General features: G+C 60.6%; 97 protein-coding genes and 3 pseudogenes (2 of these 100 only partly in view). 28 read left to right on the top strand and 72 right to left on the bottom strand.

Annotation, left to right across the window (positions count from 1 at the left end; genetic code table 11):
* Both GE073_RS05780 and GE073_RS05775 read right to left on the bottom strand, forming a co-directional pair.
* Positions 1–1,143, bottom strand: partial view of an MFS transporter gene (locus tag GE073_RS05780; protein WP_028597867.1) — the 5' portion only. Its footprint begins 93 nt before the window's first position; only the first 1,143 of its 1,236 coding nucleotides appear in the window; its start codon is at positions 1,141–1,143; its stop codon lies off the left edge, out of view.
* A 39-nt stretch (positions 1,144–1,182) separates the two neighbouring features.
* Positions 1,183–2,256 (bottom strand): lactonase family protein, encoded by a 1,074-nt coding sequence (locus tag GE073_RS05775; RefSeq protein WP_194843286.1) that lies wholly within the window; start codon positions 2,254–2,256, stop codon positions 1,183–1,185.
* A gap of 264 nt (positions 2,257–2,520) precedes the next feature.
* Here GE073_RS05775 and GE073_RS05770 point away from each other — a divergent pair, with 264 nt between their 5' ends.
* Both GE073_RS05770 and GE073_RS05765 read left to right on the top strand, forming a co-directional pair.
* Positions 2,521–3,024, top strand: a complete 504-nt coding sequence (locus GE073_RS05770) for an SH3 domain-containing protein (RefSeq protein WP_153783003.1) — start codon at positions 2,521–2,523, stop codon at positions 3,022–3,024.
* A complete protein-coding gene (locus tag GE073_RS05765) occupies positions 3,021–3,710 on the top strand; it encodes an AIM24 family protein (RefSeq protein WP_153783002.1) in 690 nt (229 codons plus the stop codon). The genes GE073_RS05770 and GE073_RS05765 overlap by 4 nt, the downstream gene beginning before the upstream one ends.
* A gap of 62 nt (positions 3,711–3,772) precedes the next feature.
* Here the strand turns inward: GE073_RS05765 and GE073_RS05760 are convergent, their stop codons facing one another.
* On the bottom strand, positions 3,773–4,681 hold the full coding sequence (locus tag GE073_RS05760; RefSeq protein WP_052333014.1) for an AraC family transcriptional regulator: 909 nt from the start codon (positions 4,679–4,681) through the stop codon (positions 3,773–3,775).
* Between the two features lie 146 nt (positions 4,682–4,827).
* Between GE073_RS05760 and GE073_RS05755 the strand changes: the two genes are divergently transcribed.
* Both GE073_RS05755 and GE073_RS05750 read left to right on the top strand, forming a co-directional pair.
* Positions 4,828–5,886: a Gfo/Idh/MocA family protein gene (locus GE073_RS05755; protein ID WP_028597863.1), complete on the top strand. Its 1,059-nt coding sequence runs from the start codon at positions 4,828–4,830 to the stop codon at positions 5,884–5,886.
* Positions 5,883–6,740 (top strand): sugar phosphate isomerase/epimerase family protein, encoded by an 858-nt coding sequence (locus GE073_RS05750; RefSeq protein WP_153783001.1) that lies wholly within the window; start codon positions 5,883–5,885, stop codon positions 6,738–6,740. Before GE073_RS05755 ends, GE073_RS05750 begins: the two co-directional genes overlap by 4 nt.
* Positions 6,741–6,831: 91 nt before the next feature.
* On the opposite strand, the gene GE073_RS05745 is transcribed toward GE073_RS05750, so the two are convergent.
* The gene (locus GE073_RS05745; protein WP_153783000.1) at positions 6,832–8,508 is read right to left on the bottom strand and encodes an ATP-binding protein; all 1,677 of its coding nucleotides are present in this window, start codon (positions 8,506–8,508) and stop codon (positions 6,832–6,834) included.
* Positions 8,509–8,679: 171 nt separating this feature from the next.
* On the opposite strand from GE073_RS05745, the gene GE073_RS05740 reads away from it, so the two are divergent.
* Complete coding sequence (locus GE073_RS05740) at positions 8,680–9,027, top strand: hypothetical protein (RefSeq protein WP_028597861.1); 348 nt, start codon at positions 8,680–8,682, stop codon at positions 9,025–9,027.
* 77 nt (positions 9,028–9,104) lie between these two features.
* On the opposite strand, the gene GE073_RS05735 is transcribed toward GE073_RS05740, so the two are convergent.
* Positions 9,105–10,307 carry an AI-2E family transporter gene (locus GE073_RS05735; RefSeq protein WP_323744190.1) on the bottom strand — a complete coding sequence of 401 codons (1,203 nt, stop codon included), beginning with the start codon at positions 10,305–10,307 and terminating at the stop codon, positions 9,105–9,107.
* 369 nt (positions 10,308–10,676) lie between these two features.
* Between GE073_RS05735 and acnA the strand changes: the two genes are divergently transcribed.
* Entirely contained in the window at positions 10,677–13,391 is a 2,715-nt protein-coding gene (gene acnA / locus GE073_RS05730; protein ID WP_153782999.1) for an aconitate hydratase AcnA, read from the top strand.
* Positions 13,392–13,508: 117 nt separating this feature from the next.
* On the opposite strand, the gene GE073_RS05725 is transcribed toward acnA, so the two are convergent.
* Entirely contained in the window at positions 13,509–14,189 is a 681-nt protein-coding gene (locus GE073_RS05725) for an SAM-dependent methyltransferase (RefSeq protein WP_228551304.1), read from the bottom strand.
* A 540-nt stretch (positions 14,190–14,729) separates the two neighbouring features.
* On the opposite strand from GE073_RS05725, the gene GE073_RS05720 reads away from it, so the two are divergent.
* Both GE073_RS05720 and GE073_RS05715 read left to right on the top strand, forming a co-directional pair.
* Positions 14,730–16,238 carry a M4 family metallopeptidase gene (locus GE073_RS05720; RefSeq protein WP_416362085.1) on the top strand — a complete coding sequence of 503 codons (1,509 nt, stop codon included), beginning with the start codon at positions 14,730–14,732 and terminating at the stop codon, positions 16,236–16,238.
* A gap of 172 nt (positions 16,239–16,410) precedes the next feature.
* Entirely contained in the window at positions 16,411–17,358 is a 948-nt protein-coding gene (locus tag GE073_RS05715) for a catalase (RefSeq protein WP_153782997.1), read from the top strand.
* Between the two features lie 126 nt (positions 17,359–17,484).
* On the opposite strand, the gene GE073_RS05710 is transcribed toward GE073_RS05715, so the two are convergent.
* The 7 genes from GE073_RS05710 to GE073_RS05680 form a co-directional block, all read right to left on the bottom strand.
* Positions 17,485–18,465 (bottom strand): Gfo/Idh/MocA family protein, encoded by a 981-nt coding sequence (locus tag GE073_RS05710; RefSeq protein ID WP_153782996.1) that lies wholly within the window; start codon positions 18,463–18,465, stop codon positions 17,485–17,487.
* Positions 18,466–18,510: 45 nt separating this feature from the next.
* Entirely contained in the window at positions 18,511–19,221 is a 711-nt protein-coding gene (locus GE073_RS05705; RefSeq protein WP_153782995.1) for a FadR/GntR family transcriptional regulator, read from the bottom strand.
* Positions 19,222–19,248: 27 nt separating this feature from the next.
* Positions 19,249–19,962 carry a LutC/YkgG family protein gene (locus GE073_RS05700; RefSeq protein WP_228551814.1) on the bottom strand — a complete coding sequence of 238 codons (714 nt, stop codon included), beginning with the start codon at positions 19,960–19,962 and terminating at the stop codon, positions 19,249–19,251.
* A gap of 220 nt (positions 19,963–20,182) precedes the next feature.
* Positions 20,183–21,709, bottom strand: a complete 1,527-nt coding sequence (locus tag GE073_RS05695) for a LutB/LldF family L-lactate oxidation iron-sulfur protein (RefSeq protein ID WP_153782994.1) — start codon at positions 21,707–21,709, stop codon at positions 20,183–20,185.
* A complete protein-coding gene (locus tag GE073_RS05690; protein ID WP_028597852.1) occupies positions 21,706–22,434 on the bottom strand; it encodes a (Fe-S)-binding protein in 729 nt (242 codons plus the stop codon). The genes GE073_RS05695 and GE073_RS05690 overlap by 4 nt, the downstream gene beginning before the upstream one ends.
* A gap of 888 nt (positions 22,435–23,322) precedes the next feature.
* Positions 23,323–24,573 (bottom strand): MFS transporter, encoded by a 1,251-nt coding sequence (locus tag GE073_RS05685; protein WP_153782993.1) that lies wholly within the window; start codon positions 24,571–24,573, stop codon positions 23,323–23,325.
* Positions 24,563–25,072, bottom strand: a complete 510-nt coding sequence (locus GE073_RS05680) for a MarR family winged helix-turn-helix transcriptional regulator (RefSeq protein WP_153782992.1) — start codon at positions 25,070–25,072, stop codon at positions 24,563–24,565. The genes GE073_RS05685 and GE073_RS05680 overlap by 11 nt, the downstream gene beginning before the upstream one ends.
* A 133-nt stretch (positions 25,073–25,205) precedes the next feature.
* Between GE073_RS05680 and GE073_RS05675 the strand changes: the two genes are divergently transcribed.
* The 7 genes from GE073_RS05675 to GE073_RS05645 all read left to right on the top strand — a co-directional run bounded on the left by GE073_RS05675 (position 25,206) and on the right by GE073_RS05645 (position 32,882).
* Positions 25,206–25,856: a DUF2306 domain-containing protein gene (locus GE073_RS05675; RefSeq protein ID WP_153782991.1), complete on the top strand. Its 651-nt coding sequence runs from the start codon at positions 25,206–25,208 to the stop codon at positions 25,854–25,856.
* A gap of 585 nt (positions 25,857–26,441) precedes the next feature.
* Positions 26,442–27,431: an ABC transporter ATP-binding protein gene (locus GE073_RS05670; RefSeq protein ID WP_153782990.1), complete on the top strand. Its 990-nt coding sequence runs from the start codon at positions 26,442–26,444 to the stop codon at positions 27,429–27,431.
* Entirely contained in the window at positions 27,428–28,429 is a 1,002-nt protein-coding gene (locus tag GE073_RS05665) for an ABC transporter ATP-binding protein (RefSeq protein WP_228551303.1), read from the top strand. Before GE073_RS05670 ends, GE073_RS05665 begins: the two co-directional genes overlap by 4 nt.
* Before the next feature lie 126 nt (positions 28,430–28,555).
* Complete coding sequence (locus GE073_RS05660) at positions 28,556–30,196, top strand: ABC transporter substrate-binding protein (RefSeq protein WP_101809427.1); 1,641 nt, start codon at positions 28,556–28,558, stop codon at positions 30,194–30,196.
* A gap of 6 nt (positions 30,197–30,202) precedes the next feature.
* Positions 30,203–31,207 (top strand): ABC transporter permease, encoded by a 1,005-nt coding sequence (locus GE073_RS05655; RefSeq protein WP_153782989.1) that lies wholly within the window; start codon positions 30,203–30,205, stop codon positions 31,205–31,207.
* 11 nt (positions 31,208–31,218) lie between these two features.
* Positions 31,219–32,112, top strand: a complete 894-nt coding sequence (locus GE073_RS05650) for an ABC transporter permease (protein ID WP_153782988.1) — start codon at positions 31,219–31,221, stop codon at positions 32,110–32,112.
* A gap of 389 nt (positions 32,113–32,501) precedes the next feature.
* Positions 32,502–32,882, top strand: a complete 381-nt coding sequence (locus GE073_RS05645) for a helix-turn-helix domain-containing protein (RefSeq protein WP_153782987.1) — start codon at positions 32,502–32,504, stop codon at positions 32,880–32,882.
* Between the two features lie 110 nt (positions 32,883–32,992).
* Here the strand turns inward: GE073_RS05645 and GE073_RS05640 are convergent, their stop codons facing one another.
* From GE073_RS05640 to GE073_RS05555, 18 genes are all read right to left on the bottom strand, one after another.
* Positions 32,993–33,700, bottom strand: a complete 708-nt coding sequence (locus tag GE073_RS05640; protein WP_153782986.1) for a hypothetical protein — start codon at positions 33,698–33,700, stop codon at positions 32,993–32,995.
* A 5-nt stretch (positions 33,701–33,705) separates the two neighbouring features.
* Entirely contained in the window at positions 33,706–34,233 is a 528-nt protein-coding gene (locus GE073_RS05635) for a hypothetical protein (protein ID WP_101808650.1), read from the bottom strand.
* A 385-nt stretch (positions 34,234–34,618) separates the two neighbouring features.
* Positions 34,619–35,278, bottom strand: coding sequence for a ThuA domain-containing protein (locus GE073_RS05630; RefSeq protein WP_153782985.1), 660 nt, complete (start codon positions 35,276–35,278; stop codon positions 34,619–34,621).
* 85 nt (positions 35,279–35,363) lie between these two features.
* Entirely contained in the window at positions 35,364–36,089 is a 726-nt protein-coding gene (locus GE073_RS05625; RefSeq protein WP_194843285.1) for an SDR family NAD(P)-dependent oxidoreductase, read from the bottom strand.
* Positions 36,090–36,279: 190 nt separating this feature from the next.
* On the bottom strand, positions 36,280–37,098 hold the full coding sequence (locus GE073_RS05620; protein ID WP_153782983.1) for an NAD-dependent epimerase/dehydratase family protein: 819 nt from the start codon (positions 37,096–37,098) through the stop codon (positions 36,280–36,282).
* Between the two features lie 85 nt (positions 37,099–37,183).
* Positions 37,184–38,218: a mannonate dehydratase gene (locus tag GE073_RS05615; RefSeq protein WP_153782982.1), complete on the bottom strand. Its 1,035-nt coding sequence runs from the start codon at positions 38,216–38,218 to the stop codon at positions 37,184–37,186.
* Complete coding sequence (locus GE073_RS05610) at positions 38,215–40,719, bottom strand: discoidin domain-containing protein (RefSeq protein WP_153782981.1); 2,505 nt, start codon at positions 40,717–40,719, stop codon at positions 38,215–38,217. The genes GE073_RS05615 and GE073_RS05610 overlap by 4 nt, the downstream gene beginning before the upstream one ends.
* Positions 40,716–41,558: an alpha/beta hydrolase gene (locus GE073_RS05605; RefSeq protein WP_153782980.1), complete on the bottom strand. Its 843-nt coding sequence runs from the start codon at positions 41,556–41,558 to the stop codon at positions 40,716–40,718. Before GE073_RS05605 ends, GE073_RS05610 begins: the two co-directional genes overlap by 4 nt.
* Before the next feature lie 74 nt (positions 41,559–41,632).
* Positions 41,633–42,508 carry a carbohydrate ABC transporter permease gene (locus GE073_RS05600; protein WP_101808645.1) on the bottom strand — a complete coding sequence of 292 codons (876 nt, stop codon included), beginning with the start codon at positions 42,506–42,508 and terminating at the stop codon, positions 41,633–41,635.
* Positions 42,509–42,524: 16 nt separating this feature from the next.
* Positions 42,525–43,481 carry an ABC transporter permease gene (locus GE073_RS05595; RefSeq protein ID WP_228551300.1) on the bottom strand — a complete coding sequence of 319 codons (957 nt, stop codon included), beginning with the start codon at positions 43,479–43,481 and terminating at the stop codon, positions 42,525–42,527.
* 24 nt (positions 43,482–43,505) lie between these two features.
* On the bottom strand, positions 43,506–45,149 hold the full coding sequence (locus GE073_RS05590) for a type 2 periplasmic-binding domain-containing protein (protein WP_101808644.1): 1,644 nt from the start codon (positions 45,147–45,149) through the stop codon (positions 43,506–43,508).
* Between the two features lie 1,190 nt (positions 45,150–46,339).
* Complete coding sequence (locus tag GE073_RS05585; RefSeq protein ID WP_153782979.1) at positions 46,340–46,897, bottom strand: hypothetical protein; 558 nt, start codon at positions 46,895–46,897, stop codon at positions 46,340–46,342.
* Between the two features lie 108 nt (positions 46,898–47,005).
* On the bottom strand, positions 47,006–47,335 hold the full coding sequence (locus GE073_RS05580; RefSeq protein ID WP_228551298.1) for a GNAT family N-acetyltransferase: 330 nt from the start codon (positions 47,333–47,335) through the stop codon (positions 47,006–47,008).
* A gap of 151 nt (positions 47,336–47,486) precedes the next feature.
* Positions 47,487–48,245, bottom strand: a complete 759-nt coding sequence (locus GE073_RS05575) for a DeoR/GlpR family DNA-binding transcription regulator (protein ID WP_153782977.1) — start codon at positions 48,243–48,245, stop codon at positions 47,487–47,489.
* Positions 48,246–48,409: 164 nt separating this feature from the next.
* Positions 48,410–49,912 carry a rhamnulokinase gene (locus GE073_RS05570; RefSeq protein ID WP_153782976.1) on the bottom strand — a complete coding sequence of 501 codons (1,503 nt, stop codon included), beginning with the start codon at positions 49,910–49,912 and terminating at the stop codon, positions 48,410–48,412.
* The gene (gene rhaA, locus GE073_RS05565) at positions 49,909–51,183 is read right to left on the bottom strand and encodes an L-rhamnose isomerase (RefSeq protein WP_153782975.1); all 1,275 of its coding nucleotides are present in this window, start codon (positions 51,181–51,183) and stop codon (positions 49,909–49,911) included. The genes GE073_RS05570 and rhaA overlap by 4 nt, the downstream gene beginning before the upstream one ends.
* 29 nt (positions 51,184–51,212) lie before the next feature.
* Entirely contained in the window at positions 51,213–53,309 is a 2,097-nt protein-coding gene (locus GE073_RS05560; protein WP_153782974.1) for a bifunctional aldolase/short-chain dehydrogenase, read from the bottom strand.
* Between the two features lie 150 nt (positions 53,310–53,459).
* Positions 53,460–53,873: a hypothetical protein gene (locus GE073_RS05555; protein ID WP_153782973.1), complete on the bottom strand. Its 414-nt coding sequence runs from the start codon at positions 53,871–53,873 to the stop codon at positions 53,460–53,462.
* Between the two features lie 734 nt (positions 53,874–54,607).
* Between GE073_RS05555 and GE073_RS05550 the strand changes: the two genes are divergently transcribed.
* Both GE073_RS05550 and GE073_RS05545 read left to right on the top strand, forming a co-directional pair.
* On the top strand, positions 54,608–55,183 hold the full coding sequence (locus tag GE073_RS05550; protein WP_101808642.1) for a dihydrofolate reductase family protein: 576 nt from the start codon (positions 54,608–54,610) through the stop codon (positions 55,181–55,183).
* A 729-nt stretch (positions 55,184–55,912) separates the two neighbouring features.
* Positions 55,913–57,171 (top strand): annotated as a pseudogene (locus GE073_RS05545) (IS256 family transposase).
* Between the two features lie 329 nt (positions 57,172–57,500).
* On the opposite strand, the gene GE073_RS05540 reads toward GE073_RS05545, so the two are convergent.
* Positions 57,501–58,460, bottom strand: a complete 960-nt coding sequence (locus tag GE073_RS05540; protein ID WP_028600378.1) for an acetylxylan esterase — start codon at positions 58,458–58,460, stop codon at positions 57,501–57,503.
* 174 nt (positions 58,461–58,634) lie between these two features.
* Between GE073_RS05540 and GE073_RS05535 the strand changes: the two genes are divergently transcribed.
* Complete coding sequence (locus GE073_RS05535; RefSeq protein ID WP_101808641.1) at positions 58,635–59,831, top strand: chromate transporter; 1,197 nt, start codon at positions 58,635–58,637, stop codon at positions 59,829–59,831.
* An 86-nt stretch (positions 59,832–59,917) separates the two neighbouring features.
* The gene (locus tag GE073_RS05530) at positions 59,918–60,643 is read left to right on the top strand and encodes a Crp/Fnr family transcriptional regulator (RefSeq protein ID WP_101808640.1); all 726 of its coding nucleotides are present in this window, start codon (positions 59,918–59,920) and stop codon (positions 60,641–60,643) included.
* 144 nt (positions 60,644–60,787) lie between these two features.
* On the opposite strand, the gene GE073_RS05525 is transcribed toward GE073_RS05530, so the two are convergent.
* The 16 genes and pseudogenes from GE073_RS05525 to GE073_RS05450 form a co-directional block, all read right to left on the bottom strand.
* A complete protein-coding gene (locus GE073_RS05525; RefSeq protein ID WP_101808639.1) occupies positions 60,788–61,438 on the bottom strand; it encodes a pentapeptide repeat-containing protein in 651 nt (216 codons plus the stop codon).
* Positions 61,439–61,774: 336 nt separating this feature from the next.
* The gene (locus GE073_RS05520; RefSeq protein ID WP_101808638.1) at positions 61,775–62,668 is read right to left on the bottom strand and encodes a LysR substrate-binding domain-containing protein; all 894 of its coding nucleotides are present in this window, start codon (positions 62,666–62,668) and stop codon (positions 61,775–61,777) included.
* Positions 62,655–63,389 (bottom strand): metallophosphoesterase, encoded by a 735-nt coding sequence (locus GE073_RS05515; protein ID WP_101808637.1) that lies wholly within the window; start codon positions 63,387–63,389, stop codon positions 62,655–62,657. Before GE073_RS05515 ends, GE073_RS05520 begins: the two co-directional genes overlap by 14 nt.
* Before the next feature lie 5 nt (positions 63,390–63,394).
* Positions 63,395–64,522: an ABC transporter ATP-binding protein gene (locus tag GE073_RS05510; protein ID WP_101808636.1), complete on the bottom strand. Its 1,128-nt coding sequence runs from the start codon at positions 64,520–64,522 to the stop codon at positions 63,395–63,397.
* Entirely contained in the window at positions 64,519–66,210 is a 1,692-nt protein-coding gene (locus tag GE073_RS05505; RefSeq protein ID WP_101808635.1) for an ABC transporter permease, read from the bottom strand. Before GE073_RS05505 ends, GE073_RS05510 begins: the two co-directional genes overlap by 4 nt.
* Before the next feature lie 4 nt (positions 66,211–66,214).
* The gene (locus GE073_RS05500) at positions 66,215–67,330 is read right to left on the bottom strand and encodes an extracellular solute-binding protein (protein ID WP_228551296.1); all 1,116 of its coding nucleotides are present in this window, start codon (positions 67,328–67,330) and stop codon (positions 66,215–66,217) included.
* 121 nt (positions 67,331–67,451) lie between these two features.
* Positions 67,452–68,366, bottom strand: coding sequence for a M15 family metallopeptidase (locus GE073_RS05495; RefSeq protein ID WP_219623322.1), 915 nt, complete (start codon positions 68,364–68,366; stop codon positions 67,452–67,454).
* 655 nt (positions 68,367–69,021) lie between these two features.
* Positions 69,022–69,744 (bottom strand): annotated as a pseudogene (pflA, locus tag GE073_RS05490) (pyruvate formate-lyase-activating protein); the annotation flags it as partial.
* A 15-nt stretch (positions 69,745–69,759) separates the two neighbouring features.
* A complete protein-coding gene (locus GE073_RS05485; RefSeq protein ID WP_153782972.1) occupies positions 69,760–70,434 on the bottom strand; it encodes a hypothetical protein in 675 nt (224 codons plus the stop codon).
* Positions 70,435–70,907: 473 nt separating this feature from the next.
* Positions 70,908–73,175 (bottom strand): formate C-acetyltransferase, encoded by a 2,268-nt coding sequence (gene pflB, locus GE073_RS05480; protein WP_153782971.1) that lies wholly within the window; start codon positions 73,173–73,175, stop codon positions 70,908–70,910.
* Positions 73,176–73,245: 70 nt separating this feature from the next.
* Positions 73,246–75,852: a bifunctional acetaldehyde-CoA/alcohol dehydrogenase gene (gene adhE / locus GE073_RS05475; RefSeq protein WP_153782970.1), complete on the bottom strand. Its 2,607-nt coding sequence runs from the start codon at positions 75,850–75,852 to the stop codon at positions 73,246–73,248.
* A 190-nt stretch (positions 75,853–76,042) separates the two neighbouring features.
* Positions 76,043–76,588 carry a DoxX family protein gene (locus GE073_RS05470; protein ID WP_028600365.1) on the bottom strand — a complete coding sequence of 182 codons (546 nt, stop codon included), beginning with the start codon at positions 76,586–76,588 and terminating at the stop codon, positions 76,043–76,045.
* A gap of 311 nt (positions 76,589–76,899) precedes the next feature.
* A complete protein-coding gene (locus GE073_RS05465; protein ID WP_153782969.1) occupies positions 76,900–77,412 on the bottom strand; it encodes a hypothetical protein in 513 nt (170 codons plus the stop codon).
* A 1,178-nt stretch (positions 77,413–78,590) separates the two neighbouring features.
* Positions 78,591–79,631, bottom strand: coding sequence for a PAS domain-containing sensor histidine kinase (locus GE073_RS05460; protein ID WP_084137553.1), 1,041 nt, complete (start codon positions 79,629–79,631; stop codon positions 78,591–78,593).
* Positions 79,632–79,887: 256 nt separating this feature from the next.
* The gene (locus GE073_RS05455; protein ID WP_028600362.1) at positions 79,888–80,541 is read right to left on the bottom strand and encodes a response regulator; all 654 of its coding nucleotides are present in this window, start codon (positions 80,539–80,541) and stop codon (positions 79,888–79,890) included.
* A 40-nt stretch (positions 80,542–80,581) separates the two neighbouring features.
* Positions 80,582–81,148, bottom strand: coding sequence for a GAF domain-containing protein (locus GE073_RS05450; RefSeq protein ID WP_153782968.1), 567 nt, complete (start codon positions 81,146–81,148; stop codon positions 80,582–80,584).
* A 283-nt stretch (positions 81,149–81,431) separates the two neighbouring features.
* Between GE073_RS05450 and GE073_RS05445 the strand changes: the two genes are divergently transcribed.
* Positions 81,432–82,190 (top strand): Crp/Fnr family transcriptional regulator, encoded by a 759-nt coding sequence (locus tag GE073_RS05445; protein WP_153782967.1) that lies wholly within the window; start codon positions 81,432–81,434, stop codon positions 82,188–82,190.
* A gap of 92 nt (positions 82,191–82,282) precedes the next feature.
* Here GE073_RS05445 and GE073_RS05440 read toward each other — a convergent pair.
* Positions 82,283–82,549 (bottom strand): annotated as a pseudogene (locus GE073_RS05440) (lysostaphin resistance A-like protein); the annotation flags it as partial.
* On the opposite strand from GE073_RS05440, the gene GE073_RS05435 reads away from it, so the two are divergent.
* Positions 82,548–83,060 carry a hypothetical protein gene (locus tag GE073_RS05435; RefSeq protein ID WP_228551294.1) on the top strand — a complete coding sequence of 171 codons (513 nt, stop codon included), beginning with the start codon at positions 82,548–82,550 and terminating at the stop codon, positions 83,058–83,060. The pseudogene GE073_RS05440 and the gene GE073_RS05435 sit on opposite strands and share 2 nt — an antisense overlap.
* 36 nt (positions 83,061–83,096) lie before the next feature.
* Here the strand turns inward: GE073_RS05435 and GE073_RS05430 are convergent, their stop codons facing one another.
* The 6 genes from GE073_RS05430 to GE073_RS05405 all read right to left on the bottom strand — a co-directional run bounded on the left by GE073_RS05430 (position 83,097) and on the right by GE073_RS05405 (position 88,401).
* Positions 83,097–83,717: a polysaccharide deacetylase family protein gene (locus tag GE073_RS05430; RefSeq protein WP_052333563.1), complete on the bottom strand. Its 621-nt coding sequence runs from the start codon at positions 83,715–83,717 to the stop codon at positions 83,097–83,099.
* Positions 83,718–83,782: 65 nt separating this feature from the next.
* On the bottom strand, positions 83,783–84,772 hold the full coding sequence (locus GE073_RS05425) for a ketoacyl-ACP synthase III (protein WP_153782966.1): 990 nt from the start codon (positions 84,770–84,772) through the stop codon (positions 83,783–83,785).
* Positions 84,773–84,795: 23 nt separating this feature from the next.
* The gene (locus tag GE073_RS05420) at positions 84,796–85,140 is read right to left on the bottom strand and encodes a hypothetical protein (protein ID WP_228551292.1); all 345 of its coding nucleotides are present in this window, start codon (positions 85,138–85,140) and stop codon (positions 84,796–84,798) included.
* A 41-nt stretch (positions 85,141–85,181) separates the two neighbouring features.
* Complete coding sequence (locus tag GE073_RS05415; RefSeq protein ID WP_153782965.1) at positions 85,182–86,813, bottom strand: thiamine pyrophosphate-binding protein; 1,632 nt, start codon at positions 86,811–86,813, stop codon at positions 85,182–85,184.
* A gap of 59 nt (positions 86,814–86,872) precedes the next feature.
* Entirely contained in the window at positions 86,873–87,307 is a 435-nt protein-coding gene (locus tag GE073_RS05410; protein ID WP_228551290.1) for a GAF domain-containing protein, read from the bottom strand.
* Positions 87,304–88,401, bottom strand: a complete 1,098-nt coding sequence (locus GE073_RS05405; RefSeq protein WP_101808629.1) for a methyl-accepting chemotaxis protein — start codon at positions 88,399–88,401, stop codon at positions 87,304–87,306. Before GE073_RS05405 ends, GE073_RS05410 begins: the two co-directional genes overlap by 4 nt.
* Before the next feature lie 245 nt (positions 88,402–88,646).
* On the opposite strand from GE073_RS05405, the gene GE073_RS05400 reads away from it, so the two are divergent.
* Positions 88,647–89,081, top strand: coding sequence for a helix-turn-helix domain-containing protein (locus GE073_RS05400; RefSeq protein ID WP_153782964.1), 435 nt, complete (start codon positions 88,647–88,649; stop codon positions 89,079–89,081).
* A gap of 48 nt (positions 89,082–89,129) precedes the next feature.
* On the opposite strand, the gene GE073_RS05395 is transcribed toward GE073_RS05400, so the two are convergent.
* The 6 genes from GE073_RS05395 to GE073_RS05370 form a co-directional block, all read right to left on the bottom strand.
* A complete protein-coding gene (locus GE073_RS05395) occupies positions 89,130–91,016 on the bottom strand; it encodes a rhamnogalacturonan lyase (RefSeq protein ID WP_194843284.1) in 1,887 nt (628 codons plus the stop codon).
* Positions 91,017–91,343: 327 nt separating this feature from the next.
* The gene (locus GE073_RS05390) at positions 91,344–92,180 is read right to left on the bottom strand and encodes a sugar phosphate isomerase/epimerase family protein (protein ID WP_028600351.1); all 837 of its coding nucleotides are present in this window, start codon (positions 92,178–92,180) and stop codon (positions 91,344–91,346) included.
* A gap of 190 nt (positions 92,181–92,370) precedes the next feature.
* Positions 92,371–93,780, bottom strand: coding sequence for a family 43 glycosylhydrolase (locus tag GE073_RS25320; protein ID WP_228551288.1), 1,410 nt, complete (start codon positions 93,778–93,780; stop codon positions 92,371–92,373).
* A 23-nt stretch (positions 93,781–93,803) separates the two neighbouring features.
* Entirely contained in the window at positions 93,804–95,480 is a 1,677-nt protein-coding gene (locus tag GE073_RS05380; protein WP_153782963.1) for a type 2 periplasmic-binding domain-containing protein, read from the bottom strand.
* Between the two features lie 53 nt (positions 95,481–95,533).
* On the bottom strand, positions 95,534–96,403 hold the full coding sequence (locus tag GE073_RS05375; RefSeq protein ID WP_101808626.1) for a carbohydrate ABC transporter permease: 870 nt from the start codon (positions 96,401–96,403) through the stop codon (positions 95,534–95,536).
* Positions 96,404–96,418: 15 nt separating this feature from the next.
* Positions 96,419–97,276, bottom strand: a complete 858-nt coding sequence (locus GE073_RS05370) for an ABC transporter permease (protein ID WP_416362101.1) — start codon at positions 97,274–97,276, stop codon at positions 96,419–96,421.
* A 326-nt stretch (positions 97,277–97,602) separates the two neighbouring features.
* On the opposite strand from GE073_RS05370, the gene GE073_RS05365 reads away from it, so the two are divergent.
* The gene (locus GE073_RS05365) at positions 97,603–99,333 is read left to right on the top strand and encodes a sensor histidine kinase (RefSeq protein WP_153782961.1); all 1,731 of its coding nucleotides are present in this window, start codon (positions 97,603–97,605) and stop codon (positions 99,331–99,333) included.
* A gap of 1 nt (position 99,334) precedes the next feature.
* Positions 99,335–100,681 carry a response regulator gene (locus GE073_RS05360; protein WP_153782960.1) on the top strand — a complete coding sequence of 449 codons (1,347 nt, stop codon included), beginning with the start codon at positions 99,335–99,337 and terminating at the stop codon, positions 100,679–100,681.
* Between the two features lie 78 nt (positions 100,682–100,759).
* Here GE073_RS05360 and GE073_RS05355 read toward each other — a convergent pair whose 3' ends face one another.
* The 6 genes from GE073_RS05355 to GE073_RS05330 form a co-directional block, all read right to left on the bottom strand.
* A complete protein-coding gene (locus GE073_RS05355; RefSeq protein WP_153782959.1) occupies positions 100,760–100,933 on the bottom strand; it encodes a hypothetical protein in 174 nt (57 codons plus the stop codon).
* Between the two features lie 43 nt (positions 100,934–100,976).
* On the bottom strand, positions 100,977–101,468 hold the full coding sequence (locus tag GE073_RS05350) for a small multi-drug export protein (protein ID WP_028600346.1): 492 nt from the start codon (positions 101,466–101,468) through the stop codon (positions 100,977–100,979).
* An 84-nt stretch (positions 101,469–101,552) separates the two neighbouring features.
* Positions 101,553–103,454: a TniQ family protein gene (locus tag GE073_RS05345; protein WP_153782958.1), complete on the bottom strand. Its 1,902-nt coding sequence runs from the start codon at positions 103,452–103,454 to the stop codon at positions 101,553–101,555.
* An 88-nt stretch (positions 103,455–103,542) separates the two neighbouring features.
* Positions 103,543–105,324 carry a TniQ family protein gene (locus tag GE073_RS05340; protein ID WP_153782957.1) on the bottom strand — a complete coding sequence of 594 codons (1,782 nt, stop codon included), beginning with the start codon at positions 105,322–105,324 and terminating at the stop codon, positions 103,543–103,545.
* A 39-nt stretch (positions 105,325–105,363) separates the two neighbouring features.
* A complete protein-coding gene (locus tag GE073_RS05335; protein WP_153782956.1) occupies positions 105,364–106,356 on the bottom strand; it encodes a DGQHR domain-containing protein in 993 nt (330 codons plus the stop codon).
* Between the two features lie 40 nt (positions 106,357–106,396).
* The gene (locus GE073_RS05330) at positions 106,397–106,783 is read right to left on the bottom strand and encodes a hypothetical protein (protein WP_153782955.1); all 387 of its coding nucleotides are present in this window, start codon (positions 106,781–106,783) and stop codon (positions 106,397–106,399) included.
* A gap of 125 nt (positions 106,784–106,908) precedes the next feature.
* Here GE073_RS05330 and GE073_RS05325 point away from each other — a divergent pair, with 125 nt between their 5' ends.
* The gene (locus GE073_RS05325) at positions 106,909–107,235 is read left to right on the top strand and encodes a helix-turn-helix transcriptional regulator (RefSeq protein WP_153782954.1); all 327 of its coding nucleotides are present in this window, start codon (positions 106,909–106,911) and stop codon (positions 107,233–107,235) included.
* Between the two features lie 41 nt (positions 107,236–107,276).
* Here GE073_RS05325 and GE073_RS05320 read toward each other — a convergent pair whose 3' ends face one another.
* The 3 genes from GE073_RS05320 to GE073_RS05310 are packed head-to-tail and all read right to left on the bottom strand — an operon-like array spanning position 107,277 to position 111,056.
* On the bottom strand, positions 107,277–108,200 hold the full coding sequence (locus GE073_RS05320; protein ID WP_194843282.1) for a TniB family NTP-binding protein: 924 nt from the start codon (positions 108,198–108,200) through the stop codon (positions 107,277–107,279).
* A gap of 1 nt (position 108,201) precedes the next feature.
* Positions 108,202–110,298, bottom strand: coding sequence for a Mu transposase C-terminal domain-containing protein (locus tag GE073_RS05315; protein WP_153782952.1), 2,097 nt, complete (start codon positions 110,296–110,298; stop codon positions 108,202–108,204).
* Positions 110,295–111,056: a TnsA endonuclease N-terminal domain-containing protein gene (locus tag GE073_RS05310; protein WP_153782951.1), complete on the bottom strand. Its 762-nt coding sequence runs from the start codon at positions 111,054–111,056 to the stop codon at positions 110,295–110,297. The genes GE073_RS05315 and GE073_RS05310 overlap by 4 nt, the downstream gene beginning before the upstream one ends.
* Positions 111,057–111,367: 311 nt before the next feature.
* Between GE073_RS05310 and GE073_RS05305 the strand changes: the two genes are divergently transcribed.
* Together GE073_RS05305 and GE073_RS05300 are read left to right on the top strand one after the other, a co-directional pair.
* The gene (locus GE073_RS05305) at positions 111,368–111,859 is read left to right on the top strand and encodes a helix-turn-helix domain-containing protein (RefSeq protein WP_228551812.1); all 492 of its coding nucleotides are present in this window, start codon (positions 111,368–111,370) and stop codon (positions 111,857–111,859) included.
* A 137-nt stretch (positions 111,860–111,996) separates the two neighbouring features.
* A complete protein-coding gene (locus GE073_RS05300; RefSeq protein ID WP_153782949.1) occupies positions 111,997–113,745 on the top strand; it encodes an SIR2 family protein in 1,749 nt (582 codons plus the stop codon).
* Between the two features lie 229 nt (positions 113,746–113,974).
* Here GE073_RS05300 and GE073_RS05295 read toward each other — a convergent pair whose 3' ends face one another.
* Positions 113,975–114,355 (bottom strand): hypothetical protein, encoded by a 381-nt coding sequence (locus tag GE073_RS05295; RefSeq protein ID WP_153782948.1) that lies wholly within the window; start codon positions 114,353–114,355, stop codon positions 113,975–113,977.
* A 293-nt stretch (positions 114,356–114,648) separates the two neighbouring features.
* Between GE073_RS05295 and GE073_RS05290 the strand changes: the two genes are divergently transcribed.
* Positions 114,649–115,128, top strand: coding sequence for a PCYCGC motif-containing (lipo)protein (locus tag GE073_RS05290; RefSeq protein ID WP_153782947.1), 480 nt, complete (start codon positions 114,649–114,651; stop codon positions 115,126–115,128).
* A gap of 74 nt (positions 115,129–115,202) precedes the next feature.
* Here the strand turns inward: GE073_RS05290 and GE073_RS05285 are convergent, their stop codons facing one another.
* Positions 115,203–115,343, bottom strand: partial view of a copper resistance D family protein gene (locus tag GE073_RS05285; RefSeq protein WP_153782946.1) — the 3' portion only. The gene runs 969 nt beyond the window's last position; only the last 141 of its 1,110 coding nucleotides appear in the window; the start codon falls outside the window, past its right edge — the gene reads right to left on this strand; it ends in the stop codon at positions 115,203–115,205.

The following is a 115,343-nucleotide window of genomic DNA, read 5'->3' as shown; positions in this document are numbered from 1 at the left end:
CAAGCCGTACAGGTCGCCCAGCCGGCCGAGCACGACGGCGCCGAGCGCGCCCATGCCGAAGGCGAGTCCCGTGATCAGGCCCGAAGCCATGCCGACGCGTCCCGGCAGAAGCTCCTGCGCATACACGACGCTGACGGAAAAGCCGGACTGCAGCACGAGGCCGAGCAGCGCGGCGAACGGATACATCGCGATCAGCGGCAGATGCGGCAGCAGCAGCGCGAACGGGGCCGCTCCGAGCAGCGACAGCAGCATCATGCGCTTCGCTCCGATTTTATCCGAGACGATCCCGCCGAAAAAGGTGCCGACGACGCCGAAGATCATGAACAGGAACACCGGCACCTGCGCCGCCTGCTTGGTGAGGCCGTAGTCGTGGATGAGGTAGAATTGATAAAACGTGCCGATCGCCGCCCCGTACCACGAGCGCGCGAAAACGAGCGTAATGAGCAGCGCCAGCGCCAGCGCGACGAGCTTTTTCCGCTTGCGCGCGTCAGCCGACAGCTCGCCGCGCGGCACGGCGGCTTTCTTGACCGGCTTGCCGTGCTCCGCCAGCTGGCGGCTGTACCACGGCACGACCTTGAGCAGGACGAGGATGCCCGCCACGGCGAGCAGCGTGCCCCAGATCGCGCCTTGCTGGCCGAGCGGGATGAAGATCAAAATCGTCATGAGCGGCGCGAGCGACTGGCCGAAGTTGCCGCCGACCTGGTAGATCGACTGGGCGAAGCCGCGGCGGCTGCCGGCCGCGAAGTAGACGACCCGCGAGCCCTCCGGGTGGAACACGGCCGAGCCGAGCCCGACGAACAGGATGAAGAACACGAGCCACCCGAAGCTCGGCGCGTAGGCCAGCCCGGCGATGCCGATCATGCTCATGATCATGCCTCCGACGAGCAGCCAAGGGGACGGCCGGCGGTCCGAGAACAGGCCGACGACGGGCTGCATGACCGAGGAGGTCATCTGCAGCGTGAAGGTCAGCCACCCGATCTGGGTGTAGCTGATGTGCAGCGTATCCTGGAAGATCGGGAACAGCGCGGGGATGACCGACTGCATCGAGTCGTTGAGCATATGGACCACGCTGATGGCGATGAGGATCGCATAGACGGTTCCGGTGCGCGCCGCGCCGATCCGGGCCGTTTGCGAAGCGGACATGGACAGGACTTCCTTTCGGTTGAACTTGAAAATGAATGGCTACAGGAAACGGATGCAGACCGGAGAGGGCAGGCTCAGAACGGAATCCGTCCCTTGCAGCAGGCCCGTCTGCGGATCGCGGCGCAGCACGTTCACGCTGCCGCTGTTCTGATTGGCGGCAAGCAGCCAGCCCCCGTCCGGCGAAAGCGCGAAGTTCCGCGGGTAGCTGCCGCCGGTCGATTCATGCTGGATCAGCCGCAGCGTGCCGTCCGCCGCATCCGCCTCGAACACGGCGATGCTGTCATGGCCGCGGTTGGACACGTACAGGAAGCGGCCGTCCGCCGACAGATGGATGTCGGCCGCCCAGCTTTCCCCGGCGAAGCCTTCCGGCAGGGCGGACAGGCGCTGCACCGGCTCCAGCGAGCCGTCCTCGCCGAGCCTCGCGACGGTCACATGGGAGTCCAGCTCGCCGATGATGTACATGTAGGGTGAGCCTTCGCGAGCCGCCGCATGGCGCGGTCCGGAGCCCGGCTCGACGCGCAGCGCCGATGTCCGCAGCAGCGAGCGTCCGTCGACCGAGCGCCGGTGGATGTAGACCGTATCCGTGCCCAGATCGGCGACATAAACGAACGGCGTGCCCGGAATCGGTCCGATGCTGTGCGCATGGGCCTTGTTCTGGCGGCTCGTCATCGGGCCGAGCTCGCCCGGATTCTCGATGACGGCCGATGCCGGCTCCTCCAGCCGCCCGGCTGACGAGAGCGGGAACACAGCCGCGTTGCCGCCGCTGTAGTTGGCCGCATAGAGCGAGGCTCCCTCCGGAGAGACGCTGACATAGCAAGGATGCTCGCCGTGCGTCAGCTGGCTGCCGAGCGCCTCGAGCTCGCCGGTGGCGCCGTCGATCGCGAGCTCATGCACGGAGCCGCCCGGCTTGCCGCGCGTCTTGCCGACCTCGCTGCAGGCGTACAGGATGCTTCCATTCGGATGCGCCGCCAGAAAGGAGGCCTGCTCGACGCCGGCCAGCCGCTGGAATACAGCCAGCCTGCCGCTCTCTTCGTCGAGCCGGCAGCCGTAGATGGTCGGCTCCGCCGCCTCTCCATAGGCGCCGATATAAAAGATGCCGCTGTTGTTAGCCAAACGAGTCGCCTCTTTTCCCCCGTCCCGGGGTCTATTTTTTGTGACCATACCATAATCTACCCATTCCTACAATTCGTCCAGCGACCGTTTTCGGAGGCCAGGGCCGGGCTTCCCCCCGCATCCGCGGCCAAGCTCGCCCGCAGCGCGCGCGTCTCTGCCGCAGGCGACCATTCGACTTGCTGCGCCAATCTCTTACAGAAAGGGTACACAATTGATATACTTGTAGAGCAGGTATTTCCCGGGGAATAGGAGGGGAGGCGAAGCATGAGGAATCGTGTCGACATCATCCGGACATGCCGCCGCGCGGCGCTGACGGCGGCCGCGGCCGCCATCGTCGTCCTGGCCGCGCCGCTGCCGCAGGCGCACGCCGGCATCTGGAGCAACATCAAGGAGATCTACGACACTCCGGCCAAGGTCGAGGAGCTGCAGAAGCAGTATAGCGAATCGGTCGCGCGCCTGGAGGAGCAGCAGCGGAAGCTGCAGGAGGACTACTCGCGGAAGCAAGCCGAGCTCGAGCAGCGCCAGCAGGAGCTGATGCGGCAGAACGAAGCCTACCAGGAGCAGAACGGGCAGCTGCAGGAGCGGAATGCCGCGCTCGAGGCGGAGCTCCATCAGGCCGCGGAGCGAAGCGCCGCCATCAAGAGAGGCATCGCCTGGACCGTGCTCGTCCTCTCCTCGGCGTTTCTCGGCTACATCGCGGCCGTCCGCATCTGGCGCTACCGGGCTTATCGCGCGCAGAGCCGCAGCGGCGGAGGGGCCGCTTCATGAAGACGACCGCGCCGCCTCCCCAAGGCTATGTGCGGGTCGAGCTGGAGGCCGGCGAAGCGCTGCATGTGCTGCATCCAAATGCGATCCTCGCGTATCGGGGAGCGGGGCGCGGCCGCGAGGACCGCATCATGGACGCGGGCGGCATCTACCGCAAGCGCAAATGGATCCGCTCCCTGCTGCGCGGGCCAAGCGAGCTGCTGCTCGGCCTGCCTCCCGGATTCGGCCTGGAGACGGTCGCCATCCCGGCCGGCAGCGATCTGCTGTTCGACTTCCGGCATGTGATGTTCTACAGCGACGGCATGGCGCTGAAGCCGCGCATCCAGAAGCTCAAGACCGCCTGGATCACGAAGGAGCTGACCCGCATGCGCTTCAGCGGTCCCGGCTCCATCGGCATCCTGACCGCAGGCGGCCTCGCCCGAATCGATCTCGACGAGGAGCAGCCGCTGTTCATCGACGCCTCCGCGCTTGTCGCCTTTCCCGAGTCCGCGAGCATCCGGCTCTCCGTCTACGGCAATCCGCTGGCCTCTCAGCACATGAACGTGCAGTGGGAGCTGCGCGGGACCGGCTCCGCGCTCATCCAGACCGGCTCGTTCGACCGCGCGCTGCCCGAGCTGCTGGACAAAGGCGGCTTCATCCGCCGCACGCTGCGCGAGCTGCTGCCGTTCGGCGGCGTCTACATCAAATAACGAGAAAAACCCCCGTACGGGGGTTTTTCCTTTTCAACACCTCGTCCGCATCCTCCCCGGCTCTAGCGGGCCAGCGGATCCAAGTCTGCCGGCGCCTCCGCCGCGCCGCGGCTTCTCGCCTCCGACGGAGCGTAGCCCCGGTAGCGCCGGAAGATGCGGCTGAAGTAGCTCAAGTCGTTGTAGCCGGCGGCCATCGCGATTTCGGCGATCGTCTTTTCGCTGCTGCGCAGCAGATACTCGGACTTGTTGATGCGGATCCGGTTCACGTAGTCCGTCACCGTCCGTCCCGTCAGCTGGCGGAACAGCCGGCTGAAATGATAGCGGCTGAGCGAAGCTCTGGCAGCCAGCTCCTCCACTGTGATGTCTTCTGTATAGTGCGTCTCGATATAGTCGAAGATCGGCTCGAACCGCGCGAGATTGCGCAGCCGGGCCGACGACTCCTGCTCGCTCAGGCGCAGCTCCACATAGCCGCGCAGCAGCAGCGTCAGCATGGCGTACAGCTGCGACTTGACCGACAGCTCGAAGCCGGGCTGGCGCTCGCGGAACTCCTCCGCCAGCCGGTCCAGAATCGCGGCCAGGCCCGCGTCGCCGCTGATCCGGTTGCAGAACAGGATGCGGTTCTGCGCCATCGGCGTAATGTACTTCGTCTCCGCGGCGTCCGGGGACTGGCTCTGCAGCAGCGCAAGATCGGCGATGAGGATGTCGTACTCCACCGCATCCGAGCTCAGCAGTCCCATATGGATGTCGTTGCTGTTGAACACCATCACATCGCCGGGGCCGGCGTCGAACGGCACATGGTTGACCTCCACCCGCGCGTGCCCGGAGAGGAAATGCAGCACCTCGATATGGTTGTGCCAATGGGCCGGAAACAAGGTCGCTCCCTTCCCGGCCGCCTTCATCTTGCCGAGCTTGACCGGAAAGCGGGGATCCGGCATGCTCATCGGCTCCAACAGGGACAGCGGACGTTCCATATTCTTCAACCGGCTCCTTCCCGTTGCTCCCGCGCCGCCGCACATTTGTCCAAATAGTCCGCATGATCGCCCATGCCGAACCGCCGCGCGCGCCGCTATACTTTCCGTATATCAAGGTTACCAAGCAAACGAGGAGTGAGGCAAGCATGAGCATCCGAATCGGCGTCATCGGGGCAGGATCGATATCCGAGTTCCACCTCAAATCGTACGCGGCCAATCCGAGCTGCGAGCTTGTCGCCGTATGCGACCTGAATCGCGAGCGCGCCCAGGCGGCGGCGGACAAGTACGGCGCAGCCAAAGCGTTCTCCGACTACAAGGAGCTGCTCGCCGATCCCGAGATCGACGCGGTCAGCATCTGCACCTGGAACGACACGCATGCGGAGATCAGCATCGCGGCGCTTGAGGCCGGCAAGCATGTGCTCGTCGAAAAGCCGCTTTCCCGCAAGCTCGAGGAAGCCTATGCCGTGCAGGAAGCCGTCCGCAAGTCGGGCAAGACGCTGATGGTCGGCTTCGTGCGGCGCTACGATCCGAACGCGCTCATGCTCCGCTCGTTCGTCGACGGCGGCGAGTTCGGCGAGCTGTACTTCGCCAAGGCGTCCTACATCCGCCGCATGGGCAACCCGGGCGGATGGTTCTCCGACCGTTCCCGCTCCGGCGGCGGGCCCGTCATCGACATCGGCGTGCATGTCATCGACCTGTGCTGGTACATGATGGGCCGCCCCAAGGTGCGATCCGTCAGCGCCAATGCCTACAGCAAGCTCGGCAACCGCGACAGCGTCAAATATTTGTCGCGCTACAAGGCGGCGGACTACAACGCCGAGCTGAACGACGTCGAGGACATGGCGAACGCGCTCATCCGCTTCGACAACGGCGCCTCGCTGCTCGTCGACGTCAGCTTCTCGCTGCACGCCTCCAAGGACGAGGGCATCGTCAAGCTGTTCGGCACGAAAGGCGGCTTCGAGATCGATCCCGAGGTCGTGATGGTGACCGAGAAGCATGATACGATCCTCAACGCCTATCCGCAGACCGACAGCAAGGGCATGCAGATGAACCTCGCGTTCCAGAGCGAGATCGACCACTTCGTCGACAGCGTCATGACCGGCCGGGCTCCGATCAGTCCGATCGAGGACGGCGTCGAGGTCATGAAGATTCTGGACGCGATCTACGAGTCCGCCGCCAAGGGAGCCGAGGTGACGTTCCCATGAAGCTCGGCCTCAGCACCTACAGCCTGTACGCCGCCTTGCAAAAGGGCGAGATGACCGTGCTGGACGCGATCGACTTCATCGCCGACAACGGCGGCGAGCATGTCGAGATCGTGCCGCTCGGCTACGATCTGGCCGGCAGCCCGGAGCTCGTCCGGCAAATCGCCCGGCATGCGGCCGCGCGCGGGCTCGACATATCCAACTATGCGGTCGGCGCGAACTTCCAGGGGCTGGCCGACGAGGCGCTGCGCGCCGAGATCGACCGCGTCAAGCGCGAGGTCGACATCGCCCATGCGCTCGGCGCGCGCTTCATGCGGCATGACGTGGCGAGCGACGACGACCGCTCGATCCAGAACTTCAACCGCTCGCTGCCGCGCCTGGCGGACGCCTGCCGCGAGATCGCCGACTACGCTGCGGCCGCCGGCATCACGACGAGCGTCGAGAACCACGGCTACTTCATCCAGGCGAGCGACCGCGTGCAGGCGCTCGTCTCGGCGGTGGACCGGCCGAACTTCCGCACGACGCTCGATGTCGGCAACTTCATGTGCGCCGACGAGGATTCCGTCTCGGCCGTCCGGAAAAACCTGCCGATCGCCTCGGTCGTGCATGTGAAGGATTTCTATTTTCGTCCTTCCCATCGTCCTCCGGGCGAGGGCTGGTTCCCGACCGCCTCCGGCAATTTCCTGCGCGGCGCGATCGTCGGCCAGGGCGACATCGACATGCCCGAGGCGATCCGCGCCATCAAGGCCTCCGGCTTCGACGGCTACATCTCCGTCGAGTTCGAAGGGCTGGAGGACTGCCGCTTCGGCTCCCGGGTCGGCATGGCGAACGTGCGCCGGCTCTGGGACGCCTGCTGAAGCGGCGAGGCCGCCCGTCCGATCGTCAAAAAGGCTTTCCCCAATCCGGCTGGAGACGCCGGATGCGGGAAAGCCTTTTTTGGAGGAAAAATCAGGTCGAGCGCGCAGCGGCGCCTTCTTCGAAGGCAGTCGTAAGCGCATGGATCAGAAAGAAGCGCCGGATCGGCTTGACCAGCATCGTGCGCGGCTCCAGTCCCGACGCCGCCGGCCTAGCTCCGCCGAGCGGCGCCATCAGCACGAGCGGAAGGCCGCAATCCGAGGCCCGCTCCACGAGGCTCGTCATCGCCTGCGACGAGGCGAAGCTCTCGTCAGCCAGCAGCACGTCGAAGCGTCCCTCCGCGGCCAGCGCCCGCATCGCTTCCTCCGGCTCGGCGCAGCCGGTTACGGCTACGCCCCATTGCTCCAGCTGCTTGCCGACGATTCTCCGCAGCTCCTCGCTGCCGTCGAGCAGCAGCGCCCTCTTCCCTGCGACAGGCGCATGGTTCAGCTGGACGAGCGGCGTCGGCTCCGCGCGGAGCATCATCTCGAACGTGAAGACGCTGCCTCGGCCCGGTACGCTCGACGCGCGCAGGCTGCCCTCCATCCGCTCCGCAAGCTGCCGGGAGATGTACAGGCCGAGCCCGGTGCCGACCTCCTGCTTCCGCTTGCCCTCATGCGGACGGCTGTACTTGTGGAACAGCTGCTCCAGCTCCTCCTCCGTCATGCCGCTGCCCGTGTCCGAGACGGACAGGCTTACGCGCAGCCGGCCCGGCTGCTGAGGAAGGCGCTGCGACCGGATCTGGACCGTGATGCTGCCCGTCTCCGTGAACTTGACCGCGTTGCTGAGCAGATTGAGGAGCACCTGGCGGATCTTGCCCGCGTCTCCGTACAGGAGAGGCAGCTCCTCCTCCGCGTCGATCAGCAGCTCGAGCCGCTTCGCGAGCGCCTGGGAAGCGAACAGGAAGACGCTGTCCTCGACGACCGACAGCAGATCGATCGGAAACGCCTCCAGGCTCACCTCGCCTTCGTTCAGCTTGCTGTAGTCGAGGATGTTGTCGAGCAGCTGCAGCAGATTGCGGTTGCTGTCCTCCATGAAGCGGAGGTAGACGTCCTGCTCCTCGGTCGTGCCGCTCTGCTGCATGAGATCGGTCATGCCGATCGTGCCGTTGAGCGAATTGCGGATCTCGTGGCTGAGCATGGCCAGCAGATCGGAGCTCTGAGCCAGCTTGGCCTGGGCTGTGCGATGCCGCTCCCTCAGCCGCTTGAGCCGCAGCTCCGCCTGCTGCCTGCGCAGCTTCTGCCGCTCGCCGCGACGCCGCTCGCGCTCATGCTCGCGCTCGAGATCGATCGTATAGGATAAAAAGACGGACATCGAATTCAGCGTGCGAAGCTCCCAGCTGCTGACCGGGTAGCCCGGTTCGTCCATCGCGCAGAGGGTTCCGTAGAGCGTGCCGTCGGCGAGCCGGATCGGCACGCCGACGAACGAACGGTCGCCGAGCGCGTCCGTGACCGCCATGGCGGAGGCGGACGCATGGCTGCGCGTGCTCGGGATGACGACGAGTCCGCCGCGGCGGTTGGGAACGAGGCTGCAGTAGGCTTCGGGGAGCGGCAGCAGGCTGCCGGCCTCGACGAGCCGCTCGCCGCGGTTGAACGCCCGGATAATATGGTTCGTGCTGCCGTCGTTGACGGCGATAAACAGCGTATTCAGCTGAAGAAGCCGTGACAGCAGATCGAGAATGTGATCGGCGGCCTCATTGAACGTCTCGATCGCTAGATGCTCTCTGCTCATTCTTCACCGGCTTTCTTTAGAACGTTAAGGATTAGTCCATTATACCAGAGCCGGGCGCGAAATCCTACGGCGGACGCGAAAGGAGCCGTTCTCCCGCTTCCCAAAAAAGCCGCGCTGTGCTATGATATGTAAGCGTTATCAATAAATCAGCATTTGCAAGGGGGAAACGGAATGGAAAACGTGCCATTAAAGGACCGCAACGTTTACGAGGACTTTGATGTCGAAACGGACATTCTGTACTACAGGCTCGGCAGCTCGGGCCTCGTCAGCTTCCACGGCAGCAACTACAACATAAAAAAGAAACTGTCTGCCGACCAGATCGGCCGCCTTCGGAGCGGCTCCTTTTACCCGCTCAGCTCTGACTGCTACGTCAATACCTCCCTCATCAGCGACATCGTCGACAACACGATCTACTTCGGCAGCAAGGGCCCTGAGGCGAAGCGGGTGCCGATCTCGCGCTGGAAAGCCTACCTGCTGCGCAGCCATTTGAGCCGCCTGCATAGCCCTACCGCGCAATAGCGGCCTCGCCGCCGCTGGCCGCGCGAATGAGAAAAAGACGTTCCGCCTTTTCAGGCGGAGCGTCTTTTTTCATGCCGTCACGGCAGCAGGTCGCTATCGCGCTTGACGCCTAGAATCTTGTACTCCGGCTCGGGTCCGTACAGTTTGGAGTTGACCATGAACCAGCGGAACAGATGCGTGACGAACACCTTGAGCACGGCATAGCCGGGCACGGCCAGGATGATGCCGAGGAAGCCGAACAGCTTGCCTGACGTCAGGATGACGAAGATGATCGTGATCGGATGGATCTTGAGCGACTTGCCCATCACCTGCGGCGAGATGAACTTGCCCTCGATCAGCTGCACGATCGTCCAGACGGCGATCATCTTGAGCAGCATGATCGGCGAGGTGAACGCCGCTACGACGAGCGCAGGCGTGATCGCGATCGCCGGCCCGATGTACGGCACGACCGCCGTGCACGCGGCGACGATGGCGAGGATGAGCGAGTACTCGAGCCCGATGACGAGATAGCCGACGTACAGCAGGCAGCCGATGCAGATGCTGACGATGATCTGGCCGCGGATGTACGAGCTGATCTGGTCATTGGACTCGCTCAGCACGCGGCGCGTTTCCGGACGCAGCCCCGTCGGCAGCAGCTTGAGGATGAACTCCGGCAGCCTGCGGCCGTCCCTCAGCATGTAAAACAGGATGAACGGCAGCGTCACGAGCGCGAGCACGAACTCCGTCACGGTGCCGAGGAAGCCGCCGATGTTGGTCAGCGTCGTCTGCACGATCGAGCCGGCGCGCTGGGACACCTCCCGGGCGAGCTGCTGCGGATCGAAGTTGAACTCCCGTTGAAGCTCCGTCACGGTATCGTTGCCGAGATAGCGCGCGAACGTGTCCTGCACGTACTTCGTATAGGCAGGCACGTTGTCGATCAGTCCCTGGATCTGCTCCCGGACGACGGGAACGACGATCGTGACGAGCAGCGTCAGCAGGCCGAGGATGATGACGTAGAGCGCCGCGATGATCCAGCCTCGCTTCATGCCTCTCTTTTCCATCCAGTCGACGAGCGGATTGAGCAGATAATAGGCGACTCCGGCCAGCAGGAGCGGCAGCAGCACCGTCTTCACCAGGACGATCAGCGGAGCGAAGATGAACGTGATATGCGCCAGGACGTAGACGTTGACGCTGACCAGAAGCAGGACGAGCAGAAACAGGACGAACTTGTTGTTGATGAAAAAGGTGCGGAATCGGTTGAAGCGCGCTTCTTCCTGGCGCTCCTGCTGGATTTGGTCCAAAAGGCTTCCCTCCAATTATGCCAAGTATTGCTGTTCCCCACATCATAATCATCCGGCCCTGCGACTGCAAATACTAAGCGGGCCATGACGCTCTTATACGGGTGGGAAAGCCTTCTGGATTCAGCTTTCATCCCTTTACGAATCCGCACCGTTCCGTTTATAATAAGGTTAAAGCGGTTTTTGAAATGAAGTTTTACTGTGTGAAACCATGCCTGACCGATGCCTGTTTGCCGGAAGTTCCGCCCCCCGGCGCTTCGTCATGTCCGGCCGGCCGCGTTTCACGCCTGCCTGGAGTCGCCCACCCGACGCTCCCGCAGCCACACTTTCGTTTCATCAATTGCAAATCCGCCTGAGGGGAGCATAAGCCTGATGCCATTGCAGAACCAGTATTCTGTCCGTTCCACGCTGGAAGTCGGCGGCAAGTCGTACACGTACTACCGCCTGGAAGGCCTGGAAGAGAAGGGACACGGATTCATCTCCAAGCTGCCTGTCTCCATTAAAGTCCTGCTCGAGGGCGCCATCCGCCAGTTCGACGGACGCGGCATTACCGCCGACCACGTCTCGCAGCTCATGAACTGGGCTCAGAAGCGCGAGGACAAGGAAATCCCGTTCATCCCCGCCCGCATCGTGCTGCAGGATCTGACCGGCGTGCCGGTCGTCGTCGACCTGGCCGCCATGCGCGAGACCGTCAAGAAAAACGGCGGAGATCCGAAAAAGATCAATCCGCTCGTGCCGGTCGACCTCGTCATCGACCACTCCGTCATGGTCGACGCGTTCGGCTCGCCGGACGCGCTTGAGATCAACCAGCGCATCGAGTTCGAGCGCAACGCCGAGCGCTACAAGTTCTTCCGCTGGGCGCAGACCGCGTTCGACAACTTCCGGGCCGTGCCGCCGGATACGGGCATCGTCCACCAGGTCAACCTGGAGTATCTCGCCTCTGTAGCCGCGACCAAGGTCATCGACGGCGAGACCGTCGTCTTCCCGGACTCCCTCGTCGGCACCGACTCCCACACGACGATGATCAACGGCCTTGGCGTCGTCGGCTGGGGCGTCGGCGGCATCGAGGCGGAAGCCGGCATGCTCGGCCAGCCGCTCTACTTCGTCGCGCCTGAAGTCATCGGCTTCAAGCTGACGGGCATGCTCGCCGAGGGCGCGACCGCGACCGACCTGGCGCTGACCGTCACCGAGATTCTCCGCAAGCGCGGCGTCGTCGGCAAGTTCGTCGAGTTCTTCGGCCCCGGCCTGTCCAACATCAGCCTGCCGGACCGCGCGACGGTCGCCAACATGGCTCCGGAGTACGGCGCGACGGTCGGCTTCTTCCCGGTCGATGCGATCACGCTGAACTTCCTCCGCCAGACGGGCCGCACCGAGGAGCAGATCGAGCTCGTCGAAGCGTACTACAAGGCGCAAGGCATGTTCCGCACCGACGATACGCCGGACCCGACGTTCACCGACGTCATCGAGCTTGACCTGTCCACGATCGTGCCTTCCCTGGCCGGTCCGAAGCGTCCGCAGGACCGCATCGAGCTGACCGCCATGAAGGAAGCTTGGAACAGCACCGTGCGCACGCCGGTCGACAAGGGCGGCTACGGCCTGTCCGACGCCAAGATCGAGGAAGTCGTCGAGATCAAGCATGCGAACGGCAAAGTGAGCAAGATGGGAACGGGCGCCGTCGTGCTCGCCGCCATCACGAGCTGCACGAACACGTCCAACCCGAGCGTCATGCTCGGCGCCGGCCTCGTCGCCAAAAAGGCCGTCGAGAAAGGCCTCGTGAAGCCGGAGTACGTAAAAAGCTCGCTGACGCCAGGCTCGCTCGTCGTCACCGACTACCTCGTGAAGGCTGGACTGCTGCCGTACCTCGAGCAGCTCGGATTCCATGTGGCCGGCTACGGCTGCGCGACGTGCATCGGCAACTCCGGTCCGCTGCCGGAGGATGTCAGCCAGGCGATCGCCGACAACGACATGACCGTCGCGGCCGTCCTGTCCGGCAACCGGAACTTCGAGGGCCGCATCCATGCCCAGATCAAGGCGAACTACCTGGCGTCCCCGCCGCTCGTCGTCGCCTATGCTCTGGCCGGCACGGTCAACATCGACTTCGCGAACGAGCCGATCGGCCACGATCAGCAAGGCGAGCCGGTCTACCTGCGCGACATCTGGCCTTCCTCCGAGGAGATCGCCAATGCCGCCAGCTCGGCGATCACGCCGCAGATGTTCCGCGACAAGTACGACAACGTCTACACGCATAACGAGCGCTGGAACCAGATTCCGGTGCCGGAAGGCGAGCTGTACGAGTGGGATGAGAATTCCACCTACATCGCCAACCCGCCGTTCTTCGAGAACCTGGCGGACGGCATCCGCGACGTCGCGGACATCAAGCATGCCAAGACGCTGCTCCTGATGGGCGATTCCGTCACGACGGACCACATCTCCCCGGCCGGCAGCATCCGCGCCGACTATCCGGGCGGCAAGTACCTCCTGGAGCACGGCGTCGAGAAGAAGGACTTCAACTCCTACGGCTCCCGTCGCGGCCATCATGAGGTCATGGTGCGCGGTACGTTCGCGAACATCCGCATCCGCAACCAGGTCGCTCCGGGCACCGAGGGCAGCTTCACGACCTACCTGCCGACCGACGAAGTGACGTCCGTCTACGAAGCCTCGATGAAGTACCAGGCCGACAAGACGAACCTGATCGTCATCGGCGGCAAGGAATACGGCACCGGCAGCTCCCGCGACTGGGCCGCCAAGGGCACGTTCCTGCTCGGCGTGAAGGCCGTCATCACCGAGAGCTTCGAGCGGATCCACCGCGCGAACCTCGTCGGCATGGGCGTCCTGCCGCTCTGCTTCCAAGAAGGCCAAGGCTGGAAGACGCTCGGCATCACCGGCCGCGAGACCTTCGACATCGAAGGCCTCACGAACGACGTGAAGCCTGGCGACCAAGTGACCGTCACCGCGACCCGCGAAGACGGCAGCAGCTTCCAGTTCCAGGTTACGGTACGTCTGGACTCCCTCGTGGAGGTCGACTACTACCGCAACGGCGGCATCCTGCAGACCGTTCTGCGCCAGATGCTGAGCGAGCAGAAGTAAGATTTTTCCCTTTCCGCGCCGGAAGCATCCGCTTCCGGCGCTTTTTTTGTATTCGGAGGAGGATTGAAATCATGAAGGGACCGCGACGATCGGAGCTCGCGAGCGCAGCGAACGGGGTCAGCCAGATCCTTGTGGCTTGCGGAACCAGGCCGCCAGCAGCTCGGAGGAGCCGAAGCAGCCGCTTTCGGGTCCGCAGTCCTTCATTTCCCGGCATTCAATTCGCTCATAGTCCGGGAAATGACGGCCTAGCTTCGATGCGGTGAAGCCGATTCCTCCGCCAAGGCTCATCTGACGATAAACTTCCCAGTCGCTCCTCGCCGATCCCCCGAGAGCTCCGTTTTCCTTGAAGCAGGTCAGCGCGAAGCAGCCTCCAGGGCGCAGCGCTTCATCGACGATGCGGCAATAATCCATCCGCCGATGTGGGGCGATATGATGGAAGCACCCGCTGTCGTAAACAAGATCGCAATCTCGCCCTTGCTCGCTCAGCTCGAGCAGATTCAGCCGCTCGAAGCGAACCTGAACGCCTCGCTCCAATGCACGCTGCTTGGCCCAGGCGATCGCTTCCTCGGATAAATCGACCGCATGCACGTCGAAGCCATTCTCCGCCAGATACAGCGCATTGCGCCCGGGCCCGCATCCGAGCTCCAGCACCTTTCCAGGCTTGATCCATCCGCTCTCCACCGCTTGCACGAGACTTTCATCGGGCAGGTCGATGAAAAACGGCACCTTCCGCTCCCGATCCGAGTAGAAACGGTCCCAGCTGAACGACGAGCGCTCCTGCAGCAGAGCGTCCAGCATCGCCAAGACATCTTCCTTCGATCGAATTTCCTCTGCTCCCATTGAACTTCACCCTTTCTCAGCTCTACCTATCCCGCTTCCATTCGACAGCATTCGACTCCATAAAAACGCTTGGCAAGCATCCAAAGAAGCAGATTTAGCGCTTCAACCGAAAAAAGCAATTCCTTCCTAATTCTACCTGAAGTCCTATTCCGGCACATCCTCCCCGGGACTTAATGATGAGATGCCGTGAGCTTTCCTTGAGCTTTCACTTCTAAAGAATCAATTGTTACTTTTTAGAATTTTCTGTATTTACGAACGATTTCTCCCGTGATAGATTTATTCACACGGCTGTAATCTGGAAATATCAGATCGGTTATTGCCGAATAATTTAATGGAGGTGCATAAATAATCTCTTTTCATGCGGTTTAGCTTTGTTTAATCTGCACTTACTAAAAAAACGAATTGGAGTGAATTGATTTCATGAAAAGATCCGTTTCGGCCCTGCTGGGAAGCATTTTGCTGCTTTCTTCCGTTTCTTTGGTTAACGCGGCCCCTTCAATGAGCGTCATTCCCGAGGATTCGCTCGCGCCTCAATTCATCGGCGGCGATACGAATGCGGCTGCCGCTGGCGGCACATCCGAGGATAAGGTGTGGGCTTTCCTGCGCAGCCAGCAGACGAAGCTCGGCCTGACGACGTCCGATCTCAAGACCGCCTTCCAAATCAAGGACAAGCAGCTGGACGCGGGGTCCGGCATCGAGCATTTCCGCCTCCAGCAGGTCGTGAACGGCGTCCCGGTCTACGGCGCCGATCAGACGATCCATGTCGACAACAAAACCGGAAAAGTGACCTCCTTCCTCGGCGCCGTCATTCCTTCCAAAAAGCAGGAGCAGTTCGCCGCTAAGGCGCTCCAGCCGCAGCTCAGCCCGACCGACGCCATCGCCGTCGCGACCGCGGAAGCCGCCTCGCGGATCGGCAGCCTCGGAGCCTCGGAAAAGGCGCCTTCCGCTCAGCTGTTCGTCTACGCCGAAAACGGAGCGAACAATCTGGTGTACGAGACGGAAGTGAACGTGCTGGAGCCTGAAGCGCTCCGCACCCGCTATCTGATCGATGCCGTCGACGGCCATATCGTGCTGCAATACGACCTGCTGCAGCATGCGACCGGCACCGGCACCGGCGTCGCTGGCGATACGAAGACGTTCCAGACGACGCTGTCCGGAAGCACGTATCAGCTCAAGGACACGACGCGCGGCAACGGCATCTCGACGTATACGGCTTCGAACCGCACCTCCTTGCCGGGCACGCTGCTGACCGACAGCGACAACGTCTGGTCGGACCGCGCGGCGGTCGACGCGCATGCGTACGCCGGCCAGGTGTACGACTTCTTCAAGAACAAGTTCGGCCGCAACAGCCTCGACGGCAACGGCTTCGCGATCCGCTCTACGGTCCACTACAGCTCGAGGTACAACAACGCTTTCTGGAACGGCTCGCAGATCGTATTCGGCGACGGCGACGGAACGACGTTCACCTATCTGTCCGGGGACCTGGACGTCATCGGCCACGAGCTGTCCCACGGCGTCATCGAATACACGTCGAACCTGCGCTACCTGAATGAATCCGGCGCCCTCAACGAATCCTATGCGGACGTGCTCGGCAATTCCATCCAGGCGAAAAACTGGCTGATCGGCGACGACATCTACACGCCTGGAGTCGCCGGCGACGCGCTGCGCTCGATGTCCAACCCGACGCTGTACGGCCAGCCGGACCATTACGCCAACCGCTACACCGGCACGGCCGACAACGGCGGCGTCCATACGAACAGCGGCATCACGAACAAAGCGTTCTACCTGCTCGCCCAAGGCGGCACCCATAACGGCGTGACCGTCGCCGGCATCGGCCGCGACGCCGCCGTGAACATCTTCTACAACACGGTCGCCTACTACCTGACGTCCACGTCGACGTTCGCTTCCGCCAAAAACGCCTCCATCCAGGCGGCGAAGGACCTGTACGGCACGAGCTCTCCGTATGTGACGTCTGTGACTAATGCGTTCCGCGCCGTCGGCCTGTAGCTCCGCTACGGATTGACGAACGCGTTCCGCGCCGTCGGCCTTTAGCTCCGCTACGGGTTGACGAACGCGTTCCGCGCCGTCGGCCTGTAGAAACCGGCGAGGCGATTGGACTATGCGGCGAAGCGGGTAGAAGGAGAAGATCCGACCATCCCGTCCGCAAAGGAGAATCGCCATGACCGCACCGAAAGAACCGATGCCCTCTCCCGCCGAGCTGCCGGCCCGCTCGATCGACGCCATCGAGGAGCTGGCCGGCAGCCACCCCGGCCAGCGCCGCGCGCATGCCCGCGGCATCTGCGCCCGCGGCGTGTTCACGCCAAGCGGCGAGGCCGCCCGCCTGACCGGCGCCGCGCATCTGCAGCGGGAGCCGAGCGACGTCGTAGTGCGCTTTTCCAATAGCGCCTCCGACCCGGCGACGAGGGACCTGCTCTCTCCCGCCAAAGGAATGGCCGTGCAGTTCCAGCGCCCCGACTCCGCCGGCGTAAAGCCGGTCATCGTGGCGGTGACCGCGTCCGTGTTCGTCGCCCGTACGCCGGAGTCGTTCCTCGAGATGATGCTCGCCGCTCGCGATCTGGCCCGCGACGGCTTGTCCGTCAAGGAGCGGCTGAAGTCGCTGCTCGGCAGCTTTCCCCATGCCGGCGAGGCGCTGACGATCCTCTCCGAGCTGAAGCCGCCCGCGAGCTTCGCCTCCGTGCCGTACCATTCGATCCATGCGTTCTACCTCGTCGACGGCGAGGGGCGCAAGCAGCCGGTCAAGTACGAGTGGATCCCGGATGCCGAGGTGGCCTATCTGCCTCTGCTGAAGACGGCGGTAGCAAGCAAGGACTACCTGGAGGACGAGCTGCGCGAGCGGCTGGAGAAGCTGCCGGCCGGCTTCACGCTGCGGATCGCGCTTGGCGAGCCGTGGGATCCGGTGGACGACTCCAGCGCGCGCTGGCCGGCCGATCGGCCGACGCTCGATATCGGCCATCTGTCGATTACGGAGCTGACGGACGAGCCGGCAGGGCTGCTCATGGACCCGACCGCGACCGGGCAAGGGATCGAGATTACCCCCGATCCGATCCTGAGCTTCCGCCGCGAGGCGTACGCGGTCAGCCATGAGCGCCGCATGCAGGGCATTTAGCCGGAGCACATGTCAAAAAACAGCCTGCGGACCGATCGGTCCGCAGGCTGTTTGGTTTTGGCATGCCGATATTTTGGAATGAATGGCAAAAGCTGCTCTCGGCGTCCGAAACCCGCTCCTCTGCCGTTAGTAGGTCAGTCCCCACTGGGCGCGGATCCGATCCATCGTCTCCAGGATTCGGACGCTCTCGGCGATCGGCATGATTTCACTGGACGTCCGGCCCTCGCGCAGGGCGTCCATCGCCTCCTCCGCCTCGAACGCATAGCCGTTGCAGACGCGGCCGTCCTCGAACACGACCGGCTCCTCGCCCTTCACGCGCAGCTCCGCCCCGCGGCTCCAGAGGAAGCCGGGGATGCGGATGCGGCCCTTGGTGCCGTAGATCCAGGCGTCGTTCTCCATCTCCAGCCGGATCGAGCCGTGCAGCGAGGCCGCGCGGCCGTCGCCGTAACCGAGCAGCAGCGAGAACTGCTCGTCGACGCCCGTCTCGCCGATGCGCGCGACGCTCTCGATCCGCTCCGGCTGCTCGCCGAAGACGAACGAGGCGAACGACACGGGATAGATGCCGGCATCGAGCAGCGTGCCGCCGCCGAGGTCCTTGTTCAGCAGCCGCCCGTCCGGATTCCATCCGGCGTCGAAGCCGAACTCGGCCTTGAGCAGCCGCACCTCGCCGATCGCTCCCTCGTCCAGCCAACGCCGCGCCTGGCGGATCGCCGGCAGGAAGCGCGTCCACATCGCCTCCATCACGAACACGCCCTTGGACTCGGCCAGGCCGGCGATCTCCCGCGCCTCGGCCGCGTTCATCGCCAGCGGCTTCTCGCACAGCACCGGCTTGCCCGCCGCCAGAGCGGCGAGCGCATGCTCCTTGTGCACGGGATGGACCGTGCCGATGTAGACGATGTCGACCTCGGGATCGGCGGCCAGCTCCTCGATGCTGCCGTGCGTCTTTGCGATGCCGAACTTGCCGGCGAACGCCGCCGTCTTGTCCGGATCGCGTCCGGCTACGGCCGCGAGCTCCGCTCCTTGCGCGTGCGCCAGGTCCTTGGCGAAGCCTTCCGATATGCCGCCCGGCCCCATGATGCCCCAGCGGATCGTCTTTTTGCCTTCCATGCGCTCAGCTCCTGTCGGATAGTGGTTGCCTTTCCTTACCCGAAATCAAAGATGCTTCATCACGATCCGCTCCACATGCTCCAGATGGGCCTGCATCTCGGCGGCGGCGAGCGCTTCGTCGCCCGCCTCCACCGCCAGCAGGATGCGCACATGCGCGTCGGCGAGCCTTCCTGCGACCTCGCGGCTCGCATACAGCTCCGTCCGGCGCACGGCGCGGATCGCCCGCTCGATCGGCGCCATCAGCGACTCGTACAGCCGCGCCATCATGCGGTTGCCGGTCGCATGGGCCAGCGCCAGATGGAACTCCATGTCGTAGCGCTCGCCCTCGAGGTCGTCGCCGAGCGTGCCGCTCATGCCCTCGGCCAGCTCGCGCAGCCGGGCGACGTCGTCCGCGCTGCGCTTGCGGGCCGCGAGCGCGACGTTCGCCAGCTCCAGCGAGCGCCTCGCCTCCAGCAGCTCCAGCAGCTCCTCGCGCGTCGCGCCGGCGGCCGCGAGCAGCGGCGGTAGGCCGCCCGCCCGCTCCTCCGGCGGACGCACGACGCTGCCGCCTCCCTGGCGGATGTCGATATAGCCCATCGCCTTGAGCGCGCTCAGCGCCTCCCGCATCGTCGACCGCCCGACGCCGAAGCGCTCCGACAGCTCGCGGGCCGAGGGCAGCTTGTCGCCCGGCTTGACGCTGCCGTCGTCGATCAGCCGGCGCAGCTGCCCGGCGATCGCTTCATAGTGATTTTGCTTGTTCAGCGGCTTTACCTCCACGGCTGCCGTCCCCCTTTGCCCTCCATGCTACCCGATGAGCAGGATCGTGACAATGCCGGGGCCGTGCACGCCGATCGTCAGGTCGTTCTCGATGTCGGCCGAGCGGCTCGGTCCGGAGATGAAATGCACGCCCGCCGGCATCGCCTCCCGTCCCGCCTCGTCGAGCGGCAGCAGCAGCTCGCCGAGTCGGGTGGCGAGCCGCTCGCGCGGCAGCACGACGAACAGCGCCGTCGGCAGCAGGCTGACGCTGCGCCCCTTATGGGGAGCGGAGCGGACGCACACCGAGCCGGTGTACGCCGCCGCTCCGTCGGCGAGCACGACGCCGAAGTCGGCTTCCGCCGCCCGCGGCAGCCAGCTCTCGCGGCCTCCGCCGTCCTCGTTCCAGACGCGCACCTCGCAGCCTTCGGGCTCGAGCGCGGGCTCCAGGCCGAGCCGCGCGAGCTCCGCCTCATCCTGCCGCAGGATGCGCCGCGCCTTCATCTCCCGCGCCTGCTCGGCGATGAAGCGGCCCGCCGCCTCCAGGTCCGGCAGCTCCGCGAGCTTGCCTCCCGCCGCCTCGAAATGCTCGCGCAGCTTGGCCGCCCGTTCTTCCGGGCTCCACTGGAACTCGCGCCAGAACGCCGGCGCGCCGCGCCGCGGCTGCACCGGCCGCTCCAGTTGCCGCGGCCGGCCGAGCTTGGCCGCGATGCCGTCCATGAACGCCTGCTGGCGCCGCTTGGACTGCTCCTCCAGCTGTCGCAGCCATTCGCGCCGGCTCGCGGCCGCCTCCGACGGCGTGCCGCCGGGCGGCTCGGCTTGCGCCGACTCGCTCTGGCCAGCCGATGCGGCCGCTTGAGTTGCCGCTTCCGGCGGCGCCGCGCTTTCGCGAGTCGACGCAGCAGATTGAGCGGCCGCCTCCACCGCCCGGCCGGCTCCGACGCTCGCGCCGCCTGCGGCGCTAGCTTGCTGCCGCTTCATGTCCTCACCCATGCGAGTCTCCTCCTTTGCGCCCGCCCCGGCGCGCGAGCTCCTCCAGCCGTTTTTTCACCGCCGGGTCCATCTCCCGCAGCTCTCCCGTCAGCTCCTGCTCCAGCGTGCTCCACCGCTTGCGGAAAGGCTGCTTCGCCAGCGTCGGCGTCACGCGATACTTGTTCCAGCCCTTGAGCGGCCCGAGCCGCAGCCGAATCTCCCCGCCGCGGGCGACGAGCCGCTGGCCGAGCCGTCCCGCTCCAAGCGCCGCGCCCATGAGGCCGGCGCGGCCGGCGACCGCTCCGAAGCCTTTCATGCCCAGCGTCTCAAGCGCATCGGCGCGGCCGGCCTCGACCTTGCGCCGCCGCAGCGACACGAGCATGTCATGCAGCGGGATCTTGACCGGACACGCCTCATAGCAGGCGCCGCACAGGCTCGATGCGCTCGCGATGTCGTCCCACTCGGCGACGTTGCTCTTGAGCGCCGGCGTCAGCACCGCTCCGATCGGTCCGCTGTACGTGCCGCCGTAGGCATGGCCGCCGATGTGGCGGTACACCGGGCAAGCGTTCAGGCAAGCCCCGCAGCGGATGCAGTTGAGCAGCTCCTGGAATTCCGGGTCGCCGAGCTGGTTGGAGCGCCCGTTGTCGAGGATGATGAGGTGCATCTCCTCCGGACCGTCGGCGTCGTCCGCGCGCTTCGGCCCCGTGATGCCCGACATGTAGACGGTCAGCCGCTGGCCGGTGGCCGAGCGCGGCAGCAGCGTCGCCATCGTTTCGAGATCCTCCCAGGAGGGGATGATCCGCTCCATGCCCATGAGGGTGATCTGCGTTTTCGGCACGGTCGACACCATGCGGGCGTTGCCTTCATTTTCAAAAAGCACCATCGACCCCGTCTCCGCAATCGCGAAGTTGCAGCCGGTCATGCCGATGTCCGCCTCGAGGAACTTCTCGCGCAGCTTGCGCCGCACGAAGCCCGCGAGGATCGTCGTATCCGGCGGCAGCGTCTCGCCCGCCTCGGCCGACAGCAGCTCGGCGATCTGGTAGCGGTTCTTGTGGATCGCCGGGATGATGATATGCGACGGCGTCTCGCCCGCCAGCTGGATGATGTACTCGCCGAGGTCCGTCTCCACCGCCTCGACGCCGATCGACTCCAGCGCATGGTTCAGATGGAGCTCCTCGGTGACCATCGACTTGGACTTGACGACCGAGCGCGCTCCGGCCGACTCCGCGATCGCGAGCGACAGCGACACCGCCTCCTCGGCGGTCGACGCGAAATGCACATGGACTCCGTTCGCCCGCGCGTTGTCCGCGAACAGGTTCAAGTAGTAGTCCAGATGCGCGATCGTATGCAGCCGGATCTGCCGCCCTTGCTCGCGCCATTCGTCCCAATGGCCATGCGCCTCGGACGCCGCCTTTTTGCCCGAGCGCAGCCGCTCGGTCGTGAACTTGACCGCCTGGCGCAGGAACTCGTCGTTCAGCGCCAGTCCAGCCCGCTCGCGCACCGTGTCCGGCTGCGCGGGCTTGGCCTGCTCCTTGATCATCCGACTCTCGCTCCTTCCTCCAGCAGCTCCGCCAGATGCAGCACGCGAACCGGCTCGCCCCGGCGGCGCAGGTTGCCGGCGATGTTCATCAGGCAGGCCATGTCGAGGCCGACGAGCACCTCGGCTTCCGTCTCTTTCACATGGTCGGCCTTTTCCGTCACCATCGCGCCGGAGATATCCGCCATCTTGACCGCGAACGTGCCGCCGAACCCGCAGCAATCCTCGGCGAAAGGCAGCGGCACGAGCTGCAGCCCATCGACGCCGCGCAGCAGCTCGAGCGGCTCCTCCTTGACGCCGAGCAGACGGCTGCCGTGGCAGGACGGATGGTAGGTCACCTTATGCGGGAAGCGCGCCCCGATGTCGGTCACGCCGAGCACCTGCACGAGGAACTGAGTGAACTCGTATGTTTTGGAGCGGAGCTCCCGCGCCTCGCGCAGCGCCTCCGGCTCGTCCTTGAACAGCTCCTCGTAGTGATGGACCATGTACGTGCAGGAGCCGGACGGCGAGACGACGAAGTCGCTGTCCCGGAACGCGGCGAGGATCGTGCGGGCGGTCTTGCGCGCCTCGTCCCAATAGCCGCTGTTGTACGCCGGCTGCCCGCAGCAGGTCTGGACTTTGGGAAAGTCCAGCTTGACGCCTTGCCGCGCCAGAATGCGCGCCATCGCTTCGCCGACCCGGGGATAGATCGCATCGCTCAGGCAGGTGATGAACAGGGAAACTTTCATGAGTGCACCTCTCCGTTAATTGGTCAGGTTGTCAGACAAGTTGAGTTGATGCCATTATACGCCAGCCTGCTTCTCCGCGCTAGAGCGAATTCTGCCGTGGGGCCTCTTCGGGAGAGCTCTCGTCCGCGTCCGCTCTCGCTGGCGGCGCTGCGGATCGAGCTTCCTTCGGGCGACTGCAACCCGATTTTTTTCGGGTTGCAGCCTCTGATCCGCTCTCTCGGATGCCTGCAACCCGACTTTTTCGGGTTGCAGCCTTAGATTCGCCCTCTCGCACGCCTGGAACCCGACTTTTTCGGGTTGCAGCCTTAGATTCGCTCTCTCAGGTGCCTGCAACCCGATTTTTTCGGGCTATCGCCGACGGAACGCTCACCTCGGTGCCCAGTAACCCGATTCTTTCGACTTATTGCCCACTGGTCGCTCACTTCGGAGCCCAGTTACTCGGTCTTTCCGCGCAACTCCCCTGCTCCGCACCCTCTTCGAGCCCAGTTACTCGGTTTTTCCGCGTTACTCCTACGTCCGGTCACCTGTTCGAGTCCAGTTACTCGGTTTTTCCGCGCAACTTACAGGAAAAGAAAAAGGGACGAAGCCGAGCATAGCTCAGCTCATCCCTTCCCTTCTAGAACACCACGCTGCGCCGCCGCCACTCAGTGGCACACCCAGCGGAGCAGCGCATCTCCTAGCATCGCCTACTCAGGATCCGTGCCTCCGTCGGCTCATCCAGCACCGGCTGCCGCGTGCCTCCGTCGGCTCATTCGGCTCCGCCTTTCCGCCTCCCTACGACCGGATCATCCAGCTCCACCTGACGCGTACCTCCGTCGGCTCATCCAGCACCGGCTGCCGCGTGCCTCCGTCGGCTCACCCAGCCCCGCCTTCCGCCGGCTCCTCCTGCTAAGCGCGGCGCGCCCGGCGGCGGCCCAAGGCCAGCCCCGCGCCATAAACGGCGAGGAGCAGCGCCATCGACAGCGCCGCCCAGCGGTACATGACCGCATAACCGGTCGCGGCCGCGACGGCGCCGAGCAGCATCGAGCCGACCGCGACGCCGAGGTCGGTCGAGTTGTAGAACAAGCTGTTCGCCGACGCCTGGCGGGCAACCGGCATGCTGCGCAGCATCCACGCCTGCGCGGTCGGCTGAATCGAGCCGAAGCCGAGTCCGTACAGCAGCGCCGAGAGCAGCAGCAGCCCGGTCGTATCGGACCAGCTGAGCAGCAGCAGGCCGCCCATCAGCAGCAGCGAGGCCGCGGGCAGCACCGCGAGATGCCCGAAGCGGTCGAACAGCCGGCCGGCGATCGGCCGCACGAGCAGGATGGCGACGGCGTTCAGCAGAAAGAAAAGGCCGATATTCGGCAAGCCCATTTCCCGTCCGAACAGCACCAGGTAGCTCAGCAGGCCGCCATAGGTAACCGCCATCAGCGTATTCAGCAGCGCGGGCAGCCAAGCTGGCCCCGCCTCGCTGCGCCCGAGCTCCTCGCGCGCTCCTGCCGCTGCCGAGCCGACGCTCGCCCTCTCCGCGGCCGTGCCTCCGATTGCCGCAGCAGGCACTCTGACCCGGACCGGCGGGATGGCTCGAAAAACGAGCAGCAGCGGAATGATGACGAGCGAGGACGCCGCTCCCGCAAGCGACAGCGCGCGGAAGCCGAGGCCGTCCATGATCGACAGGCCGATCATCGGACCGAGCGACATGGCCATGCTGCTGGAAAGGCCGAAGTAGCCGACCCCCTCCCCCATCCGCCGCGGCGGAATGATGCCGGTCACCAGCGTCGGCAGCACGGTGCTGGCCATGCCGAAGCCGATGCCGAACAGCACGCGCAGCGCCAATAGCGCTTCGATGCCCGAAACGGCGGAAAAGCCGAGCGTCGCCAGCGCGGATACAGCCAAGCCCGCGAACAGCACGATGTTGCGCGAGATGCGGCCGAGCATCCACGCCGTCGCGAAGCGGGCGGCGATTGCCGCGAGCGCGAACAGGCTCGTCACGAGGCTGATGACGAACGGTCCCGGCGCGAAGCGCTCTTCGACATACGAGGGGAGCGGCGACATGAGCATTTGCAGGCAAAGGAACATGAGGAACGCTCCGAGCGTCAGCACGATGAACGAGCGTGTCCATAACGGCTCCTTGCGCAGCGTCAGCGGCTCAGCGCTCATCGGCTTCCTCCTGCGCCTCGGCCAAGGACGATGCCGGCGGCTGCACGATGCGCTGCAGCAGCTGCCGCAGCTGCGCCCGATCTTCCTCCGTCAGCGCGCGGAGGCCGATGTCGAGCGCCTTACGCTCGACCGGCCTGGTCTCCGCCAGCAATCGCTCGCCCTGAGCCGTCGCATGGATCCGCTGCGAGCGCCGATCCTTCGGATCGGGCTGCTTGACGATCAGTCCCTTTGCCTCAAGCAGCTCCAGAATGCGCGTCGTCGTCGGCTTGTCTTTTCCGGTCAGCTCGCCAAGCTCCCTCTGGATCCGGCCTCCGCGCTCGCAGATTCGAGCGAGCATCGACCACTGTTCCGGCGTAATATCCCAGTCGCGCAGCTGCTGCAGCAGCGTCAGGCTCACCTTTCGGTAAGCCGCTCCAAGCAAAAATCCGATCGAATCGTCCAGACCGGCGCCGGACGCCGGACCAGATCGAGGATGAGTCAAGTCTTCCGATGCATGCATGGTGGCTTTCCTTCTTTCTGTCCTGTTCATTAGTTGTCACAACAACTATACGCCTGTGAACGAAAAGGGTCAACCTGCGGGCATGGCGCCATGATACAATGGCCATCATAACGACAAGAAAGCGAGTCCTTCCATGTCCTCGAAAGCCGCTCTCCGGTGGCTGGCTGCAGCCGCTGCCGCCGCCGTCGCCTATGTGCTCTACAAATCCTATCTGGCCGACCCGCAGGCGGCCGGCTTTCTGGCGCTCAAGCCGCCCGGACAAGGGCCGGACAAGCTCGGCTCATGGCTGGCCGTGCTGCAGGTCCACATCGCCGCCGCCTGCGCGGCGACCGCTTGCGGCCTGCTCGGCTTCGCTCCGGCCGGCCGCCGCACGCCGCGCCGCCTGAACCTGCACCGCTGGAACGGCTATCTCTATTTCATCTGCGTCTTCCTCGTCTGCTTAACTTCAGGCTACATGGCGCCGTATGCGACCGGAGGCAAATGGGCCAGCGTCCCGTTCAACCTGCTCAACATGCTGTGGCCGGCGATCACGCTGCTCGCCATCCTTCGCGCCCGCAAGCGGCGGCTGGCCGCCCACAAGCGGCTGATGATCCGCAGCTATGCCTTTTGCTTCAACAACATGACGCTGCATCTGTTCACCGGCTTGTTTACGGGCTTGCTTGAACTGCCCTATGCCGCCGGCTATGCGGCCGCGCTTTACGCCAACATCGCCTTCCTGCTGCTCGCAGGCGAGCTCGCTATCCGAATGCTGCGGGTGCCCCGAGATGAAGGAGGCCGCGCTTGAGGAAAAGGATGCCGCAAGCGCGGCCCTTTTTCGGACCGGGAAATTACGACCGGGAATAGAATTGGAACTTGGCCGCCCCGCTCCGAATCCGCTTCAGCTTCAGCGAAAGCTGAAGCTTATTCCCGTTTCAACCGGTAGTCCAGGATCGGCCAACCTCTTTTGCATCGAAAATAGGATTCATTTTGCATAAGAAAATAACCTTTTTAACGTAAACTCGATCTTTCATCCGCAAATCCGACTGAATAGTTTGAATATTTTACCCTTTTAAACTACGTCAATAAACCTAACTCCATCTAGCATTGGCATCCATAAATGGGACTAAAGCCTCTTCCTCTTGCTCAAATGAAGCGCTTCCATATCAATTAAAACAAATAAATATCTGTAATAATGAGTATTTATTCACTATTTACGAACACACAGCTTTTGATTTACAATCAGTGTCACGAAATATGACGTATTTTCTTGCAGCTTTGCCGTTGTCCTCCTTTATTTCTCAAAAAAAGAAATTAAATCAACGCATTGCTTTCATGATGCATCAACGCATTAAAGTAAATAACATCCAAAACGTCATGAGGGAGAGATGGCATGGCACCGAGCCTGCTGGAATTGACAGACCTGCATACGCACTTCGCCACCGATCGCGGAGAGCTGCCGGCCGTGGACGGGATCGACCTGACGATCCGCTCCGGCGAGATTGTCGGCATCGTCGGAGAATCCGGCTGCGGCAAAAGCGTCACCTCCCTGTCGATCATGCGGCTGCTGCCCGAGCCGCTTGCCCGCTATGCGGGCGGATCGATCCGCTTCAAGGGCGAGGATCTGCTCCGCGCCAAGGAAAAGCGCATGAAGCAGGTGCGCGGCAACGAAATCTCGATGATTTTCCAGGAGCCGATGACCTCGCTCAACCCGCTGCTGACGATCGGCGAGCAGATCGGCGAGACGCTGCGCGTCCACCGTCCGGTAGGGCGCAAGGATGCCGCAGCGAAGGCGGTCGAGATGCTGCGCAAGGTCGGCATCCCCCGCGCCGAGGGCGTCGCCAAAGCTTATCCGCATCAGCTGTCCGGCGGCATGCGCCAGCGCGTCATGATCGCCATCGCGCTTTGCTGCGAGCCGGAGCTGCTCATTGCCGACGAGCCGACGACAGCGCTCGACGTGACGATCCAGGCCCAGATCCTCGACCTGATGAAAACGCTCAATCGCGAGACGGGCACGGCGATCATGATGATCACCCACGATCTCGGCGTCGTCGCCGAGCTATGCGAGCGGGTCGTCGTCATGTACGCCGGCAAGATCGTCGAGGAAGGCTCCGTCCACGATATTCTGACGGACCCGCGCCATCCGTACACGCAAGGACTGATCCGCTCCATCCCGCGTCTGGACGAGGAGCGCGAACGGCTGTACTCGATCCCCGGCCAGGTTCCGCGGCCCGGCGCGATCGCCCAGGGCTGCCGCTTCGCCCCGCGCTGCGAGCATGCGATGCCGATCTGCGGCGAGCAGCTGCCGGAGCTGATCGCGGGCGCCCGGCCGGCCCATCGCTCGCGCTGCTGGCTGAACACGGCCCAGGAGGTGGCGAATTGAACGCGGCGTCGAAGATCGAAACAACCCCGCAGGCCGAAGCGCTGCTCGAAGTCGAGGAGCTCCGCACCCATTTCCCGATCCGCAGCGGCCTGTTGCAGCGGGTATCCGGCCATGTGAAGGCCGTCGACGGCGTGAGCTTCCAGGTCCGGCGCGGCGAATCGTTCGGCATCGTCGGGGAGAGCGGCTGCGGCAAGTCGACGACCGGCCGCTCGCTGCTGCGGCTGCTGGAGCCGACGAGCGGACGGGTCCGTTTCGACGGCGAAGACTTCCTTGCCTTGAAGGACGAGGCGCTGCGGCGCAAGCGCCGGGACATGCAGATGATTTTCCAGGATCCGTTCGCCTCGCTCAACCCGCGGCACCGCATCGGCAAGATCCTCGAGGAGCCGCTGATCGTGCACGGCATCGGCAGCGCGGCGGAGCGCCGCGAGCGGGTCGCCCGTACGATGGAGACGGTCGGCCTCAGCGCCTGGCAGCTCGACCGGTATCCGCATCAGTTCTCGGGCGGCCAGCGGCAGCGCGTCGCGATCGCGCGGGCGCTCATGCTGGAGCCCAAGCTGATCGTCGCCGACGAGCCGGTATCCGCGCTCGACGTGTCGATCCAGTCGCAGATCCTCAACCTGATGCAGGACCTGCGGGAGCAGATGGGGCTGACGTACGTGTTCATCGCCCATGACCTGAGCGTCGTGAAGCATTTTTGCGACCGGGTCGCGGTCATGTACCTCGGCCGGGTCGTGGAGATCGCGGACAAGCGCGGCCTGTACCGGGAGCCCCGGCATCCGTACACCAAGGCGCTGCTGTCCGCGGCTCCCAGCCCGGTGCCCGGCGCGGCCGCCGAGCGGATCGTGCTGCAGGGCGACGTGCCCAGCCCCGCGAACGTGCCGGAGGGCTGCGTGTTCCACACGCGCTGCCCGGTCGCGATGGACGTCTGCCGCTCGCAGCGGCCTCCGCTGAAGATCGACGGCGAGGGACATGGAACGGCTTGTCATCTCTATCCTTGAGGCTCGAAGGCAGAGATTTCAACATCATACAGCAAGGCATAGACCACACTCGGCATCAACCAACGACAAGGGGAGGAATCGATCTTGACCATCATCAAAGGCACCAAATGGACTTCCACCACGGCGATGCTGCTCGCCGCGACGCTCGCCTTCGCCGGCTGCAGCGGCAACAGCAATGCGCCTGCGGCACAAAACGGCGGCGCGACCGGCAGCCCGGCGCCGACCACGAGCACGGCTCCGTCCGATGGAGCGGCCAGCTCCCAGGACACGCTCATCGTCGCTCGCGGCGGAGACTCCGCCGCGCTCGATCCGGCCATCGTCACCGACGGCGAATCGACCAAGGTGACGGAGCAGATTTTCGAAGGGCTGCTGTCCTACAAACCGGGCACGACCGAGGTCCAGCCTGCGCTCGCCGAGAGCTATGAGGTGTCGGACGACGGCCTCACCTACACGTTCAAGCTGCGCCAAGGCGTCAAGTTCCATGACGGCACCGACTTCAACGCCGACGCCGTCGTCTTCAACTTCAACCGCTGGAGCGATCCGAACAGCCCGAACAAGTACGAGGGCGACTCGTTCTACTATTACGACTCGATGTTCGGTCCGGAAGGGTCGCGCGTCATCAAGGAAGTGAAGGCGATCGATCCGGCCACCGTGCAGTTCACGCTGAACAAGCCGCAGGCGCCGTTCCTGCAGAACATCGCCATGCCGTCGTTCGGCATCGCGTCGCCCAAGGCGGTCGAGGAGAAGAAGGACAAGTTCAAGAGCGAGCCGGTCGGCACCGGGCCGTTCGTCTTCAAGGAGTGGAAGCGCAGCGAGTCGATCACGGTCGAGAAGAATCCGAACTACTGGCAGTCCGGCCTGCCGAAGCTGGCGCGCGTCATCATCACCGTCATCCCGGACAACTCGGCTCGCCTGACGGCGCTGCAGAACGGCGAGATCGACCTGATGGAGGGCGTCAACCCGGACGACCTCGGCACGCTGGAGAGCAACGCCGAGCTGCAGAGGATCGAGCGTCCGTCGTTCAACGTCGGCTACGTCGGCTTCAACCTGAAGAAAAAGCCGTTCGACGATCCGAAGGTGCGCGTCGCCCTCAGCCACGCCGTCAACAAGGAAGGCATCATCAGCGCCTTCTACGCCGGCCTCGCTGAAGCGGCGGTCAACCCGATGCCGCCGAGCACGCTCGGCTGGAACGCGGACGTCAAGGATTATCCGTACGATCTCGAAAAGGCGAAGCAGCTGCTCGCCGACGCCGGCTACCCGAACGGCCTGCCGGAGGAGATGGTGTTCTACGCCATGCCGGTCGCGCGCCCGTACATGCCGGACGGCAAGAAGGTGGCCGAAGCGATCCAGGCCGACTTCGCCAAGATCGGCGTCAAGACGCGCATCGAATCGCCGGAGTGGGCGACCTATCTCGACGACGCGAAGGATGGCGAGAAGGACGACCTGTTCATGCTCGGCTGGAACGGCGACAACGGCGATCCGGACAACTTCCTGTTCACGCTGCTGCACAAGGATACGATCGGCAGCAACAACTACAGCTTCTATTCCAATGAAGAAGTGAACAAGCTGCTGAGCGAAGGCCAGGCCGAGACGGATCCGGCCAAGCGCGAGGAGCTGTACAAGCAGGCGCAGGTGCTGATCAAGCAGGACGCGCCGTGGATTCCGCTCGTGCACTCGACGCCGCTGCTGGCGGGCAAGGCGAATCTCAAGGGCTACGTGCCGTCGCCGACCGGCGGGGAGCCGTACAGCGAAGTCTATTTCGAGTAGGCCGATATGCTGAACTATGCGATTCGCCGCCTGCTGATGCTCGTCCCCGTGCTGCTCGGCATGACGGTCATCGTGTTCATGATCATCCGGGCCATCCCCGGCGATCCGGCTGAGGTCATCCTCGGGGAAAAGGCCAGCCCGCAATCGAAGGAAGCGCTCCGTCAGGAGCTGAAGCTCGACGAGCCGCTGTACGTCCAGTACGGCGACTATCTCGGCAAGCTGCTGAGCGGCGACCTCGGCAAGTCAATCCGCAGCAAGGAGCCGATCGCCACCGAGATCGGGCCGTACCTGGCGGCGACGCTGGAGCTGACGGCGTTCGCGATGCTGTTCGCGATTGTCGTTGGCGTCAACGCCGGCATCGTCAGCGCCTGGCGGCAGAACTCCTGGTTCGACTATGCCAGCATGCTGATCGCCCTCGTCGGCGTGTCGATGCCGATCTTCTGGCTCGGCCTGATGGAGCAGTGGATCTTCGCGCTGGAGCTCAAATGGCTGCCGTCGATCGGCCGCGCGAATCCGCGCGACCCGGTCGACGCCGTCACCGGCCTGTACCTGATCGACACGCTCGTCGCCGGACGGTTCGACCAGTTCGGCACCGTGCTCAAGCATCTGGTCCTGCCGGGCGTCGCGCTCGGCACGATCCCGATGGCGATCATTGCGCGCATGACGCGCTCGAGCATGCTGGAGGTGATGCGCTCCGACTACATCCGCACCGCCAAGGCCAAAGGACTGTCGCAGCTCGCGCTCATCTACAAGCATGCGCTGCGCAACGCCTTCATCCCGGTGCTGACCGTCATCGGCCTGCAGTTCGGCCTGCTGCTCGGCGGCGCGGTGCTGACCGAGACGATCTTCGCCTGGCCGGGCATCGGGCGTTACATCTTCGACGCGATCAGCTCGCGCGACTATCCGGTCATCCAGTCCGGCATCCTGATCATCGCGTTCCTCTTCGTCCTCATCAATCTGCTGGTCGACCTGCTCTACGCGGCAGTCGATCCGCGCATCAGCTACAAGTAGGAGGGGTATCCGTGTCGCAACCGGCTGTGCGCCTGCCCGTCCCGCTGCCCAAGCCGGAAGAGGCGTCGTCCCCGTGGCGGGACGCCTGGCGCAGCTTCCGCCGCAATCGCATGGCGATGGCGGGGCTCGGCATCATTGTCTTTTTCATCCTCGTGGCCGCGCTCGCTCCGGTGATCGCCCCCTACGACTACAAGGAGCAGGAGCTGATGAACCGGCTCCAGCCTCCGGGCGGGGAGCACTGGCTCGGCACCGACGACCTGGGGCGGGACATCCTCTCCCGGCTCATCCACGGCGCCCGCATTTCCCTGTGGGTCGGCGTCTCGTCAGTGGCCGGCTCGATCGTCGCCGGCACGATGCTCGGCATCCTCGCCGGGTACTACGGCCGCTGGTGGGACGCGATCATCTCGCGCCTGTTCGACATCCTGCTCGCGTTCCCCGGCATCCTGCTGGCGATCGCCATCGTCGCCGCGCTCGGGCCGTCGCTGCAGAACGCGCTGCTCGCGATCGCCATCGTCAACGTGCCGGTGTTCGGCCGGCTCGTGCGGGCGAAGGTGCTCAGCCTGCGCGAGGAGGAGTACATCGTCGCCGCGCGCTCGCTCGGCATGAAGAGCTCGCGCATCCTGCTGCAGCATATCCTGCCCAACAGCCTCGGGCCGATCATCGTGCAGGGCACGCTCGGCATCGCGACCGCGATCATCGAGGCCGCGGCGCTCGGCTTCCTCGGCCTCGGCGCGCAGCCGCCGGATCCGGAGTGGGGCAAGATGCTGTCCGACTCGCGCCAGCTCATCCAAAAGGCGCCGTGGACGGTGCTCTTCCCCGGCCTTGCGATCATGCTCACCGTGCTCGGCTTCAACCTGATCGGCGACGGCCTGCGCGACGTGCTCGACCCGCGCATGAAGCGCTGATCGGGGCGCGGGGCGGGGCGCGTTCCCGCCCATCCAAGGCACATTTGTGCCTTGGATTTCCCATACAGGCGCCGCTCTCGCCCATCCAAGGCACATTTGTGCCTTGGATTTCCTTTTCCGACGCCTCTCCCGCCCATCCAAGGCACATTTGTGCCTTGGATTTCTCATTCCGGCGCGTTCCCGCCCATCCAAGGCACATTTGTGCCTTGGATTTCCCATTCCGGCGCCGCTCTCGCTCATCCAAGGCACATTTGTGCCTTGGATTGCCCATTCCGGCGCGCTCCCGTCCATCCAAGGCACATTTGTGCCTTGGATTTTAATTTCTATCATCCCAGGTTGGCAGTCCCCTAGCCGAATCAGGTACACTAGCAGCAAAGAGGTGACAAGTCATGAAACAACATCGCTCTACATCCGGCGAGGTTAGGACCCAAGTAGTTCGAGAGTCGCTCGACGGCGTTCCCACGGCTGAGCTGGCCCGCAAGTACGCGGTTTCCCAAAGGTCGGTTCGCGCCTGGATGCGGGAGTATCAGGAGAAGGCTGCCCTTGCGAATAAATCGACAGCATCGACAGCATCGACAGGAGCTAGGCCCGACAACGCTCAGCGGCTGGCGGAGATGGAGGCGAAATACGAGCAAGTGCAGAAGCTTCTTGCGGAAAAGGAGCTCGAGTCGGAAATTCTGCGTGCCTTGATCAACACGAAAACGAATAGCCCTGCCTCGATGAACGACTCGAAGTCTCGAAATCATTCATCGGGCAGGGGAAATCGATAGCCCGCTTGCGCGGGCAGCATGAGCTGACGATCAGCAAGTAGAAGTTGCTTCGCTTCTGCCAAGAACTGATCTTGCTGAACTCTCGCAACAGAAAACCTGGCTATGCGCCGCTACGCCAAATTCGGACGAAGGCGATAGCGGCACACTTTTCCTCCGGCCGCAACAGACTCGAACAAGCCTTTTTCCGCCAACCGCTTCAAATGGATCGCCGCCGTCCGCCGATGGACGCCGATCGCTTCCGCAGCCTTGAACGGATAGATGTCTCCTCCATGAACGCGAGCGTAGCGCAGCAAAGCAGCATCGACTCGATTCATGCCTTCCCCTGCTCCATCCCCCTTGATGCCGACCGAGAAGTCCGAGCCGCTGCGGGCGATTTGCGCGATCAGATCCCGGACTTGATCCGGCTCCTCCTTCAGGGAGTCGTACGCGACGGTCAAGGTGCGGAACCCATGCGAGTGGAGAAACATTTCCCGCATCGCCTCTCTCCTGTAGCCGCTCCGGTCCATCTGCTGCACATGAGGGCCGAATCCTTTGACATCGATGTTGAAGCGCACGCCTTCGGCGAACCAGGCGAAGTCCAGATAACAGGCGGCTCCTCTCCAGTCCTTGACCTCATATTCGGGATGAAGATCGTCAAAGTGACCGAACAGCGGCCACCATACCGCTCGCAGGAAAAGGATCTCTCCGTGAGCATGTCCGCGCCTGAGCCGGTCCTTCCGCTCTCCCGTCCGGGCATCGACATGCCGCTGAAGCCACGCCGCATGCGCCGAATCGAAAGACTGCCCTCGCCGATGCCCGGCGTGACGGGAAAAATCCATGCGGCTCAACGCCGCCTCCAGCCTTGGGGCAATTCGATATAACGGTAGACTCTCCGCTCTGACGGGAACAAGCCGAACTTCCCTTGATCCGCCTTTTCCTTAAACGAAGCCATCAGCGAACGAATCTCCGCTGGATCTTCCACCAGCGCATCATAAGCGATCGGCAGCATCCGGTATCCGCAGATCGTCATGTAGGCGTTGAACATCATCTCCCGGTTGCGCTCCTCTTCCGTCTGCCTGGCATACGTCTCGAATTCCTTGACCGCAATATGGAAATATTGATTGCCCTGCAGCCAGGCGAAATCAAGAAAAACCGGCGCTCCCTTCTCGTCCTGGACTTCATATTGCGGATGCAGATCGTCCAATCGACCGAACACCGGCCACCAGATCTCTTTCAGGAAAAGCATATCCTTCTCTTTCTGCCCCTGCTCCAGCCGCCGCCTCCGCTCCTTCGTGCTGCTTCGCAGATGGCGCTGAATCCAAGCCAGGCGCGCTTCCTCGAATCGCTGCTCTTGCTCTTGCCGATCCTCCATGCTCGTACAGCCTCCTCTTGAAAAAATGGATGCAAAAAAGCCCTGTACCGCCTCCCTGCCAGCCGGACGGTCTCAGAATTACGAGAGCTGTCGCTGACAGAAAAGATGGAACAGGGCGTTCTTCGCCACGAAACCAATCGGTCGGCACTCTTACATCCGTGCCGCTACAAGCCTATTCTAGCCAAGCGGCCGTCTGCTGGCAAGCCCCTTCTTCCGCTCGACGCTGCGGCCTCGCGTAGCTTGATCTTGCCACGCCTTGCCACGCCTTGCCATGCCTTGCCACGCCTTGCCATGCCTTGCCATGCCCTGCCACGCCTTGCCACGCCTTGCCATGCCTTGCCACGCCTTGCCTTGTCATGCCATGCCATTTCTGCGCGAAAACTCCTCACAGCGCCCCAAGCGCCCACAGCCCGGCCTGGCGGACGAGCTTGCGGTACTCCGGATGCTGGAACGATTCGCGGCGATGGCCCGGCGACAGGTAGGCGACGCGTCCGAGACCAAACGCATGAGCCCAAGCAGCCGGCCAGCGGCTGCCTTCATGCTCGTACTCCAGCAGCACGGACGCCGTCGTTACGGTCGCTGGATCGAACCGGTAGGGCTCCTCTTCCATCCGGAAAGGCTCCACGCCGTCCAGCATCGGATGCGCGCAGCCCGCCTCGGTCGGCGAGTAGGCCAGCTCCGTCCAGTCCGGATGCCCGGTGAAAAAGCCCCCGATCAGCTTCGCGAGCTCCGGATCCGTCTGCAGGGAGATGCCGTTGTGCAGGACGAGCAGAGCTCCGCCCGCCTGTACGAACGACAGCAGCCCTTCGATCTCCTCCGGCTGCTTGCCGGTGCGCCAGTTGTCCGAGTAGGAAACGACGAGGCGATAAGGAGCCAGCGCCTCCGCGCGCAGCCGGCTGTAATCCTCCGTCGGCTCCAGCTCCAAGGCGCCGGCGAAAATCGTCTCCAGCTCCGGATAAGCCGCGTCCAGCGGATGATACGGCGCCCGCTCCCCTTTGTCTCCGATTACGAGCGCTCGCGGCAGATGTCCATGGGATGTTGTCATGGGATGATTCCTCCTTGGAAAAAAATGCGTCATCGTCCGATGACGGAACGCAGCGAAGCGGGAGGCCCCGCTCGCTGACGGCTCCCTACGTCCAGCTCATCTCCGCGCCGGTGTTGTCGATGAACGCCGGGTGATCCCGAGGCGTCCGATCCGCCCGATGCCCGTCGATGACGGTCGCGATGCCGGCGGCCGACTCTGCGGCCGTGTAGGTGCCCTCTTCGCTCAGCTTGCCGCTCATGTAGCTGCGCACCCAGCCGGGGTGGATGACGAGCACGCGGCCGCCGCGCGGCTTCAGCTCGTTGTGCAGGATGTTCGACTCGATGTTGAGCGCGGCCTTGGACATGCAGTAGCCGTACCAGCTTTCCCGCCACGTCTGATTGATCTGTCCCGCCTCGGACGAAATGTTCACGACCAGCTTGTCCTCGCCGGCGAGCAGCAGGCCGCTCAGCGCCTGCACGACCCGCAGCGGTCCGACCGCATTGACGGCGAACTGCCGGAACATCGCGTCATAGTCGATCTCGCCCAAGGCGCTTCCTTCCTTGTCGCCGACGACGCCGGCGTTGTTGACGATCAGCTCGAGACGGTCCGTCCGGCGCGCGACCTCCTCCGCTGCGGCGCGCACGCTGTCCCCGTCGGCGACGTCGATGGCGAGCGGCACGAGCCGCTCCTTCCATTCCTCCGGCACCGGCTGCGGCTCCTGCCACTCCGGCATGTAGCGGCCGGCGAACACCGTATAGCCGCGCTGCAGCAGCTCCAGCGCCAGCGCGTAGCCGACGCCGCGGTCGGCTCCTGTTACAAAGGCATGTTTCATGCCCTTCCCTCCTCTATCGGTTCTGTTGAAAAGGCGACGGACGCTCGGCATGATCCTTCAAGCCGAACGGCCTGAAGCCGCGCCTGTCAAAACGCAGCCCCTGCTTATGAATGCGCTTCCCTCTCATTCTACCTGCAGAAGCCTGCCGGCGCCAACGCCCGAATCGGGCAGCGCGCAGCCTGCCTCCCGCTCACCGCCAGCTCCGCGTCGGCTGCCAGCCGAGCAGCCTCTTCGCCTTGGCGTTGCTCGACCAGGCCGCATGCGGCGGGCCGGAGCGGGCGAACTCCAGCAGCGACGGGTAAAAGCGAGCGGCCAGCTGCTCGTTCGGCACGAGCGAGCAGGTGTCGTCCGCCGTCACGTTCACCGCCTCGAAGCCGAGGCCGTCCGCTTCCACCGCGAGCCGGCAGGCGGCGGCCGCGTCGCGCGAGTCGACGTGGCTCCACAGGAAGCGCTCCGCGCCTTCGTAGCGGCTCAGCCACTCGTATTCCTCGGGGAGCGGCACATGCCCGAACCGCAGCGCGACCGCCTGCATGCCCGTCCGCCGATGGAACATCGCCATCGCCTGCTCGCCGGCGATCTTGGACAAGCCGTAGCTTTCCTGCGGCAGCAGCGGATGCGACTCGTCGACCGGCGCATGCTGCGGGGCGAAGCGATGGCGGGCGAAGCACCAGCCGTAGATCGACTCGCTCGAAGCGGCGGCGACGCGAGAGATGCCGAGCCCGGCGGCCGCTTCCAGCACATGGTACGTCGACAGCGAGTTCAGGCGGAAAAGCTTCTCCGGCGACAGCTTGCCCGGCGCGTTGACGCCGGCCAGATGAAGGACGGCGTCCGCACCCTGGAGCGCGCCGTACACCTCTCCAAGATCGGTCAGGTCGGCGATCGCCGTCCGGCAGATCCGCTCCGCCGGCGCGGCGAGGTCGACGTTCACCGGCTCGTGGCCGTGCTCCAGCAGCTCGCGCAGCACGAAGCGTCCGATCCGTCCGCTGCCTCCGGTGACGGCGATCTTCATCGTCTCTCCTCCTTTTTCAGCCGGGCTGACGGACGGTTCCAGCAGAGAGGGAACGGGGCACAACCCCCTTGAGTCCAGCGCCGCTTCATCGCCCCGCCTCCTCGTCGAGCGCCCTCAGCATCGTCAGCGCCGCCCGCATGTAGCCGAGCGCATACGCCATGCCGGCATGCCACGGCGCCGCGCAGGCGACCGAAGGCGTATGGTCGGGAATGAGCACGCCGCCGAAGCCGCCGTCCCGCAGCAGCCGCAGCGCCTCCACCATGTCGATATCCCCCTCGTCGAGGAACACTTCGTCGTAATGCGGCACCTTGCCCCGCACGTTGCGGAAATGCACGTAGCCGATCTCGCCGGCATGCGCTCGGATCGTCTCGTACACGTCGCCGTCCGTCATCTCCGCCGTCGTCCCGAGGCACAGCTCCAGCCGGCTGTTCGGACTCGGCACGAGATCGAGCAGCCGCCGGTAATAGTCCGTCCGGTAGACGAGCCGCGCCGTGTCGCGGACGACCGGCAGCGGCGGATCGTCGGGATGCGCCGCGAGCACGACGCCCGCCTCCTCCGCCACCGGCACGAGCTCTTCGAGGAAGCGCCGCACGCGATCCCACAGCTCCGCCTCCGAGACCGGCGCGATGACGCCCGGACCGGCATCCGGATCATAGATGAAGTTCCATACCGAGCCGCTCGGCATCGGCGACTGCGGCGGATCGTGGAACACCGCCGTGCGCGCCCCTCCGCGCGCGGCTTCGACGTAGCTCAGCCCCCATACGCCGGCCAGGCTGAAGTTGTAGCCGAGCATGCGGATGCCCGCGCGGCCCGCGTCGCGCACGATCCGCTTCAGCCGGTCCATCTGCTGCGCTCGCTTCGGTCCGTCCAGCAGCACGTCATGCCAGTGCGCCGGGCAGAAGTTCTCGATCGCATGCAGCTCCACGCCCTCCGCGTTCATCTGCGCCTTGAGGCGCAGCATCGTATCGAGCGAGTACATCTCGTCGTGGCGCGCGAGATCGAGGACCGGCTCCGTATAGTCGGTCAGATGCGCGACGATGTCGGTGCAGCCCATCTGCCGGGCAAAACGGAAGTTGTCCCGCGTCAACGCGCGCTGGCCAAGTCCGAGTCCGAGCCTCATCGGCGGCCGCCTCCCTTCGGCGCGCCGGCCGCAGAGGCTGCGTCGGTCGAATCCGGCGCATCGGCCGGATCAGACGAATCGGACGCATCACGCGGATCGGACGCCTCGCGCGGACTGGCCGCAACGCCTCCGCCGCCTGCCCCGGCCTCTGCGGCCGGAACGTCCGCAGAGGCTGCGTCCGGGCCGTACACGGACAGCCTTCGCAGCTCCAGCCCGAGCGTGCCCGCAGGCCGGATGGCCGCGAGCCGGACATGAGCCGCTTCGATCGTCGGAAAGGCCAGCTCCTCCGCGCCTGCCCCGCCAGAAGCGCTCGTGTCGGACGCGAGATGATTCAGCCGCATGTTCGCCTCCTCACCGTTCCGCTCCAGCACGGCCGTCCAATTCGCGCCGTCCGCCGAGGCTTCGAGCCGGTAGCGGGACGGACAGCCCTCTCCCCACTCCAGCTTGACGCGCCCGATGCGGCGCAGGCCGTCCAGACGGACGGCGATCTCATGCTCGCCGCGGACGCGGGTCCGCCACGCCGTATGGCGCAGGCCGTCGACGGCGCATTCCGGCCCTGAGCCGCGATGATGCAGGCTGATGCTACCGCTTGCAGGACGGCCGCGCGCCAGGTCGCCTTCACCGGCGAATGGCTGGACGCCCCAGCTCAAGCCGAAGGCTTCCGGCCGCTGCGGCTCCCGCCCGGCTGCCGCCAAAGTCGTCTGCCGGCTTGCCGTCTGCCGACCGTGCGGACCGTCCTCCGGCATCGCCGTCGTGACGAACAGCACGCCCGGACCGTACAGCTCCAGCTCGATGCCGCGCGCCGCATCGGCGCCGGACAGCGTCAGCGCCGGCGCGGGATAGCCGTCCGCATCCGCCGAACGCTCCCGCTCGCTGCAGCGGTAGACGGCCAGGTCCGCGCCGCCGGACGCCTGCGGCAGCACGAGCCGCAGCGACTGCCGCCCCTGCCGGTGGCTGACGATGGCGGCGCTCCAACCGCGGCCGCCGCCGTCCAGCGGCACGAGCGCGGCGACGCCCCGGACGCCTGCCAAGACGGGCTCGCGCCAGCTGCCCGGCCCGGCTCCACCTGCGCCTTCGACGCCTCCGGCTCCCGGCTCGCCTACGCTCACGCTGCCGCTGCCCCCGGTCTCCGGCCCGGCTCCACCTGCGCCTCCGACGCCTCCGGCTCCCGGCTCCCCTACGCTCACGCCGCCGCTGCCTCCGGTCCCCGGCCCGGCTCCACCTGTGCCTTCGTCGTCCCACACCGAAGCCGCCACGATCCGGCTGCCGCGCGGGAACAGCCGCGACAGCAGCGCCATCGGATCGTACCACGGCCGCAGCGCGCGCTCCTGCGCGTCGCCGGACGAATTCCAGAACCCCCACGTCTTCCACTCGCCGGAGCTCCACGGATAGCCCTTGGCATGGTGCATGACGTCGTCGAGCATCCAGGCGATCAGCCCCGACTGGCCGCCGCGCATCGCCTGCAGCGCGAAGTCCGCCATGAGCACGCCGTACTCGAACGTCCGCACGCGCGGCTGCTGGTCATGCGCCTCGTTCTTGCCTTCGACAATGCCCGCCTCGGTCATCAGATACGGCTTCGCCGCGCCATCCGGATCGTTGCGGTCGATGAAGCGCCGCTTCTCGCGCACCTGCCGCTCCAGCCGGCCCGAGATCAGGTCGGCGTCCTGCACGTAGCGGTGGATGTCATAGGCGGACAGCAGGCCGCCGACGCCGTACACCGCAAGCTCGACCCACTCGTCCTCGTTGGACGAGTCCGGGCCGATCAGCCCGATCCGCCCCGCCAGGCCGCGCCGCTCCAGCACCTGCGCGAGCTGCAGCATCCCCCGCCGCCACAGCGCGAAGCGGTCGCCGTCCTCCGTCGCCCAGTCGCCGTTCGGCTCGTTGATGAAGTTGTACCAGCGCGCGCAGCGGTAGCCGCGCACGTCCAACAGCTGATGCAGGAACTCGCCGATCAGCTCCGCCCACGCCGGATCGTCGGAAGCCGTCAGCCCGAGCTCCGGGCTGCGGCTCCATTCGCCGACGATGGCGTCGATGCCGCGCCGCTCGCAGTGGTCGAGGATGCGCCACAGCCTCCGCATCATCGGCGTCTCCCAGTCGTAGACCGGCTCGCCGCGCCCGTCCCAGCCCGCCGTATAGGCATTGGCCCGCAGCATGACGCGCACGAGCGGCGTCCGCGTGAAGTCCACTCGCTCCAGCAGCGTCTCCCACTGCTCGTCCGTATGCTCGTACGTATCGCAGGGGTCCCACTCGAAGCCGATGCCGTCGAAATCACCCACGAGCACGTCGTCCGCATCGATGCGGACCGTCCAGGCGGCTGCCGCAGCGTCCAGCCTTCCGACGACTGGCGCCGCTTCGGCAACCAACCCGGAGTACTCCGCTCCGACGGCCGCCGGCCCTTCATGTCCGGCCGCTGTCTCCACGGCGGCTCGATCCAGCGCAGCGGCCATGCGCTCGCCGTCCAAGCCGCCAGCTCCATCCAGCCTTTCCTCTACCGCCTTCATCCTCCTTGCCCCTTTCCATCCGCTTCCCGTTGGTCCTCCGCCTCGCCGCCGCGCAGCGGCAGCCAGTCCAGCACGTCCCGGATCGCCGCGTCCCAGTAGCTCCATTCATGGCCGGCTCCCGGCGTCTCGACATAGGTCAGGCCGATGCGCCCCTCGAACTGCCGGCGGAAGTCCAGGTTCAGGCCATAGTTGAAGTCCGCCGTCCCGCAGCCCTGGTAGAAGCGCGGCAGCTCCGTGCCCGCCGCCAGATGCCCCTCCAGCACATGCGCCAGATCGTCGGGACTGCCGTCGTACGCCTCCGCCGAGCCGAACGTCAGCTTGGCCATGCGCAGCATCGCCTCGTTCGCGATCGGCGACTCGCCGGTCAGCCGCGTCCGCTGGCTGAGGCTGCCGGACAGGCTCGCCACGGCGGCGAACCGCTGCGGACAGCGGATGCCGAGCTTGAACGCGCCGTAGCCGCCCATCGACAGCCCGGCCGCGAACGTATCCTCGCGCCGGTCCGACAGCCGGAACATCGCCCCTGCGACGGCCGGCAGCTCCTCGCTCAGGAACGTGAAGTAGTCCAGTCCCTGCTTCTGATCGGAATAAAAGCTCAAGTGGACCGACGGCATGAGCACGGCGATGCCCTTCTCCTGCGCGTAGCGCTCGATCGAGCTGTAGCGCAGCCAGCTCATATGGTTGTCCGTCGCCCCGTGCAGCAGGTACAGCACCGGCCAAGGCGGCCCGCCTGCGGACGGCCCGGCCGCTCCGATCGCCGCCCCGCGCTGCGGGATGACGGCGGCGAGCGAGCTCGACAGGCTCAGCGTTTCCGAGAAAAATTCGACTTGCGCCAGCGGCATGGTTCATGAAGCTCCCTTCCGGATGAAAAATGAAAAGCAGCCCCCGGACGCCAAGATCCGGGAGCTGCTTCGCGTCAGCCTTTGACGGAGCCGATGAGGGCTCCTTTCACGAAATGCTTTTGCAGGAACGGATAGACGGCCAGGATCGGGGCGCTCGAGACGAGGATGGACGCCATTTTCACCGTGAACGGGTTGACCTGCTGCTGCACCGCCACCGAGATCCCCGCCTGGGAGATCGCCTGCGACGTGTTGCTGATGAGGTCCTTGAGCACCATCTGCAGCTGCCACATATCCTTCTCCGTCGCATACAGCACCGAGGAGAAGAAGTCGTTCCAGTAGCCGACCGCGATGAACAGGCCGACCGTCGCCAGCACCGGCTTGGACAGGGGCAGCACGATGCGGAAGAACACGGTCAGGTCGTTCGCGCCGTCGATCTTGGCCGCCTCCTCCAGCTCGTCGGGGATGCCCCGGAAAAAGCTGATCATGACGAAGATGTTCCACGCGCCGATCGCGCCGGGCAGGATGAACGCGCCGTAGCTGTCGATCAGGCCGAGCATCTTGACGAGCAGGTACGACGGCACGAGGCCGCCGCTGAACAGCATCGTGAACAGGATGAGCAGCGAGAACAGCTTGCCGCCGCGCAGCCTTTTCTTGGAGACGGCATACGCCATCCCCGCCGAGAGGAACGTGCCGATCAGCGTGCCGGCCACGGTCGTGATGATCGTCACCTTGAAGCCCGACAGGATCGAGACGTTCTGGAACACCGCCTGGTACGCCGTGATCGAGAAGCCGGCCGGCACGAGGAACAGCCCGCCGCTCGCCGTCAGGTCGGGGTCGCTGAACGACGCCATGATCATGTACCAGAACGGGTAGATCATGAGCGCCATCAGCAGGATGAAGAACAGGATGTTCGCTACATTAAAGACGCGTTCGCCACGGGACAATGCCATCTTGCCCTCGCCTCCCTTACCACAGGCCTTCCTGGCCGCTTTTTTTGACGATCGTGTTCACGGTCAGGATGAGCGTCATCGCGACCGCCGACTTGAACAGTCCCGCCGCCGTCGCATAGCTGTAGTTGGCTTCCTGGATGCCGACGCGGTAGACGTACGTGTCGATGATGTCGGCGACGTCGTAGACGAGCGGATTGTACAGCAGGAAGATCTGCTGGAAGCCGGCCTCGAGGATGTTCGCCAGGCTGAGGATGACGAGGATGAGGATGACCGGCCGGATCGCCGGCAGCGTCACATGCCAGGTCTGCTTCAGCTTGTTCGCGCCGTCGATGCGGGCCGCCTCGTACAGGTCGGCGCTCACGCCGGCGATCGCCGCCAGATAGATGATCGTGCCCCAGCCGACTTCCTTGTAGATGTCGCTGATGACGAGGATCGAGCGGAAGTACCGCACGTCCCCGAGGAAGTCGATCGGCATGACGCCGAACCGCTGCAGGATCAGGTTGACGAGGCCGTCGACCGGATTGAGGAACGTGATCAGGATGCCCGAGAAGATGACCCAGGAAATGAAGTGCGGCAAATAGACGACCGACTGCGCGAAGCGCTTGAACAGCTTGCTGCGCAGCTCGTTGAGCAGCAGCGCGAGGATGATCGGCAGCGTGAACGACGCGATCAGCTTGTAGACGCTGATGATGATCGTATTGCCGAGAATCTCCGTGAAGTCCGGCGAGTTGAACAGGCGGGTGAACTGGTCGAACCCGACCCATTCGCTGCCGGTGATGCCTTTGTAGATGTTGTACTCCTGGAACGCGATGATGACGCCGTACATGGGCATGTACTTGAACACCAGCACCAGAAGCAGGCCGGGCAGCAGCAGCAGGTACAGATAGCGGTCCCGCAAGATGTCCTTCAGCAGCGATCCGCGGGCCTCCCGCGTCCGCTTGCCGGCCATGACGGCCGGCTTCGTTGCAGCCATGTGGCGCTCCTCCTTCAGGCGGGCTTATTTGTACGGCGTGATGTTCTCCTCATACCACTTGTCGTACTCGACATGCTCGGCCTGCTGCTTCTCGAACAGCCCGGCCGCTTCCTCGTCGATCTTCTTGCCGCCGAGCTTCTCGTACTGGGCCGGCCACTTGTCGAACGCGTCGAGCGGCGTCTTGCCCGTGATGATGCCCCAGAACAGCTCGTCGCGCACCTTCTTGACGTCGGCGGAGTAGCGGTCCCACTCGGGACGGTCGATCGCCTTGAACACGACGATCTTGTCGCGCATCGGCTGGCTGGTGGCGATCTTTTCCTCGAACATCTTCGTCACTTCCGGCGTGTTCTTGATGTTGGCGGCGTCCTTGCGCTGGATGTACCAGCCGAAGTTGCCGAGACCGAGCTTGCTGCCTTCCTCCGGCTGGATCGTCGGCGTGAAGATGCCGCCATCCATCTTGTAGTGCTCGCCCTCGTTGCCGAACGTGATCGTCTTGAACACCTCCGGCGTCGCCATCGTGTTCAGCACCTGCACCGCGCTGTCGACGTCCGTCGCGTCCGTCACGACGAGGTAGCACCAGCCGATGCCCGGATCGGGCAGGTCGGAGCTGAAGCCGTCCGGTCCCTGGATCGGCGCGATCGAGATGTACTCGCCGTCCGGATTGAGCTTCTTGAAGCTGATGTTGACCGAGTTGCCCGGGTTGAAGTAGTCGACCCAGCGGTAGAATGAGCCGACCTTGCCGGAGGCGTAGATGTCGTTGACCTTGTTGTCGTCGTTGTTGGCGCTCGTCGTCATGCGCGGGTCCATGACGCCTTCCTTGTACAGCTCGCTGAGCAGCTTCAGCACGTCCTTGACCTTCGGATCGAGCGCGCCGAACTGGATCGAGCCGTCGGCGTTCTTGACGAAGTTCTCCACGTCGAGGCCGTTCGCGTAGAAGAACGGCGCCAGCGAGCGGTAGTAGTTGTCGCCGGAGATGCCGTACGTATCCTTCTTGCCGTTGCCGTCCGGATCGCCGTTCGCGAAGGCGCGGAGCACCTCGACGTACTCGTCGAGCGTCTTCGGCGCCTGCAGGCCGAGCTTGTCGAGCCAGTCCTTGCGGACGATCGTCGTCATGTAGCTCGCTTCCGGCACGTCGCCCGGGATGCGGAAGATCTTGCCGCTCTTGTCCCAGTGGTAGAACAGCGTGTCCTTGCGGTAGTAGTCGAGGATCTCCTTGCCGTATTTCTGGAGGGATGGGGTGACGTCCTGCGCGATGCCGGCATCGACCCACTTGGTGTACTCCTTGGTGTCGCCGGTCCACAGGATGCCCGGACGCGTGTCCTTGGCGCTCATGAGCAGGTTGATCTTCGTGTTCAGCTCCGACCAGTCGGGCAGGAAGATCGGCTGCACGTCGACCTTGCGGCCCATCGATTTTTCCAGCTCGCCCTCAAGCGCCTTCTCCGCCCAGGAGTCCGGCGTCTTCGGTCCGGCCATGAGCGCCATCTTGATGGTGAAAGGCTCCTTCGGAGCTTCGGCTTCGCCGCCGCTGCCAGCCGCGTTCTGCGCGTTGTTGTCCGTGCCGGCCGCCGCGCCTTCGTTGCCGTTGCCGTTTCCGTTGCCGCCGGAGCAGCCGGCCGCCAGCAGCGCCATCGCCATCGTCGCGCTGAGCAGCATCGTCGTCTTTTTCATTCTCCCAATCCCCCAATTGTGAAGTGGATGCGTCATGCAAGCGAGTCATTGATTACGCTTACAGGGAACGGTTTGATTATACGCCCGGCCTGCGGGATCTGTAAACAACAAAATTTAATTTTATTTAATTTGTTTCATTTTGTTTATTTAATGTCGAAGCTTGGTGGAAAAGGCGGATGCAGCTCAGCTGGACGGGTAGGTCGGGAGTTGGGGAAGGCTGGGTGATCGGATGGATGCGTGCCGAATTGGAGATGCGTTTCGTGGACTAATTTCACAATATGCGTGTTTGTTGAAGGATGTGGAAAAAGAGCGGAGCCTGGGCGATCAGCTGCTTGCAGCTGCGGGCGGAGCCTGGCGCGGGGCGCTGCAGCGGCGCGAGGGGCGGCATCTCCGCTACCGTTGCACGTACGCTCTACGCTCGTCGCGTTGCTCCATCCGGCCGCGCTCGGCGTCAGCTGGCTCCGCCTGCGTGAAAAAAGCATCCCGACCGCGTGCGGTCGGGATGCTTTTTGAGGCGCGCCTGGCGCGCGGGCTGCGCGCGTGGTGAAACCGCGCGTAGCGGGCGGCTTCGCGACGCCAGCGCGCCCTACGCGCGGAAAAACCGCGCGTAGCCAGCGGCTTCGCGGCGCCAGCGCGCCCTACGCGCGGAAAAACCGCGCGTTGCCGGCGGCTTCGCGACGCCAGCGCGCCCTACGCGCGGAAAAACCGCGCGTTGCCGGCGGCTTCGCGGCGCTAGCGCGCCCTACGCGCGGAAAAACCGCGCCTAGCCGGCGGCTTCGCGACGCCAGCGCGCCCTACGCGCGGAAAAACCGCGCGTAGCCGGCGGCTTCGCGGCGCCAGCGCGCCCTACGCGCGGAAAAACCGCGCCTAGCCGGCGGCTTCGCGACGCCAGCGCGCTCTACGCGCGGAAAAACCGCGCCTAGCCGGCGGCTTCGCGACGCAGGCGAGCCCTACGCGCGGAAAAACCGCGCGTAGCCGGCGGCTTCGCGACGCCAGCGCGCCCTACGCGCGGAAAAACCGCGCCTAGCCGGCGGCTTCGCGGCGCCAGCGCGCCCTACGCGCGGAAAAACCGCGCCTAGCCGGCGGCTTCGCGACGCAGGCGAGCCCTGCCCTACGCGCGGAAAAACCGCGCGTAGCCAGCCGCTTCGCTCGCCGGCGCGGACGTTTCCCTCTCGACGACTGGATGCCGCTTACGTTTTCGAAAGAATTTCCCAGAACGACTCCGCATTGAACTGGATAGCCGCTTCGCGAATCTTATTCAACTCATGGTGAGGAATTGTCGAGGTATTTCGGTTCATGTGCGTCATCCCGTCAAGAAATACCGTTGCGAATTCGTTGATCCGGGCTAAATAGATCTCCCGGTCCATCTCCGACCTTTCCAAGCCCGCCATCAGTTTGGATGCCTTCTCAAAGCCGAGCCGGATCTCTCGCCATGCCTCGTGATCGGATTCATCGATGGTCTCCATCTGAAGCGACAATTGGCCTAGGTTTGAAAAAGCAACGAAACAGGCAAGGAAACGATCATCGAGTTTCATTTTAGCCGAGGAAGGATTGCTTGCCTCGGGCAGAAACGAATCCAAGAAGGCAGCATTGCTCATCATGGAAGAAACCGCCGCTGCAGCGACATGATTCTTGATTTCCGCCAGCTCGGCGGATTTTCGATCCATTTCCCTCTCATGAAAAGCATAAAACAAGCCTGCTGCAATCAAAACCGCAGCTGCCATCACAAGCCACAGACGCTTTTTCATTCTTCCTCCTTGAATCTCGGTGTCTGTCTATTATAGCGGGAGGGAGGCGGAAAGCCGCTGGAAATGATCGGGCGTCGTCGAACGGGCATCACCGTCCAGCCAGTCAGCCTACTGTTCAATGACCGGACCGAGCCGATACTGGATGAGCCGGCCGTCCTTCCCGAGGTAAGCCTCCCGGCCGACACGACTGATTTCAACGAAGTCGAGCTTTTCCGGCATCGTTCTTGAACGGGCGTTTTCCTCGTTCGTCTCGGCGTTGAAAAGGGTGATTCCGTATTTCTCCCTGGCCAATTCTATCATCCTCCCGGCGGCCAAGAATCCGATCCCCTTCCCCCAAAGGCCGCTCTCCCCGATTGCAATTCCGAGTTCCGCTGCATTCGTCCGGATCTGGGCCAGGTCCGCATATCCGATCAGCCTCCCCTCGAACTCGATTGCCATGCGAACCTGCGAATCTAGCATTTCAGATTCCTCATTCCGATTCAGGATTCAGCATGCCGAATGACGGCAGTCCCGCGCCCTTCACGCCCCGTACAAAAAGGACCTCATTCCGCCTGAAAGGCACGAAATGAGGTCCTCGCCTGACCTACACCTACACCACCACGACCGCCACGCCGCTCTCCCGCAGCGCCTGAGCCGCTTCGGCCGTGATGCGGTCGTCCGTGACGAGCCGCCCGACCTGCTCCAGGCTGCCGAAGCGCGTGAACGACTGCAGGCCGATCTTGCTGGCGTCCGCCAGCAGCACGACCTCGTCGGCCATCCGCAGCATCTGCTGCTTGACCCGCGCCTGCAGCTCGTTCGACTCGCTGAGGCCGCGCTCGACATGCAGCCCCTTGCACGAAAGGAACGCCTTGTCGACGTGATACTCCTCCAGCGAGCGCTCGGCCGACGGGCCGACGAAGCTGAGCGAGGCGCGCGACAGCTGCCCGCCGGTGCAGATGACCTGGATCTGCTCCTTGGCCGCCAGCTCCACCGCCACGCGCGCGGAGTTGGTCAGCACGGTCAGCGGCATGTCCGGTAGCTCCCGCGCCATGTACCACGCCGTCGAGCTGGCATCCAGCAGGATGCGCTCGCGCGGGCGCACCTGCCGTGCCGCCTCCGCCGCGATCCGCCGCTTCTGCGCGGCGAACGTCACCTCGCGCTCCGCGAACGGCGTCTCCGGCTGGGCGTCGCGGACGCTCACCGCGCCTCCGTGCGAGCGGCGCAGCCGCCCCTCCTGCTCCAGCCGGTCCAGGTCGCGGCGGATCGTCTCCTCCGTAACCCGGCACAGCTCGCTCAGCTCGGTGACGCGGATGCTGCCGCGCTCGTTGACCAGCTGCACGATCTGCTCGTAGCGCTCTGCCGCCAGCATGCTTCCTTCCTCCTCGCGGCCGCCGCGGGCATTATTGCATACGGCGGTCCTTCATTTCGTCCAACGCGTCCCTCACGCCCAGATACAGTCCTTCATTTCATCCTGTTCATGAGCCGCCCCGCGTTCCTTACTCCGAGCGGCGGCCTTTGATCTAGTCTTGGGCGTTACCCCGAGCGGCGGCCCTTCCTCTTGTCCTTGAGCGCCTGCAGGCGTCCGTACGCTTCCGCCATCCGCTCGCCCGAGCCGGGCGCCGGCTCGTACGTCTCGACGCCGAACGAATCGCCGATGACGCGCCGCGCCTCGGACAGGCCGGACAGCTCGCCCGCCGAGATCCACTGCACGGCGAGATTGCCGATCGCGCTGCCCTCCGCCGGTCCCGCCCACACAGGGCGGCCGATGCTGTCCGCCGTCCACTGGCAGAGCAGCCGGTTCCGGATGCCGCCGCCGACCATATGGAGCCCGGAGAACGAGCGTCCGCTCACGAGCTCCGTCTGCTTCAACACATACCGGTATTGTAAAGCCAAGCTTTCCAGAATACAACGGGCATGCCCGGCATAGCCTTGCGGCTCCGGCTGGCCGCTCTCGCGGCACCACTGGCGGATGCGCGGCCCCATCGGGCCGGCAGGCAGGAACAGCGGATCGTCCGGGTCGATGAGCGGCCCGCCCGCAGGCAGCGCCCCCGCTCCGGCCAGCAGCTCCTCGTAGCCTGGACAATGGCCCTCACGCTGCCATTCGCGGCGCAGCTCCTCCAGGATCCATAGGCCCATGATGTTCTTCAGCAGCCGCCATGTGCCCGCCGCGCCGCCTTCGTTGGTGAAGTTGTACGCCAGCGCCTGCTCGCTCAGCACCGGCTCCGGCACCTCCGTGCCCATGAGCGACCAGGTGCCGCAGCTCAGGTAGGCGAAGCTCTCCTCGCGCGCAGGCACGGCGACGACGGCTGAGGCGGTGTCATGCTCCGCCGCGCACAGCACCTGCACCTGCGCGGACAGGCCGAGCTCGGCCTGCACGGCGGTAGTCAGCTCGCCCGCCGCGTCGCCCGGCTGGGCCAGCGGGGCGAACAGGCGCACCGGCACCCCGGCCGCCTTGAGCAGCTCGTTGTCCCACTGGCGCGCGGACGGATTCAGCAGTCCGGTCGTCGTGGCGTTCGTGAACTCCTGCTTCTTTTCGCCGGTGAGGAAGTAGCGCAGCAGGTCCGGAATCATGAGCAGCGTCTGCGCCTGCCGGAGCTGGGGCGAGCGCCGCTCGCCCATCGCCGCCAGCTGGTAGATCGTGTTGAAAGGCAGAAACTGCAAGCCGCTCCGCCGGAACAGCCACTCGTCGCCATAGCGCTCGCGCAGCCGCTCCATCATGCCTTCCGCATGGCGGTCGCGGTAGTGGAGCGGATTGCCGAGCAGCGTCCCGTCCCGGCCGAGCAGGCCGAAGTCGACCGCCCACGAGTCGATGGCGAGGCTCGCGGGAGGCGCTCCGCCCTCGCGGGCGGCCAGCCGCAGCCCCTGCTTGAGCTCATGCAGCAGCCGCAGGATGTCCCAGTACAGCCCGCCGCCGGCCTGCACCGGCTCGTTGGCGAAGCGATGCACCTCCGTCAGCTCCATGCGGCTGCCGCCCAGCCGTCCGAGCACTGCGCGGCCGCTGCCCGCTCCGAGATCGAAGGCGAGCCGCGTCGTCATACGCGGGCTGCCTCGCCGCGCGGCAGCTGCACCTCGCGCTCATACGCCTTGACGTCGTCCAGCCACGCCTCGCGGGCCGGCACGCCGCTGCGCTCGCAGTAGTAGTCCCACACCGCGCCGAACGGATACGACTTGAACTCCTCGGCCAGCGCCAGCCGCGTCGTGTAGTCGCCGTCCAGCTCCGCCTGCCGCAGCGCTTCCGCCGGCTCCAGCAGCGCCCGCAGAAGAGCTTTCAGCGTGCTGCGCGTGCCGATGACCCAAGCGGCGACGCGGTTGATGCTGCCGTCGAAGAAGTCGAGGCCGATAAACGTGCGCTCCAGCAGATCGCCGCGCACGAGCTCGCGGGCGATCTCCAGCAGCTCGTCGTCGAGGATGACGACATGGTCGCTGTCCCAGCGCATCGGGCGGCTCACATGCAGCAGGATGCCGCTCGCGAACAGCGACAGCGAGCTGAGCTTGTTCGAGATCGTTTCCGTCGGGTGGAAATGGCCGGAGTCGAGGCAGATCAGCTTGTCGTTCTGCAGCCCGTAGCCCATGTAGAACTCATGCGAGCCGACGACGTACGCCTCGGAGCCGAGCCCGAACAGCTTGCTCTCGACCGCGTCGAGATGATGCGCCGGGTCGAGCGGCTCGGCGAATACCTCGTCGAGCGCCTCCTTGAGCCGCCGGCGCGGAGCGAGCCGGTCGGCGGGCACATCCTTGTAGCCGTCCGGCACCCAGACGTTCGTGACGCATGGCTGGCCGAGCTGCTCGCCGAACGACGCGCCGATGCGGCGCGACGCCTGGCAGTGCTCGATCCAGAAGCGGCGCACGGCCTCGTCCGGATGGCTGAGCGTGAAGCCGTCGGCGGCTTTTGGATGCGAGAAGCAGGTCGGGTTGAAGTCCAGCCCGAGCCCCTGCTCCTTGGCCCAGTCGACCCAGCGCTGGAAGTGCTTCGGCTCCAGCTCGTTCAGGTCGACCGCCTCTTCGGTGTCGGCGTAGATCGCATGCAGGTTCACCTTGTGCTTGCCGGGGATGAGCGAGAACGCCCGCTCCAGGTCGGCGCGCAGCTCCTGCGGCGTGCGGGCGGCTCCGGGATAGGAGCCGGTGACGGAGATGCCGCCGGACAGCTCCTGCTCGCGGAACAGGAAGCCGCGCACGTCGTCCCCTTGCCAGCAATGGACGGACAGCTTGATGCGGGAGAGCCGCTCCAGCGCCTCGTCGGTATCGATGCCGTGGGCGGCGTATTGGGCGCGGGCGAGCTCGTAGCTCTGCTTTACGGTTGGATTCATCGGCGATTCAGCCTCCTTGTCGGGTTCGGTTATCGGGTAAAGGCGGCCGGCACGCCGCCGTCGACCGTCAGCATGCAGCCGGTCGTCTTCTCCGCGCGGGCGGAGGCGAAGAAGGCGATGCCCTCCGCGATGTCGCGCGGATAGATGTTGACGCGCAGCGTCGTCCGCTGGCGGTAATAGTCCTCCAGCTGGTCCGGCTCGATGCCGTAGGCGGCCGCGCGCTCCTCGCGCCAGGACGAGTTCCAGATCGCCGAGCCTTGCAGGATCGCGTCCGGCAGCACCGTGTTGACGCGGATGCCGAGCTCGCCTCCCTCGGCCGCGATGCAGCGGGCCAGATGGGCCTCCAGCGCCTTGGCCGCGCTGTAGGCGGAGGCGTTCTTGCCGGCGTAGACGGAGTTTTTGGAGCCGATGAACACCATGCTGCCGCCGCGCGCCTGCTCCTTCATCTGCCGGAACGCCTCGCGCGCCACGAGGAAGTAGCCGGTGCCGAGCACGTTCATGTTGAGGTTCCATTCCTTGAGCGTCGTCTCCTCGAACGGGCTGGACGTCGCCAGTCCGGCGTTGTTGACGAGGATGTCGACGCCGCCGTACGCGAGCGCCGTCTCGGCGAATGCCGCCGCGACCTGCTCCTCGCTCGTCACGTCCATCCGCACGGCGAGCGCGCGGCCTTCGCCGAAGCGGGCGTTGATGTCGTCCGCGACCTTCTGCGCGCCTTCGAGGTTGAGGTCGGCGAGCACGAGATGCGCGCCGCCCTCGGCCAGACGGCGTGCCGTCTCGCTGCCGATGCCGCCCGCGCCGCCGGTGATGAAGGCGATCTGGCGGGAAAATTCCGCTTCGGCCGGGGCGAGCGACAGCTTATACAGCTCCAGCGGCCAGTACTCGACGTTGTAGGATTCGTTTTCGCTCAGGGAGACGAACCGGCCGAGCGCCGTCGCGCCGCGCATGACCGCCACCGCCCGATGGTACAGCGCGCCGCTGACGCGGGCGCTGGCAAGGCTCTTGCCCGTATTCACCATGCCGACGCCCGGGATGAGGATGACGCGCGGCGCGGCCTCGAAGCGCCGGTCGCCTTCGTTCTTGTTTCGCTCGAAGTAGGCCTTATAGTTCTCCTTGTACGCCTCGATTCCCTGCCGGAGGGCGGCCTGAAGAGCCGCGATGCCCGCCTCCGAGCTGTCCGGCGTCCAGTCGGCGAGCAGCGGCACGACCTTCGTATGCACGAGATGGTCCGGGCAGGCGGCGCCGACCTGCGACAGCTGCGGCGCGTCCGCTCCGCCTGCGAAGGCGAGGATGTCGTCACCGTCGTCGAACGACAGCACCATGCGCTTCTCGTCGCTGACGAGGCCGCGGATGAGCGGCATGACGGCCGCGGCGACGCGGCGGCGGTCGGTCTCCGGCAGCGGCGCGGACTTCAGGCCGCCGAACAGGCGCGAGCCGTCGACGCGGGCTTCGATGAACGCCTCCGCCTCGGAGATGATGCGGATCGTCTGCTCGTAGCACGCCTCCTGCGTGTCGCCCCAGGTGACGAGGCCGTGCTTCTCCATGAGCACGAGCTCGGCGTTCGGGTTGGCGCGGACGCCGTCCGCGATCATCTTGGAGAGCGTGAAGCCGGGGCGGATGTACGGCACCCAGACGAAGCGCTCGCCGAAGATCTCGGCCGCCAGCTCGCGGCCGTTGTCCGCGCAGCAGAGCGAGATGATCGCGTCGGGATGCGTGTGGTCCACATGCTTGAACGGCAGGAAAGCATGCAGCAGCGTCTCGATCGACGCCCGCGGGTGGGACGCGTCGATCATGCAGTGGCCGAGGTAGGCGACCATCTCCTCGTCGCTCATCGCCTCGCGCTCGCGCAGCTCCAGCACGTCGTCGAGGCGCAGGCCGGTGAAGTTCCGGGCCGTCATCGACGCGAGGTCGGAGCCGCTGCCTTTGACGTACATGACGTCGATCTCGCGTCCGCGGAAGTCCTTCACCGTCGTTTTCGTCGACGTGTTGCCGCCGCCCCAGTTGCAGACGGAGCGGTCCGCCCCGATTCGGTTGGAGCGGTAGACGAGCCCCGCCAGTCCCTCGAGCGATCCGTTCTGCTCCTTTGCCGCTTTTTCCGCCGCTTCCTGATTCCACAAGCTTTGTACCATGCGAGTCCGCCTCCGTTTGGCTTTGAATGATGGATGAATGCCAGAGATGAATCCGTTCTCTTCGTTTTCATGATGTCCGAATGAGTTTGAATTCGTTTGATTCATTTTAATCCAACTATATCATGTTTGTTTTTGTTTGGATATATGGATTTATTTTTGAAAAGGCTCCCGGCCGATCACCAGCGAGCGGACCGCGAGCCGGATCAGGCCGTAGGCGAACCCGTTGGCCGCGCCGGAGAGGACGAACAGCCATCCGAAGCCGCCAGTCGCCAGCGGGCCAGGCGGTCCGGGCTCGGCCAAGGCGGTGAAGGCAAGCATCAGCGCACCTCCGGCCGCCCCATGCAGCAGCACGGAAAGCAAGGCGCGTCCCGGGCCGTCCTTTTTCCCGACGATCCGGCCGATCATCCAGGAAACCGGCATCGCGACGCATAACGTGCCGATCCAGCTGATCAGAAGGACGTAGATCAGCGCGGCAGGCTCGAGCAGAAACAGGCTGATTCCGATGGAGGCGAGCAACGGCGCGACAAACAGAGCCGCCAGATGGGAAGCCAGCTCCGCCTTCATCCGCCGCTCAGCCGCGTTCCGCCGGATGCGCCATTCTTGCTCTTTTTCTCCCTCAGCAGCCCTCTCGAAGTCGCGCGGGCGCGCTTCCTCGTGGTCATTCGGGCCAGCTCCGTCGTGCTCGGCTTTATCCTTATGCTCGTCTGCTACTGCACGTTCTTGCTCATTCGGGCCTGCTCCTTTGTGCTCGGCTTTATCCTTATGCTCGTCTGCTTCCGCTCCATCGTGCTCAATCGGGCCTGCTCCATCGTGCGCGTTCGGGCCAGCTTTCTCATGCTCAGGCACATCCTCATGTTCGGCCGCTACCGCTTCCTCGTACTCGTCTGCCACTGCTCCCTCTTGCTCGCGAGCTCTCCCCTTCACTCCCTGATGATCCTCCGTCTCTCGACGAGCGTATTTCCCCATTCCCTGCCCCGCTCCAGCACCTGCTTGCTCCGGTTTCTTCGTCTCTTCATGCGGCATTCGGCGCGCCTCCTTCATCAGGCAGATCCGTGCGGTTCCAGAGCCCGCGCTCCCGCGCTCGGGACCGTGAAGCTGGAGCTCCGGCTATCGGATTTCGCCTTTTCTTTTCCAGCCTAACCCAGCTTCTCCATGCCGCCCAGTACGAACTTTCATAGGCCCATCAGTGGGACAGCAAGTTGGAGATGGCGATCCATAAGAAACAACTTCATCCGGAATCTGTTATACTGCAATTAATTTAGATATAAGATATTTTCATGGACAAAGGAGAACTGAAGATGAGAAAGCTCGTTCTTTTCCTGCACGCATCGCTTGACGGCTTTGTCGAAGGGCCGAATGGCGCGATGGATATCGGCTGGGTTTCCTACGATGCTCATTTGGAAAAGCATGCGAAAGAAATTCTGAGCACGGCCGACACGGTCATCTGGGGACGCGGGACTTATGAGATGATGTACGGGTACTGGCCGTCCGTGCCGTCGGATCCATCCGCTTCGCAGCATGAGCGGGATCATGCCGAGTGGATCGAAAAGACAACCAAAATCGTGTTCTCCACGACGCTGGATAAAGTCGAATGGGCGAATTCCCGACTCGTGAAAGAGGAGGTCAGGGAAGCGATCCTAGCCCTCAAGCAGCAGCCAGGCAAGGACATGGTCATTCTCGGCAGTCCTAGGCTCGCGCATCGCCTTATGCAGCTTGATTTGATCGACGAGTTTAAGATTACGGTTTCTCCCGTCCTGATCGGCAAAGGATTGCCGTTGTTCCAAGGCATCGAGGAGAAGATCAGCCTGGAGCTGGTCGAAAACAAAACCTTTGACTCTGGAGCCATCGGGCTTGTTTATCGACGGGCAAGATGAGCAGCCTTCCGCTTCCACGGCATTGGATTTTCCATTGTCCAAAGGAACGTTCATGACCGTTCCGGTCACGCATCATCCATGAAAAAAGGCTTCCTTGGTTGCCGGGGCAACCAAGGAAGCCTTTGGATAGAGGGAAGCTAGGCGTTAAGCGGCGCCGCAGCAGAAGAAACCCCTGGTCGCGCCGAGCTGCTCGGTTTTTCCGCGTAACTCCGACGTGGAGGCGCCCGGTCGAGCCGAGTTGCTCGGATTTTCCGCGTAACTCCGACGTGGAGGTGCCTGATCGAGCCGAGTTGCTCGGGTTTTCCGCGTAACTCCGACGCGGGGGCGCTGGGTCGAGCCGAGTTGCTCGGATTTTCCGCGTAACTCCGACGTGGAGGCGCCTGGTCGCGCCGAGTTGCTCGGGTTTTCCGCGCAACTCAGACGCAGGGGCGACGAGTGCGCCTTCCTTAGCGGTAGTTGGAATTGGGGAGCGCCGCGACTCACGCTGCGGGACGCTCGAAGTGGTTTTTTTGCAAAACAACCGGCTGTAACCCGAAAAAATCGGGTTACTGCCTCCACCGAGCGCGATTCCAAAGCTGTAGCCCGAAAAAATCGGGTTACGGCCTCCCTCGAGAGTTAAGTCCATATAATTGTGTAAAATGCTCCTGACCATAAAAAGGAAAGCCATGGTAGGACTCTCGGTTAGAATGGAAGTTGTCGAGACCAACATTCCAAGGAGAGTGCCTACACATGACTCCATACCAGATTACCGTAGATCAGGACATTTTGCACCAGCTGTTTATCGGAACCGATCGGGACGCGGGAGTGGCCCGCTTGCTGGAGACGGTGCTGAATCAGGTGCTGACAGCCCAGGCGACGGATCAGCTGGCGGCGCAGACGTACGAGCGCACCAGCGAGCGCAAGGGCTATCGCAACGGCAGCTACGAGCGCGACGTCATTACCCGCGCTGGCAGCGTCACCTTGCGCGTCCCCCGGTTTCGGGACGGCTCCTTTCTACCGAGCTTTTCGCCCGGTATCAGCGCAGCGAGCAAGCGCTGGTGCTCTCGCTCATGGAAATGGTCATCAACGGCGTGTCGACGCGCAAGGTGACTAAAATCACCGAGGAGCTGTGTGGAACCGAGTTCTCCAAGTCAACGGTCAGCCACCTGTGCAAGCAGCTGGACCCGGCTGTCCACGACTGGAACAACCGCTCTCTGGCCGACCACGCCTTCCCCTTCATCACCATCGATGCGATCTACGTGAAGGTGCGTGAAGAAGGCCGCATCTGTTCTCGAGGCGTTCTGGTGGGCTACGGCGTGAACGAGCAAGGCCGGCGTGAAATTCTGGGCCTGCGCGTTGACGACACCGAGTCGGAGGAGAGCTGGGGCGCCTACTTCCGCTGGCTGAAGGAGCGCGGCCTGCACGGCGTAGAGCTCGTCACGAGCGACTACCATGGCGGGCTGGTCAAGGCCATCGAGAAGGAGTTTCAAGGGGTCTCGTGGCAGCGGTGCCAGACGCACTTCATCAAGAACGTGCTGAACGCAGCGCCCAAAGCGCTCCAAAGCGAAATCAAGAGTCGCGTCCGATCGATCTTCGATGCGCCCGACATGAAGACGGCTCGTTCCTATCTCGAACAGACGCTTGAGGCGTATGCCGAGACAGCACCCAAAGCGATGAAAATACTGGAGGACGGGTTCGAGGACGCCGTCGCGGTGCTGGCCTTCCCGGAGGCCTACCGCGTGCGGCTGCGCACCTCCAACGGCATGGAACGCCTGAACGGGGAGATCCGCAGGCGCGAGACGGTCATCCGCATCTTTCCCAATCGCGCTTCCGTCCTTCGCCTCATCGGAGCCATGCTCATGGAAGAGAACGAGTACTGGATGACGAAGAAGCCGTACATGGACATGACGGACTTCAAGGCGTGGAAGAAGCAGAAAGCCACTCAGGGCGCCGGCTCGGAGGAGCAGGAAACCAGCACCACCATGACGGAAGCGACGGACAGCCTATAAACCCGATTCCATTTTCTACCGAGAAGTGTTTTTACACACAATTATGGACTTGACCTCCCTCGAGCGCGATTCCAGTGCTGCAACCCGAAAAAATCGGGTTACTGCCTACCCGGAACGCGATTCCAGAGCCGTAACCCGAAAAAATCGGGTTGCAGCCTCCCCCGAGCGCGGCTCCAGTGCTGTAACCCGAAAAAATCGGGTTGCAGCCCTCCCCGTTCGCTTCCATCCCCTGATCTCAGCAGCCTGCAAAAATAAAAAGCCGCCTCCGGAATACCGGAAGCGGCTGAAGCGAACAGCCTTCGCACGCACGGTGCCGATAGGCTCGGCGCCTACAGATCCTGCATGAACTGCAGGATCCTATCGTTCAGGCCCGGCAGCCCTTCGTGGCCGAAGTCGGGGTAGATCTCCAGCGACTTGGGCGCGGTGATCTTGTTGTAGGCGGCGAACTGGGTGGACGGCGGGCAGATCGAGTCCATCAGGCCGACGCCGAGCAGCGTCTCGCCCTGGATGCGCGGCGCGAGATTCTGGATGTCGATGTAGCCCAGGCGCGTGAAGATCTCCTGCTCGCGCTTGTGCTGCGGATCGAACAAGCGGAAATAGTTCCGCAGCTCGGCGTAAGCGTCCTTGGCCTGATCCATCTCCCAGACGCGGCGGTAGTCGCTCAGGAACGGGTAGACCGGCGCCAGGCGCTTCACGCGAGGCTCCAGCGCGGCGCAGGCGATCGTCAGCGCGCCTCCCTGCGACCAGCCGGTCGCGCCGATGCGCTCCGCGTCGACCTCCGGCATGTCCATGGCGATGCGGGCGAGCTGCGCCGTGTCGAGGAAGATCTGCCGAAACAGCAGGTCGTCCGGCTCGCCGTCGAGGCCGCGGATGATGTGACCGTTCAGCGTGTTGCCTTTGACGCCGCCGCGGTCCTCGGAGCCGCCGCCCTGTCCGCGGCAGTCCATGGAGAAGACGGAGTAGCCGAGCGAAGCGTAGCTGAGCTTGTCGGCCCAGTCGCCGGCGTTGCCGGAGTAGCCGTGGAACTGCAGCAGCGCGGCGTGAGGCTCGGGCACGTTTTTCGGACGGATGTACTTGGCATGGATGCGCGCGCCGCGCACGCCGGTGAAGTACAGGTCGAAGCAGTCTGCAGTCGGCACCTGGAAGGCGGACGGCACGAGCTCGACCTCGGCCGCGGTCGCGTCGAGCTCCTGGAGCGCGCGCTCCCAGTAGGCGTCGAAGTCGTCCGGACGCGGATTGATGCCCTCGTAGCGGCGCAGCTGCTCGAGCGGCATGTCTAGCATTGGCATGACGAATACCTCGCTTTGTTAGGTAGGATGAGATCGCTTTCCTTCCTTTTACCACGCTTTTCTTGGCAGCGTCAATTATTCAAAATAAAACAAGGACAGCTAATACCGCTAATAAAGGGATGAGAAAATAGGCTTACTTTAGAAAAGTCTACGAAAGGAGAGAGCCGGATTCACATGAAGGAAGAAAATGATGTCAATCCCAAAAGCAAACCCCGGGCCCTTCTGGAGCTATTCGCGGCATCAACCAAGCTGGGACTGACTTCATTCGGAGGTCCGATCGCCCACCTTGGCTATTTTCACGACGAATACGTAACTCGCCGGAAATGGATCGACGAGCGCGTTTACGCGGAGCTGGTCGCATTGTGCCAGTTCCTTCCCGGACCAGCCAGCAGCCAAGTCGGCATTGGAATCGGCCTGATCCGTGCAGGGCTGTTGGGAGGGGTGGTCGCCTGGATCGGCTTTACCCTCCCCTCCTTTCTTGCCCTGACTCTGTTCGCGTTCTTGCTGCAAGGCTATCCTATGGATGCTGCAGGATGGATACACGGGCTTAAAATCGTCGCCGTAGCCATCGTCGCTCATGCGATTATCGGCATGGGACAGAAACTGACGCCTGACCGGAATCGGGTGGCAATCGCGGTTATTTCGGCGACCGTCACCCTCTCGTGGCAGACCGCGTTCAGCCAAGTGCTGCTCATCGTTGCGGCAGGGCTGATCGGGCTTTTGATGTACTCTAAAACGGCCTCATCTGATTTTTCCAGCCTATCCGTGCCAGTAAGCCGTGGAACCGCTGCGCTATGTCTCGGCCTCTTTGCAAGCTTATGGATTGCGCTGCCTCTGCTTCGACCCTTTTCAAACACGGGTTTTCTCCCTCTGTTCGACAGCTTCTACCGTGCAGGCTCCCTTGTATTCGGAGGGGGACATGTCGTACTCCCCTTGCTTGAACGTGAGGCTGTGCCCGCCGGATGGGTTACGAGCGAGGACTTCCTGGCCGGTTACGGCGCCGCTCAGGCGGTCCCTGGACCCTTGTTCACCTTTGCCGGCTATTTGGGAGCCATGGCATTCGGCTTTTCTGGCGCTGTGGTGGCTACCCTTGCTATATTCCTGCCTGCCTTCTTCATGATCATCGGCGCCTTGCCCTTTTGGAGCTCCTTGCGCAGCATTCCGAAGGTGCAAGGCGCATTGATGGGGATCAATGCGGCGGTTGTCGGCATTCTGCTCGCTGCGCTATATGATCCTCTATGGACGACAGCCATTTTGTCCCCCGCTGATTTTGCGTTGGCCATGATCTTGTTCGTTCTGATTGCGCTCTGGAAATGGCCGCCTTGGATCGTTGTCGCGGCAAGTGCCGCAGGAGGAATGATGATAAGCTGAGCTCCCGGGTCCTCTGTGAGGACGGTCACATCCCTTCCGTGCGGTATTTGCTACAGTTAGGGCATCAACGGAAGGAGGGCACGATCATGGATGCAGCAAGCGGCGTCACTAAGCCGGAGACGGCTCCGGGCAACTCGGCCGCCTTTTCTGCGGACAGCCTCGCGAAGCTGTCGGCGCTCATGCGCAAGCATCGGATTCCTGCGGGCGGCCACGTGTTCTGGGAGGGCGAGCCGGCGGAATACTGGTACTACCTCGAGCACGGCCATGTCAAAGGCATGAAGACGAGCGCCGAGGGCAAGGAATTCACGATGTACCGCTACAAGCAGGGCGATTTCTTCGGCCAGCTCGGCTTCGACGGAGAGCCGTCGCAAAGCTTCAGCGCCGTCGCGCAGACCGACTGCGTCATCAGCTTCATCCCGCGCGGCGAGCTGGAGTTCGCGCTGTGGCGGTTCGGCGGCCTGGCGCTGGAGTGCATCGGCTGGATGAGCCAGATGAACCGGCACACGCAGACGAAGCTGCGCGACCTGATGCTCTACGGCAAGCCCGGCGCGCTCTGCTCCACGCTCATCCGCATGGCCAATACGTACGGCATGCCCGTCGACGACGGCATCCTGATCACGCAGCGCATCACCAACTCCGAGCTGGCCGAGACGATCGGAGCCGCGCGCGAGAGCGTCAACCGGCTGCTCGCCGATTACCGCCGCGCGGGCGCGCTGTCGATGCGCCAGGGCCATATCGTCGTCCACGACCTGGAGCAGCTCATGCAGCACTGCCGCTGCGAGGGCTGTCCGAAGGAAATCTGCCGCATGTAGCTCATGCGCTGGCCGGACCGGGACCGGACCGCAGCCAGCGGCACGGCCGGCGGCCGCAAAGGCGCAGAGCCGCGGCGTCGATCGCAAAGAAGCCGTCCGAGAGGACGGCTTTTTGCTGCGGGGCGGGGGGACGCCAGGCGCTGGCTAGTCCTTCAGCACCATGCCGAACAGCGCGGCGAAGATGAACGCCTGCTCGCGCGAGATGATGCAGCCCCGCAGATCGTCCGGATTGCAGGACAGTCCCGTGAACTCGCTGTCGCTCAGGTCGATGCCCCTCAGCGGCGTGCCGAGCAGCGCGCCGTCCAGCTTGCAGCGGTGGAATTCCGTCTTGGCGAGCTTCGCCATGCAGAAGTCCGCGCGGTTCAGCGAGCTGTCGGCGAACACGACCCCCTTGAGGTCGGCAGCGCGCAGGTTGGCATAGTCGAGCTGGCAGTCCTCGACGAGCACGTTGCGCAGCATCGCTTCGCTCAGATCGGCTCCGACGAGCTTGCAGGAGCGGAACTGCGCGCGGTGGACGACCGCTCGGCTCAGATCGGCGTTGGACAGATCGCAGCGGTCGAACAGCACGTCCGTGAGCTCCAGGCTCCGCAGCTTGGCCGAGTCGAATGTGACGCCTCGGAACACGACGCCGTCGAACACGACCTTGTCGGCGTCCAGCTCTTCCAGCCGCTCGCCTTCGACGAGCCCGTGCTCGAACGCATCCCGCGTGCCCAGCCGCGCCGGCAGCGACAGCCTTTCCGGCTCCGCCGGCAGCCGCGGCGCCTCCAGCTTCAGCCTCTTTCGCGTCTCGCTCATCGGCTCACCTTCTTCATTAGAAATAAGAACATCCGTTCCAGCATAGCGCATCGCGCCGCAGCCGCGCAAGCCGCCAGCCGCAATGTCGCCGGCGCTCGGGGCGCTTGCACGCGGGGCGCTGCAGGCCGCATGAGCATCGCAAAAAGGCCTTCCCGCAGGAAGGCCTTGAATTCCGTTCCGCCGCCTAGCAACGCTCCAGGATCAGCTGCGTCTTGAGGGAATCCTGCGGCGTCAGCCAGCCCTTGCCCTGCAGGAAGGCGATCCGCTTATCCCGCTCCGCCGCGGCCTCGGCGAGTGCGTTAAATCCGCCGTTAAAGGTTGAATGCCGCCCAAGGTTTATTGAATCTGTTCCCAGCCCTGCAGCAGCTCCATCATGCTATCCAGCGGGCCGGAGTGATGGCGGTCGCGGTTGGTGGCGCAGCTGATCTTGCGCCGATGGCGGAATTCCGGGATCGCTCTTGCCAGCAGCTGGCCTCTGGCCACCTCTGCCTGGATCGCGAGTCCCGATGCGAATGTAACATGCCCGCCCTGAATGACCATCTGCTTGATCGCTTCCAGCGAATCCAGCTCCAGATGCTGCTCCAGCCGGACTCCATGCTGCTCCAGCCAGCGGTCCGTCAGCTCGCGCGTGCTGGAATGCGGTCCATGGAGCACAAAATCAGCCGTGCATAGGAGGCCCGGGGTCAGCTCAGAGCTCGCGGCCAGATCATGGCTCGGAGCATGCGCCAGCACCAGCTCGTCGTCGCAGAGCTCGCGCACGTCCAGCATCGGCAGGCGGAACGGCTCCGCCGACAGGACGCCGAGATCGATCTCGTGATTCAGCAGCATCTCCTTGATCACGGCGGAGGGCTTGACCGCCAGCGTGACCGTCACCTTGGGATGGCGCGCTGCGAACTCCTTGAGCAGGCGCGGCAGCATATAAGTAGCCGGGACATAGCTGGCTCCGACGCGGAGGGTCCCTCTGCCGGGAGTTCCGTATTCCTCGACGGTCCGCTTCGCCTCGGAGGCCAGGCAGTTGATTTTGCCGGCATAATGCAGCAAGGCGCGTCCAGCTTCGGTCAGAATCACCTTGTCCATCCGAGGCTCGAACAGCTTCACGCCGTACTCCTGCTCCAGCGACTTCATATGGTAGGTGACCGTAGGCTGCTTGAGGCCCAGCGCCTCTGCCACGGCGGTTATTTTGCGGTGCTTGTCGAGCAGCTCGACGATCTGGAATTTAAGCAGGTTCATCTCCCTCACCCGCCTCCCAATCGTTGATGGCGACAGCGGCTTGCTCCTGACCCGGACCAGCGGGAGAAGTCGGACAGGAATAGTCCTTGCGTCCGGTCAGATCGACGAGCGTCAGCCGCAGGCCATGCTTGGCCCCGGTATCGATGCCGAGCTTGCCGGGACCGCGCCACAGCTCTCCCGGCGGCGCTCCGATCTTGTGCGTCGGCGTATGCCCGAACACGATTTGTACTTGCGGCAGCCATTCGCCGCTTGTCTCCAACGTCCCGCCGCCATGCATCGGCGGCGCCTCTGCGGCCTCCGCGGCCCCCCAGAATTCTTCCCGGATGCCGATGAGATCGCGCTCCGCCTGCCGCTCCAGAGGCACTCCGGGACGGATGCCGGCATGCACGAACAGCCATCCGCCAGCCGCGGCATGCAGCGGCAGGCGCTTCAGAAACTGCAGCTGAACGGAGCTGCCGTGATCCAGGCTCCCGCGGCTCTCCAGCTCCTGCTCCAGATGCCGCTGCAGATGCCGCTCCATGTTGCCGGCGAGCGCGACGGCGCCGCCGGCCGTCAGCTCCATGATTTCGTCCAGAGAACTCCATGTACACGGCTCGTAATCGATATAATCGCCCAGCAGAAAGAGCTTGTCCCGGCCCGGCTCGTAGGCGGCCGCTTGCAGCAGCCGGCGAGCCTCGGCGGTGAAGCCATGGATGTCGGACAACGCGAGTATTCGGGACATGAGGATCAGTTGGCCTCCAGTATGGGATAAAGGTACAGATCGGTCGGGGATATCGTCAGCAGGCCCTCGTCGCCGGCTGCGAGCGGCCGATGATGCAGGAACGTCAGCGGCTGTCCGTCGGACGTGCGGGCCAGCACTCTCCAGCCCTTGCCCTCAAAGACGCTGTGCACGACATGCACGGGCAGACGGTTCCGCTCCCAGGCCGGCTCCAGCGAAGCCGCTGATTCAGCGGCCTCGCCCGAGGTGCAGACGACATGCGGCTGAAAATCCGCCGCATCCGGACGGAAGAGCAGCTGAGCGGGTCCTTCTGCGTTGGACGCAGCCAGCTGGCCGGGCCACACCCCGGCCAGCTTTGCCTCTCCGACCGATACGCCCCCGCCGATCCTGCCCATGACCTCCAGCCGATTGCCCGCTCCCAGCAGCTTGGCCGCCGATGCGGATGCCGGCCGGCGCCAGCATTCCTGAGGCGTGCCGATCTGGTCGATCGCGCCTTCGCGCATGATGACCAGACGGTCGGCCATGGAGAAGGCTTCTTCCGGATCGTGGGTCACATGGAAGACCGTCGTGCCCAGCTTTTTGAACAGATAGGCCATCTCCGTGCGCATCTCGACGCGCAGCTGCATGTCGAGGTTCGAGAGCGGCTCGTCGAGCAGCATCAGATCCGGCTTGGTCGCGAGCGCCCGCGCGATGGCGACGCGCTGCTGCTGGCCGCCGGACAGCTGCGGCGGCAGGCGCTGCTCCAGTCCTTCCAGCCTGAGCAGCGCAGCCAGCTCCGCCACGGAGGCCTTGATGCCGGCCTGGTCCTGCCTGCTCCGGCGCATGCCGTAGGCGATATTTTCGAACACCGTCATATGGGGCCACAAGGCATAATCCTGGAATACCATGTTGATGCCGCGCTTCTCCGGCGCCAGCATGGCCGACCGGGAGGCGGCCAGCTTGCCGCGCAGCAGGATCTCGCCGCGGTCCGGCTGCTGCAGGCCGGCGATCAGCTGCAGCAGCGTCGACTTGCCGCAGCCGGACGGACCGAGCACGCTGATGATCTCTCCAGCCTGCACGCTCAGATCGACGCTCCCCAGCACCTCCTGCTTGCCGTACGATTTGCCTACTTGCTTGATCTCCAGCATCGCTGTCATGAAGTCGTTCTCCTTGAACGTCGGCGCGTCCCCCGGGCCAGCAGGTCCACGCTCAGAATGATCAGGACGACCAGTCCGGCTCCCGTCAGCGTCGCCGCCGATGCGTAGCCGAACCGGAGGTCCTCGAAGGCTTTGTTGATGACGACCGGCAGTGTCATATAGTTGGGCGGATACAGCACGGAGGACAGCGCCAGGTCGAATACGCTGGAGCCGAACGCCGTCAGTCCGGCCGAGAGGAGAGCGCCCTTCACGAGCGGCGCCAGCACCGTCCGCAGCCGGGAGAAGAAGCCGGCCCCCTGCAGCTGCGCCGCGGCCAGCAGTCGTTCCGGCACCTGGGCCATCGCTCCCGCCATGATGCGGGTGATGACCGGGATGGCGCCGGCCACGCCGCCGAGCGCGAGAATCCACGGCGTGCCGTACAGAAGCAGCCCGATGTGCTGCAGCCAGGCCTGGTTCCAGATGAAGATATAGCCGATGCCGAGCACGATGCCCGGCACCGCCAGCGAGACGAGGGACATGACGTCGATCGTCTTCTTCAGCCTGAAGGAGGTATAGGTCAGGACATATGCCGTCAGGAAGCCGACGACAAGTCCGATTGCCGCCGCGGTCAGCGCAATTTCCAGGCTATGCGCCAGACCCTGCGCCAGGCGGCTGTCCCCCTGGAACAGAGCGCGGTAATGGTCCAGCGTGAACCCGCCGCCGGCGGAGTCGCCCTGCAGCGACATCAGCAGATTGGAGCCGAGCGGGATGCCGATGGCGATCGCCAGAAAGGCCGAGTTGGCCAGCGCCAGCAGCGAGCCGCCCCTTGCCGGACGGCGAGGCTTCGACTCCACCGCGCGCGAGGAGAGAAAGTCGAAGCGCGACTTGCGCATGGCATACAGCTGGACACTCATCGCGAGCGCGATCAGCAGCACGAGATAGAACGACAGCGCCCCTGCCATGTCGAAGCGGATCGGGGATGTGTACAGCGCGGAGTAGATGGAATAAGGCAGCGTCGGAAAGCGGAACACGGCTGCGATGGAGGCGGGCAGGCCGAAGTCGCCGACCGTGTCCATGAACACCAGCATCGCTCCCGAAGCGATGGCGGGCAGCAGCAGCGGCAGCTCCACGGTGCGCAGCACCGTCCATGGAGAGGCGCCCGACAGCCGCGCCGCGTCGCTCAGCCTCTCGACCCTCCACTGCAGCGCCGCCTTCACCGTCAGATAGGCCAGCGGGAACTTGCTCAGCGTCATGACGGCGATCAGCCCCGCTGGCTGGAACACCAGCGCGGACGCTCCGTCCCAGCCCAGCCGCTGGGCGGCGAGGCCGTCCGGAGCCGCGAACATGACCCATCCCTGCGCCAGAATGAAGGAAGGGGTGATCAGCAGCAGCCAGACCGAGATGTCCAGCAGCCTGGCCGTCGGAAAGGCCCAGCGGGAACGGGCAAAAGCCAGCGCTCCGCCGAGGAGCGTGGCCAGAACCGTCGTGCCCAGGCCGAGCAGGACCGAATTTTTGAGCGAGGCATACCATAGCGGCCGTCTGAAGATGTCGAGCAGCAAGGAAAGATCGCCGATCTTCAGGGTGCCGAAGAAAATGCCGGGAAAGAGCACCTGGATGACGACGGCGAGCAGCGGCAGCAGAATGAGGACGAACAGGACGGCCAGCATCAGCCAGCCCGTCCTGTTGCCTTGACTCGGCAGGAGCTTCATTCCGTCACTTCACCGCTTTGTCCGCGAACCATTGCTTGATCTCGCCTTCATGCTCGCCGGCCCAAGCCGCTTCAGCCAACACAAGCTTGGCATCTCCCGCGCGGTCGGCCTTGGCGTTCACGCCTTTGGCGGAAGGCTCGAAGTAGCTCTCCTCGCCCTTGTCGATCAGCGCCTGCTGCGTCTTGGGATCCAGCAGGAACTCGACAAACGCCTTGGCGGCTTCCAGATGCTTCGTCTCTTTCTGGATCGCGGCGACGCGCACCGACGCAGGGGCTCCTTCGGCAGGCCAGATGATATCGACCGGCTCGCCTTTGTTTTTCAGCGCGTAGGCGTTGCTTTCCTGAAGGGCGGCTGCCTTGATTTCCCCGCCGGTCAGCGCTTTGGCGACGTTCGGATTTTTCGGGTACACATGCATGCCGTTTTTGAACAGGCTGTCGAAATACCCTTTAGCGGCATCCATCCCTTGGCTCTGGAAGAAATAGGAGACGAACGGATAGGCCGGGGCGGCGACGGCAGGATCAGCCATGCCCAGCGCATTCTTGAACTTCGCATCGGCCAGATCGGCCCATGTCTTCGGAGCCGTGTCCTTCGTGAAGGCTTTCGTGTTGTAGGCGATGACGGCGGCAGCATGGGCGCCGGTCGGGTAATAGGTTCCGTTCGCCGGCACGAGTCCGCTGGCGAAGTCGGTCAGGTTGCCGATGTCCGCCGGCGTCCAGCCCTCCAGCAGTCGGCCGGTTTTGCCCAGTTGGTCGATCAACGGCATGGAATCCATCCAGACGACATCCCAGTGCGGATTGCCCTTCTCCGCTTCGATGCGGGAGGCCAGCTCGGCGCCGTTGCCGGATACGAGCTCCAGCTTGTAGCCGGTCGCCTGCTCGAACATCGGCTGGATGATTTCGTCGAAGTCGTTCAGGTAGACGACGAGCGGCTCGTCCGATTTGGACGGCGCCGTCGATGCCTCCGGAGCAGTAGATGCTTCCGTGCCGGCCGGAGCCTGTCCTTCTGCAGCGGGACCGGCTGCATTCTGGGACGCGTTCTGGGCTCCGCACGCGGATACGGCGAGGGAAAGCGACAGGGCGAGAAGGGCGGTAACGGTCTTGCGGCGGACCATAGCTGGCATATCGAAACCTCCTGATCAATGTCTTGATGCTACAAGCATAGAAGACCTGTGTCAGGGATCCGTCAACGTCAGGGTAAGGTTTTATTAAATAAATTCGATAAAATTGGATGGAATCATAGATTTATTCGATATCGAAATCGAAGTATTTCTTAGGAAACGGCTCCTTCTCCAACGTGTAATGCCACCATTCCTTGCTGTACGGCTTGAAGCCCGCCAGCTCCATCGCCCGCTTGAGCAGCGCGCGCCGCTCCGCCGGCGCCTTGCCGATCTCGGGGGTGCCGTGGCTCGAGATGTCCCCGAAGAAATCGAACGGCGAGCCCATGTCGGCCTCCTTGCCCGTCTTCCGCTCGAACAGCGTCAGATCGACCGTGCTTCCCCGCGAATGGCCGGAGCGCGAGGAGATATAGCCGAGCTTGAACGCCTTCGCCTTGTCCACCTCGGGGTAGAACTCCTCCTTCATCCGCTGGTCGGAGGCATCCTTGGACCAGGCGACGAACTGCCGCACCGCCTTGGCCGGACGGTAGGCGTCGAAGATTTTCAGGCCGTAGCCCTTGGGCGCCAGGAAGTCATGGGCTTCCTTGAGCGCCTCGGCCGCCTGCTTCGTGAGGATCGCGTAGGGGGCATTGTAGCCGTCCAGCCGCGCTCCGACGAAGTTATAGTCCGTGAAATAGCGGATCTCGTATTGCGCCGTCGGAATGACTTCGTCCACATAGACGAAGCCGGACGGCAGCTTGCGCTTGCGTTCGGGCACGGGCTTCTTCTCCTCCTTGGGCGAGGCGGGCTTCGGCGACATCGCCGGAGCCGCCGAAGCGGCCGGCTCGGCCGGAGCCGGCGATGCGGCGGCGCTGGGCTCGGCGGCGGGGCTTGGCGATGCGGCGGCGCTTGGCGATGCGGCGACGCTTGGCGATGCGGCATTCGCGCTGCCGCCGGCCGCTTCAAGGCTGCCGCTGGCGGCACCTTGGCCGCCTGCGTCGCAGGCGCTCAGCAGCAGCGCGGCGGCGGCTGCAAGCATGGCGGCTTTTCGCGTTCGACTCATCGACTCTCTCCTCCTTCGCACTCGCTTCTACTCCTACGATTCTATCGGAGTCGGACGAAAAATCATACAAAACAAAACGCCCCGTACCGTCCCTCTCCGCCGATGCGCCTCCACCAGTGGTACATTTACCACATACGGGCTCCCTTTCCACCGATGCGACATCACCTCGTCTAGCCGCATGGACAGTGAGACGGACTCTGGATCCGCTCAAGGAGTTCTTTTACGCGAAAAAACCGTGCAGTAGACTCTCCGAGAGCGCGAGGCTAGGGATGTCACCCAATAATTGGGCCACAGCCTCCCCTGTTCGCTTCCATTCTGATCTCGGCAACCAACGCAGATATACAAAAATCCAAGGCGCCCAAGCGCCTTGGATTCATTCGTTCTTCTCATCTGCCGTTTTGCCGATTTAGACGCCGCTGCCGCCCGCGCACCGCAGCTCCTGACCTGGTGCGGGGGCTGTTCTGCCATCGAAGCTCTGCTTGCAAGGCCTGCCTGCGCTGCCCACGTCCTCCGGCCCGGCGGCGCCTCGCACCGTCTCGGCCATGCCGCCATTCGCCGCGGCCGTCCCGTCTTGGCGTCCTTGATCGGCGGCCTCCCTGCTTCGGCGCCCTTGCTCGGCGGCCGTTCCTTCTCTGCGCCCTTGCTCGGCGGCCCCTTCCCGGCGGCCTTGCTCGATCCATTTCACGGCGCGATCGACTTCTTTGGCGTCCGGTTCGCGGTAGCCTTCCAGCGAGTAGGGACGTCCGAGTTGCTGCCATTTGAACACGCCCATCCGGTGATAAGGCAGCACCTCCACCTTCTCGACCGTGCGCAGGCCGGAGATGAAGCGTCCTAGCTTCATCAGATCGGCAGCGTTGTCCGTCAGTCCCGGCACGAGCACGCGACGGATCCACATCGGGATGCCCATGCGCGACAAGTGGCAGGCGAACGTCAGGATTCGCTCGTTGGGCTGCGTCGTCAGCTTGCGGTGTCCTTCCGAATCCATGTATTTCAGATCGAGCAGCACCAGATCCGTCGCCTCGAGCAGCGCCTCCGCGTGATGCGGATCGCAGAAGCCAGAGGAGTCGAGTGCCGTGTGCAGCCCCCAGCGCCTCTTGCACTCGCGGAACAGCTCGGCGACAAACGGCGCCTGCAGCGTCGGCTCGCCGCCGGTGACCGTGATGCCGCCGCCGGAGCTTTTGTAATAGTCGACGTACGGTTCGATTTCGGCCAGCACCTCCTCGACCGTGCGCGGCTGTCCCGCGGCCGTATCCCAGCTGTCCGGGTTATGGCAATAGCGGCACTGCAAGGCACAGCCCTGCATGAACAGCACGAAGCGGATTCCCGGACCGTCGAGCGTTCCGAACGTTTCGAGAGAGTGGATTCTCCCGGTGTGCATGATGGTTCCCTCCCTCTACCGTTTCGCAGCTCTCGTCCGCCCTTTTCTTCTCTTACCAAGTACTACCTTCACATCCAAGGCACTCTCGACTCCCTGGGTCCAGCCAACCGGCTCTCTCCCCGCATCCAAGGCACTCTCGACTCCCTGGGTCCAGCCAACCGGCTCTCTCCCCGCATCCAAGGCACTCTCGACTCCCTGCTTCCAGCTAACCGGCTCTCTCCTCGCATCCAGGGCACTCTCGACTCCCTGCTTCCAGTTAACCGGCTCTCTCCTCGCATCCAAGGCACTCTCGACTCCCTGGGTCCGGCCAACCGGCTCTCTCCTCGCATCCAGGGCACTCTCGACTCCCTGCTTCCAGCTGACCGGCTCTTTCCTCGCATCCAAGGCACTCTCGGCTCCCTCGGTCCGGCCAACCGGCTCTCTCCTCGCATCCAAGGCACTCTCGACTCTCTGGGTCCAGCCAACCGGCTCTCTCCTCGCATCCAAGGCACTCTCGACTCCCTGGGTCCGGCCAACCGGCTCTCTCCTCGCATCCAGGGCACTCTCGACTCCCTGCTTCCAGTTAACCGGCTCTCTCCTCGCATCCAAGGCACTCTCGACTCCCTGGGTCCAGCCAACCGGCTCTCTCCTCGCATCCAAGGCACTCTCGGCTCCCTGCTTCCAGCTGACCGGCTCTTTCCTCGCATCCAAGGCACTCTCGGCTCCCTGCTTCCGGCCAACCGGCTCTTTCGATTCTTGCAGGAGGGTGCTATTGAAAAGGGGAGCATCGGACTGCTAACCGTCGGCGTTCAGAGCAGCAGCTTGCCGCTCTGCGACAGCCACGCAGGTGTTCCTCCGCGCAGCGGCTATCGGCTTGAATGCTTGAATGTCTTTTTCCTTTCGCGCAGCGCCCTTTAAGCTCCGGGGCTCAGCGGCATCCTCTTCAAGGGCCCGCCAGCGGAGCGAAGGGAAGGAGCCTGGAGAAGCGGACGCGTTCGCCTTTGAAGGCGGGAATCCACCTTTTTGGAAAAGGGGATCGGGGATTCCTGCGTTCAAGAGCGATCGGAGGGCCCTTCCCTTCGCGGAGCGGTTGTCGGGCTCCGAGCGTCTCGCGCCGGCCCGGCTGCCATGCGCCCGCTCCAATCCGCTCCAATCCGCTCCCATCTATCGCCAGCGCCGCCCCGTCACACCGAGCCGTGGAACGTCCGGTTGATCACGTCCAGCTGCTGCTCGCGCGTCAGCTTGATGAAGTTCACTGCATACCCCGACACGCGGATCGTCAGCTGCGGGTACTGCTCCGGATGCTCCATCGCGTCCATCAGCTGCTCGCGGTTGAACACATTCACGTTCAGATGGTGCCCGCCCTTGGCGCTGTAGCCGTCGAGCAGCGAGACGAGGTTCCTCACGCGGACGTCGGCCTCCTTGCCGAGCGCCTTCGGCACGATCGAGAACGTGTTCGAGATGCCGTCGAGGCTGCTGTCGTACGGCAGCTTGGCGACCGAGTTCAGCGAGGCGAGCGCGCCCTTGCGGTCGCGGCCGTGCATCGGGTTCGCGCCGGGGGCGAAAGGCTCGCCGGCCTTGCGGCCGTCCGGCGTGCTGCCGGTCTTTTTGCCGTAGACGACGTTCGAGGTGATCGTCAGCACCGACTGCGTATGCACCGCGCCGCGGTACGTCTCATGCCGCTTCAGCTTGTTCATGAAGCGCTCCGTCAGCTCCACGGCGATGCGGTCGACGCGGTCGTCGTTGTTGCCGTACTGCGGGTAGTCGCCCTCGATCTCGAAGTCGACCGCCAGCCCGCGCTCATCGCGGATCGGACGCACCTCGGCGTGCTTGATCGCGCTCAGCGAGTCGGCGACGACCGACAGGCCGGCGATGCCGCAAGCCATCGTGCGCACGAGGTCAGTGTCGTGCAGCGCCATCTCGATGCGCTCGTAGCTGTACTTGTCGTGCATGTAGTGGATGACGTTGAGCGTGTCGATGTACAGCTCCGCCAGCCAGTCGAGCATGCTGTCGTAGCGCTTCAGCACTTCCTTGTAATCAAGCACGTCCGCCGTAATCGGCGCGAACGCCGGTCCGACCTGCTCGCCGAGCTTCTCGTCGACGCCGCCGTTGATCGCATACAGCAGCGCCTTGGCCAGGTTCGCCCGCGCGCCGAAAAACTGCATCTGCTTGCCGATCCGCATCGCCGACACGCAGCACGCGATGCCGTAGTCGTCGCCGTACAGCGGACGCATCAGGTCGTCGTTCTCGTACTGGATCGAGCTCGTGTCGATCGACACCTTGGCGCAGTACTCCTTGAAGCCCTGCGGCAGGCGCGCCGACCAGAGCACCGTCAGGTTCGGCTCCGGCGCGGGACCGAGATTGTACAGCGTGTGCAGGAAGCGGAAGCTGCTCTTCGTCACCCGCGAGCGTCCGTCCAGCCCCATGCCGCCGATCGATTCCGTCACCCACGTCGGATCGCCGCTGAACAGCTCGTTGTAGTCCGGCGTGCGCAGGAACTTGACGAGCCGCAGCTTCATGACGAGATGGTCGACCAGCTCCTGCGCCTGCGCCTCGTCGAGGCGCCCTTCGGCCAGGTCGCGCTCGATGTAGATGTCGAGGAAGCTGGAGATGCGCCCGATGCTCATCGCCGCGCCGTTCTGCTCCTTGATGGCCGCGAGGTAGGCGAAATACAGCCACTGCACCGCTTCCTTGGCCGTCGCGGCCGGCCCCGACAGGTCGAAGCCGTACGAGGCCGCCATCTGCTTCAGCTCGCCGAGCGCCCGGATCTGCTCGGACAGCTCCTCGCGCTGGCGGATGAGGCTCTCGCTCATCGGCGCGCCCTCGCGCTGCTTCAGCTCGGCCTTCTTGTCGGCGACAAGCTGGTCGATGCCGTACAGCGCCACGCGGCGGTAGTCGCCGATGATGCGGCCGCGGCCGTAGGCGTCCGGCAGGCCGGTGATGATGCCGGCCTTGCGCGCCAGGCGCATGTCGGCCGTGTAGGCGTCGAACACGCCCTGGTTATGCGTCTTGCGGATGTCGGTGAACGTCTTCACCATCGCCTCGTCTGCCTTGTAGCCGTAGGCCTCGCAGGCGTCGATCACCATGCGGATGCCGCCGAACGGCTGCACGGAGCGCTTCAGCGGCGCGTCCGTCTGCAGGCCGACGACCTGCTCCAGCGGCCGGTCGATGTAGCCGGGGCTGTGCGAGACGATCGTCGAGACGACGTCCGTGGAGATGTCGAGCACGCCGCCGCGCTCGCGCTCCTGCTTCATGAGCCGCAGCACCTCCTCCCACAGCGCGCGCGTCGCTTCCGTCGGCTCGGCGAGAAATGCCTCGTCGCCCTCGTACGGGGTCAGATTGGCGCCGATGAAGGCATTGACGTCGATGGCGCGCTGCCATTTGCCGGGACGGAAGCCTCTCCAGGCGTCCATGCCTCCGATGGCTCGGATGTCCTTTTCATTGATGGCCATAGCTGTACTCCTCCTTCGCTTGGTCGCCGCGCCGCGACGATCGCTTGATCGCCGCAGCGCGGCCTCCCTCCTAGAACCGTCCGTAGAAAGCGCCCCGATAGACGTCGGCCAGCTCGGCGACGAGCGGCATGCGCGGGTTGGCGGTCGTGCACTGATCCTCGAAGGCGCGGTCGGCGAGCTCGTCGACGCGGGCCTCGAAGTCGCTCTCGTCAAAGCCGAGCGCCTGGAACGACTCCGGAATGCCGAGCGAGCGGTTCAGGCCGCGGATCGCCTCGATCAGGCTGGCGACGGCCTCCTCCGTCGTGCGGGCCGGCAGGCCGAGCAGGCGAGCGATGTCGGCGTAGCGCTTGTCGGCGACGAAGTGGTCGTATTTCGGGAACGAAGCGAACTTCGACGGCGCCGACGCGTTGTACTTGATGACATGCGGCATCAGGATCGCGTTCGTGCGGCCGTGGGCCGTATGGTACTGGCCGCCCCACTTGTGCGCCAGGCTGTGGTTGATGCCGAGGAAGGCGTTCGCGAACGCCATGCCGGCGATCGTCGAGGCGTTGTGCATTTTTTCGCGGGCACGCGGGTCCGCCTGATGGTACGATGCCTCCAGGTTCTCGAACACGAGCTGGATCGCCTTGAGCGCGAGGCCGTCCGTGTAGTCGTTCGCCATGACCGAGACGTACGCTTCGATCGCATGCGTCAGCACGTCCATGCCGGTGTCGGCGACCGCTGTCTTCGGCAGCGTGTACACGTAGTCCGGGTCGACGATGGCGACGTCCGGCGTCAGCTCGTAGTCGGCGAGCGGGTACTTCGTGTTGCCCTTGTTTTTGTCGGTGATGACGGCGAACGAGGTCACCTCCGAGCCGGTGCCCGACGTCGTCGGGATGGCGACGAACTGGGCCTTGCTGCCGAGGCGCGGGTACTTGTAGATGCGCTTGCGGATGTCCAGGAACTTCATTTTCAGCGAGTCGAAGCTCGTGTCCGGGTACTCGTAGAACAGCCACATCGCCTTGGCCGCGTCCATCGGGGAGCCGCCGCCGAGCGCGATGATGCAGTCCGGCTTGAACGCCGCCAGCATGCGCGTGCCGCGCTCGACCGTCTCGACCGACGGGTCGGGCTCGACGTCGGAGAAGATCTCGATGGCGACCGGCAGCCGGCGCTTGCGCAGGTAGTACTCGACCTTCTCGACGTAGCCGAGCTTCACCATCGCCTCGTCGGTGATGATCGCCACGCGGGTGATGTCGGGCATTTTCTCCAGGTACTGGGTCGCGCCGCGCTCGAAGTAGATTTTCGGCGGGATCTTGAACCACTGCATGTTGTTCGTCCGGGTCGCCACGCGCTTGATGTTGATGAGGTTCACCGCCGATACGTTGTTCGTCGTCGAGTTGCTGCCGTAGGAGCCGCAGCCGAGCGTCAGCGACGGCAGGTTCGTGTTGTAGATGTCGCCGATCGCGCCGTGCGTCGAAGGGGAGTTGACGATGATGCGGCCGGTCTGCAGCCGCCCCGCGAACGCCGCGATGACCGCGTCGTCGTGCGAGTGCACGACCGAGGAGTGGCCCATGCCGCCGAAAGCGACGACCTGCGCGGCCCGCTCGATGCCGTCCTGCGCCGTCTTGACCTTGTAGCAGGCGAGCACGGGGCTCAGCTTCTCGGCCGACAGCGGGTATTTCTCGCCGACGCCTTCGAGCTCGGCGACGAGCACCTTCGTGCCGGCCGGGACGGCGATGCCGGCCATCTCGGCGATCTTGGCCGCGGACTGGCCGACGATGACGGCGTTGACCGCGCATTTGTCCGTCTGGATGACGAGCTTGGAGACGGCGGCCTTTTCCTCCTCGTTCAGGAAATAGCAGCCCTTCTCGCTCATGAGCCGCTTCGCCTCGGCATAGATCGGCTCGTCGAGGATGACCGCCTGCTCGGAGGCGCAGATCATGCCGTTGTCGAACGTCTTGGACAGAATCAGGTCGGTGACCGCCTGCTCCAGGTTCGCCGTGCGCTCGATGAAGCAAGGCACGTTGCCGGGACCGACCCCGAGCGCCGGCTTGCCGGTGCTGTACGCGGACTTGACCATCGCCGAGCCGCCGGTGGCGAGCACGAGCGCGATGTCCTTGTGGTTCATGAGCAGCTGCGTCGCTTCGACGGACGGATGCTCGATCCACTGGATGCAGTGCTCGGGAGCGCCGGCGGCGACGGCCGCCTGCAGCAGCGTGCGGGCCGCCTCCATGCTGGAGCGCTGCGCCGACGGGTGGAACGCGAACACGATCGGGTTGCGGGTCTTGGCCGCGATCAGAGCCTTGAACATCGTCGTGGACGTCGGGTTGGTCACCGGCGTGATGCCGGCGATGACGCCGACGGGCTCGGCGACCTTGCGGTAGCTCTCGTGGACGTTCTCCTCGATGACGCCGACCGTCTTCTCGTTCTTGATGCTGTGGTAGATGTATTCCGTGGCGAAAATATTTTTGGTGATCTTGTCCTCGTAGACGCCGCGCCCGGTCTCCTCGACCGCAAGCTTGGCGAGCGGCATGTGCCGGTCGAGGCCGGCCAGCGCCATCGCCTGCACGATCCGGTCGACCTGCTCCTGATCCAGGTTCATGTAGGCCGCCTGGGCTTTTTTGGCCCTTGCGGCCAGCCGGTTCACTTCATCCTGCGCGGAAACGACCTGCTGCTGGGCTTTTTCCTTCATCGCCATGACTCTCCTGCCTCCTGTCGGTCCTTTGCGGACCGTTTCTATGGATGCCGATCGCATGAGGAGCCGGCGGACCGCCGACCCCTCATGCCCCGGCGAGCCGGATCTGGATCAGATTCGGCTCGGATCTTCGTGGAGCTGTCTATGAGGTGCTGCCTGGATGAGCGTCTTGCTGGCGCTGGACTCGCGCCGGTTAGTGCTTGGCGGCTTTCTTGGCGAACAGTCCGCGTCCGGCGCCGGCGTCCTCGCCGCCGCGTTCGTTCCACCACTTGCGCAGATGCGGCTTCAGCAGGCCGTCCAGTCCGAACCGTCCGGCGTTGGCGCCGGCGAAGAAGATGATCGTGCCGATCAGCAGCAGCCACGGGTTCGTGCTTACGGTGCCGGCGAAGAGGAAGAGGAAGTTGAGCATCATGCCGAAGAATGCTGCCGTCAGCGTCAGTCCGCCGACGATGAGGCCAAGGCCGATCAGGAACTCGCCGACCGGGATGAGGAAGTTGATGATCTTCACGTTCGGCAGGGCGACATGCTCGATGAACCAGGTGTAGGTCGGGAACAGCACCTCCTGCGTCGCCCGATCGGCGACCGGCTTGGCGACCGCGTTCTGGAGGAAGCCTCCGGCATCGAAGCCGTCCCTCATCTTCTCCCACCCGTGCGTCATCCAATCCCAGCCTACATATACCCTCAGCAGCAGGATCGCTGCCCCTACCCATGCGTTTTCTCTGAAAAATTTGGCGACCATGACGGTCAACCCCTTTCGTGGATTAGACTTGCTTGCCTGGCTGTTTCTTCCTTGCTCCTTCATTATGCTTCTTGCCGGAAGGCTCGGATGTGCGGTTTGTCACGTTTGCCGTATTTTATTGTGAATATTTTCACTTAGTTCGGCGCGGCTAGGGTGTGTTTGCATCCTTCGAAGGAAGCAGATAGGGCCGAATTTTTGATCCCTGCGAGGAACGTAGGCGAAGGCGTACCGGGGGTACGTCGAGTCTGCGTGACGAAGCAGGGGGCAAAAAGGCGGTGATAGACGCTCCTGAGCGGGGTTGCAAACACGCCCTAGAAATCGTACCGGTTGGATCGGTCCTTCAGCTGCTGCACGAGCTCCTCTTCCTCCAGCATGCGGTTTTTGAGGATCGCATACGCTTGGAGCAGATGGGAGGTCAGCTTGCGGGCATCCTCCGGCTCCAGCGGCACGGCTGCCTGGCCGAGCCGTTCGTTGAAGCGCTCCAGGCACCGTTCGGCGAGCTCGTATTCATGGTCCATGAGCGCGAACAGATCGGGCTCCTCTCCCCAGTACCACGTCACATACGGCAGAAACTCCGTCTCCACCCAGCGGCTGTGCGCCTGCCAGTCCTCCTGCAGCTTCAGCACCTGGCTCGTCAGCTTGCGGAATTCCCGGCTCAGCCTCGCCGGCTCTTCCGCCTGACGGACGGAGCAGGTCTGCCGGACGAGCGCCTGCAGCTCGGCGTGCAGCCGCTCCTGCTCCTGGGATGCCCGCTCGACTGCGATGTCGGGAGCGGGATGCGTCAGCGTCGCGAACCTTTCCTCTTGCGGGGCCATGGTTCTCATCTCCATCAACCTCCTTGTTTCATGGCTTTAGTGTATCCTGCTTCTCACGGTATGTATGTGAAATAAATCACATTATAGAGAAAAGAAAGCCCGCCTCGCCCATCGGGCGGGGCGGGGCAGGGCGTTGCTGCCGGGACGGGGCGCGAGGCTCAGGCTAGGGCGCGGGGCGCGGGCGCCGGGACGGGGCGCTGACGATGGGCGGGGCGTTGCCGCTGGGACGGGGCGCTGACGCCGGGGCGAGGCGCTGACGATGGGACGGGGCGCTGACGATGGGACGGGGCGTTGCCGCTGGGACGGGCCGTTGCCGCTGGGACGGGCCGTTGCCGCTGGGACGGGCCGTTGCCGCTGGGACGGGCCGTTGCCGCTGGGACGGGCCGTTGCCGCTGGGACGGGGCGCGGGCACTGGGACGGGGCGCTGGCGGTGGGCGGGGCGCGGGTGCTGGGCGGGGCGACGCGTTCTCACTACGGAGGCATCCTCGGCGCTAACGATACTAGGAAACGCTATTCGGCGGTTTCGCAGGCTTTTTTTCCGCTAACGAAACGGAGGATCGCTATTTAGTTGGAAAGGCGGCTTTGGGAGCGGTTTGGACAGCAATAAGGCGTGTCCGTTTCGTTAGCCGGTTAAACCAGCACAAATCAGAACGAATAGAGCTCGTGAGTATCGCTAGCTTCGAGCAAAGCATGTGAAGGCTCCTGTGCACCTGAGCTGCTCGGTTTTTTCCGCGCAACTCCGCTCGCTCTAACGCCTCCGTACCCGTGTTGCTCGGTTTTTCCGCGCAACTCCCCTCGTTCTCCCACCTCCGCACCCGAGTTACTCGGTTTTTCCGCGCAACTCCCCTCGTTCTTCCGTCTCCGCTACCCAGTTACTCGGTTTTTCCGCGCAACTCCCCTCGCTCTCCCACCTCCGTACCCGAGTTACTCGGTTTTTCCGCGCAACTCCGCTCGTTCGTCCGCCTCCGCACCTGAGCTGCTCGGTTTTTCCGCGCAGCTCCCCTCGCTCTCCCACCTCCGTACCCGAGTTGCTCGGTTTTTCCGCGCAACTCCCCTCGCTCTAACGCCTCCGCCCCCCAGTTACTCGGTTTTTCCGCGCAACTCCCCTCGTTCTTCCGTCCCCGCACCCGAGCTGCTCGGTTTTTCCGCGCAGCTCCCTCTCTGCATCAGCTAAGCCCAGCGCAGCTTCACGGCTGCTTCCGCTCCGCGGGCAGCGTCAGCTTCACCTCGGTGCCGAGGCCCGGGGCCGACCGCACCTCGAGCACGCCGCCGGCGGCGCGGGCCCGCTCCTCCATGCTGAACAGCCCGACGCCTCCGCCGCGCGGCTGCAGCGGCTCGAAGCCGGCGCCGTCGTCGCGGACGAGCGCCTCGAGCCGGCCCTCCTCCTCCTTCAGGGAGACGGAAGCCTCGGACACGCCCGCGTACTTGGCCAGATTGGTCAGCGCCTCCTGCACGACGCGGTAAAGCGCCGTCTCCGCGCCGAGCTCGGGCCGCCGGGACAGCGTCGAGACGAAGCGGACGCGGATGCCGTAATGACGCTCGAAGCTCTGGATGTAGGTGCGCAGCGCCGGCACGACGCCAAGATCGTCCAGCACGGACGGACGCAGCTCCCAGGCCATGCCGCGCACCTCCTCCATGAGCTGCGACACATCGGTCCGCAGCGACTCGAGTCGCGTATCGGCGCCCTCCAGCAGCATGCGGTCGAGCGAGATCTTGAGCGAGAACAGGCTTTGTCCGATCCCGTCATGCAGCTCGCGCGAGAAGCGCCGCCGCTCCTCCTCCTGGATCTGCATCATGCCCGCCATCGCCTGCTGCAGCTGGTCCTGCGTCTCCTTGAGCTCCGTCACCTCGTGGCGGATCGCCAGATACTGGTACGGCCGGCCCGACTCGTCGGCGAACGGTACGATGGTTGTATCGACCCAATACAGGCGGCCGTTTTTGGAGCGGTTGCGGATCTCGCCTTTCCATACCTGTCCGGAGGAGATGCGGCTCCATAGCTCGCGAAAAAAAGCCGGATCATGATGGCCCGACTTGACGATGCGATGCGTCTGGCCGATCAGCTCCTCGCGCGCGTAGCCCGAGATCGCGCAGAAGCGGTCGTTGACGTAGCGGATGCGCCCCGCCGCGTCGGTGACCGCCACGATCGAAGCCTCGTCGAGCGCGAACTTGACATTCGACAGCTGCCGCAGCGACTGGCGCAGCAGCTCCCGGAACCGCGGATCGTCCATCCGCGAGCCGATGCCCTCCAGCAGCAGCTCCACGTTCGCCCCGATCTCGCCGGGAGCAGGGGAGGACGCGGACGCTCCTGCCACTTCGGCAGCCTGCTCCAGCGCGGTCGAGGCCGCTTCCGCATGCTCCGCACATGCTCCTGCCGCTCCGACGGCCTGCTCCGGCGCGGCCGAGGCCGCTCCCGCATGCTCCGACGCACACGCTCCTGCCGCTCCGGACTCCGGACGCGGCTGGCCTTCCTTTTCCCGACCTGTCTCAGTCAAAGTTCAACAGTCCCTTCTTGGCCGCGTATTTCACCAGATCCGGCCTTGTGCGCAGGTCGAGCTTATCCATCAGGTTGCTCTTGTGGCTCTCGACCGTCTTGACGCTGATGAACAGCTGCTCGGCGATCTCCTTGTTGGAGTAGCCCTGCGCGACCTTGGCGAGAATCTCGCGCTCCCGATCGGACAGCGACTCGAAGCTGCCGGCGAACTCGCCGCTGCGCGCCTTGTCGAGATAGTCGCTCATGAGCCGCTTCGTCGCCGCCGGGGACAGATACGCCTGGCCGTCCGCCACATGGCGCACCGCGCCGAGCAGCTCCTCGTAAGGAGCGCTCTTCAGCACATACCCCGACGCCCCCGAATGGATCGCGCGGAACAAATACTCCTCGTCGTCGTGCATCGTCAGAATGAGCACGGCGACATCCGGCAGCAGCTTTTTGAGCTCCGAAGTCGCGCTCAAGCCGTCCTTGCCGTGCGGCATGCTGAGGTCCATCAGCACGACGTCCGGCCGCAGCTCCAGCGCCCTCGCGATCGCCTCGTCGCCGTCCGCCGCCTCGCCCGCCGCCTCCAGCCCGTCCCGGCCGTCCATCAGCTGGACGAGGCCGGACCGGACGACCGCATGATCGTCTACGACCAATACCCGTATCAAACGCCCGCCTCCTTGCCCTTGCGCATTTTTTTCCAGTGTATCACAGCTGTCCGCTCCGCGGCTCGCTCGGCGGCGCCGCGATCCCTGACGCATGCGGCTCGCGGCCCCCGCCTCGATCCGATCCGCGATCCGATCCGAGATCGGGTTCAAGATCCGATCCGCGCCCGCGGACGGAGCGCTCCTCCAGCATCGCCTCCAGCCGTCTCGCTCCGGCTTCCGCCGCGCTCCGGTCCGCAGCGGAAAACGCTTTCGGACCGCGGCAGCCGACGAGCAGCACGCCTCTCGGCCGGCCGGACGCCAGCAGCGGCACGGCATACGCCGAGCAGATGCCCTCCGCGATAAGCAGCGGATAGTCCTGCAGCTGCCGCCCGGCCCGCAGCTCCGCCGCCTGCAGCGTCATCGGCCGCCCGACCTTCAGCACCGTGCCCGCCAAGCCGCGGCCCGGCCGCTCCGCCATGATGCGGTAGCGCTCGCTCACCGCGCCGGACGCGACCCGCCAACGCAATCCGCCTCCAGCCAAGGCGAGCCCAGCGATCGCCAGGTCACAGCCCAGCTCGCGCCGCAGCCGCTCCAGCTCCTCGCGGCCGCCCCTTTCCCCCTCCGTCATTGCCGTTCCCTCCTCTGGCGCATCCGCAGGCTGCGGCTCGATCCGCCTTCCCCATGCGCCGATGACTTCCCTACGCTCCAGTGTACGATGCCCGAGCGCGCAAGTAAGTCCGGGAGTTCCCTGATTCGATCCGGGAAAACTCCCCGAACCGCCCTTCGGATGTGATCAATCTCACCAACAAATAGGGGAATTCCTCCCCCTCGGTTCAGGCGGTTCCCTGATAACGGCAGCCGGCCGCATCCCGTATGATGGAATCAGAAAAGAAGCAAGGGAGCGAGCGGACATGGCGATGAGGCAGCCGGCGGCGGGATCCGCCTATGCGAAGGAAGCGGCAGAGGCTCAGCGGAGCGGATTTCCCGCCTTTTTCACGGCGGAGCAGTGGAGGAGCATCGAGGCGCTCATGACGGAGCGCCGCGTCGAAGAGGGCAGCTTCCTGTTCTGGGAAGGCGAGCCCGCCGACAAGCTTTATTTCATCCTTTCGGGCAAGGTGAAGCTGCGCAAGTCGACCGAGGACGGCAAGGAATTCATCCTGTCCATCCTTCAGGAAGGCGACCTGACGGGCGGCCCCGAGGCCGGGCGGCAGTCGGTGTACGGCTTCAGCGCCGAGGCTGCGCGGGAAGCGCGCATCGGCGTCATCGCCTGGAAGGAGCTCGAGGCGCTGCTGCTGAGCAGCGGAGAGCTCGCCGTGCGCTGGATGAACGGAATGGCGCTCCAGCAGCGCATCGCCGAGTCGAAGTTCCGCGACCTGCTGCTGTACGGCAAGCCGGGCGCGCTCGCCAGCACGCTGATCCGCCTGTCCAACAGCTACGGGCGGCTGCGGCCGAACGGCCTCGAGATCGGGCTGCGCCTGACCAACGCCGAGCTGGCCGAATTCATCGGCACGACGCGCGAGAGCGTCAACCGCATGCTCGCGTCGATGAAGGACGAGGGCATCGTCTCGGTCAAAGGCGGCCTGATCACGATCGCCGACCTGCCCGCCCTGCGGCGGCTGTGCGGCTGCCCGAGCTGCCCCGCCTGTCCCAAGGAAGTATGCCGCATCTGAAAGCGCAGGCCCGGCTTCCCGCTCCGCGTCCGCACGGCCAAACAGCCTCCGCCCCATCAGACGATGGAGCGGAGGCTGTTTTCCTGTGTCGATCAGCTCATTGCCGTGAGCAGCACGGCGATCGTATTGAACGCCCCGTGGATGATCATGCCGGGTATGACCGATCCCGTCCGCTCATAGGCCCATGCAAACACGATTCCGCTTACGAAATTGACAGGCATCGCATTCAGGGTCGGGTAATGGGCAAGCGTGAAGATCAAAGAGCTGACCGCGATTGCCCCCATCCTTCCCATGCGGGTCCTTAACCAGCGATACATGAATCCGCGATAGAAAATCTCTTCATACACCGGCGACACGATGCGAGAAGGAAGAGAACGGCCGCAGGTATTATTCGGAGGAGGATCTGTTCACGCTCGAAAAGATCACCTTGCTCAAATCCCTCTGTCGAAGCAATGGATCGATTATTTCAACGATGACGAAAGCTCCTTCCTGCAGGCCGCCCTTCCGAGCCTCAACCGCGGCGACAAGACTTCTCAACACTATGTTTCCTTGCTGCGCCGGATCGAATGGTGCGTGCGGCAATCCATTCCGCCGGAATCGGAAGAAGGCCTCCGCATCGCGAGCGAGCTGATGAAGCTGTCGCTCGAGACCTTCCAAGGGGACGAACAATTGATGAGCAAGTTCTGGGAGGTAAGGAAGCTGCCTGCCGAGCAGTCGGGCCTCTATCCCGTATCCAATGAAGTGCTGGAGTTGTTGAAAAAAGCCTGGCTTACGCATCCGAAAAAGACGGGGATTAGGAAGCAAAAAAACAAGCTGACGCCGGTCGATGACCGGCATCAGCTTGTTTTTTTGCAGCTTCGTTCCGTATAAAGGCGAAAGCGGGGGAGGCGGGGGCCGAAGCCCCCGTCATCCTCCCGGACGGCGCAGCAGCGAGCTGACGGTGTCCAGCCGGAAGCGCGCCGCCAGCTCCGGCAGCGCGCGCTCGAGCGCCTCCACCGTCTGGCTGCGGTCGCCGCCCGCGTCATGCATGAGCACGACGTCTCCCGGCCTGGCGCGGGAGAGCCGCTCCGTCAGCGCATCGGCTCCCGGCAGCCGCCAGTCCTCGGTGTCGACCGACCAGAGGCAAAAGCCGAATCCGAGCTCTCCGGCCAGCTCAAGCAAGCGGTCGTCATAGGTGCCGTAAGGGCTGCGGAACAGGACGGGAGCGCGCCCGGACAGCCGCTCCAGCAGCTGCTGGGCTTGTCCGATCTCGCGCCGCGCCGTTTCCTCCGGCTCGGCCGTCAAGTCGGGATGCAGCCACGTATGATTGCCGATCTCATGTCCTTCGGCCGCGATGCGCGCCGCCAGCTCCGGCTGCTCCGCCGCCCGCATGCCGAGCAGGAAAAACGTCGCCTTGGCACCGTAACGGGCGAGCAGCTCCAGCACCCGCGGGGTGAACTCCGGGTCCGGTCCGTCGTCGAACGTCAGGGCGATGCCCTCCGCTCCTTCGCCCAGGCTTTCAATGATCCTTGCCGCTTCTCGATCCATGCCCTCCCGCCTTTCTCCTTTGCGCTTGCCTTCATTATAGAGCGGATTCCGGCGGCGGGCCTAGATCAATATTCCATCAGCAAGGATACGTTTTGCCAGCCGGCTCCGACGGTCCAGAACACCAGGTAGTCGCCGCGCTCGATGCGCCCGGCCTTGATGGCGTCATGCAGCGCCAGAATCGGGCTGTTGCTCGCCGTGTAGCCGTACTTGTCGCCGACAAAATGGATTTTGGACTCGTCGAGTCCGAGGCGCTCCGCCACGAGCCGGTTGTTGCCGATCGAGAACTGGGAGAACAGATAAGCGCCGACCTGCGAAGGCTGGACGCCGCTGCGCTCCATCAGCTCGCGCAGCGAGTCGACCGCCGAGTCGACGCAGACCGAATCGTCGAACGGCGTGAACTGGACCTGGATGTCCGCCGCCGAAACGCCTTCGCCGTAAATGCGGGACAAGCCCGTGCCCGGGAAGAGGGAGTTGTCGATGACATGCGTGTCGGTCTGGTAGACCGAGTCGATGAAGCCGCCTTCTCCTTCTTCCGCTACGAGCAGCACGGCTGCGGCCGAATCGGCGAAGGTGGAATGGTAGACCGGATTGTCCGGGCTATGGACGGAGAAGTGGTCCGCTCCGACGACCAGCGCCTTGCGGATGCGGACATCGCCCTGCATCAAGCAGCTCGCCTGCTCGATCGCGACGAGCATGCCGGCGCAGTTGGCGTTCACGTCGAAGCATCTCGTCTGCTTGCCTCCGCCCAGCGCATGATGCAGCTTGAGCGCCATGCTCGGCAGCAGATATTCCGGAGTCTGGGACGCGAACAGGATCAGGTCGAGCTCCGAGCCCTGCTGTCCGGTCGCTTCCAGCACCTTGCGGGAAGCCTCGACCGACATCGTGTACGTATTTTCATCCGCATTGTCGATGACGAAACGCTTCTCCCGGCCGAGCGCCTTCAGCAGCCCGGATACCGGCACGCCGGCAGCGGAGAAGCGATCGATGTAATAGTCGTTGCCGACCTCCAGCTCAGGATGATAGATCTCGATGCCACGAATGCGAACCGCTGTCATGGAACTTCCCCCTCGGAATCTTCTTATTTTTCGATGATTTCGCAGTTTTCCAGGCCGACCGTGCGGGCCACGCGTCCGAGCTGCATTTTCAGGATCGGGTTGCGGGCGAGCGTCAGCACGACCTTCTTGAAGCCGTCCTGCTTGTACATCTGGAAGCAGCCTTCCAGAATCGGCAGCGCCGACGGCGAAGAGACGTTCAGCTCCGTGCAGTCGATATGGATCTCGTACTCCGGCACGGCGATCGTGGCGATCTCTTTTTGATAGGCTTGTACGGACGCCATGCCCTCCTCCGGCGTGAACGTGCCCTCTACTACGGCATGGAATACCTGGTTTGTGCGATCTACGTTGATGTTGAAGCTGCCCATCATGATTCCTCCTCGTGTTGGTTGAAAATAAAGCGGGAAGACGCTCAGCTGCTGACAAGCGCCTTGAGCCGATCGAGAATCGGAGCCGGCTCGCTGCCGTCCGTGACGACCTCGATGACGCAGGGACCGTCGAGTCCGTCCACGAAGGAGCGGACCTCGTCCATCTGCTCCAGCTGCCGGACGGTCATCGAGCGGACGCCGGCCGCCTCCATCATCGCGGCGATCGAGATCCGCTCCTGCTTGTAGTCCGGCAGCGTGCGCTTGAACAGGAACTGCTGTCCTCTCTCGACATAGCTTAACATGGCGTTGTTGATGATGACATAGATGATTTTATAGCCATATTCCTTGGCCGTGAGAATGTCCATGCCGTTCATGAAGAAGCAGCCGTCGCCGGCCAGCACCGCGATCGGCCGCTCCGGCTCGGCCACGGCCAAGCCTGCCGCTCCGGCGATCGCAGAGCCCATCGCTCCGTAGTCGAGGTTGATCTCGAAGTCGCCGGCGGCCGGAACGGTCAGGTACTTCAGCGCGAAGTTGGTGAACTCGCCGATGTCGCAGGCATAGCGGGTGTCGGCCGGCAGCGCTTCGCCGAGCTCCTCCAGGAACAGCCGCAGCGACAGTCCCGTATGATCGCGCACGTACGGATCGTTGATCGGACGCTCCGCGGCATAGGGCTCGCGGGCCGATCCGGCCTGCTCGAGCAGATGCGGCAGCACGTCGCCCAGATCGGCCTCGATCGGGATGTCGGTCGGGAACACCTTGCCGAGCTCGGACGAGTCGCGGTCGACATGGATGACCTTGCGGCCCTTCACGAGCACGTCGTTGAAGTTGCAGGTCGACGCCTCGCCGAGGCTCGTGCCGAGCACGAGCAGGCATTCCGGCTCGCTGCCGTTCACATAGCGGAAGGCCGCGTCCGAGCTCGAAAAGCCATAATTGCCGAGATAGAGCGGATGATCCGAGGCGACGGCTCCCTTGCCCGCAGGCGTCGTGATGATCGGCCAGCCGAGCCGCTCGGCCAGGCGCTCGATGTCGGCGCCGAAGCCTCTGCCGCCGCGGCCGACGAAGATGAGCCCCCGGCTGGCCGCCTGCAGCGCCGCGGCCGCCTGCTGCAGCAGCTGCGGATCAGGCCGCCTGCGCTCCGGCAGCGGAGCGAGCGCCGGCGGCTGCGGGAGCGGACCGTTGAACGCCGCGCGCTGGATGTCGATCGGGATCGACAGGTACACCGGTCCGCAGGGCGGCGTCAAGGCCGCCCGCACGGCGCGATCGAGCTCCGTCAGCACATCCTCCTCGCGCAGCACGGTCGCGCTGTATTTGGTCACGACCTTGACCATCTGCTCGCCGTCCAGCTCCTGGATCGCTCCCTTGCCCATCTGCCAGCGGTTGACTGCGCCGGCGATGACGAGCATCGGGGCTTTGGCTCGCTTGGCGTCGGCGATGCCGTTCATCATGTTGCTGACGCCGACCGCGCCCGCCCCCGCGCATACGGAGAGCCGGCCGGTCGTGCTGGAGAAGCGGGCCGCCATATAGGCCGATCCCGCCTCGTTTTTCGTGATGACCGGCTTGATGCCGACATCGATGAGCGAGTCGTAGATCGGTCCGATGATGCCTGCGGGAATGCCGAACAGATGCTCGACGCCCTGGTCCTTCAAATAACGAAGCATGGCTTCTGCGACGATCATGGAATCCACTCCTTGGTTGATCTAGATCGATCTCTGTCTCTATCTCTGTCTTTAGCTCTTTATCTGTCCCCCAGCAGCGCCGCGAGCTCTTCGGCCGCAGCCGCCTCCTCGTCCGTGAACGTGTGCAGCTCGCCGATGGAAGCGGCGATCAGCAGCCCTTCGACCTCGTCGCCGCGCCGTACCGGGGCGATCATCAGGCTGTCGATGCCGAACAGGAAAAACTCCTCCTGCGAGCGCGGATCGTTGGCTACATCGTCCAGCCGCGCGACTTCCGGACGCTCCAATAGCGCCGTCAGCAGCGAATCGTTGCGGATGTACACCGGGTTGTCGGCGTGCACCTGCTTCCAGCGCTCCATGCCGAGCCGATCCGTCTCGGTCTTGAGCAGCGGGATCAGCTTGCCGTCCGCGATCCGATGGCAGGCGATGTCCTTCACTCCGGTCGCGGCCCTCAGCCGGTCCATCACGTCGGCGATCAGCGAAAGATCCTCCGTCATCGCGCCTCTCCCGCCTCTTCCAGAACCGCCAGCTCCTGCAGGCGCGCGGCCTGCTCGCGCAGCTGGCGCGCATGATTCAGCGTCTGCTGGATGGATTGCAGCTGGTCGTCCACGCACAAGGCGATCTCCTTGGAGCTGGCCATCGACACCTCGGTGCTGTCCGACGTCTGGCGCACGGAGACGAGAATCTCCGACGTGCCTGCGTTCACCTGCTCCGTCACGCTGGAAATCTCCTGCACCTTCTCCGAAACCCGCGCCGTCATCTGCACGATGTGGTGGAACGCTTGGCCGGCTTCGCCGACATGCTCCACGCCGGAGCGCAGCTCGCCTCCGAAGCGGTTCATCGCTTCCGCCGACTGCTTGGAATTGCTGCGGATGTCCGCCGCCGTCTTGCCGATGTCGCGGGCCGACGCCGCGGACTGCTCGGCCAGCTTGCGGATCTCGTCGGCGACGACCGAGAAGCCTCGTCCGTACTCTCCGGCATGAGCCGCCTCGATCGCCGCGTTGAGGCTCAGCAGATTGATCTGGCTGGAAATCTGGCCTACGATGAGCGCGATCTGCTCGATCTCCTCGTTCAGCCGGTTCATGCGGGTCATCGACTCGATCTGCAGCTCGGCATAACGGGATACCCGCTCCATCTGCTCCACCGCGCGGTCGATCGTGCCGAGGCCGACTTCCGCCCTGCCCGTCACGTCCGCCGTCTCCTGAGCCAGCGCATAGGAAGAGTCGGCGATATGGCTCATCCCGAGCGACACCTCCTCGAGCATCGCGCGGTTGGACAACGCTCCGGCGGCGATCGACTCGCTGCCCTGCGACACCTGCTCGATCGAGAGCGCGATGCCCTCCGCCATTTCAATCGTGAATTCCGCTTCCTTCACCAGCTTGGAGGACGTCGCCGCCATCTCCTCGGACAAGCCGCGGATGCCCTCCAGCGCCGCGCGCTCCCGGGCCGAAGCCTCGTCTTGCCGATGAGGCGGCAGCCCCGCTCCCGGCCGCTCCTGCTCCCGGCCGTTCTTCTCCTCGCGGCTTATGCCGCTGCGCCAGCGCTCCGGAAGGACCTTCAGCCAGCGCGGCCATGTTGCTTTCGTTTTCAACGATTTCTCCTCCATCTTCGCGACTAAACTGGATGCTTCGCGTTTCACAAGACTCCGTGCCCACCTCCTCGAGAATGCCGCATGTCATGTTATATCGGATCAAGTGACATTAAATTTCATCTTTCGGGGCGCCTGCGACGGGAACGAATCGGATTCCGACAAGAACTCCTCTGCTTTCTCTCTGGCTGAAAAACGCTTTTCAGCCTAAACTGGCAGCGCCGCACAAGAAAGGAGGGAATCAAGGAATGGCAGATGTCGAATGCCTATCGGACGAGCTGGGCTGCGCCAGCAGAAGCAGGCCGGCCTTCGGTTCCGCGCCGGCGGCCGACGAGCGGTTGGCTCGGGTCGTCCGCTATATTCACGAAAACTACGCGCAGCCGCTTTCCCTGTCGCTGCTCGCCAAGGAATTCCATTTCAGCCCGTTTTATCTCAGCAAGCTGTTCAAACGGACGGTCCGGCTCACCTATCGGGATTATCTCGCCACGGTCCGCATCATGAAGGCGCAGCAGCTGCTGCGCGAGACGCCTTGGAAGGTCAGCCTCATCGCCGAGAAGGTCGGCTTTCGCGATCCGGCTCGCTTCGGCAAGACGTTCAAGGCGCAGACCGAGTGCACGCCTCTGCAGTATCGCAAAAAGCACCGGAAGGACCCGCTTCGCTTCCCGTCTCAAGGCCGGAGCTGACCAAAAAAGCATCCCGCGGCGGGCGCGGGATGCTTTTTTGGTCATGGCTTATGGCGTATACAGGTCGGGAACGGGCTGAGCCGCCATCCCTTCTCCCAAGTAGAAGCCCGTATGGGGAGGCTGGTTGTAGGCGACGTTCTGCCAGGCGATCGACAGCCGATAGACCGGATCGTGCATCAGCGTATAGAAGCGATGGCTCGTCTCGTACGGCGTCGTGTAGATGCGCAGCGCCGAGTTGTCGCTCTTGCGCCAGATGACTTCTTCCCGCCAGTCGCCGAATAGATCGGCCTGCAGGCTCGGCGTGCCCTTCGTATGGTTGTTCGACAGCGTGCCGGAGGCGGTCAGCAGATTGGTCACGCTCGAGGTCGCGTAGTTCCACTTCTCGATCTTGCCGACGCCCGTGCTCGTGCTGCCGCTCCACGTATGATCCAGCAGCTCGCGCTGCAGATCGCCGTCCCACCAGATGCCGAAGTTGACCGAGGCTGGGGACGAATTCGTAATCAGGACCCCTTGGGCCGTCCGCAAGCCGACCCCGTTCGTGGCCCACATCTCCTCGCCCAAGTAGCGCGGATCGATGTCCGCCGTCATGCCGCGTCCGGTATCCGCGCTGGCCGTGACGCTCCATAGGATCGCGCCCGTTTTCGGATCGTAGGAATAGGCGCCGTAAGGCGAGCTTTCGTTGACCTTGAACACCTCGAGGCCGGGACGGGACGGATCGAGATCGCCGACATGCAGCGCATCGCCATGCCCTCTGCTCGTGTTGACCAGCTTCGTTCCGTTGTCATCGACGACGAACGCGCCGTATACGATCTCATCCTTGCTGTCGCCGTCGACGTCGGCGACGGCCAGCTGATGATTGCCCTGTCCGGCCGTTCCCGCATTGGCCGAGCTGTTGCTGTCGAACGTCCAGCGCTTAGTGAGGGCGCCGTTGCGCCAGTCGTAGGCGACCAGCACGGCGCGGGTGTAATAGCCTCTGGCCATGACGATGCTCGGCCGGACTCCGTCCAGGTAGGCGACGCCGGCGAGGAAGCGGTCCACCCGGTTGCCGTAGCCGTCGCCCCAATCGCTCACGTTGCCACGCGGCGGGTCATAGCTGACCGTGGATAGCGCAGCTCCCGTATTGCCTGCGAATACGGTCAAATATTCCGGCCCGGCCAAAATGTAGCCGCCGCTGTTGCGATGATCGGCTGTGGCGCTTCCGATCGTTACATTTGTGCCGTCCACCGTGCCGTCGGCTGTCTTGCAGACGACCTCCGCCTTGCCGTCTCCATTGAAGTCATAGACGAGGAACTGCGTATAATGCGCGCCAGCCCGGATGTTCTTGCCGAGATTGATCCGCCAGAGGCGGGTGCCGTTCAGCTCGTAGGCGTCCAGATACACGTTGCCGGTATAGCCGCCTTGCGAATTGTCCTTCGCATTGGTCGGGTCCCATTTCACGACGATCTCGTAGCTTCCATCTCCGTCCAGATCGCCGACGCTCGCGTCATTCGGCTGATACGTGTAGCTGACGCCGTCCGGAGTCGTTCCCCCGGCAGGGATCTGGAGCGGCACGTCCAGGTAGTTGTTCGCCCACACCGACGCCGGCGGCGATGCCGCCTGCTCTACGCCTCCGACGATGGCGCGAACCGTGTAGCTCGAAGAGGTCGTGCCGGCCGCATCGAGGTAGTTCGTCTTGGAGGTGATCGGACTGGCGTTCACCTTCGTGCTTCCGCGGTACAGATTGAAGCTGACCGAGCCGGCGTCCGTGCCGAGCAGCCTCCAGCTCACCAGCACGCCTCCATTGATCTTGACCGCCGTCAGGCCGCGATCGAGCTTCTCCATCTGCCTGGCCGCGGCGGCCTGAGCGGGAGCGCTCGTCAGCAAGGCCGTGCCCAAGATAGCGCTGGACAGGGCGATTACAGCCCATTTCAGCGGCTTGCGGTACCATGAGTTCATCAATTTCTCCTCCTTGTTTCATTAAAATAGCGATGGCGTCGGCTATGCGTTCCGACGGGTTGCATTCTCGCCTCCCCTCTTAATGTAAACGCTATCATTTCTTTTCGCCCTTAGTGTAGCATCGAAAGGTTCACGGAAACAGGGCGTTTTTTGCCTTTTTCAAGAAAATCAGGTTTATTTTGTACGTATATTCGACTTGCCTGCCGTCCGATCGGCATGGCAAAGCCTCCGTCTTCTGCGCATGGCAGGAACAGAGGCTTCATCACGTGACGCGGCTTGCAAGCCTGCGATACTTCCCCGGGCGGCGCTCGCCGCAGAGCAGCGCCGTCAGCGCGGCTGCTGCAATCCGCGCACCCAGGCCAGCGCGGAGTCCAGGCTGTCTCCGTCCACTTCTTCCAACGACAGGTCGAGGAGCGGCTTGGCCGCATGCAGCCGCGCGAGAAACGGCTCCGTCGCGAACTGTCCCTGGCCTGGAGGCAGGTGGCGCAGCTCGGAGCCGACGATAGCCGCATCCTTGAGATGCGCGAGCACGATCCGGCTGCCGAACCGCTCGAACGCCTCGTCGAGAAACGCTTCCTGATCATCCATGAGGCTGACAGTCAGCAGGTTGACCGGATCGAACACGACGCCAAGCGTCGACGAAGGCACCTCGCCCAGCAGCCGCTCCATCTTGGCTGCGCTGGACAGTGTATGGTAACTGACCGGCTCCAGCCCGATCGTCACTCCCCAGCGCTCCGCTTCCTCGGCCAGCTCCTCTACCGTCTCCTTGAGGACGCTCCAGCCGAACGCTTCGTAATCGTCCGGACGCCGGCTCGCATACGTCTGGAGCGATGCCGTCTCCGTTGCCACGATCGGCGCGCCGAAGTCTCTGGCGAACCGCAGATGCTCCTTGAACCTCCCGATTTCGCGCCTGCGCGCCTCCGGATCGGGATGGATCGGATCGATGTAGCAGCCCAGCACTCCGATCCGCACGCCGACGCGCTCAAATTGTTCCGCGATATGGTTGGCAAGCGCCGGACTGAGCTTGCCCGGGCTCGTGTCGATATCCGCAATCGCCTTGGAGAGCGCCAGCTGCACGAAGTCGATGCCCCGGCCGGCAAGCTTGCCGGTCAGCTCGCGCAGCGGCAGCCGGCCGACCGTATGCGCCAATGTGCCATAACCCATCTGCCCATTCTCCTTCCCGCTGCAGACTCGCCATCTCATACAGAAGACGCGCAGCATCTTCATTTTACAATGCCCATGGTCCAAAAACCCGGCTGAAATCAGTGAAAAACGGTTGCAAAACAGACCCCCTGAATCGACCTTGGAGCTGAAAAGCCTCCAAAGTCTATTCAGGGGGTACCTTTCCTTTTAGCTAGCTCGCTGCTCCGCCGCGGACCGGCGCGAGCAGGAACCAGCGCGGATCGGAACCGAGCCTCCGGTCATGCTTGAATTCGCTGCCTTCCGCCAGAATCAGCTCGCCGCTCTGGCGATCCTCCGCCATCGCCAGCGCCAGTCCCGATTGCCGGTGGATCAGCATGCCCCTCTCCTCGTCGATCGGCAGCAGGCTCCATTCATGCTCGCCGGCCGCTTCGGCGGCGGCCAGCATGACCTTCCTCTGTTCGGAGTCCGCTCCAAGATAGCGTCCCGTCCGGACATTCCGAAGGCGCATGCCTCCCTCGGCGGCGGGCTCGACCGCCCAGATCTGCTCGGCGGCCTGATAATGGAGATTCGTGCCGATCGCCGCTTCGCCGTCCGCTGCGAGGTACAGCCGCTCGCCTACGTCGCGGATTCGGATCCGCTGCTCCTCCGGCTCTTGGACGACAGCCTCGACCCGCCCCGTCTCGAAGTCGATCTCCAGCGTATCCGCCCAGCGCATCTCCATCGTCCGGTCGTCCGGAAACTCCAGCAGAAGCAGCGCATAGCCGGACTGCTGGTAGTCGGTCGGATCCCAGCGGTCTCCCAGGTAGAGATAGGAGGTCGTCTCCGTGCCGCGTATCGGCACGATGAACGTCGGCTGCGTGTCATAGGTCGTCGCGTCGCCAAGCGGCAGCAGCGGCGACCAGCGGCCGGTCAGGCTGTCCGCGTACGCATAGGCTCCAGGATTGGGATGCCAGCCCGTGCAGGCCGAGGTCGTCATGAAGTAGACGCCGCCTCGCTTCATCACCGCCGGGGCCTCCCGGTATTGACCCGGCCACAGCGTCTTGACGAGCTCCTCGATGACCAGGTAGTCGTCCGACAGCCGATAGACGAGCAGATCCGCATTTTCCCTGGCCGCCGACAGGAAGTAAGCCGTGCCGTCGTCGTCTTGGAACAGCGTGCAGTCCCGGGACATGTGGCCGATCGGATTGAAGCTGCCGCGATACGTATAGTCGCCGTCGACCGTGTCGCAAGTCGCGACCGCGCAGCGGGCATCCCGATAGTCGTTGCCGTTCTCCCAATGCATCCACATGACGTATTGCCCCGTCTTGGCGTTGAACAGCACCTTCGGCCTTTCGATATTGGCCCCGATGGCCGTCGAATACGGATTCAGGTCGAGCGAGGAGCGGCAGTAGAGCGGCTCGACGTCGGAATCCAGCGTCAAAACGTCGCCTCGCCATTCCCAGTCCGACAGCGTCCGGGACCGGTAGCAGCTCACCTTGCGGCGGCCGGTCCGGTTCTCGCCGAACAAATAATAGAAGGCGTTGTCGTACAGGATGCCTCCGCCATGCGCATGGAGCGGCTCCCCGTCCTGGTCCAGCCACGGCGCACCGTTTCGGTTTTGGATGATCTGCGTTCGGCTCATGCTTGCTTCCCCTCCGTCAGGCGCTAGTTCAATCCGATCTGGTCCATAATGTCGACTTTCTTGACGTCGCTGTACCATTCATTCACTTCCTTGGCGATCTGCTCTCCGCCCTTTGCATACCATTGCTTGACGAAGGTGTCGAACGCCTCGAGAGGCTCCTTGCTGTAGATGATTTTCGTAAAGGTCTCCTGCTCCATCGTGTTGAGCTGCTCCAAAGAGCTTTGCATCGTTTTCGTCGGAGGCCCGTTGAACGCGTTCGGCAGCAGCACATCCGCGTTCTCGTAGGAGATGACGTAGCCTTTTTGAGTCGTCGCATCGTTCGAGTCCGATCGCATCAGGACGCCGTTGTCCGGCTTCACGCCTTGTGCGAGATCATAGAACGATTTGCCGGGACCGTCGACGGTCGGCGTATTTTTCGTGAAGGACATCTTTCCGACGCTCTGCAAGGCATCCAGCGGCTTGTTGAACTTCTGCGGATCGAAGGTGACCTCGCCGTTCACGATATCGTAGTCGTACCCTTGGGCATAGCCGTACACGAAGTCTCCGGTGCCGAACGCCGCATCGTACAGCTTGTCGTAGTAAAGGAAGAAGGCATCCATCTGGTTGAAATCCTTGTTGAACATGAATACGCCGTCATTGAGCTGGCCCGACTGGTACGTCTTGCCTCCGTCGATGCCGTTGATCGTCGGATAGACCTCGATCTTGGCGCCTTTGACGTTCTTCTCCACGTCTTTGACCGAGCCGTACAGCCAAGGACGGCCTATGATGATGCCGGCCTTGCCTTCCGTGAAGTCGGCCAGCGCGTCCCAAGCGCCTTTCGTCGCCAGCTCCTTGTTCAGATACCCTTTGGAGTACCAGTCCCTCAGCTTGGCCAGCGCTTCCTTGTTGCCCGGATCGACCGAGCCGTAGACGAGCTTGCCGCTGCTGTCCTCATTCCACTGGCGCGGGATGTTCTTGCCCGTAAAGGCGCTGAAGATCATGACCGGATCGCTGACCCAGCCGGTATTGTAGGAATCCTTGCCGGACAGCGTGAAGCCGTACGTGTCTTTCTTGCCGTCGCCGTCCGGATCTCCGTCCGTAAAGGCGGCGATGACCTGCTCGAACTCCTCGATCGTCGTCGGCGCCTTCAGCTTCAGGTTGTCCAGCCAGTCTTGACGGATCAGCATGACTTCGCCTTCGGTCAGGTTGGGCGCGATCGCCATGCCGTATACCTTGCCGTCCCGGATGACCGGATTGAACGTCATCGGATATTCCTTGTAGATCTTTTTCAGCCGCTCCGGCATGTAGGACTTGATGTCCTCCGTGATTTCCTTCACGCGTCCCGACTGGATCAGGTCGTTGGCCAGCATCGTATCGTAGACCGGGATGATGTCCGGCAGCTGCTCGGAGCCGGTCAGAGCCAGCCGCAGCTTGTTGTTGTATTGAGCCCCGTCTCCGCCGAGCAGCGTCGTCTCGACCTTGATGCCGAGCTTCTCGACTCCCCAGCGAGTCAGCACGTTGTCGTTCAGGCTTTCGCCCGGCAGGTACTTGCCTGCGTTCTCGTCCTGCTGCTTGGCGATCTTCAATGTAATCGGAGGATCGAACTTGCCGTCCTTCAGGGTGCTTCTCTTTTCGGAGGAAGGCTGGTCGCCGCCGCTGCAGCCGGCGAGGAGGCTTGCCGACAGAAGGGCTGTCATCAGAATCGAGCTGGCTTTTTTCATCGTTCTGTCCCCTTTTCGTTGTGTGCTTTATATGGGTTGAGTCATTGAAGCCGCTACTCTTTTACCGCGCCCATCACGATCCCTTTGACAAAATACCGCTGGAGGAACGGATACACCAGGATGATCGGCAGCGTGCTGATGAAGATCTGCGCCGCCTTGATGCTCTGCTCGGCCATCGCGTCGACTTCCGCCTGGCTCATCGCCAGGTTCTGCATCGTGTTCTGGACGACGACCGTCTGCAGGAACGACGCCAGCGGATACCGCGAGGTGTCGGACATGTAGAGGAGGCCGTCGAACCAGGAGTTCCAGTGGCCCACCATGATGAACAGCGCGACCGTCGCCAGCCCGGGCAGGGACAGCGGCAGATAGACGCTTCGGAAAATCACGAAGAAGGAGGCACCGTCGATGAACGCCGCTTCCTCGAGCGCCTTCGGAATCGTGCGGAAGAAGTTCATGAGCAGGATCAGGTTGTACGCTCCGAACGCTCCCGGCAGCACGAGCGCCCAGATCGTATCCTTCATGCCGAGGCCGGTCACAAGCAGATACGACGGGATCAGGCCGCCGGAGAAGAGCATCGTGAAGACGAAGATCCACATCAGCGCGTTCCTGCCGCGGAACTCCTTGGACAGCGCGTAGCCGGCCGTCGTCAAGATGGCCATGCTGATCGCGGTGCCCAGAATCGTCCGGATGATCGAGATCATCATCGAGCCGGTGAAATTGGAGTTGTTGAACGTCTTGACGTAGGCATCGATCTGGAAGGACACGGGCCAGAACGAAACCATATTCCCGTTGATGGCCGCTTTGCTGCTGAATGACTGGGCCAGCAGGTGGAGGAGAGGCAAGAAGCAAGACAGTGCGATCACGATGAGAAGGAGATGATTGAAGATCGAGAATACCTTGTATCCCGTCGTTTTATGGTACAATTCGCACCCTCCTTTTTAGAAGATCCTGTAGTTGGCGAACTTGTAGGCGAAGCGGTACGATAGGACGATCAGGATGAGGCTGATGACGGACTTGAACAATCCGACCGCGGTGCCGAAGCCGTATTGTCCGTTCAGCAGCGAGGAGCGGTAGACGTAGGTGTCGATGATGTCCCCGGTGCTGTACACAAGCGGATTGTACAGGTTGAAGATCTGGTCGAAGCCCGCGTCCAGGATGCCTCCCAGGCTCAGCGTGGCGATGACGATGATCATCGGCAGCATCGACGGCAGCGTCACATGCCAGATCTGCTGGCGCCTCGTCGCGCCGTCGATCTCGGCCGCTTCATAATAAGAGGGATCGATTCCGGCAATGGTGGCGAGATAGACGATCATGCCGAAGCCGAAGTTTTTCCACAGGTCGCTCAGGACGACCGTCGGCCGGAACAGAGACGGATCGCCGAGGAAATAGATCGGCTCGGTTCCGAAAACGCTTGTCAGGATGTGGTTGATGCCGCCTTCCAAGCCCAGGATGTCGATCATCATGCCGGCCACCGTCACCCAGGACAGGAAATGCGGCAGGTAGACGAGCGTCTGGATGCTCTTCTTGAGCCCCATGCTCCGGATCTCGCTGAGCAGGATGGCCGTCACGATCGGTACGACGATGCCGACCGAGATTTTAGACACCGCGATGATCAGCGTATTGTAGATGGCCTGAGAGGCCTCTTCGTACTGGAAGATCCTGCGGAAGTTATCCAGCCCGATCCAGCTCGATCCTGTGAGGCCGAGCCACGGCTTGTAATCCTGGAAGGCCATGATCAAGCCGACCATCGGACCGTAGGCAAAGGTAAGCACAAAGACTAGTGCGGGCAGGCACATCAAGTAAAGCGGCCAGCTGGCTCGGATTTCCTTGCTCCATGGCTTCTTGCTGCTCCTGACGGAGCGGACCTTTTTCGTCGTGCCGGGCACGGGTTGCGTCGTGCTGTCGATGGTCATCCCCTCCTCATGTAACCGGTTTCTGCAATCATCTTAGCAAAAGCGCTTCCACTCCGAAATGTCCCGATTTTAACATCATGGCTATAATCTGAAGCACTTTAAGAGCGCTTTCATCATTTGCTGGAAACGGCTTTTTCTTTTTGGAAATCGAGCTTATGATAAAGGGAACGGAACCGATCTAGCTCTGCGCCGCGGAAAGGAACGCCACCATGAGAAGAAAAGTCACGATGAAGCAGTTCATCTATTTCTTCATCATTTATTTCCTGCTTACGCTCGCCCTGTTCATCGTCATGAACCAGCTCAGCTCCCGCACGGTCGAGTCGAGCCTGATCCATTCGTCCAAAAACCAGATGGAGTATGCGGTCGAAATTCTGGACGGCATCATTTCCGAAGCCGCCCTGTATGGAACCCGCTTCGTCTCCGACATCGACGTCCGCTTCTATCCGCAGCAGCGGCGGGAGCTCGGCAATTATGACTATCAGATGAAGAAAAACGAGATTCTGCGCCGCCTGGAGGACATCCTCATCTCCAGCCATGTCGTCGAGTCCATCGGCATCTATTGGCCATCCGACGGCACCTTCATTACGACAAGCCATGATTTTCTCGCCAGCCAGATCTACCAAAAGGTCCAGGCCAAAGGGTGGCAGACAGTCGGCGGCAGCCTGTACTATTTCGCCAAATATCCTTATATCCAGACCGATGCCGGAGCGTTTCCGGAACCGTATATCGTCGGCGTCCAGCTGAAGACGGACTACCTCCGAAGCCTGCTCGGCAAAGCGGTTAGCGATGCCGCCAGCTCGAATGCCTTTTATGTCGTGAACGGAAAGGAGCTGTGGAGCAGCCGGAAGGTGGATGTGCAAATCGCCGCCGCCATGCCGGAGCTGATCGCCGAAGGCATCGGAGACGGCATCCAAGACGGCGAGATTCGGAAGTTCGACTACAAGTCGAGCGAAGGCGACTTCTACATCCTCGCCCAATACATCGCGCAGATCGACACCTATCTCGTCACCTACACGCGCATGAGCGATTTCCTGCTCCCGCTCGACCGCAACCGCCAGGCCTTCCTGCTCAGCATCGCGGCCGTCGTCTTGCTCGGACTGTTCGTGATCCAGATGTTCTACCGCAATTTCTATCGGCACGTCCATCTGCTGCGCAAAAAGTTCCAGCTGGTCGAGCAAGGGAACTACAATACCCGGATCCCGCACAAGAACGACAATGAATTCTCGAGCCTGTTCAACGGCTTCAACCATATGATGGGAGAGATCCAGGGGCTGTTCGCCTCCCTCGAGACGGAGACGGAGCTGCGGCGGACAGCCGAGTTCAAACAGCTGCAGGCCCAGATCAATCCGCATTTCCTGTACAACAGCCTCTTCTACATCATGTCGGTCGCCCATTCGTCTCCCGATGCCATTATCAGGATGAGCAAGCACCTCGCCGAATATTACCGGTATATGACGAGACTGGACACAAGGCCGGCCTCCCTCGCTTCGGAGCTCCAGCTGGCGGAGCATTACCTGGCGATCATGTCTCTCAGCAAGCAGATCCGCTACGAGATCGACCTGCCGCCCGAGCTGGCGGATCAGCCCGTCAAGCCGCTGATGATTCAGCCGCTCGTGGAGAACGCGATCCAGCACGGCATCGAAGGACGGCAAGGCGCCTGCGAGGTGTCGATCCAGGTCCGGCATGGCGAGGAAGGGAGCGTCGTCATCGCCGTCTCCGACGACGGCAAGGGACTCGAGCCGGCCGAGATCCAGCTGCTGGCGGAGCGGATCGAGCGCAGCGAGCCTCCGGAGGGAGATCGCGGCATCGGGCTGTGGAACGTCAGCCGCCGATTGAAGAATACGTACGGCGAGTCGAGCGGCTTGCGCTTCGTCGCCAACAGCCGGGGCGGGCTGTCCGTGCTCATGACGATCGCTTCGCCGACGGAAGGAGGAGGATGAGATGCGGGTACTGATCGTGGATGACGGGCATTATGTCGTGGAGTATTTGAAGCATCTGCTCGATTGGAAAAGCTTCGGCATCCACCAAGTGGAGACGAGCACGAATTCGATCGAGGCCAGGGAGCTGCTGGACGGGAAAGGCATCGACCTGCTCATTACCGATATCCGGATGCCGGAGGTATCGGGCATCGACTTGCTGGAGCATATCGACCGCTCCAAGCTGAAGACGAAGGTCATCTTTTTGTCCGGATACTCCCAGTTCGACTACGCGCAGAAAGCGATCCGCCTCGGCCTCCTGGACTATCTGCTCAAGCCGGTCGACAAGGACGACATGGAAAAAGCGGTCCGGCATGCGACCGAATCCGTGCGCGAGCACGAGCGGACGCGTCCGCTCGAGTGGGAGCGGTTCGACGGCTTGCGCTTCCTGCTGTCGATCGTCGCCGAGAGCCGAAGCATGGCGAGGGAGGACGAGCCCGCCCTCCGCCTGCTCGGGGAGGAGCCGTTCTGCTTCTTCAGGCTGCCGGAGCCTTCGGACATGGAGGATGCGTCCGTGAGGGACCGTCTGGGCAAATTCGACCGCTTCGCCTGGAGGACGGAGTCCGCGCTCTCCGGAGCGATGCCCCATGCCGCCGCCGAGGCGCTGGCCGGACGGATCGGATCGCTCGCTTTTTCCGAGCCGTTCTCGTTCGCCCATCCGCATCAGGTCCGGCATCGCTTCTATTCGTTCTTCCTCCAGGAGAACGTGAGCTTCGCCGAGGTGGAGCGCATCTCCAAGGAGCTGCCGAGCATCGGGGAGAAGGAGCCGCAGGGGAAGCTGTGGAGCAAGCGGTACGACCAGCTCGACGGGGCCAAGCAGCAAAAGATCTACGTCATGGAACTCATCGCGAGCCTGCATGCAGGCAGCGGGCCCGACCGGACGGCCGATGCCGCCGAATGGATCTTCGATCTGCTGCCCGATCCGCAGCTCGCCTTTCAAGCGATCGTGCGCGACAGGAGCGAGACGGAAAAGAGCAGCCGGCACTGCAACGCGAACGTCGTGCGGATGGTCCGCGACTACGTCGATGAGCATCTGGCCTGCGGCCTGAGCCTGGAGGAGCTCGGCGAGCATGTCCATCTGCATCCGGTCTATCTGTCCAAGCTGTACAAGCAGGAGACCGGCCAGAACCTGTCCGCCTATATCGCGCTGAGACGGCTGGAGAAGGCTTCCCGCCTCCTGAAGGAATCGAGCCTGCATGTCGCCGACATCTCCCGGATGGTCGGGTACAAGAAGCCGCAGTATTTCATCAAGCTGTTCAAGGACGAGTACGGCATCACGCCCCACCAGTACCGCAGGCTGCAGCTGGGGTGAGCGGCGCCGGCTCCGCAACAAAAAGCCTCCGCCTCCTGCATCCGGCAGGAGGGGAGGCTTTTTCATCATGCGATTGTTCTAGCGTCTGGCGCCAGGCTTTTTCCAGAACGCCGCCAGGCTGTAGATCAGCCCCGTGATGGCCAGGCCTGTGATCAGGCCCTGCCAGAAGTCGCTCAGCGGCGTGCCGAGGCGATGGACGAGCAGGCTGGCGACGACGAGCACGAGCGTAGCGATAGGAACGATCAATTTCATGGCATTCTCTCCTGTCCGATAAAAGATGGCGTTCCGGATATTCTCAAGCGTTGATGGCGTTGATGCCGAGCAAGACGAGGGCTCCCGTCCCGACCGCCCACACGACGATGGCGACGGTCTGCCATAGGACGACGGACCGCTTGGGCGCGCCGGAGGCGATGCAGATGAGAGCGGCGATATGATCGCCGATCAGCAGCGGCCCGAGGAGGGATACTCCGGGCACGCCGTATTTATGAAACAGCTTCTGGCCTTTCTGCCAGCGCTTGTTTTCTTTTTCCTGCGTCCGCTGCGACTTGCTCCGCCCCTGCATCCATTGGCGGAAACGGTCGCTGGCCAGGATGACGGCCATCACGGACACCCAGTTGCCGACGATGGCCGCGCCGATCGTCAGCAGCGCCGGGAAGCCTACGGCGATCCCGAGCGGGACCGCGAAGTAGCCCTCGAGAAACGGAATCATCGCGACGACCATGACCCCGAAAAATTGAACCAGCGGATTGGATTCTCTAAGCTGTTCAAAAAACGATTCGAATTCCAACGAATTTACTGTTAACTTTATTTTATTTTGGCGGTGAAACTCTATGTTTCACCGTGTTTTTTTATCGTTTTTCCGTCGCTTCCTTTACATTAAAATGTCGTTTTTAGACTTAATTTTTCTTTGCCATTTTATATTTACTTGTATGTTCGTTCTTTTCTCTTCAAAAGCCGCTTTAACTTCCTTATGAGTACGAATATACTTTTTAGGTACTCCACTTAGTTCAACTACTCTTTCAATCGACGGGTATTCCCCGCTATTAACAATAAATGTTATAGCTTCATTTATTTGCTCTATACGTTTCTGTTCAATTTCTCTCACTATTATTTCTTCTTGTCGCTTTTTTTGTACCTCGATCCACTCAAGCAAATCTGGGTAATACCTATTAACTGTTTTCTTGCTTGTCCCCATAAAGCTGTACAGAGGAATATCACTTATTATTTCTTCATTTGCTATTTGCTTCTCAATATATTCTTGCGCTTTGCTTCTCATTATTTTCTCATCAATCCGTATAACCTTTTCCTTTTTACGAGGAAATTCCTTAAAAGTGTCCATTTTCTTCGTATTTTTTTTATTACTTGCCCCTTTGTTGGGATTAACTAACAAGAACAAGTAGCTCTGAACTTCAGGTGTAAAGTAATAATAAAAGTACTTTCTTTGCCCCCAACCGAAGAGTTTACTGGCTCTTGCAATATCGGAACCGTCTTTGTACTCACTCAATGTCTTAAAGAACTCTAAAGCTTCTTTCCCATTAATGGTTTTACCAGAAGCACTTTGACTGGCAAAATAAACAGCATATTTTAATACAGTGTATCTTGTTATTGATAGTTGATTTGCAATGTCTAACTCATAAAATCCCTCACTCAGAAGAGGATGTATCCGCCGCCATGCAAATTCAATCGTCTCTCCGCATTCATACCACATCAAATCTTTTTCGATATAACCATATTTAACAAAACACTGCAGACACATATGGGGGCGATAATAATAATTTCCATTCCACCTGAGATATTTTTTCTCTGATCTCAGCATCCTTTCGCTTGATCCAAAAGCGCTGCACCATGGGGACTGACATACGGGTACTACTTCTGCTCTAGAATCATAGTTCATTACTTCGTATATATAGCTTGAAGGCACCTCGGTTTCAAGAAACTCTGAAACTGAAGTTCCGTTTTTTCTAATTGTGTTCAAAACTAATCCGAGCGTTGGTTTGTATCCCTCTTCCCTCTGGAAATAAGAAACTAACCTGCTCCTATAATCATTTGAGAGACGTGTAATTCTTAACATATTAAATTGAGTCTCTTTATTTTGATTGAAGTAAATTGCGAGCAGCGCAATGTATTTACTTTTCGAGTGAACCTTACTGAAATAACTATCTTTATTATTTTCTAGTAGACTATACCAATCCCCGTAAAAATCATACTGTTGAGTAAAAACATCATCATCAATGATTTCATAGTTATCTATTTGTTTATCAAGACGACTATTACATGAATAACATCTAACCTCCACATGAGCAGGATGTATATACGGCTGTTCTTTTTGGCATGTCGGACACTTTGAAGTCAATTTGACTTTATGATGGTCACACACTACCAATTCATTTATTTGCCACAACAATTTATAACAGTTCTTTTCTTTCAAACAAAGAGGACAAAACCGTCGATGAGTAGTGTTAATAATTTCATATAAGAAATTACGATACTCCTCAGATATTCGGTCTTGATTATCTAAAAACATTTCAACAACAGGGCCTAAAGATACACAATTGAATTCTCTATCACTTATGTCCAGTAAGGAGAGGAGTTTCTTAAAATCCGTTACTAACTCTGGGTTCATATCTAAATGTTGAGAACGCGTTTGCTTTATTTTTACTTGTTTTAGTAGTTCTCCGTACGGCAAGTAATTTCTAACAGCCGTTCTTAACAAGAAGGCTGTCACTGACTCACCTTCATATGGCCTTGTTTTAACGGTTAAAATGTCATCCATTCGATATTCCCTCTTATTCGAGTAAGTTTTGCAAGATTATCATACTCGAAAACACTGATGAAACAAAAAACTGCGACATACTCTCTTTTTAGAGAGAGTATGTCGCAGTTTTCGATAAAGACTCATTCCTTTTAATACGTATGTAATTGTTAATTTCAGGAGCATAGTTACAAAGATAGTTTTGACTAAGCTTTAACCGAAGATATAGTTCTTCGATAGAAATCGATGGGTCAATAACTTTATCAAAAAAGTCATCGATTTTTCTTTTAAAGGTTTTAATTTTGTCTTGATGCATCTGCATTTTTTGTTCGTGCTTCATTTTATTGATGTATACCTGCAATCCCCGATTAGATATCGTATTGGATGAAACCCCTACAGCTTTTGATACTGCTTCATTAGTTATCTTTTGTTTGGCTGATACCAGTTGCTCGCAAACAAGCATTACCTTCTGCATAAGTTCGTCATTATCAATTCTGGCCGGCTGCTTAATTGGTTGATTATATGCTGCTGTCATTACTAGAGGGTGATATCTATATATCAGAAACTGTTCTCCGCTGTCCCAAGAAGACCAACTTTGAATTTCAGTCAGTTTCACTCCATCATTTAGCGACTGAGTTATCCTCATTAAGAGTTGATCATTATAGTTATACTTACTCTCTGTCAGCAATCCTTGCCCTTTGAAATACGCAATGATTCTTCTATTCTTCGCAAGTGATAAACCGGTATAATGAGAGACTTGCCTCCACGTGAAATCTGTTTTATATACATCCTTCAACGACTCATATCCTTTAATAAAATTAGATCGTTCAAACAAAGATCCGTTGCTTAATGCATATGCACAACCGCAACGCGGACAGTACATATACATAGTAAACTTGCTTACTTCTTGTTTTTTTGACCTTGTCCCTGTTTTATTCAGAAGACCAGTCTTGCTATAATTAATGCACCAAGGTGCCTGACAAGCAAAGTCTTCACTTTGAGGCTTGCTCTTTTTGTTATAGATCTCAGCTACAAAATCTTCTGGAACCTTCAAACACAATAAATCTTTATAAGTAATTTTAGCTGAATATAAAATGTTAGCTAGAACGGATAAATGTAGCGATCTTTTGCTGGCCATGGAATCACGTGCATACTGCAGCATGTAGTTCGTATTCACCATTAATTTTTCTTGATTGATTGGTTGCTGAGGCAGGTAATCACTAAGATATAGAATTTTGAGACTTAGTTCACGACTTTCAATTCTTTGACTATAGGGCATCAAGAGTTCGTTAATAATTTCTTCCTTTACACGTTGTTCTTCAAGATGACTGCTGCAATCATAAATAGATTCAGAAACTTGTTTGGCAATCTTCTTGAAACAATAGGGGCAGTATCCGATTTTATTAATATCAGTATATTTGATCTTCTTCTTACAAGTCGCGCACTCCCTGAGAAGCCTATTACTGTGCTTTAAGCAGAAATCAAATCCCTCTAATCTCCACTTCAGCTTATAGTATGTTCTCTCTTTCAAACATTCCGGGCAAAATACTAGTTCTCTTCTAATTAACCCCTTCATCACGCGGCTATCTTCAGGCTTACTACTATCACATAATTTTTTTATGATATTTAGAAAAGTATAATTGACCATTGTATCAGGTCTTAAAGATAACTTTTCTTCGAGCGGCGCTAGATCAAGTATGTTATACGGGACGAAGTCCAATCGAGCCAAGTCGGATAACTTAATATTATCGGAATTACTGCTTCTGTGGCTATTCATAAACCAAACTGTATCGACTCCATTATTACTGGCAGCACGTAATATATAACTGCTTAAGGCTTCATCCGGATAAGGGACCACTTTTACAGAAAAAAACCTAGGTTGTTCTTCCATTACAATCCCCCATACCGGCACATTATGTCATTCCGAAAACTATGCCAACATCTGTTCAATAATTTCGTTTGCCAACGTTTTGGACCCTGAGATGCCTTTAATATATTTCAACGGCCCGTCCACGGACCAATCAATACTTTTCAATTTACTTACTCGTTTTGGTATTAGCTTGTAATCCACTTTTGAGTTCTCGTTAATACTTCTAGCAATCAATTCAGATCCTGCGATTGACAGAGCATCTAAGCATACGATATGAGTCACACGATGACCTTTATAATCGATCCACTGATGGTAAAACTTTTCCTTTATTGAGTTAAAATACAAAAGTGCCAAATGGAGCTTGACTTCTTTTGATAAAGGGGAGATTATAGGATTCCTCGTAAAGTAATTCATCGTACGATACAGGTTTTGAAGTGTAATGTGTCTACCTTTGTTACGTTTACCAATAATACTCCCAATGTGATAAAAAGGACTGTCTGCCCTTGTCAAAAGTTCAGTGGCCATCCAACTAATGTCATCGGATTCTCGAGTGAGAAATTTACTTAGGGATGGCCCAATACCTTTCGCCTTAGTATTAATGGTATTGAACAGCTGGATCTCTTCATCTTCGTCTAAGCAATGAAAGGCAACAAAGGGAACATTAAGATCTGAATTGGTTTCTTGAATATAACGCTTAATTCCACCTAGTCGGTGTTGTCCATCCATAAGCGATGCTTTCGCCTTACAGATGATCCTTCCAAAGGACGGTCGTTGCTTATCATAAGGCATAAACTCCCAATTAGAGGCTGCATTAAGCAATAAAGGTGTAAACAAGGCATCGTCACCTTTCGAGAGATAAAAGGCGAATTCATTGCATCTTTTTATATCCACTGGTCGCTGATAACCCTTACCAGAAGGATCATCATACGCTTTCACATAAGTTACGGATAGCGCATTGTGAGCTGAGAAAAAACTTTGGTAAGCCACTTTCCCCCTCATTTTACACAGTAAGACATTTTCAATAACTACTTGTTGAGCCAGGCTGGAATTCATGTTGTAATCATGCTCCTTGTTGTTTTATCTAGTTCACAGCTTACTGCTCATTTAGATGTTGAAGATACGGCATTAAGTCTATGCTCTCCTCTTCACCCGATAATTTGAATTTATATGCTCTAGATTCATCGACCTTTATATCTTCTGTGAACATCAAACCGACAGCTCTATATGTCATCCCCTTTTGGATGACCAAATTCGGTAATTTATAGTCCAACAAAATGTCATAAATTTCCTCACTAGATGCACTGAACAACTGAGTTATGCCGTTAACATCCTCCATGCGCAATAACTCACAATGATTTTCATTAGTTATCAGAATAAAATGCTGATCATGGAAAAGGATATATCTTTGTATCCTAAAAACTTGGCGGCAGCTATGTGCATCCATTAATACAAGGATATTTACCTTATTCTGAATGTTCATAAATGGCTACCCCTTTACACAGTAAAAGCATTTTCGGTATTTATTATACCCATAAAAGAGGTACTTTGTATACCCTTCTTGTTTTATTTTATATTGGCTATTATTGGGCAAAGAGGTGAAATGAAATGGATTTTAACGAGACAGGGAAAAGGATCCAAGACCTTCGGAAATTACGTTTCCATAACCGCGCTTCTTTTGCCAAGGCTCTTCAAACATCTGATGAGAATATAAAAAGAATTGAAAGTGGTAAAGGTCTACCTAGCATTGATTTACTAATAAAAATATCGACTTTACTTGAGGCTAGTACAGATTATATTCTGTTCGGGAATCTAATGGATGCAACCGACGAAACCAGCACATCTCTAATTCGTTTACAGCAACAATTAAGTCCCGCAGGCAAAAAAGCCCTACATAATATTGCACATGAAATATACAACCTGGAAAAAGGATAAAAAAATCGCCCAAAAGCAGGCGATTCTTTTGATTAACTATTTTATTGTTTTAATATCTTTTTAATGTCCTCTTTTGTAATATCGCCAACTACATTTCTTCTTGCTTGTATTAATACATTCCCATCCAACTTTTTTAATATATTAAAGTCATTAAAATCCTGATCAAACACACCGATAATCTCGAAGGCATTTTGTAGAATGGGTACAAGCCAGCCAACAAAACCCATTGACAGTTTGTGCAAAATTTGTGGATATTTTTTATTCACATCTGATAGTCCGATTCTTTTCTTTAATCCTAAATTCTGCTCGATGTCATCAAGCAGATTAATAAAATATTCGTCGCATTTTTCAAATCTAGGTATAGTATTTGGGGCATAGCGTCCGATATGTTGTTCGTTCAACGTTCTTAACGCCTCAATTTCTGGTGTTCCAACACAGACGAGACATACACCTGCTTGATTGGCTACACCTTTTATCAATTCCATTGCTTGTTTTCGAGTTAATAGATTATGTGGAATAAGGTAATCAAGTTCGTCAATTATTAACATTTCAGTTCTATGCTTTTGTAACAGCGAAAATGCTCTATCCTTTATGAGTCCTACTTCAACTCTTCCATATAATTTGACTGCTCCAATTCCATGAATAATATTGTTATATAACTCTTTCGGGGTGAACTTATCAGGCAGTTCTGCATAAACAACCGGTATAATATCTACCTTTGAACCCTCTTCATCTATATAAAATCCTCTATCTTGCTTTTTTGTATACCTCTTAACAGCCTGTGTTTTGCCTACTCGAGATTTCCCCATAAGGAACAAATGCATAGGAGCGTTCTGATTTTGGATTCCTCTTCTTCTGAACATTCTTCGCGAGTCCAGTAAACTCCAGATTCTCTTTACCTCCGGGTGTTCTATGTAGAGATTGATAACCCGATCCTGAAAATCGGTGAACTCACTTCTATCCAATTTAGGATTCCCCCTCTTCCATTTGCTTATTAACATTTTGATTCAAGCTATCTACCAGTAGCAACAGCTCCTCATCTTCGTCTAACGTGAATGCTACCGACTTACCAACCCTTTGCTTCTTTTTCATTTCCTCTAGTCCTAAGTTAAGAGCTCTAATTTTACCTTTGTTAGTTTTCTTCATTTGCTCCGCTCTCTGAAGAAGCACATCTTTCGCATCAAGCAAATCACTTTCTGCAGGTATATTCCCGGATAGCTTTGTCTTTTTACGTATTATGGCCCTTAATAGCTTATAGGTTTTTCTTTTCATCCCCACTAGGTTCTTATATGAGGGATTAACAGCCAATATTTTTTTATATTCCCTGGTATCAGGTTCTAAAAGATAAATATACGAAATATCATCTATGTCATATTTTATTTTGTATTTAGAACCGTCGTTTCGAATGAAGCGCTTGGATTGAATGTCATTATAATACACATTATCTAAACGTATCCCTTGCCTTTTAAAGGAAAGCTCCTTTGCTGGCAATAACTCAATATGGAAGACCTCTTCGTCCTCATCATCAATAAAATCATTTTGTCCACCCATATCTAAGCCTCTTTGATATTGTTCGTATGGAGTACTAAATTCAAATGGTAGTGAAGAGTGAGTTTGATGGTGATAAATATCGGTGATATAGCGTGTCAAAAGTTCTGTTACATCAGCAAGGGTATAGATTGCTTCCTTTTCCGATTGATATTCACCTTTGGCTTCCACACTACCCAAGGTCGTTCCAGCAAGTCTATGTATCAACTTCGTATTTATTGTTCCAAATAATCTTTCGATTGTCCCACCCCATCGTGGATTTGCGACTGGCCGAAACATAACTTGCGATCCAAGCGTCTCATCGATCAAGTGTTTAATCTGATTATTATCGAACTCTTTACCATTATCAAAATAGATGATGTCAGGAATCCCATACACTTCCCACTCATGTGTAGTTCCATATTTCTCCTTTACCCTCTTTTTCAATACCCCTTGTTCGATTGCTTTTCTAACCTTATCACCAGACGGCGGATCAAATGAAATATGCATACACCATACACAGCGGCTAAACACATCAATTCCAAGCGTTATCCACGGATTTCCTAAAACTTCCATGGTATTCTCATCCAGAAGCTTAATGTCTAGTTCAGTATGATCGATCTCAACGATATGCAACGAAGACATAGCCTCATTATTCGAAAAGCTACCTATAATCGGATCATAAATTTGGGCAGCCTCGGTCCCATTGCGTAACCGCAAGACGACCTCTTCCGGCAGCCTCTTTATGATTGCGTAAACTGTATCATAACCTAATACAGGTAGTTTCTGACGATGACATTTTACCTCTACAATTTCAACTATTTCGCTTATTCTCGCTTGCTTTTTTGTAAGATACTCCTTTTCAATAACTTCTTTCAATATTTTGCAATAATCATCGCTTAAATAGGTCCTAAAAGTGCAAAGAACCATATCCTTTTTCTTTGGATGGCATATGGTAACTAACCTGGAATCTTTCCTATTATGTGGGTACTTAACTTTTTCAGAAATGAGTCCTGCCTTTCCTGAATTATACTGGCGCTCTTCTTTTCGATAATTACTTAGATCTCTTTCAATGGTTCGAGTAGAAACACCATACTTTTTATGAATTCGATAAACCAACCCCTTTTGAGTCAACTTATCCAAACTAAGGTTATCTTCACTCAAGTATGTCTGATAATAACGATCCATAAATAATGAAATCGCTTTAGGGTCCTTATTTTTAACCTTATCAAGTAGAAGAAGAGGTTTGATAATTTCATATTTGCGTTCTATTTTTTCACGCTTATCTTTAGGCAAAGAATCTATAAAGCCTAGAAACTGAGCTTTAGATAGAATTTTGTTATCAGTTTGTGATACTATCTTTCGATTGAACTGGAATCCCTTATTCGTAATCAAATTATAGTAGTTAACCTCTTCAGCGATTAAGTCTCCTGTCATTGGTTGAATGACAGCATTGGGGTGTTCGATACTTATTACTGTATATTTCTTACCATGTAGCTGAAACTCATCATTTTCCCTTAAAGCCACACTTCTCATTCGGGACTCCCTTCTTCAGTAGACATCTGCGTTTCTAAGTGAAGGAATGTGCTTCCGACAACAATCTCACTGCTTTTATTAATCGGTCTAAATAAGTCCACCCTAATTTGGTCCGTAGCGATTAAATAATAAATATGCGGAATGATATATTTACGCTCGTACAGACTGTCAAAACTCCTGGCCAACTGATCTATTGTGCATTTCTCAAACAATCGCAGCTTGTAAACTAAATGAGGGATTACTTCCGCACAGTATTTTCTTTTCTTTGTATAGCGTGCTAGGTTTTTAATGTTATCTATCACAATTGGGTCTGTTGATCTTGGATAGATGACAGAATAGTCCCATTTTTGCTCCTGCGCATACTTTTCACATGCTCGATTATGTCTTTGAAAGGGAATATAATTCTTATCAAGAACTGTCGGTTCCTTCGCTTTTATCTGGTAGAGGGTAGGTACTTTACCTTCCCGGAACACTAGGACATCCGGAACATGGTAATACGCTTTTAGTTCCCCATCTTCCATTACGAATACCGGTACTTCCACGGGCTGTACATAATACCGAATAGTTCTTGGATCCAATTCCAAGAAATAATAAAACAGGCACTCTGTAAGTGATTCATACTCCACTTGTTTATTCATCTTTTGACTTCTTATCGAACCAATATTGAACTGAATAAACCTACTAATCGTATTATCAACTTTACGTTTAGGATAAAATTTTTGATCAATCTCGTCCCAATCTGTATTTGTCCAGTCCATCTCAAGCCCCTTTTTAATTATCCGTTAGCCGATACTGGATATAATAATACGGATTAATTAAAATCTCAATAGAAATGAGCAAGAGGAGACAACTCCTCTTGTTCAAAAATAGAAGCTTGAATTTTAACTACTTTGTTCAATAAAAAACATGAAATTTCATGGTTTATTCATTATGAAATTTCATCAACAAGTATATAATAAACAATGACGGTTAATTTACGGTCTACTTGGTAGACTAGGCGATCATAGTAAACTCAAGGCATTCATAGTAAACTAAAGTCAAGGATGTACGGAGGTGATCTTAATTGAGCATGGGAATCGGCACCAAAATTAGACATCTTAGAAAAAAATTATCATTCAACCAATCCCAGTTCGCAGCTCTATTAGGCATATCTCAAGGAACACTTAGTGATATAGAGAATGAGAAATACACTCCGTCATTTGAAACTTTAGTTTCACTTAACCAGCAAATAGGTATTGATTTCAATTGGATGCTGGGCAATAACCCAAGTGAAGATATTACTGTTAAAGATTTAGATGGTTATGAAGATAGAATAACATCAAAGTTTTTAGAATTTCTGACTAATGAGGCACTGCACCTCTCCCATGAAACTGAACGCAGCGTTACCCCTAAAGAAATTTCGCTGATACTTAGAAGATACTTCAGTACATTATTCCCTACCGTTGAAGTAGATGCTGATGAGTTGATCTGGCTGACTAAATACCGTTCCTTAACACCTAAAGATAAAAAAGAGGTCGATGCAATTATCGACCTGAAATATACGATGAACTTTCAAGTCTAATTCCCCAAATCAATCGATTAGCTAACAAATCTTCAACCACCGGTCTGATTTATCAGGCCGGTTATTTTTATTTGATAAAATATGGTAGTCCCCATGATATTATAGGACCATAGCTATTAATTTAAGGAGGTCTTAAATTGATCGATCCAATGATCTCACTTGCATTTACACTTCATAGTAAAAAAGGTGCATACGCACTTATGCTCGGATCGGGTATTTCCCGTTCATCAGGAATACCTACAGGTTGGGAAATCACTTTACAACTTGCTACCCAAGCGGCAGCTTTAGATGGGGATGAAGCCAAAGATCCCGTTAACTGGTACAGAACCAAATTTGGCGGAGATCCGGACTATGGAGAACTGCTAAATATGTTATACAAAGCTCCTAGTGAACGCAGTCAATTTTTACGAGGCTACTTTGAACCCACACCAGTAGAGCTTGAGCGTAATTTAAAAACTCCAACCCCGGCCCACAGAGCAATTGCCAGGCTTGTTCAAAGCGGCGTATTTCGAGTTATTATAACAACCAATTTTGACCGGCTGCTTGAAAAAGCTCTTGATGAAATAGGAGTAACACCAACAGTAATTAGTAACTCAGATTCACTTCAAGGGGCAATGCCGTATGTCCATTCTACATGTACTATTATTAAGGTTCATGGAGACTATCTGGATACAAGAATTAAGAATACTGGGCCGGAACTAGAAACCTATGATGAAAGTATGAATATACTTTTAAATCGTATCTTTGATGAATTTGGAATTATTACTTGTGGCTGGTCTGCAGCGTGGGATACCGCACTTCGCGCAGTCTTTGAACGTTGCAACACTCATCGGTTTACCACGTTTTGGACCACTGTTGGGGAAATGAATGAGCAGACCCAGCGACTTATTAGTCTCCGAAGAGCTGAAGTTATTCGAATTAGTTCGGCTGACCACTTTTTTGGAACGTTAGAGGAGAAAATATCAGCCTTAGAAGACCTACAGCAGCCGCATCCTTTATCCGCCAAGGTTGCCGTAGCAAATTTAAAACGATACATAGCCGATGACCGTTTTAACATTAAGCTTCATGATCTAGTTTTAGAGGAAGCCTTACGAGCACATTCTCTTTCACAAGAAAGCAGCGGCTCGTTGAGGGAATCTTTCTCCAATGAAATATTAGCGAGAAGATTAGCTAAATATGAAACAGACAACTCAATTCTTATAGAACTAATGGCAACTGGGGCATATTGGGGAAAACCAAGTCATTCATCGATCTGGTCAAAAGCCTTCCAGATAATCAGTGATACTAAACAACACGATGGCTTAGTTATCTGGCTTAATTTGCAGCTATACCCCACATTATTGATCACTTACGCCTCAGGTATCGCTGCATTAGCCTCAAATAATCTAAGTCATCTAAAACATATTTTAATCGGTACCCCTATACCTTCGAACAGACGAAATGGAGATGAGTATCCTTTATGCCTAGTAGCCAGTTCTCCACGAATATTTGAACAGGAACTAGGAAAACACATTCCTGGGCTAGAGAGACGCCGCACTCCTGTAAGTGATCATCTTTTTAATGTTCTCAGAGAACCTCTCATGGGACTAATTCCGAGAGACTCAGAGTACCAAAAGCTGTTTGTTCGTTTTGAATATTATTTTGCCCTCATACATGCAGACTTGTTAGAAAGAGATCGTGGAGATGATCGTTTTTGGGGACCGATCGGGCAATTCGGGTGGAGGTATGAAATGGATGCTATTCAGATGGTTCTTAACCGTGAAATCGAACAATTAAATGATAAGCATCCGTTGCTTCTTGCAAATTTCTTTGATTCATCAATAGAAAGGTTACTTAAAGTAAAAAAAGGTATCGATAACATTGTAGGTAATTTGCACTGGCACTAATGGTAAATAAAAAAAGATCTTGCTAATTAACCTCAGGTACTTATCCTTAGATAGGCAGAATCCTTAAACAAGCTGCCCAATACATGACGTGAAGATGATGATCGCAGTGATGACTGTCATCGAGGTTGCTCTTAGAGTAAATGAACCTTAGATATCTGCTCGCCATAAAAGTAAGGGGCAGTGCCGCGGCACTGCCCCTTACTTTTATTTCCCGAATAATTGTCAGCTCTCAAGTTGGCTGATTGGAAGGCGCATACTTCTTAGAAAAATGATAACCTCCTCCAGCATAAAGATGTCCATACAACTCATAATCACCTTTTTGGAGTTCATTCGTTTCCGCGGCGTACACTCCATTCCCTTCATATTTGGCGCGTACCCATACCGGACCATCAGGCCGACGAATCTCAAACAAAAACCATGACTCCGAGCTTACTACAGCCTCGTTGAAGGATGCAGTTAGCTTTGTATTTTCACTTGAATCAATCTGATCTTCTGAAACTGATATCTTCATATTAATTAAGCCATCATTGTTACCTGATCCGCTCATACCACAACCCGTAAGAATCGAAAGAACAAGAATTAGCATCCACAAAACTGATATTCTTTTCACTTCTGCCTCCAAATGATTTTCATAGAATTATTAATAACATTTTATCATGTGTTCATATGTTATTTCGGAGCTAATTTTGTCGATCTTCATACATTTAGATACTTACCTCACGAGCTGATACAGACTGCATCTTCCGCCTTAATCCGTCCCTCAATCTCTTCATTTAATATTTGCATTCCAGCTCCTTAAACAGGAATCTTGTTTCGACCAAGCCCCCATTCACATGAGCAACCGTTCATATGTAATTTATTTTTATGGTATAATCTTTTCATGATTTAGGAAGGAGAACGATAATGAGGAAAAGACTGTTCGTATCTATAGCGGCTGTTATTTCTGCAACCATGATCGTAAGCGGCTGTGGGAAGAATTCAGAACATACGGAGCATGCCGCTAACGGCGATCTTAGAGAAACAACCACCTCCCTAGCTAAGCTACCCTCGTTTCTGGATCCATTATCACCATCAATTAAAACTGCTTATTCGGTGGCTGCAAGCGTCTCTGACGTATTGCCAAGCATTCCTTGCTATTGCGGTTGCGGCGAAAGCGCTGGGCATAAACACAACTTGAATTGCTTCATTTATGAAATTAAGCAGGACGGCAGAGTTGTTTGGGATGACCATGGTACAAGATGCGGAGTATGTATGGATACGGCTATGAAAACAGCCGCTATGAAGGAGGAAGGTAAAACCACCCTTCAAATCCGCAATGCCATCGATGAGATGTACAAAGAGGGCTATGCTGCCCCAACACCAACCCCCATGCCAGTAAGCTGAAATCCAGATACTGTAGAAGTCATCACCGACAACATAACAAAAGACACCTTGCTATTGAGGTGTCTTTTGTTTATTTACGTCACACTATGAACACTCAACATCGCAGCGAGGTATAGCGAAAGCGCAGAACAGAGCAACAGATTAAATGAAAACCAAAGCTCTCTTCGTTTAATCATTATGCCAATCCCTAGTGTGGCCATAACAATTGCTAGCAG

Source organism: Paenibacillus sp. B01 (assembly GCF_009649995.1).
GTDB lineage: Bacteria > Bacillota > Bacilli > Paenibacillales > Paenibacillaceae > Paenibacillus_O > Paenibacillus_O pasadenensis.
Note: the sequence above shows the minus strand (reverse complement) of the source record. Positions and strands in the feature narration are given on the sequence as shown.

Bases quoted from the DNA above. Each gene is read 5' to 3' on its own strand.
- GE073_RS05770 (WP_153783003.1), top strand. From the start codon at position 2,521: ATGAGGAATCGTGTCGACATCATCCGGACATGCCGCCGCGCGGCGCTG.
- GE073_RS05765 (WP_153783002.1), top strand. From the start codon at position 3,021: ATGAAGACGACCGCGCCGCCTCCCCAAGGCTATGTGCGGGTCGAGCTG.
- GE073_RS05760 (WP_052333014.1), bottom strand. From the start codon at position 4,681: ATGGAACGTCCGCTGTCCCTGTTGGAGCCGATGAGCATGCCGGATCCC.
- GE073_RS05755 (WP_028597863.1), top strand. From the start codon at position 4,828: ATGAGCATCCGAATCGGCGTCATCGGGGCAGGATCGATATCCGAGTTC.
- GE073_RS05750 (WP_153783001.1), top strand. From the start codon at position 5,883: ATGAAGCTCGGCCTCAGCACCTACAGCCTGTACGCCGCCTTGCAAAAG.
- GE073_RS05745 (WP_153783000.1), bottom strand. From the start codon at position 8,508: ATGAGCAGAGAGCATCTAGCGATCGAGACGTTCAATGAGGCCGCCGAT.
- GE073_RS05740 (WP_028597861.1), top strand. From the start codon at position 8,680: ATGGAAAACGTGCCATTAAAGGACCGCAACGTTTACGAGGACTTTGAT.
- acnA (WP_153782999.1), top strand. From the start codon at position 10,677: ATGCCATTGCAGAACCAGTATTCTGTCCGTTCCACGCTGGAAGTCGGC.
- GE073_RS05725 (WP_228551304.1), bottom strand. From the start codon at position 14,189: ATGCTGGACGCTCTGCTGCAGGAGCGCTCGTCGTTCAGCTGGGACCGT.
- GE073_RS05720 (WP_416362085.1), top strand. From the start codon at position 14,730: ATGAGCGTCATTCCCGAGGATTCGCTCGCGCCTCAATTCATCGGCGGC.
- GE073_RS05715 (WP_153782997.1), top strand. From the start codon at position 16,411: ATGACCGCACCGAAAGAACCGATGCCCTCTCCCGCCGAGCTGCCGGCC.
- GE073_RS05710 (WP_153782996.1), bottom strand. From the start codon at position 18,465: ATGGAAGGCAAAAAGACGATCCGCTGGGGCATCATGGGGCCGGGCGGC.
- GE073_RS05695 (WP_153782994.1), bottom strand. From the start codon at position 21,709: ATGATCAAGGAGCAGGCCAAGCCCGCGCAGCCGGACACGGTGCGCGAG.
- GE073_RS05690 (WP_028597852.1), bottom strand. From the start codon at position 22,434: ATGAAAGTTTCCCTGTTCATCACCTGCCTGAGCGATGCGATCTATCCC.
- GE073_RS05685 (WP_153782993.1), bottom strand. From the start codon at position 24,573: ATGAGCGCTGAGCCGCTGACGCTGCGCAAGGAGCCGTTATGGACACGC.
- GE073_RS05680 (WP_153782992.1), bottom strand. From the start codon at position 25,072: ATGCATGCATCGGAAGACTTGACTCATCCTCGATCTGGTCCGGCGTCC.
- GE073_RS05675 (WP_153782991.1), top strand. From the start codon at position 25,206: ATGTCCTCGAAAGCCGCTCTCCGGTGGCTGGCTGCAGCCGCTGCCGCC.
- GE073_RS05670 (WP_153782990.1), top strand. From the start codon at position 26,442: ATGGCACCGAGCCTGCTGGAATTGACAGACCTGCATACGCACTTCGCC.
- GE073_RS05660 (WP_101809427.1), top strand. From the start codon at position 28,556: ATGCTGCTCGCCGCGACGCTCGCCTTCGCCGGCTGCAGCGGCAACAGC.
- GE073_RS05655 (WP_153782989.1), top strand. From the start codon at position 30,203: ATGCTGAACTATGCGATTCGCCGCCTGCTGATGCTCGTCCCCGTGCTG.
- GE073_RS05645 (WP_153782987.1), top strand. From the start codon at position 32,502: ATGAAACAACATCGCTCTACATCCGGCGAGGTTAGGACCCAAGTAGTT.
- GE073_RS05640 (WP_153782986.1), bottom strand. From the start codon at position 33,700: ATGGATTTTTCCCGTCACGCCGGGCATCGGCGAGGGCAGTCTTTCGAT.
- GE073_RS05635 (WP_101808650.1), bottom strand. From the start codon at position 34,233: ATGGAGGATCGGCAAGAGCAAGAGCAGCGATTCGAGGAAGCGCGCCTG.
- GE073_RS05630 (WP_153782985.1), bottom strand. From the start codon at position 35,278: ATGACAACATCCCATGGACATCTGCCGCGAGCGCTCGTAATCGGAGAC.
- GE073_RS05625 (WP_194843285.1), bottom strand. From the start codon at position 36,089: ATGAAACATGCCTTTGTAACAGGAGCCGACCGCGGCGTCGGCTACGCG.
- GE073_RS05620 (WP_153782983.1), bottom strand. From the start codon at position 37,098: ATGAAGATCGCCGTCACCGGAGGCAGCGGACGGATCGGACGCTTCGTG.
- GE073_RS05615 (WP_153782982.1), bottom strand. From the start codon at position 38,218: ATGAGGCTCGGACTCGGACTTGGCCAGCGCGCGTTGACGCGGGACAAC.
- GE073_RS05610 (WP_153782981.1), bottom strand. From the start codon at position 40,719: ATGAAGGCGGTAGAGGAAAGGCTGGATGGAGCTGGCGGCTTGGACGGC.
- GE073_RS05605 (WP_153782980.1), bottom strand. From the start codon at position 41,558: ATGCCGCTGGCGCAAGTCGAATTTTTCTCGGAAACGCTGAGCCTGTCG.
- GE073_RS05600 (WP_101808645.1), bottom strand. From the start codon at position 42,508: ATGGCATTGTCCCGTGGCGAACGCGTCTTTAATGTAGCGAACATCCTG.
- GE073_RS05595 (WP_228551300.1), bottom strand. From the start codon at position 43,481: ATGGCTGCAACGAAGCCGGCCGTCATGGCCGGCAAGCGGACGCGGGAG.
- GE073_RS05590 (WP_101808644.1), bottom strand. From the start codon at position 45,149: ATGAAAAAGACGACGATGCTGCTCAGCGCGACGATGGCGATGGCGCTG.
- GE073_RS05585 (WP_153782979.1), bottom strand. From the start codon at position 46,897: ATGAAAAAGCGTCTGTGGCTTGTGATGGCAGCTGCGGTTTTGATTGCA.
- GE073_RS05580 (WP_228551298.1), bottom strand. From the start codon at position 47,335: ATGGCAATCGAGTTCGAGGGGAGGCTGATCGGATATGCGGACCTGGCC.
- GE073_RS05575 (WP_153782977.1), bottom strand. From the start codon at position 48,245: ATGCTGGCGGCAGAGCGCTACGAGCAGATCGTGCAGCTGGTCAACGAG.
- GE073_RS05570 (WP_153782976.1), bottom strand. From the start codon at position 49,912: ATGACGACGCGGCTCGCCTTCGATCTCGGAGCGGGCAGCGGCCGCGCA.
- rhaA (WP_153782975.1), bottom strand. From the start codon at position 51,183: ATGAATCCAACCGTAAAGCAGAGCTACGAGCTCGCCCGCGCCCAATAC.
- GE073_RS05560 (WP_153782974.1), bottom strand. From the start codon at position 53,309: ATGGTACAAAGCTTGTGGAATCAGGAAGCGGCGGAAAAAGCGGCAAAG.
- GE073_RS05555 (WP_153782973.1), bottom strand. From the start codon at position 53,873: ATGAAGGCGGAGCTGGCTTCCCATCTGGCGGCTCTGTTTGTCGCGCCG.
- GE073_RS05550 (WP_101808642.1), top strand. From the start codon at position 54,608: ATGAGAAAGCTCGTTCTTTTCCTGCACGCATCGCTTGACGGCTTTGTC.
- GE073_RS05540 (WP_028600378.1), bottom strand. From the start codon at position 58,460: ATGCCAATGCTAGACATGCCGCTCGAGCAGCTGCGCCGCTACGAGGGC.
- GE073_RS05535 (WP_101808641.1), top strand. From the start codon at position 58,635: ATGAAGGAAGAAAATGATGTCAATCCCAAAAGCAAACCCCGGGCCCTT.
- GE073_RS05530 (WP_101808640.1), top strand. From the start codon at position 59,918: ATGGATGCAGCAAGCGGCGTCACTAAGCCGGAGACGGCTCCGGGCAAC.
- GE073_RS05525 (WP_101808639.1), bottom strand. From the start codon at position 61,438: ATGAGCGAGACGCGAAAGAGGCTGAAGCTGGAGGCGCCGCGGCTGCCG.
- GE073_RS05520 (WP_101808638.1), bottom strand. From the start codon at position 62,668: ATGAACCTGCTTAAATTCCAGATCGTCGAGCTGCTCGACAAGCACCGC.
- GE073_RS05515 (WP_101808637.1), bottom strand. From the start codon at position 63,389: ATGTCCCGAATACTCGCGTTGTCCGACATCCATGGCTTCACCGCCGAG.
- GE073_RS05510 (WP_101808636.1), bottom strand. From the start codon at position 64,522: ATGACAGCGATGCTGGAGATCAAGCAAGTAGGCAAATCGTACGGCAAG.
- GE073_RS05505 (WP_101808635.1), bottom strand. From the start codon at position 66,210: ATGAAGCTCCTGCCGAGTCAAGGCAACAGGACGGGCTGGCTGATGCTG.
- GE073_RS05500 (WP_228551296.1), bottom strand. From the start codon at position 67,330: ATGCCAGCTATGGTCCGCCGCAAGACCGTTACCGCCCTTCTCGCCCTG.
- GE073_RS05495 (WP_219623322.1), bottom strand. From the start codon at position 68,366: ATGAGTCGAACGCGAAAAGCCGCCATGCTTGCAGCCGCCGCCGCGCTG.
- pflB (WP_153782971.1), bottom strand. From the start codon at position 73,175: ATGGCCATCAATGAAAAGGACATCCGAGCCATCGGAGGCATGGACGCC.
- adhE (WP_153782970.1), bottom strand. From the start codon at position 75,852: ATGGCGATGAAGGAAAAAGCCCAGCAGCAGGTCGTTTCCGCGCAGGAT.
- GE073_RS05470 (WP_028600365.1), bottom strand. From the start codon at position 76,588: ATGGTCGCCAAATTTTTCAGAGAAAACGCATGGGTAGGGGCAGCGATC.
- GE073_RS05465 (WP_153782969.1), bottom strand. From the start codon at position 77,412: ATGAGAACCATGGCCCCGCAAGAGGAAAGGTTCGCGACGCTGACGCAT.
- GE073_RS05460 (WP_084137553.1), bottom strand. From the start codon at position 79,631: ATGGACGATCCGCGGTTCCGGGAGCTGCTGCGCCAGTCGCTGCGGCAG.
- GE073_RS05450 (WP_153782968.1), bottom strand. From the start codon at position 81,148: ATGACGGAGGGGGAAAGGGGCGGCCGCGAGGAGCTGGAGCGGCTGCGG.
- GE073_RS05445 (WP_153782967.1), top strand. From the start codon at position 81,432: ATGGCGATGAGGCAGCCGGCGGCGGGATCCGCCTATGCGAAGGAAGCG.
- GE073_RS05435 (WP_228551294.1), top strand. From the start codon at position 82,548: ATGCGAGAAGGAAGAGAACGGCCGCAGGTATTATTCGGAGGAGGATCT.
- GE073_RS05430 (WP_052333563.1), bottom strand. From the start codon at position 83,717: ATGGATCGAGAAGCGGCAAGGATCATTGAAAGCCTGGGCGAAGGAGCG.
- GE073_RS05425 (WP_153782966.1), bottom strand. From the start codon at position 84,772: ATGACAGCGGTTCGCATTCGTGGCATCGAGATCTATCATCCTGAGCTG.
- GE073_RS05420 (WP_228551292.1), bottom strand. From the start codon at position 85,140: ATGATGGGCAGCTTCAACATCAACGTAGATCGCACAAACCAGGTATTC.
- GE073_RS05415 (WP_153782965.1), bottom strand. From the start codon at position 86,813: ATGATCGTCGCAGAAGCCATGCTTCGTTATTTGAAGGACCAGGGCGTC.
- GE073_RS05410 (WP_228551290.1), bottom strand. From the start codon at position 87,307: ATGACGGAGGATCTTTCGCTGATCGCCGACGTGATGGACCGGCTGAGG.
- GE073_RS05400 (WP_153782964.1), top strand. From the start codon at position 88,647: ATGGCAGATGTCGAATGCCTATCGGACGAGCTGGGCTGCGCCAGCAGA.
- GE073_RS05395 (WP_194843284.1), bottom strand. From the start codon at position 91,016: ATGAACTCATGGTACCGCAAGCCGCTGAAATGGGCTGTAATCGCCCTG.
- GE073_RS05390 (WP_028600351.1), bottom strand. From the start codon at position 92,180: ATGGGTTATGGCACATTGGCGCATACGGTCGGCCGGCTGCCGCTGCGC.
- GE073_RS25320 (WP_228551288.1), bottom strand. From the start codon at position 93,780: ATGAGCCGAACGCAGATCATCCAAAACCGAAACGGTGCGCCGTGGCTG.
- GE073_RS05380 (WP_153782963.1), bottom strand. From the start codon at position 95,480: ATGAAAAAAGCCAGCTCGATTCTGATGACAGCCCTTCTGTCGGCAAGC.
- GE073_RS05370 (WP_416362101.1), bottom strand. From the start codon at position 97,276: ATGTGCCTGCCCGCACTAGTCTTTGTGCTTACCTTTGCCTACGGTCCG.
- GE073_RS05365 (WP_153782961.1), top strand. From the start codon at position 97,603: ATGAGAAGAAAAGTCACGATGAAGCAGTTCATCTATTTCTTCATCATT.
- GE073_RS05360 (WP_153782960.1), top strand. From the start codon at position 99,335: ATGCGGGTACTGATCGTGGATGACGGGCATTATGTCGTGGAGTATTTG.
- GE073_RS05355 (WP_153782959.1), bottom strand. From the start codon at position 100,933: ATGAAATTGATCGTTCCTATCGCTACGCTCGTGCTCGTCGTCGCCAGC.
- GE073_RS05345 (WP_153782958.1), bottom strand. From the start codon at position 103,454: ATGGATGACATTTTAACCGTTAAAACAAGGCCATATGAAGGTGAGTCA.
- GE073_RS05340 (WP_153782957.1), bottom strand. From the start codon at position 105,324: ATGGAAGAACAACCTAGGTTTTTTTCTGTAAAAGTGGTCCCTTATCCG.
- GE073_RS05335 (WP_153782956.1), bottom strand. From the start codon at position 106,356: ATGAATTCCAGCCTGGCTCAACAAGTAGTTATTGAAAATGTCTTACTG.
- GE073_RS05330 (WP_153782955.1), bottom strand. From the start codon at position 106,783: ATGAACATTCAGAATAAGGTAAATATCCTTGTATTAATGGATGCACAT.
- GE073_RS05325 (WP_153782954.1), top strand. From the start codon at position 106,909: ATGGATTTTAACGAGACAGGGAAAAGGATCCAAGACCTTCGGAAATTA.
- GE073_RS05315 (WP_153782952.1), bottom strand. From the start codon at position 110,298: ATGAGAAGTGTGGCTTTAAGGGAAAATGATGAGTTTCAGCTACATGGT.
- GE073_RS05310 (WP_153782951.1), bottom strand. From the start codon at position 111,056: ATGGACTGGACAAATACAGATTGGGACGAGATTGATCAAAAATTTTAT.
- GE073_RS05305 (WP_228551812.1), top strand. From the start codon at position 111,368: ATGGGAATCGGCACCAAAATTAGACATCTTAGAAAAAAATTATCATTC.
- GE073_RS05290 (WP_153782947.1), top strand. From the start codon at position 114,649: ATGAGGAAAAGACTGTTCGTATCTATAGCGGCTGTTATTTCTGCAACC.